The following is an 88,400-nucleotide window of genomic DNA, read 5'->3' on the forward strand; positions in this document are numbered from 1 at the left end:
GGGTCACACATGGCCAGGGGCGGGACGCCGTGGCGGCGCAGGATCCGGGTGATGGTCCGGGCCGGCACCCCGGTGGCGGCCGCGAGACGATCAGGTCCGGCCCGCAGCTCGGCACGCGCGGCCAGCACGCGCTGCTCGGTGGCGGGCGGGGTGCGGCGGGGGCTGGTGCGCGGGCCGCTGCGCCGCTCATGCAGTCCCGGCCAGCCTTCCTGCTGGTAGCGGCGGACCCACCGGTGTCCGCATTGGCGTGAGACGCCCAGTTCGGCGGCCACGTGCGCGACCGGGCGGCCGTCGAACACGACACGGCGAACCAGCAGGCATCTGCCGTGAAATGTCAGCCGGGCGTTAGCGTGACCCATCAAGACCTCCGCGCGTGGGTGAAGCGACCAACTCCACTACGCCCGGAGGTCTTCTTCATGATCAATCACCGATGGCCACGTGTCACCAAGATCTCGGCCAAGTACAGCTAGCCGGTGATCTCGCCCTTGCGGTTGCAGCGGGGGCAGATCCGGTAGCGGCCCTGGAGGAGGCCCGATTCGAGAGTGCCCTTGCCCGCACAGCGAGGGCACTTTCGGAGGGGGTTGCGGGACGCCGCGACGTAGAGGATCAGGATCACGGCGAGGATGAACAGGACAGTGCCCATGGGACTCCCCTTTCAGGAGAGCTGCTGGACACTCAGCGTGCCGACGTGAGACGCATCTGTGCACTGTCATTCCGGTGAGGACAGCACATAAATACCTTTTTAGTCGGCGATGTAACTCACGGAGTTCACGTAGTAGCCAGCCGCCTTGGTGCCGCGCACGTGCAGGAACATGGCGCCGCCCTCGTAGGAGTAGGCGCAGCTGTAGCCCTTCGGCTCCTTGGAGCAGCCCTGCCAGTGGTAGGGGACACCGTTCGGGTCCCACTTGACCTTGAACAGGGTCTTGATGGCCCCGGCGGTGGCGATCTCGCGGGCGTTGTTCTTCTGGGTCAGCTTCCAGGTGGTGACGAAGCGCTGGGCCACCGTGGCGGGCTTGGTGATGTGCTGGGACATCCAGAAGCCGGTGACCTTGCCGTTCTTGACGAGCATGAGCATGCCGTTGAGGTCGCCCGGCACCTTCACGCTCGTGTGCACGAATCGGCACGTTCCACCGGCCGTGCAGCCCGCGAACTTGTCGGGCGCGCGGAACTTGTACTTGAGCATCTTGGTGACGACCGCGGGGGTCGCGTACTTGCCCATGGTCGTCTTGTTCTTCTTCAGCCAGCCGTCGAAGAGCTTCTTCGCCACGGTGGAGTGAGCGGGTGCGGCCTGGGCCTGGGCGGCGGGCGCGGCGATCGTGAGGAGGGCGGTGGCGCTTAACGCCGCGCCGGCGAGCATTGATCTTGAGGACATGGGCACACCCTAGAACCGCCCGCTTTACACCCGATAGCGGATGACTTGCCGGGGTAGTGCGAGGCGATGGCGATCTATGGCTTTCACGCTTCCCATGAACAGGTTGCTCCCGGTGATCTTCTGGACGCCGTCCGCCTGGCCGACGAGGCCGGGTTCGCGATGGCGATGTGCTCCGACCACATCGCGCCCTGGAGCGCCCGGCAGGGCGAATCGGGGTTCGCATGGTCGTGGCTGGGGGCCGCGCTCCAGGCCACGACCCTGCGGTTCGGCGTGGTGAACGCGCCGGGCCAGCGCTACCACCCGGCGATCGTCGCGCAGGCCATCGGGACGCTCGCGGCGATGTTCCCGGGCCGTTTCTGGGCCGCGCTCGGCTCAGGCGAGGCGTCGAACGAGCACGTCACCGGTGACCAATGGCCGCGCAAGGAGATCCGCCAGCAGCGGCTGCGCGAGTGTGTGGACGTCATCAGGGCGCTCCTCGACGGCGAGGAGGTCAGCCACGACGGGCTCGTCAAGGTCGACCGGGCGAAGCTGTGGTCCCTGCCGGCCGAGCCGCCGAAGCTGATCGGCGCGGCGGTCAGCGTGGAGACCGCCCGGTGGGTCGCCGAGTGGGCCGACGGGCTGATCACCGTGAACAGTCCCCGCTCGAAAGAGGTCCTGGACGCCTACCGCGAGGCGGGCGGGCGGGGGCCGGCTGCCGTACAGGTGCATCTGAGCTGGGCGCCGAGCGACGACGAGGCGCTGGCGATCGCGCACGACCAATGGAAGTCGAACGTGGTCGGGCCGCCCGGAAGCTGGGACTTCGACACCCCGGAGATGTTCGACAGCGTGGCCCGCTTCGTCACCCCCGACGAAGTGGCCAAATCGGTACTCGTCTCCTCCGACACCTCACAGCACACCGACTGGCTCCGGGGGTACGCCGAGGCCGGTTTCGACGAGGTTTATCTGCACCACGTGGGCCAGGAACAGACCCGGTTCATCGAGACGTTCGGCGCGAAAGTCCTGCCCGAGCTCACTACAGGTTGATCGCTCTGCAGTGGGCCAGTGATCGGTCAAGAAGTCCTCTGACCTGCGCGCGGATCATCGGGCGCGAACTCGTCAGCGATCTACGCTCGCGCTGACTTGTTCGCAACCCGGTGTTTCCAGGCGATGTGAGGATGACCAATGCGGTTTCTCAAATATGTGATCGGCATGGCCATGGCACTGCTGATCGGTTCGGTCGCACCGGCTCAGGCAGCGGACACCATCGTGACCTTCACGATCACGGGTGGCGCCCTCACCATCAGCGCCCCGGCGAGCATCAACCTGGGCAACACCACCGCAGGGGCCACCCTCCAGGGCACGATCGGCCCGGTCACGGTCACCGACCTGCGCGGCACGTTGCTCGGCACGTGGACGGCCAGCGTCTCCTCAACCAACTTCGTCACCGGTGGCGGCACCCCGAACGAGACGGTTCCGAAGGCCAGCGTCTCCTACGCCTCCGGCCCGGCCACCTCGAGCAGCGGCATCGGCGTCTTCGTGCCCGGTCAGCTGACCGTGCTGCTGGCCCAGCCGCTCGCCGCCTCGATCACCGCGTTCAGCGCGACCGCGCTGGTCGGCAACAACACCGTCACCTGGAACCCGACTCTCCAGGTGAACGTCCCGGCCGCTGCCGTCGCCGGTGTGTACACGGGGACGGTGACCCATTCGGTCGCGTAATCGCGCCGCTCTTCACCGGATCCTGATCGCGCCTCTTTTGGTCCTGCTTCCCGTCCTGGCCCTGACCGGCCAGGCGGTGGCGGAGCCGGAGGGGCAGATCGGGATCCGGCTGCTTGAGGCGCCAGAAGACAGAGCCGACGACCCGCGGGCGCGGGTGTACGTCGTCGACCACGTGAAGCCGGGGACCGTGATCCACCGGCGTTTCGCCGTGAACAACACCTCGCCGAAGTCGCAGACGCTGTGGCTCTACTCGGCCGGGGCGGAGATCAAGAAGAGAAAGTTCACGTTCTTCCCCGAACAGACCGGCAACGAGCTGTCGTCGTGGATCTCGTTCGGCCGGCCGGCGGTCACGCTGCCACCGGGCGGCCAGGAGATCGTCCAGGCCACCATCCGAGTGCCGCAGACCGCCTGGAAGGGCGAGCGGTACGCGGTCATATGGGCCGAGGCTCGCGCGCCGGTGACCAAGGAACGGAACGTCCAGGTCAACAACCGGGTCGGCATCCGCGTCTACCTCAACGTCGGGACCGGCGGCGAACCGCCGACCGACTTCCACATCGACAAGATCTGGGCGAGCCGCGACCCCGCCGGAAAGCCCCGCCTGGAGGCGCAGATCACCAACACCGGTCTGCGGGCCGTCGACATGACCGGTGAGCTGCGGCTCTCCGCCGGACCCGGTGGCACCTCGGCGGGACCGTTCAAGGTGACGACAGGGGTGACTCTGGCGCCCAAGGACGTGGGCACGGTCGAGGCGATCCTCGATCCCGCGCTTCCCGTGGGACCCTGGAGAGCGGATCTGGAACTGAAAAGCGGGCGGGTCACCCGATCCGCCGGCGGCACCGTGACGTTCCCGGTGAAGGCCAACGCGATGGCCGCCGTGGAACTGACCGGCCCCGGACTTCCCTCACTGCCCATCCTGCTCGCCGGAGCGTCGGCCCTGGCCGTGGCGGGCGGTGGCTACCTCATCTGGCGACGAGCCCGGAGGACTCCGTGAATTTGCGCGTGACGGCGGTGCTGGTCGCCGCCGTCGTGACGGCCACCCCCGCCTGGGCGTCCGGCGATCCGGGGATACCCGAGATCGACGACGACCGGACCTACCTGGTCGAGCCCTCAGTACCACCGGAGGAGAGCGGAACCTCGGGCGGCATCCTGGATGGCACACAGGAAAGCTCCGCCCAAGGAAGCCCGGAGTCGGAAGCGCTACGTGACGACGCCTCGCCCCCTCGAAAAAAGCCGAAAAAACCGGAAAAAGGCTCGTCGAAACGGCTGGCCAACGCCGGGCTGGCCGTCACCGCCCCCACATCCAGAGCCCTCGGCGCCACCACCATCGGCGGCCAGCTCTCGGCCCAGCTCGGCACGGTCACCGTGTCCGACACCCGCGGCCTGGGCGGCCTGCTGGGCTACACGGCCACGGTGAGCTCGACCGTCTTCACCACCACGATCGGTGGCAACTCGTCGACGATCGCGAAAGCCAACATCTCCTACTGGTCGGGCCCGGCCACCTCCTTCTCGGGCGTCGGCGTATTCACCCCGGGACAGGCCACGGCGGCGCTCGCGGTCGTCCTCACAGGGACGGCGACGGCGTTCACCGTGACGCTGGCGTTGGGAAACACCTCAGCCGCGTGGAATCCGACCGTAATTGTCAGAATTCCGTCATCGGCGGTAGCGGGTTCCTATTCGGGAACAATCACGCATTCGGTCGCGTGAAAAAGATCAACGCTGCCGCAGGAGGCGGCAGGCCGACGGAAACCGACAACGGGATGGAGGGGGAAGCATCCCGTTAGGAAAAGTCGGTAATTACAGGGTCATCTGCCGTTCGATGTTGCGCAGGTTGTGACGGGCGAGCGCGAGGTTGGAGCGCTCGCGGTCGAGGACGAGGTAGAGGAACAGCTGGCCACCTGCGGTCTTGAGCAGGCGGATGATGTGGTACTGACCGCTCAGCGTGATCAGGATGTCCTCGATCTCGTCGTTGATGGCGAGGGAGGACATGGTGCGCAGTTTCGCCCGCACCACCTCGGTGTTTCCTGCAGCGGCGACCTCAAGGTCGAGTCCCCGGCCACCACCGATCGTGCCGAGGCTCATGCCGCTGCCGTAGTCGACGAGCGCGGCGCCCGTCGCTCCGTCGATGGCCATGGCCTCTTTTAGTGCGGTTTCGATGTTCATGATGCTCAATCCAATGCTGTTGTGCTTGCAGGGACATAAGGTAACTCTTGCGGCCTCAGATAGTGAAGGGCACAAAAGTGTCATCGCACCACCTCGTTCACCCCGCGGACGTCGAGTCCATGCTCCGTATGGGCGAGCCCATCAGCGGTTTCCATCTGCTCCGCGTGATGGGAAGTCCGGGCGGAATCATTCATGTCCGTGAGGGCCTGGTGATCTCCGCGACGACACCGGCGTCACCCGGTGCCGAATCCCTGCTGATCCGCTCGGGGCGGGTCAGCGAGGAAGCCTGGAACGAGGCGTACACCGCAGGAGCACCCCAGGACCGGCTGGCCGCGGAACTGGTCGACCGTGGCAGCGTGGGCGAGGCCGGGCTGCAGGTGGTCTGCCTGTCGGCGGTCTTCGACGCGGCCTTCGCGATGGCCCTGTTCGGCATCGAGGACAGCCAGCCCGAGGTGATCGGCCCCAACGACGTGCCGCCGCCTTTACCGGTCCGGCCCGGCATCCCCCGTGAGTGGCTGGCCCGCGAGACCACCCGTCGGCTGACGATCACCGACGAGTGGCGTGAGCTGGGCGTCACTCCGTTCATCCGCCCGACAGCGGTGCGGCCGATCACGCCGATGCAAATCGGCGCGGATCAGCTGCGCCACGACATCCTCGTCAAAGCCAACGGACGACGGACACCCAGAGACATCGCCTTCGCCCTCGGGCAGGGCCTGTTCGTCGTGCTCAAGGAGATCTCCTCCCTGGTCAGTGAAGGGCTGCTGGCCATCGCCCCGCCTCCTCCGCCGCCGGTCGTCGAAGAGCACGTGGTGGTCGTCGAAGACGAGCGCAAGCCACCGAATCTGCCCCGCCGCCGACCCGGCACCAGCAGGATCGCCAGACTGCTGGGCGCCGACCTCCGTAATGGCAAGTAACGAAAGTCAAGAACCATGTCACTGAGCGCCCTGAAGGCGGAACTGCAGTCCCTGCGCGAGCGCGTGACGGGAGTGATGGAGTCGGCCGTCGCCACGGTCGACGGCCTGGTCGTCGGCGCCGACACCGACACCGTCTCCCCCGAGACCGTGTCTGCCCTGGCGGCCGCCACACTCGGCCTCGGCAAACGTTTCGGGTACGAGGTAGGGCTCCATGAGCTGCGGGAAGTGGTCATCCGCTGCCGCGGCGGCTACATCGTCGTGTACGCGCTGGGCAACATCGCGCTGCTGGCGATCCTCGCCGACGAGGGGCTCGACGTGACCCGGCTGCACGTCGAATCACGGCCGACCGTCGAACGCTTGACGCACCTGCTCGCCAGCGAGCGGGCCCGAGCCTAGAAGCAGAACGCGGGGGGCCGCCGGCGCGTACGCGCCGGCGTCGGGGTCAGGCCGTTCGGCGCCGCGACAGGGCCACACCGGCCAGGCAGAGCGCGCCGCCGGCCAGGGCCAGCCAGGTCGGGGTCTCCCCCAGCAGCACCCAGGCCATCAGGATCACGATGGCCGGAACCACGTAAGTGGTGGCGCCCATCTTCCCCGCGGTGGTCCGCGCCAGGGCGTAGGCCCACGTCGTAAAAGCCAACGCTGTTGGGAAAATCCCCAGATAAATCAGGTTCAGCGTGGCCGACAGCGGCGCTTCGGCCGCCTGGCTGACGAGCTGTCCGGCGAACGGCAGACACGTGACCATGCCGATGAGACAGCCGAAGGTGGTCACCTGGAGCGCCGAGGCGTGCCGTAGCGCCGGCTTCTGGACGATCGTCGCGATCGCCCACGTCACCGCGGCCACCACGCAGAGCGCCACACCGAGGATCGAGGCCCCGCCTCCCTCGGACATGGAGAAGCCGACGACCACGGCGCCGGCGAACGACACGGCCATGCCGATGAGCAGCCGACGCGGGAAGCCCTCTTTGAGGAACAGGCCCGACAGCACCGCGATGATGATCGGCCCGATGTTGACGACCATGGCGGCGGTCCCGGCGTCGACCTCCTGCTCGCCCCAGTTGAGGGCGATCATGTAGATCCCGAACCACAGGACGCCGGAGATCGCGATCCCCGGCCAGGCCGCACGCGGCGGCAGCCCCTCGCGGCGGATCAGCAGGATGATCCCGAGGGCCAGCGTCCCGGCCAGCATCCGGCCCAGCGCGAGCGCTCCGGGGGAGTACGAGACGACGGCGTGCCGGATGGACACGAAGGCGGACGCCCACAGCACCACGGTCACCCCGGCGGCGATGAGGGCACGACGGTCCACGCTCGTCACGTTTTGTTCCACGGTGGGCACTTTAGGGGGACACCCGCTCCCTACGCATCACGGTTTCGCGACCCATTGACAAGGAAGTTTTTTACGTACAAAATTGATTTTGCGATGAGAGACGTCCTGTACCTGGAAGAGATCGAGCAGGCCGAAGCCCTGCTCAAGCCGCAGCGCATCGACGTGCTGCGGCGGCTCGCCGAGCCGCGCACCTGCGGCGAGGTGGGCGCGATCTTGGGCCAGACCCCGCAGCGGGTCTACTACCACGTGAAGCGCCTGGTGGAGGCCGGGCTGGTCGAGCAGGTGTCCGAACGGAAGGTGCGTGGCATCTCCGAGGGCATCTACCAGGCCACCGCCCGGTCCTACTGGCTCTCACCCCGGCTCGTCGGCCACATCGGCCTGGGCCGGGCCCGCGACGAACTCAGCCTGGGCCACCTCCTCGACCTGGTCGAAGAGGTTCAGGCGGACATCGCCGCACTCGACCGTTCACTTCCCGAGCTGCCGTCGATCGGTGTCTCGGGCGACATCCGCGTCCCCCCAGAGCTTCGGCCGCAGTTCCTGGCCGAACTCCAAGCCACACTGCAGGCCCTTTTCACCAAGTACGGCGGTTCGGAAGGCGACCCTTTCAAGCTCGTCGTGGCCTGCTACCCCAGCCAGCAAGGAGAACAGAAGTCATGACCGAGCCGATGACGTCCGTCCGCATCCAGGCCCCGCTGAAGACCGTGTTCCACGCCCTGACCGACCCCGCCGAGATGCGCGCGTGGTTCGCCGAGCACGCCGAGGTCGACCTCCCGAACCGGTATGAGTTCTGGGGTCGCTACACCCTGGACGGCGACGCCCCCCACCAGCGCGTCATCGAGGCCGGCGACGACGTGATCAAGTTCGCCTGGACGCTCGACGACACCGAGACCACCGCCGAGCTCCGGCTCACCGAGACCGACGGTGAGACCACGGTGGCGGTGACGCAGTCTCACTTCGACCGTGAGCTCATCTTCTCGGGCAGCCCGAGCCCGCTCGGCGCGCTGGAGACCTTCTGGGCGCTGGCCCTCGGTAACCTGGCCGACCACGTCGAGGGCCGCAAGCTCGGCCCGCGGGTCGACTACACCGCCAAGGTGAGCGAGTTCTCCGCCACGCTCGAGATCGACGCCCCCACCGACCGGGTCCGCACCGCGCTGACCGACTCCGAGCAGGCGTCCACATGGTTCGGCTACCCGATCGGGATCGAGCCCGAGGTCGGCGGCCGGTTCGCGATGGGCGGCCTTGAGGCGGCCGGCGACCACGCCGCCAAGTTCGTCGCCCTCGACGACACCTCGGCGAGGATCGACTGGGGCAGCATGGTGACGAGCTGGGAGCTCGACGGCTCCGGCGGCAAGACCACGCTCACCTTCGTGACGAGCGGGTTCGACGCGGCCCAGCCGCCCTACGCCTCCTGGGCCGGCTGGCTCAGCGGGCTGGTCGAGCTGCGTCGCTACCTGGAGCAGCCGAACTGGCGGTCGGTGTTCGTCCAGGGTTGAGCAGCCGGGGCAGTCTCGGCGGGCTGAAGAACCCTTCGGCGATCGCCGAGGCGATGCCCACCCTGACGAGGTCGCGGGTGTCCCCGTACGCGAGGAAGCGGGGCACCCACTCAGGGCGATACTTCACGTTGGCCCGGTAGAGCGCTTCGAGCTGCCACCAGCGTGACAGGAACAGCAGGGTGCGCCGCCAGGCCCGGATCACCGGGCCCGCGCCCATCCTGGCGCCCTCCTCGAAGGCCGACCGGAAGACCGCGAAGTTGAGCGAGACCCGTTCGACCCCGAGCCAGCCGGCGTTCCTGACCAGCCCGGCGACCATGAACTCGATCAGCCCGTTCTCCGCCGACCGGTCGCGGCGCATCAGGTCGAGTGAGAGCCCCCGGTCGCCCCACGGCACGAACGACAGCAGGGCGGCCTCGTCGCCGTCCTTGGTGAGGCTCTCCACCAGCACACACTCGGCGTCGCGCGGGTCACCCAGACGGCCGAGAGCCATCGAGAAGCCGCGTTCGGTCTCGGTGTCGCGCCAGGCGTCGGCCCGTTCGCTGATCAGCCGCATCTCCTCGGGCGCGAGGTCGCCGTGGCGGCGGATCCGGAGCTGATATCCGGCCCGTTCGACCCGGTTGACGGCCTGCCGGACGCCGCGCATCTCCCGGCCCTGCAGATTGAACCGCTTGACCTCGATGACGGCCTCGTCGCCGAGTTCGAGCACCTTCAGCCCGGCCCGCTGGTAAGCCCTGGCCCCTTCGGCGCCCGCGCCGATGGCGGCCGGGATCCAGCCGAACTCGCGGGCCTGGCCGGTCCACGCCCTGATCGCGTGGTCCCACGCCTCGGGATCGCCGAGCGGGTCGCCACCGGCGAGGGTGACCCCGTTGACCACCCGGAACGACACAGCGGCCTTGCCGCTCGGCGAGAAGATGACGCTGCGGTCGCGGCGGGTGGCGAAGTAGGCCAGCGAGTCGCGTTCGCCCAGCAGCGCCCGCAGCCGCTCTTCCTCGTCCGGCGCCAGCACGGCCCGCTGCCGCTGCGACCGGAACAGCACCGCGAAGGCCACCAGCAGGGCGATGGCGCTGATCAGCCCGATCACGAACGAGATCCAGGCCGACGGGTGGCCGTACATCTCGACCTCGATCACCCCGCCGAGCGTCCGGCTGAGCACCCAGACCGCCCGCGCGGATCGCAGCAGATCGCCGGGGAAGAAAATGGTCAGCAGGTAGCCGACGACGTACGACACCCCGAGCAGCCCGATCATCGTGGCCACCGCCTTGCGCACCGACGCGGGCTGCACCTTGGCGAAGAACTCGGCCCGCCCCCACCACAGGTAGGCGATGAGGAAGAGGGCGACCACCCCGGAGACGATCACCTCGTTGAGCACCCGGTCCCGGTCGGGCACCTCGGCCATCGGCGCGATCGCCAGCAGCGGCGTGGCGATGATGCTGAGCAGCACCGAGAACGCCAGCAGCCCTACGAGCAGCCACCAGGCCACCCGTTTGCGCCGGGCCAGCGCCCCGGCGAGCAGCCCGAGGAACGCGGCGTAGGCCAGGTTGGGCGTGAGCGGCACCGTGTAGTCGTTGATCAGCTCCGTCAGCGGCCGCGCCACCCGGCGCAGCGACGGCACGATCGCGATGGCCGCCGAACAGATCGCCAGCACGGTCAGCACGATGGACGCGACCCGCGGCACGTCACCCCGCGCCATCCCGTTCCCCCTTATTCAGTCACCGACGGGGACATACCCCATCTCCGCAGGTCAAAAGCGGGCGGAGTGCGCGGCGGCGCGATCCGGAGGCAGATCACCGCAGCCGCCAGACCGCACATGGTGGCCAGCAGATGGCCCAGATTCCAGATCGTGCCGGTGAACACGACCGGCGCCCCGACCCCGACGGCGAGCGCGATGACCCCAGTCGCCCGCCACCGCCCGCGCATCAGGATCACGGCGGCGGCCACCCCGGCGACCATGATGTAGCTGACCCCGACGTCGGTCGTGAACGCGAGCCGGGCCGGCGCCAGCCCGTTGGTGATGGCGTGATACTCCACGAGCGCGGTCAGCAGCGAGCCGAGCACATGCCCGCACAGGCCGATCAGGATGATGCGCGGCGTCCCGTAGCGCTGCTCGCCCCAGGCGACGACGGTGGCGTACACGAACACGTAGAAGGCCAAGAACGCGCCGCGGTCCGAGACCCAGAGCGCGCTGTCGGCGAGCACCACGAGCGGACTGGCGGACAGCCGCACCAGGTTGGTGCTCTGCATGGTGGTCAGCACGTCGATCAGATCCGGCGGGCCGGTCCGCTGCAGCAGCGTCGAACTGCTGAACACCACGATGTAGGTGAACGTCGCCGGCGCCGCGAGGGCCCATCGATGGACGAATCGCGTGTACGGCCTCCCGAAATCCACCGCCCTGCCCGCCGGCCCCCACCACCGCGACAACCCCCGGAGGAGATACCACACCACCGTGACCAGCACGAACACCGAACACAAGATCATGCGGCACCCCGGCTTCCCCCCGTAGGGGGAGACATGTCCAGACCCGGGTCGGATACGCGGCGACGGTCCCCTTCTTTACCGTCGAGGCATGTTCGCACTCACCGCTCTCGCCGCCGGCCTCGCCCTCCTGCTCATGGGCAACATCGCCGGGCTGTTCTACGCCTACTCGGTCTCGGTCATCCCGGGGCTCAACGCGTCGCGGGCCGACCACGCCGTCGCCGCGATGCAGCAGATCAACCTCAAGATCCTCAACCCGGTGTTCTTCGCCTCGTTCATCGGCGCGCCCCTGGTCGCGGCGGTCGCCGGGGTGCTGCTGCTGAGCTCGGGGCAGCGCGCCGCCGCCGTGCTGATCTTCGCCGGGGCGGCCGTGTACGTGCTGGGCGCCTTCGTCCCGACGATGATCGTGAACGTGCCGCTCAACAACGCGCTAGTGGCGGCCGGGGACATCACAGACCCCGCGCGGGCCGCCCAGGTCTGGGCCGCGTTCGCGCCCAAGTGGGCGCCGTGGAACCACCTGCGCACGCTCGCGAGCTGCGCCGGGCTGCTCCTGACGGGTGCAGCCCTGTTCGTCTGGGCGGGCAACCGTTGATCCCTCCCTATGCTGGGGAGGTGCGCGAGACCTTTGAACTGGAAGACGACTTCATCCCGCTCTGCGATCTGCTGAAATACCTGTCCGTCGCGGAGAGCGGCGGCGAGGCCAAGCACCTGATCGCCGAGGGTTACGTGCTGGTCAACGGCGACGTCGAGCTGCGCAAGCGCTTCAAGGTCCGGCCCGGCCACGTGGTGAGCGGCGACGGCTTCGAGATCCAGGTCGTCGCCGCCCGATAGCTACTGCCGAGGTTCGGCCACGAAGACGACGCCGTTCCCGGCCACCTCGAAGGCTCCGGCCGAGGCGGCGTGGAAGGCCGAGTCGCCCGGACGCAGCGTGAGCCGGCCGTCGACCACGACCTCACCCTCGACGCAGACGGCGATCCGGGGCACCCCGCCCGGCAGCGTGCGGCCGTCGCCGGGGGCGATCCGGCGGAGCTGGAACTCGGGGCAGTAGGGCAGGTAGAGGCCGTCGACGGGGGCGATCTCTGCGGGCTGCTCGTTCGGGTCGGTGATCCGCAGCAGCTCTTCGATGTCGATCGGCTTGGGGGTCAGCCCGGCCCGCAGCACGTTGTCGGAGCTGCCCATGATCTCGACGCCGAACCCGCTCAGGTAGGCGTGCAGAACCCCGGCGCCGAGGTAGATCGCCTGGCCGGGAGCCAGCTCGTGACGCCGCATCAGCAGCGGCGCCAGCACGGCCGGATCGCTCGGGTAGGTCGCCGCGAGGGTCGCCACCAGCGGATCGCCCGACGCCCGCACGATGTCCGCCACCAGTTGGGGCCGCACGTCCGCGGGCAGTTCGAGCAGCACCCGCAGCGCGCCGAGCACGTCACCGCCGGCCAGCCGGTCGACCACCGGGCGCAGCGCGGGCAGTTCGAGGGCCGCCACCAGTTCGGCCGCCTCCGGCCCGGAGCGGAACCCGGCCAGCGCGGTGAACGGCGTCAGGGCGACGATCATCTCGGGCTTCGGCCACGGGTCGGAGTAGTTCTTGTCGCCCCGCAGGAACCCTTCGGCCGCCTGGTCGAGGGTCGGGTGGACCTGCATGGACAGGGCCTGGTCGACCGCGATGAGCTTCATCAGGTAGGGCAGCCGCTCCCCGAACCGCTCGATGACCTCGGCCCCGAGCTCACCCACGGGATCAGCGGCGATGATCTCGTTGAGCGCGTTCTCCACGCCGCTCCGCGACAGGCGCGACGGGCCCGACGGATGCGCCCCGAGCCACATCTCCGCCTCGGGTCCGGTCGCGGTACGGCCGGTCAGCGCGGCGATGGCCGTGCGGGAACCCCATCCGTAGTCCTTGATCGGGTTGGTGAGCAGGTCCACGTCTACGTCCTCGTAAGTCGGTGAGCGGTTCTCCGGTCAACAGGATGTCACTCACCCCGGAGTGCGAGGGCCGCCGCCCCGAACAGCCCGGCGTCCCGCCCGAGGCCGGTCGCCTCGACCTTCACCCGCCGCAGGAACCCGAGCCCCGCCTGGTCGGCCACCGCCCGCCGCAGCGGCGCCAGCAACGTGGCTCCCGCTCCGGCCACCCCGCCACCGATCACCACGTTCTCGACGTCGAAGAGGGCCGCCGTCGTCAGCACCGCCGTGGCCAGCGCGCCCGCCGCCCGGTCGAACGCCTCGACGGCCACCGTCACGCCCCGCTTGGCGTCGGCGGACAGGGCCCGCGAGTCGACCGGCCGTCCGGCCCAGAAGGTCGGCTCCACCGCCTGCTGCCAGCCGTTGGCCAGCGCCCACCGCACCATCGAGGGCCCGGACGCGATCGTCTCCACACACCCGACGGCCCCGCACCGGCAGGTCTCCCAACCTTCACCGGCCCGGATGTGCCCGATGTGCCCGGCGTTCCCCGTCGACCCGAGGTGCGGCCTCCCTTCGAACACCAGCCCGCCGCCGATGCCGGTCGAGACCACGACGCCGAGCAGCGCCCCCGCCGAGAACGCCCCCCGCCACCACTCGCCGAGCGCCATCACCTGCCCGTCGCCCGCGAGGTGGACCGGCACCCCGGGTAACAGCCCGCACACGGTTTTGACCAGCGGAAAGTCCCGCCAGGCCAGGATGTTCGCCGGGCTGACCGTGCCCCGCACCGCGTCCAGCGGCCCGGCCACGCCGATCCCGACGCCGGTCAGCCCCTCTTCGGAGATCAGCCCCGGTACGACGATCCGCGCCACCAGGTCCTTCAGCGTCGCCGTGGGATCGGGGCCCACCGGCATCTCCAGCTTGGCGGTGATCACTCCGGCGGGTTCGACCGTCGCGGCGGCGAACCTCGCGCCCCCGATCTCGATCGCCAGGACGGTCATGGCATCTCGTTGACGCAGCGGAGCACCGGATAGGCCGTCAGCGCCGCCGTGTCGAGATCCTCGCCCGTCACGACGAAGGTCGCGGTCTCGCCGGGGAGCAGGGTGACGAGCATGTCGTCGACGGTCGCGCCGGCGTCGAGGCGGTCGGGGAACAGTGCCAGGTCGCGGACCAGCGTGCGGGCCGTGACCTCTACTCGTACGCCGTCATCGAGCCGCTCGGTCGTCACGTCATAGGCCGCTGCCGGAAGGTCGGTGGTGAGGAACCGCAGGGCCCGGAGGTCTCCCACCGACGCCGACAGGAGTTCCTGCCCGCCGTCTCCGCGCACCATCGAGGCGGGCAGCGGGACGGTCATCGCCCCGCGCGGCGCCAGGCGGACCGGGAACCGCTCCCGGGCCAGCACCTCGCCGGTCACCGTCAGCCGGACCACCGACAGGTCGGCGTGCCACTCGCCAGAGGTGTCGTTGACCACGGCGACGGTTTCGGGGTTCTGGAAGGTGACGAGCCGGTCGGCGAAGCTGCGGCGCAGGGCGTACCAGAGCGGCTTCCTGCGGCCGTCGCCGTCGACGGCGGCCCACGAGGTGACCGGCCAGCAGTCGTTGAGCTGCCAGACGATCGTGCCCATGCAGTAGGGCATCAGCGAGCGGAACCGTTCGACGCCGAACGCCATCGCGTGGGCCTGGTTGAGCTGGGTGTAGTAGTGCCAGTCGTCGAAGTTCTCCGGTTTGGGCAGGTGGTCGCCGAGGCCGCGCAGGAGCTTGCCGTTGCCGTCGTCGGCCTTCTGGTGGTGCAGGACGCCCTTGGACGAAGGGGTCAGCGGCTCGTCGGAGACGGCGCGGCGGAGGGTCGCGAAGGCGGGCGGCCCCTGGAAGCCGAACTCGGCGACGAAGCGCGGGGTGTAGGTGCCGTAGAAGGTGTAGTCCTCGCGGTTCCAGACGGTCCAGATGTGGGTGGTGCCCTGAGAGGGGTCGTTGGGCGGGGCGTCGGGACTGCCCGAATACGGCGAACCCGGCCAGTAGGGGCGGGTGGGGTCGAGATCCGCGACGATCTTGGGAAGCAGGTCGAAGTAGAAGCCGGCGCCCCAGCTACGGCCGTCGAGGCGGTCCTGCCAGCCCCAGTCGGCGTGCCCTTCGAGGTTCTCGTTGTTGCCGCACCACAGCACGAGCGAGGCGTGGCTGGACAGCCGGGTGACCTGCTGGCGGGCCTCCGCCTCGACCTCGGCGCGGAACGGGCCCTCTTCCGGGTAGGCGGCGCAGGCGAACGGGAAGTCCTGCCAGACCATGACGCCGAGGGCGTCGGCCTGGGCGTAGAAGTCCTCGCTCTCGTAGAGGCCGCCGCCCCAGACGCGCAGCGTGTTCGCGCCGGTATCCACAGCCTGTTGAAAACGTTCGGCGACGCGCTCCCTGGTCACCCGGTTGGGGAAGCAGTCGTCGGGGATCCAGTTGAAGCCCTTCATGAAGACCGGCCGGCCGTTGACCTTCAGGCGGAAGGCCTCGCGGTCGAGCTCAAGAGAGCGGAAGCCGATCTCCTTGGCCCACACGCTGTCGCCCACGCTCACGTTCAGCGTGTAGAGGGCCTGCTCGCCGTGGCCGCGCGGCCACCAGAGGTCGGGCTCGGGCACGGTCAGGGTGATGACGGCGGTGCGCTCGCCTGGCGCCAGACGTACACGATCTTCGACCCCCGCGACGGACGCGGTCACGGTGAGCGGCGCCTGCGCGGCGCGGTCGACGGTGACGTGGACGCGGACCCTGCCGTCCCGCCCGTCGAGAGTGACCAGGGGGCGGACCTCGGCGAGCCGGGCCGAAGACCAGGTCTCCAGGTAGATGGGCCGCCAGATGCCCGAGGTCACCACGGTCGGGCCCCAGTCCCAGCCGAAGTTGCAGGCCATCTTCCTGATGAACTGGTAGGGCTCGCCGTAGGCGCCGGGCCGGTCGCCGAGCGCGGCCCGCTGCTTCTCGGCGTAGCCGTAAGGGGCCTCGAACAGCACCTTCAGCGTGTTGCGGCCCTCTTTGAGCAGGTGGCGGGCCGGGAAGCGGTAGACGCGGTGCTGGTTGGCGGTCTGCCCGACCTGCACCCCGTTGAGGATCACCGTCGCGGCCGTGTCGAGGCCCTCGCAGACGAGATCGGCGCGCTGGTCACCGGGGTCGGTCCAGTCGAAGTTCGTCTCGTACGACCAGTCGGTGCGCCCGATCCATTTCAGCTTGTTCTCGTTGTCGTCGAGATAGGGATCGGGGATCACCTCCGCGTCGAGCAGGTCGGTGTGCACGCATCCGGGCACCGTCGCCGCCAGCCCCGCCACGACCGGGCGCGGCTGCCCGGTCGACGAGACGGCGGTGACGGTCCAGCCCTCGTGCAGCGTCCTGATCACGACGCGTCCTCCCATTTCGTGTGCAGTTGCGGCACCGACGCCAGCAGCTTGCGCGTGTACGCGTGTTCGGGCTGCTCGAACACGGCGTCGGTGGCGCCGTACTCCACGATCCTTCCCTTGTGGAGCACGACGGTCCGCTCACTGATGTAGTTGCCCAGCGCGAGGTCGTGGGTGATGAACAGGACCCCGAGACCGCGCAGTTTCAGGTCGGCGAGCAGGTTCAGCACGTCGATGCGGGTGGACGCGTCCAGCATCGAGATGATCTCGTCGGCGACCAGGTATTCGATGTCGAGCAGCAGCGCCCGCGCGATCAGCAGGCGCTGGAGCTGGCCGCCGGAGAGCTGGTGGGGGAACTTGTTCAGCACCGCCTCCGGGCTGAGCCGCACCGCATCCAGTGCCGATTCGATCTTTGAAGTCCACTCCTTGTCGGGTACACCCCTGAAATAGACCTCGCGGAGCATCCCGAAGACGCGGTCGGCCTTGAAGACCGGGTTGTAGGAGCTGAACGGGTCCTGGAAGACGCCCTGGACCTTGCGGTAGTAGTCGCGTTTGCCCATCTGGCGGATGTCGCGGCCGTCGATGGAGATGGTTCCGGCCGTGGGCGTAAGGAGCCGGAGCACCATCTTGCCGATCGTGCTCTTGCCGCTGCCGCTTTCGCCGATGAGCGAAACGACCTCGCCCGGCTTGATCTCGAAGCCGGCCTCGTCGACCGCCGTCATGGTCTGCCCGCCGAACGCGCCGATTCGGTAGACCTTGGTGACCCCGTCGAGTTTCAGCATCAGGCGGCCTTCCAGCAGGCGACGACGTGGTCCTTCTCGACCTCGACCGGGGGCGGTTCCTCGGCGCACTTGTCGAAGGCCAGCGGGCAGCGGTCCCGGAACCGGCATCCGGGGACGGGGTTCAGCAGGGAGGGCGGGTTCCCGGGGATGCCGGTGAGGCGTTTGTCGGCGTAGCGCACGCCGACCTCCGGGAGCGAGGAGATCAGGAGCTGGGTGTACGGGTGTTTCGGCGCGTTCACCACGACCCCCGCCGGGGCCTTCTCGGCGAGCTTCCCGGCGTACATGACCATGATCGTGTCGGCGAGCTGGTTGGTCAGGGAGATGTCGTGGGTGATGAACAGCATCGACTTCACGAAGCCCCGGTCGCGGAAGCCCTTCAACGTCGTGACCACGGCCTTCTGGGTGGAGACGTCGAGGGCCGAGGTGATCTCGTCGGCGATCAGCAGCGACGGGTTGAGCAGGGTCGAGATGACCATGACCATGCGCTGCTTCATGCCGCCCGACAGCTCGATCGGGTATTTGCCGAGGACCTCCCGGGGGAGTTCGACCAGGTCGAGCCGGTTGTGCAGCTCGTCGAGGTCGAGTTTCACCTTGCGCGAGTCGAGCAGTTCCCGGACCATCCGGCCGATCTTGCGGGTCGGGTTCATCGCGCTCATCGAATATTGCGGGATGAGTGAGACCTGCTTGAACCGGTAAGGGTTCATCTTGACGTCGTCGCCGATCGGCAGAACCTGATCATCGAGGGTGACGCTGCCCCCGACGTGCTTCATCCGCCCGTCGAGCCTGATCAGCGCCTTGCCCAGCGTGGTCTTCCCGCAACCCGACTCCCCTGCCAGGCCGAGGATCTCGCCGTCTTTGACGCCGAAGGAGACCCCGTCCAGGGCTTGGACGTCACCCTTCAGCGTCCGGTAATAGACCCGGAGGTCGTCGACTTCCAGGGTCACTAGAGCTCCCTCAGCTTCGGGTTGAACACTTCGTCGAGGCCGACGTTGGCGACGTACAGGGCACCGACGATCAGCGTGATCCCGGCCCCCGGCGGGATGAACCACCACCACAGGCCCAGATGCATCGCGCTCCACTGGTGGGCCTGTTGCAGCATCAGGCCGAGGGAGACCGCGTCGGTCGGGCCGAGGCCGATGAAGTCGAGCGAGGAGGCGATCAGGATCGAGCCGCCGAACAGCAGGATGAACGTGAGCAGCAGGTAGGAGCTCATGTTCGGGGCGATCTCGCGCATGATGATGCGGCCCGACCCGACCCCGCTCAGCCGGGCGAGGTCGACGAAGTCGCGGCTGCGCAGCGAGAACGTCTGGGCCCTGATCGACCGGGCCGCCCAGGGCCACTGCGTCAGCCCGATGAACAGCGCCTGCATGCCCGCGCCGCGCACGCCGATGTAGGCGTTCAGGATGAACAGCACCGCCAGGGTCGGCAGCACCAGCACGACGTTGGTGAACATGGTGAGGATCTCGTCGATCCAGCCGCCCTTGTATCCGGCCAGGAAGCCGATGGCCATCCCGATGACCGCCGCGATGCCCCCGCCGAGCGCGCCGACCAGGAAGGTCGTCCGCAGGCCGTGCACGAACTGCGCCCACAGGTCCTGCCCGAACGTGTTGGTGCCGAGCCAGAACTCGCCGCTGGGCGGCTGCATCTGCATGCCCACGTATTCGCTCGGCGGCTTGTCGATGAAGAACGGCCCGATGACGCCGATGCCGAGCAGGATCAGGATGATGCCCATACCGACCAGGAGCTTGGTGTTGCGCAGCGCGAAATAGAGCGCCTCCCAGCGGACCGGCGGACGTAGGGGTTCGACAGTCGTGGTGGTCATGCGGAGGCTCCCGCCATTCCGACTCGGGTCCGCGGATCGACGATCACGTAGATCACGTCGATGATGAAGTTGGCGATCAGCACGCCCAGCACGATGAACAGGAACGCCCCCTGCAACAGGAAGAAGTCCTTGTTCTGGATGGCCGCCAAGATCAGACTGCCGAGTCCCGGGTACGAGAACACGATCTCCGTCACCAGCGCACCGGCCACCAGGACGCCGAGTTGCAGCGCGAGACCGGTGATCTGCGGCAGCACCGCGTTCCTGAAGGCGTAGCGCCGGATGAGTTTCTGCGGCGCCCCGAGCGCCGACAGGTAGTTGGCGTAGTCGGATTCGAGCTCGTAGATGATCACGTTGCGCATGCCGATCGCCCAGCCGCCCAGCGCGACCAGGAACAGCGACGCGAACGGCAGCACCCAGTGCCAGAGCAGGTCGACGAAGAAGGGCCAGGTGAACGAGGGCGTCATCGAGAAGCTGTAACCGCCGGCCACCGGGAAGATCCCCCACACGATGCCGAACCCCCAGGCCATCAGGGCGGCCAGCCAGAGGTAGGGGGTGGCGGTCAGGACGTAGGAGACCGGCAGGACCGTGTTGTCCAGCACCTTGCGGCGCGCGGCGAGCGCGCCGAGCCGGTTCCCGATCACCCAGCTGATCAGGATCGACGGGATGAGCAGGGCCAGCGAATAGGGCACCGCGCGGGTGAGCAGGTCGGCGACCGGCGTCGGGAACGCCCACAGACTGATCCCGAAGTCACCGCGGAACAGCGCCCCCCACGAGTTCAGATACTGCTGCCACCAGGGCTGATCGAAGCCGAACAGGTTGTTGTAGTAGACGCGCAGGGCCTCCTGGGCCTCCGGCTGCGCGACCCTGGCGCGGGCCAGCATGCTCGCGACGGGGTCACCCGGCATGAGGCGCGGCACCAGCCAGTTGACCGTCACGGCCATGAAGAAGGTCAACCCGTAGACGAGCAGTTTCCTGCCGAAATATCGACGCAAAAGGGGTTCTCCCTAGGGAGGCCCTCCTCCCCTCGAGAAGGAGGGCCAGGGCGAAAAGGACTAGGGAGCGACCGGCTGCAGCGACGCGAGGGACTCGAAGCCGCCGAGTTCGAGCCAGTTGCGCCACATCGTGGGCGCCGACTTGGGCGCGCTGCCCTCACTGGACGGCCAGTTCTTCCACGTGGTGCTGCTGACCTGCGACCAGAGGCCGTTGTACCAAAGCGGGATCACCGGCAGTTCGTCCAGCAGGATCCCCTCCAGCTGCGAGGCGACCTTCTTCATGCCCTCGACGTCGTCGGTCTTGGTGCCGTCGAGCTGCTGGACGAGCTTCCAGGCCTCCGGGTTCTCGTAGCGGCCGAAGTTCACGGTGTTCTGCTGCGCCTGGACGGGCAGCTGGAAGACGTACTCGAAGTAGGTGTACGGCGAGTTCGAGAGCTGCCGCTCGTTGTTGATGAGCAGGTCGAACTTGCCCGACGAACGGGCCTCGACGAGGGCGTTGTAGTCGGGGAACTCGGCCTCGACGTTGATGCCGGCGGCCCTGGCGCTGGTGGCGATGACGCGGATGCTCTCCATCCAGTCGGTCCACCCGGCCGGCACGATCAGCTTCAGCGCGATCGGCGAGCCGTCCTTGTTCTCGACCAGGCCGTCACCGTTGGCGTCCTTGTAACCGGCGTCGGCCAGGAGCTTCTTGGCCTTGGCGGTGTCGAACCCGAAACCCTTCGAGCCCACGACCGCCTGGTCGACGAACTGGTCCCACTGGGGCAGCAGGCCGGTCGGGCTGGCGGGCTTGACCAGGTTGCCGTACACGCCCTCGACGATCTTCTTCGTGTCGACCGAGGCGGCCAGCGCCTTGCGGAACTGGGCGTCGTCGAGCGGCTTCTTCTTCGTGTTGGGCACGAGCCACGCGGTGTTGGCCGACAGCATGTAGGGCGGCTCGGGGTAGAAGGTGCTGATCCCGAAGTTGCCGCTGACCAGGTTGGCCGCGCCCGGCAGGAAGTTGTTGGACAGGTCGAGGCCCTTCTGCAGCAGCAGGCCCATCGCCACCTCGTTGGAGGAGTTGACGATGTCGACGATGTACTTCGGCTTCGGGTCGAGGTTCAGCGTGGCCTTGCCCCACCAGGTGTCGTTCTTCACCCACGCGACACGGTCCTGGTCGTGGCTGTGGTACTTGTACGCGCCGGTCCCGACGGGGTTCTCGTTGATCCCGTCGAGGACGTCCTTCTCCGCGCGCCCCTCCCAGATGTGCTTGGGCACGATCGACCGGCTGTAGATGTTGAAGTCCCACTGCTGGTAGTTGGCCTTGGAGAAGGTGAACCGCACGGTCGAGGCGTCAGGGGCCTCGACGGCCGAGAGCCAGTTCCACAGGTTGTGGTACGGGATCGTCTCCATCTTGCCGAGCTCGAAGGTGAACTTGACGTCCTCGGCGGTCAGGGGCTTGCCGTCCGACCACGTGATGTTCGGCCGCAGCTTGACCTCGTACGTCGTGTCGTCGACCCACGCCCCGCTGGCGGCCAGCCAGGGAGTGAGCTTCCCGGCGACCGGGTCGAAGTGGAACAGCGTCTCGTAGACCAGGCCCTTGGTGCCGGTCGCGGAGTCCCATTCACGGATGGGGTTGAAGTTCGCGGGCGGCCCCCACTGGGTGCCGCTGGTGTAGAGCGTCTCGTTCCGCGGGAACGCGCCGCCCTCGGCGACGGGAGCCGGCGCGGCCGGCACCGATGCCCCGGGGGCCGGGGTGGGGGTACCGCCGCTGGTGCACGCTGCCGCGAGCAGGCTGGCGGCCACGACAGGGATCAGAAACCGGGTAACTCGGTTCCGCATCATCCTTCTCCTTGCTTCCACACATATTGGCCAACCCCGATGGGCCGACCGGCGGGAGCCCCGGCCGACGTTCTTCTTGGGAGCGCTCCCAACGGGCGCTCCGGTGCGTGCTTCATGGCTGAACCGGATAAGTACCGTGACGGTAAAATCCCTGTGACATTGGTGTCAATAGCCTCATATATACTGAACCAGTTAAGTTGCGCGACAGGGCGGGTTCGTGAAAAGACCGACGATCGGTGATATCGCACGTCAGGCGGGGGTTTCCAAGGGCGCGGTGTCGTACGCGCTCAACGGGCAGCCCGGTGTATCCGAGTCCACCCGGCAACGCATTCTTGCCATAGCCGATGAAATCGGATGGCGGCCGAACAGCGCCGCCCGCGCCCTGAACGGCGCCCGTGCCAACGCGATCGGCCTCGCGCTGTGCCGTCCGGCCCGCATCCTCGGCATGGAACCGTTCTTCATGGAGCTCATCAGCGGCCTGGAGGCCGAGCTGTCGGCGCGCGACTTCGCGCTCATGCTCCAGGTCGTCGGCGACCACCCCAGCGAGATCGCGGTGCACCAGCGCTGGTGGGGCGAGGGCCGCATAGACGGCGCTTTCCTGGTCGACCTGCACGTCAACGATCCGCGTGTCCCCGTCATGGAAGACCTCGGCATGCCGGTCGTGGTCATCGGCGACCCATCGGGTTCGGGGTCACTGATGTCGGTCTGGTCCGACGAGGGCGCGCCCGTGCGAGAGACCGTCGACTACCTGGTGGCTCTGGGGCACCGGCGGATCGCCCGGATCGCGGGCCTGCCGAAACTCGTCCACACCACGCTACGCGACCAGGAGTTCGGCCGCGCCTGCGCCGGCCTCGACGACTGCCCGGTCGTCCACACCGACTACACCGGCGAGCAGGGCGCGCGGGCCACCCGGCGCCTGCTCTCCTCCCGGGTCAGGCCGACCGCGATCGTCTACGACAACGACATCATGGCCGTCGCCGGACTTTCGGTCGCCCAGGAGATGGGCCTGACCGTCCCCGCCGACCTGTCGATCGTGGCCTGGGACGACTCGCCCCTCTCTCAGGTCGTACGCCCCCCGCTGACCGCCCTGACCAGGGATATCCCGGCTTACGGGGCGCAGGCGGCACGGCAGCTCCTGGGCCTGATCGACGGTCTCGAACGCGGTTCCCACGAGGACCGCGCGGCCACGCTGAACCCGAGGGGGAGTACCGGACCGCCGGTTTCGGCCGGGCATTAGGGATTCGTCGTTACACTTTGCAGCGGTGACCGGGGGGTGGCCCCGGGCTGTTCTACCCGGGGGTAGGGCGTTGAGTCAGGTCGACGTGCGTCCGGAGCCGGTTCTCCTGCCGCTCCAGAAACGGCCCCGCCTGTGGGTCGCGTGGGTCCACGTGCTGATCGCGGCCGTGCTCGGCATCGTCGTCGGCGCGGTGAGCTTCGTGGTCGTCGGCTACGTGAAGGTCACCACGAACGTCAAGCACGAAGCGGTGGCGACGACCGACCTCGGCCCGCGCCCCGACAAGGTCAGCCCGGCGATGAACGTGCTGATCGTCGGCTCCGACGTGCGCAAGGGCGCGAACGCCAAATACGGCGACTTCGCCGGTGAGCGCACCGACACGATCATCCTGGCCCACATCTCCCCCAAGCGGGACGGCGCCACGTTGATCAGCTTCCCCAGAGACTCGCTGGTCGCATTACCCGAGTGCCCCGCACGCAAGGGCTTCCCCGGCCAGAACGCCCACGTCGGCATGATCAACGAATCGTTCAACTCGGGCGGCATCGGCTGCACCTGGAAGACGATCGAGACGCTCACCAAAATCCACATCGACCACTACGTGAAGGTCGACTTCACCGGCTTCAAGGGCATGGTCGACGCCCTGGGGGGCGTGCCGGTCTGCGTACCGGAACCTGGAATCAGCGACAAGAAGGCCCTGCTGACCCTCCCACCCGGCCGGCAGACCCTCGACGGTGAACAGTCCCTGGGTTACGTACGCGCCCGCTACAGCCTCGGCGACGGCTCCGACATCGGCCGCATCCAGCGCCAGCAGATGTTCCTGGCCGCGATGTCCAAGAAGGCGATGAGCGGCGAGACGCTGACCAACCCCGGCGCCCTGCTCAACCTGCTCGACGCGGTGACCAAGTCGATCACCACCGATCCCGACCTGACCCCGTCCGTGCTGAAGGACCTGGCGCTCAGCGCCGAGGGCCTGCAGGCCGGGTCGATCCGGTTCATCACCACGCCGTGGCACTACTCGCTGACCAGCCCCGGGCGCGTGGAGTGGACGCAGCCGCAAGCCAAGAGCCTGTTCACGATGGCGGCCCAAGACGAACTCACGGCGAAGCTCGAATCCGGCGAGCAGCGGATACCCAAGAGCCAGATCCACGTGGTCGTGCAGAACGGCTCGGGCCGCGGCGGCCTGGCCACGAACGTGGCGGCCGTTCTGGAGCAGCGCGGCTACCACATCCTCAAGGTCGAGGACGCGCCGAAGCCCTACCCGAAGACGTTCGTCAAATACACCCCGAGCGGCCAGACCCGCGCGGTGCGGGTGTTCCGCGAACTGCTGAAGTCGACGACGTTCAACGTGAAGAACGGGACAACACAACAAGTCGTTTTGGTGCTGGGCTCCGACTACCAAGGCCTCAAGCAGCCCAAAGCCTCCATCGAGGACGTCGAGGGCTTCGACGCGACGCACGACACCTGCACCACCCAGTAGCGTTAGCCCGGTATCGAACCGGGCATATGGGGCGTCATGCGCGAAAACAGGAGCCTGCGTCGGGCGCTGGCACTGACGTTGGCTTCAGCTTTTCTGTGGGGGGTCGCGCACATCTGGGCGGGCCGGACCCGGACCGGACTGGCGCTGGCCGGTGTCTATCTACTCGTCGTCTCCGCCGTCGTGACCGTGGTCACCAACGCCTGGTCACACCTGCCGTCCCTGCTGCTGCAGCGGCTCGACGCGGCCGCCGTCGCCGGGGTCGTGGTGGCCGTGGTGTGGGCGGCGGTGATCGTGTGGTCGTGGCTGGTGGTCGCGCCCCGGCGGGTGCGGCTGGGGCTTCCGCTGATCGCCGTGGCCGGGCTGTGCGCGCTGGTGGTGGCGCCGCTGGGATACGCGTCCCGGGTGGCGTACGTGTCCAACGAGGTCGTCAGCTCGGTGTTCGTCGCGGACGACCCGGCTGACCAGGGAACGCAGGTCGTGACCCCGGTGGCCGCCGACCCGTGGGCGGGCCGCCAGCGCCTGAACATCCTCCTCGTCGGCGCCGACGCGGCCCCCGACCGGCCAGGGGCGCGGACCGACAGCATGACGGTCGCGTCGGTCGACACCCGTACGGGGGAGTCGATCCTGTTCTCCCTGCCGAGGAACCTGCAGAACGTCCCGCTCGACGACTTCCCCTCCGCCTCGCTGCTCAACGAGGTCTTCCAGTGGGGCGAGGACCACGGGGACTCCGGCGCCGACCTGCTGAAGTCGACGATCGGCGACATCCTCGGCCTGCACGTCGACTACTACGCGATGGTCGACATGAGGGGCTTCGCCCAGATCATCAACGCGATGGGCGGGGTGACCCTCACGGTGAAGAACGACATCGTGTTCGGCGCCTACCGCGAGGGCCTCATCAAGGCCGGCACCCAGCACATGAACGGCACCGAGGCGCTGTGGTTCGGCCGCTCCCGGACCGACAGCGACGACTACCAGCGCATGGGCCGGCAGAAGTGCCTCCTGAACGCGGTCGCAGAACAGGCCGATCCGTTGAAGGTGCTGAGCGGCTTCGAGCGCATCGCCGACGTGACCAAGCGATACGTGTCGACCGACATCCCCCGGAGCCTGCTGCCCGGCCTGATAGACCTGGCTCCGAAGGTGAAGGACGCCGACATCACCAGCTTGCAGTTCGTGCCGCCGCTGATCCGGACGGGCAGCCCCGACTGGGACCTCATCCGCGCGAAGGTCCACGACGAGCTGAGCCCCCGCCCGGTCGCCGCGACCGCCAAGCCGAAGGCCGCCAAGAAGGCGATCGACCTCGACGAGTCCTGCGCCTAACGGGCGTTCGATTCGGCCCCACCGGAAGCGCCGTATAAGGCGAACTACTCATACCGAACGGACGAGCCGGTCTCGCCTCCAGGACACATGTCGTTGGCATGTAGACGTGCTGTAGACGTATTGAAGTCCTAAAACCTATCGGACTTGACGGGAATCTTTGATCGCTCTTTAATACTCCCTAACCCGACTTATTTAGTAGGAATCAGGGAGAAGCGTATGAAGGCTCGCAGGGTTCGCGGGGTTGTCGCCGCGCTGGCCGCGGTGGTCGTGACCTCGCTCGCGGCCGCCTGCGGCGGGGGTGGCACCACCGCTGACGGAGGTGCCTCCGCTCCCGCCGGTGGCACCGCTGCCGCGGAGAAGAGCGAGCTCCGGCTCGGCTTCTTCCCGAACATCACCCACTCGACCGCCCTCGTCGGCGTCGAGAAGGGCTTCTACACCAAGGCTCTGGGCGACAACGTCACCCTGAAGACGACCACCTTCAACGCCGGTCCCGCCGCCATCGAGGCGGTCTTCTCCGGGGCCATCGACGCGACGTACATCGGCCCGAACCCCGCGATCAACGCGTGGGAGAAGTCGAAGGGCGCGGCGATCAAGATCGTGGCCGGGGCGGCGTCGGGAGGCGTCTACCTGATCGTGAAGCCGGAGATCAACTCCATCGAGGATCTCAAGGGCAAGAAGGTCGCCACGCCGCAGCTCGGCAACACCCAGGACGTCGCGCTCCGCTACTACCTGGACGAGAAGGGCATCAAGACCGACACCAAGGGTGGCGGCGAGGTGTCGATCGTGCCGCAGGAGAACTCGCAGACCCTGCAGACCTTCGCCACCGGTGACATCGACGCCGCTTGGGTGCCTGAGCCCTTCGCCAGCCGCCTGATCCAGGAGAGCGGCGGCAAGATCCTGATCGACGAGCGCGACCTGTGGCCGAACAAGCAGTTCGTGATCACGCACCTGATCGTCCGGCAGGACTGGGCCAAGGAGCACCCCGACCTGGTCAAGAAGCTGATCGAGGGCCACGTCGAGTCGACCGCCTTCATCAACTCCGACCCGGCCGGCGCGGCCACCGCGGTCAACTCGCAGCTGGAGAAGCTGACCGGCAAGCCCCTCAAGCCCGAGGTGCTGGACACCGCGTTCAAGAACATCACGTTCACCAACGACCCGATCGCCTCGTCGCTGGTCGGCAGCGCCGACCACGCCATCAAGGTGGGCCTGCTCCAGCCGATCGACCTGAACGGCATCTACGACCTGACCACGCTCAACGGGATCCTGTCCGCCAAGGGCGAGACGGCGGTGAGCGACAAGTGACAGCTCCTACCCAGGAGCTCGGCCACGGCCGGACGGAGGGCCCCGCGCCCGCCGTCCGGCTGGACGCCGTCTCCAAGGTGTACGGCCGGGGCGCCACCAGCCTCCTCGCCCTCGACCAGGTCTCCCTGAACGCGGCGCAGGGCGAGTTCGTCTGTCTGCTCGGCGCGTCGGGCTGCGGCAAGAGCACGATGCTCAACCTCGTCGCGGGCCTCGACCGGCCGACCGCCGGGACCATCGAGACCGGCGGCAAGCAGATCGCCATGATGTTCCAGGAACCGGCGCTGTTCCCCTGGCTCACCGTCACGGGCAACATCGAGCTGGCCCTGCGCAAGCTCGACCGCAAGAAGCGCAAGGAGCGGGCGGCCGAGCTTCTCGACGTCGTCCACCTCGGCGGATTCGCCAAGAAGCGCCCCCACGAACTGTCCGGCGGCATGCGCCAGCGGGTCGCCCTGGCCCGCGCGCTCGCTCAGGAGGCCGACATCCTCCTGATGGACGAACCCTTCGGCGCCCTCGACGCGATGACCCGCGACCTGCTCCACGACGAACTCGAGCGCATCTGGCGTGAGCGCAATCTGACGATCCTGTTCGTCACGCACAACGTCCGCGAGGCGGTCCGCCTCGGCGACCGGGTGGTTCTCCTGTCCAGCCGCCCGGGCACCGTCATCGAGGACTACACGGTGGATCTCGAACGGCCCCGCCGGACGGAGTCGCCCGAGGTCGCCAAGCTCGCAGGAGAGATCACGGTCCGCCTCAAGGAGGAGGTCAGCCGGCATGGCCGCTGAAACCGCCGTCGACACCGCGGAAGAGAAGGTCAACGCCCAAATCGCCGGGCTCGACGCGCTCGAGATCCAGGTCAAGGCGAAGCGGAACCTCCCCGCCGCGCTCTGGGGCCGCGTGTGGCCCATGTTCCTGGCCATCTCGATCGTCCTGGCCATCTGGGAAGCGGTCGTCCTGGCCGAGTTCTGGCCCGAATACGTCTTCGCCGGGCCCGTCACCGCGCTCGGCGAGCTCGGGGCGCGCCTGGGTGAGGCCGAGTTCTGGCACGCCGTCGCCACCACGATGCGCCGCGCCGTCTCCGGCTTCCTGCTCGCCATCCTCGTCGGCGTCGCCGTCGGCGCGGCCGTCTCCCGGATCAAGCTGCTCCGGGCGGCGTTCGGGTCGCTGATCACCGGTCTCCAGACGATGCCGTCGATCGCCTGGTTCCCGCTCGCCATCCTGCTCTTCGGCCTGACCGAGAACGCGATCACCTTCGTGGTCGTGCTCGGCGCCGCCCCCTCGATCGCCAACGGCCTCATCACCGGCGTCGACTACACCCCACCGATCCTGCTGCGAGCCGGGCACGTCCTGGGCCTGCGGAGGCTCTCGCTCTACCGTCACCTGATCCTCCCCGCGTCGCTGCCGTCGTTCCTGGCGGGACTGAAGCAGGGCTGGGCGTTCGCGTGGCGGTCGCTGATGGCCGGCGAGATCCTCGTGATCATCGCCAATCAGCCGTCGCTGGGCGAGCAGCTCCACTTCGCCCGTGAGCTGGCCGATTCGGCCCGCCTGCTGGCCACGATGATTGTCATCCTGCTCATCGGCATCGTGGTCGACGTGCTCTTCGGCGCAGCGGATAACGCGCTGCGCCGGCGGTGGGGTCTGGACCAGCGGATCGGCTGACAGGCATGCGCCTGTCGGCCCGCACCCATTACGCGCTCCGGGCGGCGGCCGAACTCGCGGCCGCCCCTCCGGGGCCCGTCCCGGCGGAACGCATCTCGACCGCCCAACGCATCCCTCGCAGATTCCTCGACAACATCCTGCTGCAGCTCAGGCGGGCCGGATTGATCCACAGCCAGCGAGGCCCCGACGGCGGCTACTGGCTGGCCAGGCCCGCCGACCAGATCACGCTCGCCGAGGTGATCGTGGTCATCGAGGGGGTGCCCCAGGACAACGAGGCGTTCTTCGGCGCCTCGGAACCGCTGGAGAAGGTCTGGTCGGCGATACGTGAGAACGAGACCCGCGTGCTCACCGGCGTGACGCTCGCGCATCTCGCGGGCGGCTCTCTACCGACCCTGTAGATCGACCTGTGACGCTTATCTCACCTCTGCCCCATTAGTTATGGAAGACTCCCAGTCCAGTAGTCCGGCCCGGTGCAGAGGCGGCGTGATGGGAAGTCCGGGACAGCTCGTCGTCAAGCGGTACCGGCTTGTTCGGGCGCTCGGCCAGGGCAACACCGGCGTCGTCTGGGAAGGCCACGACGACCTGCTCGACCGCCCGGTCGCGGTCCGCGAGGTGCTGCTCCCCGCCGGGCTGCGGGAGACCCGCCAGACCGCCTTGCAGCAGCGCATCGCGCGGGAGTCCCGGCAGGCCGAACGCCTGCGGCATCCCGGCATCGCCGCCGTCTTCGACGTCGCGGAAGAAGACGGCAGGCTCTGGGTCGTCATGGAGTTGGCCCGCTCCCGGTCTCTCGACGGGATCGTGGCGAGCGACGGGCCTTTGGAGGTCCCGAAGGCCGCCCACGTGATCAGGACCGCCCTGTCGGCCCTCACGGTCGCCCACGCGGCGGGGGTCCGGCACGGCGACGTACGGCCCGCCAACATCCTGGTCGGGCACGACGGCCGGGTCGTGCTGGCCGACTTCGGGGTGGGCGCCGTGGCGGCCGATCCGGTGTTCGCCAAGCGGGTGGGCGAACGGTCGCCCGCGCACGGGGAGTCGTGGAGTTCGGCGCGGTCGACGTCGGCGTTCCGGGCGCCCGAGCGGACCGATCCGGACACGCCGGTCAGGGAGGCCGCCGACCTGTGGTCGCTGGGGGCCTCGCTCTACTTCGCCGTCACCGGGAAGCCTCCGGCGCTGCACGACGAGAAGCCCGCGCGCATCCCCAAGGACATCGACGTGTCGGCCGCGCCCGAGGAGCTGCGGCCGGTACTCGCGGCGCTGCTGGCGCGCGACCCGAAGCGGCGGCCCTCCCACGAGGCCGCAGACGCGTTGCTGGCGGCGTTCGAGCCCCCGCCGCCCCCGCCCGAGCCGAAGCCGGTGCGGGGCAGCATGCGGCTGCGGTTCATCGCGGTCGGCACGGCCGTCGTCGTGGTCGCGGGCGCGCTCAGCGGCTGGGCCCTGTTACGGCCCGACACGACGGTCATCACCACCCGCACCGCCGCGACCGACCCCACCACCGCGCCCGTCGTGCTCCCCTCGCCGTCGCCCTCGCCGATCGCCGCGCTGCGGTTCAAACTGGAGCGGTACGACTCCCCGGCCGGCTGGCACACCATGGCGCCCAGGGCGTGGAAGCGCTCGGTCGGCGAATACTCCGTCTGGTGGGTCGACCCGAGGAACCGGGGCCACCTGTCGATAGAGATGACGAACCAGGTGGGCACCGATCCCCTCGCCGCCCTCCACGAGGCGGAGGCGTTCCTCTATCCGAACGTGGAGGCGTACTCGAAACTGCGCCTGAAGACCGTCGGGTCGAAGCTGGGGTCGGCGGCCGATTGGGAGTTCACCTGGCGCCAGGTTCGTAACGCCAAGGAAACGCACCTGGTGAAGGGGGAGACGTACCACCAATATCGGCGCGTCATCTCCACTGAAACCACGACAACGGTTCTCACCTGGACGACCACCGCCGCCGAATGGGAGCGCATGCGGCCCACCCTGCTGAGGGTTTTCCGGGCCTACTCCCCCACGCAGACCTGAGACTCGTGGCAAACTGATTACGACAATCATTTTCACTGTCGTGATCAGGGAGACCACCCGTGCGTGTTGCCTTCGTCGGCAAGGGCGGTAGCGGTAAGACCACCCTTTCCTCGCTGTTCGCCCGCTATGCGGCAACGAGCGCCCGGGTCGTGGCGATCGACGCCGACATCAACCAGCACCTGGCGCTCGTCCTCGGCGCCGAGCCGCCCCGCCCGCTCGGCGGCATGCTGACCGAGCTCAAAGACCATCTGCGCGGCGACAACCCCCGCATCGCCTCGGCGGCGGCGATGGTGAAGACGACCCCGCCAGGCCGGGGCTCCCGCCTGGTCACCCTCGACGACCCGTTCTTCCCGTCGGCCGAGGTCGAGGGCCTGCGGCTGATGGTGACCGGCCCGTTCAACGAGAGCGACCTCGGGGTGGCCTGCTACCACTCGAAGGTCGGCGCGGTCGAGCTCTATCTCAACCACCTGGTCGACGGCCGGGGTGAATACGTCGTGGTCGACATGACCGCCGGGGCCGACTCGTTCGCCAGCGGCATGTTCACCAAGTTCGACGTCACCTTCCTCGTCGTCGAGCCCACCCGCCAGGGCGTGAGCGTCTACCACCAGTACAAGGAGTACGCCGCCGAGTTCGACGTGACCATCGCGGTCGTCGGCAACAAGATCCAGACCGCCGGCGACCGCGCGTTCCTGCGCGAGCAGGTAGGCCCCGACCTGCTCACCTGCCTCGACCACAGCCCCGCCGTGCGGGCCATGGAACAGGGCCGCTCCTTCACCCTGAACGACTTGGAGCCAGGGAACCTCGCCGGTCTCCAGACCCTGCTCGACCGAGTCGACGCGGCCGAGAAGGACTGGGCGAAGTTCGGCCGCCAGGCGCACGAGTTCCACCTGCGGAACGCGCACGCCTGGGCGAACAAGGCGACCGGCCACGACCTGGCCGAACAAATCGACCCCGACTTCATTTTCGGGAACGTCGCCTTGGAAAGCGAGACGCAGGCAGCCGGAGGCCGACTGTGGCTCGCGCTGTGAACCTGCCCAAGTTAACGTCAAAAGTGCCCCAACCGAGAGGAGAAAGCCTCATGTCGCTGACCGTTCCGAACGATCTGCTCGACCAGGCCAGGGCCGGTGACGTGGACGACGCGGCCTTCGTGGCCTGCGTCCGCGACTCGTTGCCGTACGCGTGGGAGCTGATCAGTGAGCTGGTCAGAACAAGGACCGAGTCGGGCGCGAGTTTCGCCGACAACATGGTCCCGCCGCCGGACGAGGCGGCCCGGGGGCAGCTGCTGCGCTGCCTCGCCAGTGACGCCATGCGGGGCGCACTGGAACGCCACTTCGACGTGAAGCTGGCGTTCCAGAACTGCCACCGGGTGGCCGTGTTCGACCCGTCGGCCACCGCGGAACTGGCCGACTTCACCACCGCGCGCGCCCAGATCCTCAACCAGCAGCCGGAGCTCGTCGACTGCTAGCAGCGCGTTGACCAGGGCATACAGAAGGCGCCCGCCTAGACTTGATCGTCATGAGGGCCGAGTGGCGATTGCTCGTCTTCGCGGGCGTCTTCCTGGTCGCGTACGCGACCCCGATCCTCTTCCCGCACCTTCCGCATGACTGGAAACTGGCCTGCTGGTTCGCCCAGCTGGGCTGCTGGCTCCTCTTCCTGGCCGAATACGCGGTGCGGCTGACCCGGGCGGACCACAAGAAGGCGTTCGTCAAGAACAACGCCCTCGACCTGCTGGTCATCCTGCTGCCGCTGATGATGCCGCTCCGGATGCTCCAGCGGCGGCGCGGCTTCCAGCGCAAGGTGCTGACCTTCACCGCCACGACCACGCTCGTGCTCGGCCTGTCCGCCAGCCTCGCGGTCCTGCGCGCCGAACGCGACGCCCCCGGCGCCAACATCCTGACCTTCGGCGACGCCACCTGGTGGGCCGTCACGACGATGACGACCACGGGCTACGGCGACACCTACCCGATCACCCCCGACGGCCGCCTCATCGGCGCGGCCCTCATGCTCGGGGGCGTCGCCCTCCTGGGCGTGGTGACCGCGACGCTGGCCTCGTGGTTCGGCCGCAGATTCGACACCGGCGACGACACCGAGAAACTGCTCCGCGAGGCGCTCAAGGAGATCGGCGAACTGAAGGAGATGCTCAACCCCAGAGACTGAGCTGTCCCTCCCCGGCGGCCGGATCGCGGTGGCGCTTCAGGTGCCGCCATTTCGGCAGGTCGTCCATGTAGGACCAGGACAGTCGGTGGTGTTTTCCCGGCCCGTGCTCAGCCAGCGCAATCTGATGGGCGGGCGAGGGATAGCCCGCGTTCTCCGCAAATCCGTAGATGTCGGCGCCTTCGAGGGTGGCCATGAACAGGTCGCGCCGTACCTTGGCCAGCACCGACGCCGCCGCCACCGACACGCAGTTGAGGTCACCCTTGATCTCACACCGCACCGGCCAGGGCGAACCGAGGTAGTCGTGCTTCCCGTCCAAGATCACTACGTCGGGCTTCACCGGCAGCGCTTCGAGTGCTCGCCGAGCCGCCCGGCGCAGCGCCTCGGTCATCCCCAGTGTGTCGATCTCCTCGACCGACGCCTCGCCGTGCCCGAACCCGACCACCCACTGCTCAAGCTCCAAAACCATCGCCTCGCGACGACCGGGCGCGAGCATCTTGGAGTCGGTCAGCCCTTCGGGCGGTTCGCTGAAGTCGGTCACCACGGCGCAGACCGAGACCGGTCCGGCCCAGGAGCCCCGGCCGACCTCGTCGACCCCGGCGACCAGCTTGTTGTTTCCCGCGGTGAGCAGGCGTTCGAGTGTGTACGACGGCACCGGCCCAACCTAGTCAGCGAACCCGTTCGTGGTGGACAGATAACCAAGATCGTTGGCCAGATACCGCGCCGCGACGTGCAGCGCCCGCAGAGAGGCCGCGACCGACGCTCGGTGCACCGACGACTCCCGAGCGACCGCCGTGATCACCCGCTCGACGGGCTCCCCGGGGAACTCCCGCACGACGACCCCCCGAACCCCGGCAGCCAGCGAGAGGGCAGGAACGGCGGCGATCCCGATGCCCTTGGCGACCAGGCTCAGGATCGTACCGAGACCTTCGAACTCCCAAGCCACCGGCGGCGCGCCCCCGACATCGGTGAGCAGCCGGTCGACGGCGGTCCGGGACGGTTCCCCCTCAGGCGTGGCCATCCACGCCTCGTCGCGTAGGTCGGCCGGGTCGACGGGCTCGTCGAGGTTCGCGAGCCGATGCCGGCGCGGCACCACGAGCACGAGCGGATCGCGCAGCAACGGGAACACCGTCAGCGTCTCCCGCCGCCGCACCCGGCCCCACCAGTCGTCGACGAGCGCGATGTCGGCCTCGCCCGACTCGACCTCCCGCATGCCGCGCCCCGACCGGCTCTGCGACAGCCGGAACGCCAGTTGTTTGTGCCGCCGCAGCGACTGGGCGAGGGCGGGCGCGAAGGCGACGGCGGCGGTGGGGAACGCGGTGATGACGACGCGCCCGGTTGGAGTCCCCGCATGTGCCGACAAGTCAGACTCGGCCGTCTCCACCATGGACAGGATCCGCTCCGCGTGGACGACCAGTCGCCGCCCCGCGTCGGTCAGTTCGGCGCTGTGACTGGTCCGGTCGATGAGGGCCGCCCCGGCCTCCCGTTCCAGCGCCGCGAGCTGCTGCGATACCGCCGACGCGCTGTAGCCGAGAGACGCTGCCGTCGCGGCGATGCTGCCCCGCCGAGCGAACTCGCAGAACAACGTCAAACGTCGCAGATCCAGCATCGGATCTCCTTATGCCCGGCACCGAAAAGCCTCGCTTGTCCTGATGCCCGTACCCACACAAGGTGGGTACGTTCCACGGCAATCAGGAGGAATCAGTATGCACGTCACACTTTCGGCGACTCTGGCCGCAAACGAAGACATTGCCCGAAGACGGAGGTCGGGGCAACGGGTGCTTCACCTCGCATTCGGCGAGGCCGGACTACCCGTTCACCCCGTGTTGCTGGCCCGTCTCGCCGACGCGGGTGTCAGCAACGGATACGGCGAGGTCGCGGGTCTGGCCGCGCTGCGTGCGGCGGCGGCCGGCTACTGGTCGCGGCGCGAACTGCCGACCGACCCCGACCTGGTGGTCTGCGGACCGGGCAGCAAGTCGCTGCTGTTCGGGCTGCTGGTCGCCATCGGCGCCGACCCGGGCGAGTGGAGGTCTCCCGGGGACATGGTGCTGCCGATGCCGAGCTGGGTCAGTTACGCGGCCCAGGCGGAGATCATCGGAGTGCGCCCGATCCTGGTGCCGACCCCGCCCGGCGAGGGCGGTGTGCCCGACCCCGACCAGGTGAGGTCGGCGGTGCTGCACGCCCGCGCGCAGGGCCGGACGGTCCGCTCCGTCCTTGTCACGCTCCCGGACAACCCGACCGGCCGGCTGGCCCGCCCGGAAACGGTGCGAAGGCTGGCCGAGGTCGCCCGCGAGCTCGACCTGGTGATCATCTCCGATGAGATCTACCGCGACCTCGTCCACGAGCCGCAGGCGACTCCTTTTCTCAGCCCGGCCGACGTGGCCCCGGAACGCACCGTCATCACCAGCGGCCTGAGCAAGTCGCTCGCGCTGGGCGGCTGGCGTATCGGCGTGGCCCGGCTGCCGCACACCCCCGACGGGTGGGCGCTGCGCCAGCGGCTGCTCGCGGTGGCCAGCGAGATCTGGTCGGCCCCGGCCGCGCCGGTGCAGCACGCCGCCGCCTACGCGTTCGAGGAGCCCGAGGAGATCGTGGAACGTATCGACGACTCGCGGCGGCTGCACGCCACCGTGGCCCGCGCGGTCGCCGACCGGTTCGCCAAGGCGGGCGCGAAGGTGGACATGCCGCAGGGCGGCTTCTACCTCTATCCGCAGATCCCCGGTTTCGACAGCTCCGACGAGCTGGCCCGGACTCTGCTCGACCGCCACGGCGTCGGCGTGCTGCCGGGCACCGCGTTCGGTGACGACCCGCGTTCGGCCCGGGTCCGGGTGGCCACTTCCCTGCTGTACGGCGAGACCGCCGAACAGCGGCTCGCGGCGCTGCATGGGTCGGATCCGCTGGCGCTCCCGTGGGTGGTCGAATCGCTCGACTACCTGGAGGAAGCCCTCCGCGGACTGACCGCGAAGGAGCCGTCGAGAGCACGAAGGGGGATGTTCCTGGCACCCGCTCCGGCGCGCTGACGATCTTTGTCGAATCTTTACCCTGAGTAACCGCGCCAAAGCTGCAAAGAAACACCTCTGACCTGCGGTTTTGTGGCTATGGTGGGCGCTCTACCTGGGGTTCCACAAGATGTCGTGTGTCATTTGGCACCAGACATGTCGTCCAGACCCCATCATGTGCTCATGCCCGCTTTTGTCACCCTGTCCGGGCGCCTTGTGCGCCTGGAACCGCTCACCCTCGCGGTCGTCGACGACCTGGTCGCCGCGGCGAGCGAGGACCGCGCGACGTACTCGTTTACTCGCGTTCCCGAAGGCCGGGAGGAGATGGTCACCTACGTGGAGGCCGCTCTGGCTGAGCAGGCGGAGGGCCGCACGATGCCCTTCGCCATCCGGTGGCTGCACGCCGACCGCGTGGTCGGCGCCACCCGTCTGATGCACCTGGAGTACTGGCAGGGCCCCATGCCCTGGCCGCCGGGTACCAAAGGCGTGGTGGGCGAGGTCCCGTCGGTCGCGGACATCGGTTACACCTGGCTGGGCGCATCCGCCCAGGGCACCGGTGTCAACCGGGAGGCGAAGTACCTTCTCCTCTCCCTCGCGTTCGAGACCTGGCAGGTCCACCGGATAACTCTCAAGGCAGACGTACGCAACCACCGATCCCGGGCCGCCATCGAGGCCCTCGGCGCACACCTCGACGGTGTGCGGCGAGCGGACAGCCGAGGCGCCGACAACACGGTCCGAGATACGGCGTATTACTCGATCCTGCGCTCCGAATGGCCGGCGGTACGAGAACGGATCCTGGCGCGTATGCACTACGCGCACGCAGCCGCCTGATCAGCCATTACTTCGAGCCGAAAACGGAACGAGCGGCCCGCCCCCATGCCGGGGGGCGGGCCGCTGCGTGTCCGGGTGACCATCGCCCGCACCGGCCGCTGTCTGTTCTCACTGCTGCGGAAGTGCTTTCGGTGGCGTGTCACCGTTCGCTTTGGAACGATTGTCCCCTATCTATGTGGAGCGAGGGAACTCAGACGGTGTAACCGAACTCGTCGTCCCACGCGTTGTAGATCTCGTGCCAGGAGCCGCACTTGGTCGGGTAGTCGCTGTACAGGCCGATCTGGCAGACCTTCACCTCGACCTGGGCGACGTCGGAGCGCCAGAAGTCGAACTTCTTGTAGCCGTCGGTGCCGCAGCGCTTGTAGGACTTGTAGCTGGAGGACCAGTCGTCCTCGTGGTCGTCCCACGAGGTGTAGCGGAAGGCGACGTAGCCGCACTTGCCGCCCTGGTGCTCGGTCCGGTAGTCGCGGTCGAAGAGCTTGCCGCTGATGTGGACCTTGTTCGACTCCTCGTCGTCGTACTCGACGTCGACGAAGCCCTTGGCCTTGGCCTTGCCGTTCTGGCTGTAGTAGTAGCCCCAGTCGCTGTCGTAGTCCCAGTCATTGGACGAGAGCGGAGCGGCGTTGGCGGCGGAGGCGAGCATGCCGCCCATACCAAGGGTCAGAGCGGTCGCGGTAGCGGCGGCGCCGAGAACAGTGCGGATACGCATGGGAAACTCCAGGGGGTTTTCTGAGGACGATCCCGTTTCCGGGTACGCCTTATTGATAGAACTCCCTGCCTGCACGGGACTTTCACCGTCCTTGAGACCTCATTGCGGGCGACCTGACGCCGTATCATTTCGATCGAAAACTTTCCGATAGGTACAAAGAGGGCGTCTGATGTCTGGTCAGCTCCGCTTCGCGGTACTTGGACCCGTCAGAGCCTGGCGAGACGACGTCGAACTCGACCTCGGCACGCCGCTCCAGCGGTCGATCCTGGCGATGCTGCTGCTCCGCGAGGGTCGCGCGGTCACCCCCACCGAGCTCATCGACGCCGTCTGGGGTGAGGAGGCGCCGCCCCGGGCGCTGGGCGCGCTGCGCACCTACGTCTCCCGGTTACGCACGGCCCTGGAGCCGGACCGCTCTCCCCGTACACCACCGCAGTTGCTCACCTCGGTCGGCAAGGGCTACGCGCTCAGGCTGCCCGACGACGCCTTCGACCTGGCCAGGTTCGAGAAGGCCGCGCACGCCTGCGAGTCGGCCCGCAAGGCGGGGGAGCTCGACCGGGCCGCCGAGACGCTGCGCGAGGCGCTGGCCCTGTGGAGCGGCGAGCCGCTCGCGGGCGCCGTCGGCCCCTACGCCGAATCTCAGCGCGAACGCCTGATGGAACGCCGCATCGCGGCCGTCGAGACGCTGATGGACCTCGACCTGGAGCTCGGCCGGCACGCCGTCGTCATCTCCGAGCTGATGGTGCTGACCGACGACCACCCGCTGCGCGAACGCCTGCGCGCCCAGCTCATGCTGGCCTACTTCCGCTGCGGCCGGCAGGCCGAGGCGCTCAACGTCTTCACTGACACCCGCAACGCCCTCGTCGAGGAACTCGGCATCGACCCGGGCGCCGAACTCACCGCCCTGCACCGCCGCATCCTCGCCGCCGACCCGACGCTGACGCTCGTCAGACCCGTTGAGAAGGCACCGGACGAGCCCGTCGAACCCCAGCCCGTCGTGGAGATGCCCAAACCCGCGCAGCTCCCGGCCGCCGTGACCGACTTCACCGGCCGCAAGGCCCAGGTGAACCGGCTGCGTAACCTGTTGTCGGCCACCGCCGACGGCGTGCCGATCGCGGCGATCTGCGGCATCGGCGGCGTCGGCAAGACCACCCTGGCCGTGCACGTCGCCCACCTGCTGCACGACACGTTCCCCGACGGCCAGCTCTACGCCGACCTACGCGGCTACGGCAAGGAGCCGACCCCGCCGGAGACCGCGCTGGCGGCGTTCCTGCGCGCGCTCGGCATCCCGGTCGACGTCATCCCCGACGGCCTGGCCGACCGGGCCGCGCTGTTCCGCTCGCTGCTGGGCGACCGGCGCATGCTGGTGCTGCTCGACAACGCCCGCGACGCCGACCAGGTCGAGCATCTGCTTCCCGGCGCCCCCGGCTGCGCCGCGCTCATCACCAGCCGGGGCAAACTCGCCGACCTCCCGGCCGCCCGCCTGATCGACCTCGACGTGATGGAACCCGACGAGGCCCTCGCCCTGTTCTCGGCCGTGGCCGTCCCGGAGCGCGTCGCGGCCGAACGCGCCGCCGCCATGGACGTGGTCGCCGCTTGCAGCTTCCTGCCGCTGGCGGTCCGGATCGTGGCCGCCCGGCTGGCCTCCCGCCCGTCGTGGACGGTCGCCTCGCTCGTCCCCCGGCTGGCCGACGAGCGCCGCCGCCTCGACGAGATGAAAATCGGCAACCTGGCCGTCTCCGCCACCTTCGCCCTCGGGTACGGCCAGCTCGACCCCCGCCAGGCCCGCGCGTTCCGGCTGCTGTCCCTGCCCAACGGCACCGACATCTCGACCCCGGCCGGCGCGGCCGTGCTCGACCTGAGCCTGGTCGAGACCGAAGACCTGCTGGAGTCGATGGTCGACGTCAGCCTGCTCGAGGCGCCCGCGCCGAACCGCTATCGCTTCCACGACCTGCTGCGCCTGTTCGCCCGCCGCCAGGCCGAGGACACCGATACCCCGGAGGTCCGCCACCAGGCCCTGCAGCGCCTGCTCGGCTTCTACCTGGGCTCGGCGCGGGCGGCCCACCGCCTCGCCTACGAAGGCAGCAAGGTCGCCGAAAACCTGACGGTCATCGGCACCCGGGGCCACACGTTCTCCTCCGCCGACGAGTCGGTGGCCTGGCTGGCCGCCGAGGCCGATGACCTGTTCGCCATGCTGGGCCAGGTCGCCGAGGAAGGCGCCGATCTGCCGGCCGCCGGTGACCTGCTGGTCGCGATGGAGCCGCTGCTGGAGGCGGGCGCGTTCGCCCGCGAGTTCGACCTGCGCACCCGCGCCCTGATCGAGGCCGGCGGCGACCCGACGAAGCTGCGCGCCCACTACGTGCGCGGCCGGATGCTGTTCGGGGTGAACCGGCTGGCCGAGGCCGACCGGGAGTTCCGGGCGGCGCTGGAGATCGCGGAACGCACCGGCGACCACGTGGTGCTCGGCGAGATCTACAACGCGCTCGGCGTGGTGACCGGACGCCTCGGCAGGCACCCGGAGGCGCTCGACTGGTTCGGCAGGGCCACCAAGGTCTACCGCGCGTCGGGCAACCTGGCGGGGGAGGCGCTGGTGCTCAGCTACTCGGCCCGCGACCTGCTGCTGCTCGGCCGGGCCGCCGACGCGGTCGCCGTATCGGAGCAGGGCCTGCAGATCTTCGGTGAGATCGGCAGCGGCCCCGGCGTGGCCAGGGCCCGCTACCACCTGGGCGTCGTGCTGTCGTACGTCGGCCGCCTGAACGAGGCCGTCGTGCACCACGCCGAATGTCTCGACTTCTTCCGCGCCAGCAACCAGCGGGTCTGGGAACAGCGGGTCTGCGTCCGGCTGGCCAACACCCTCATCACGGCCGAACGCTTCCAGGAGGCCGCCCGGCACGCCGAGCAGGCTCTCCAGGTCAGCCGGGAGATCACCCACCCCTACGGGGAGGCCCAGTCGCTCACCGCGCTCGGCAAGGCGCTGCGAGGGCTCGGCAGCCGCACCCGCAGCCGCGACGCGCTAGAGAAGGCCCTCGACCTTTTCATCCGGCTCGGGTCCGCCGAGGCGGATGACGTAAGACAGCTGCTCAGCGATCGCGTCGAGACCTAGGTCGTCGTCGAGCCTGGTCATCCGGACGTGGTTGATCACCTGGGGATCCTCTCGGCGATGAAAGTGAGTATGCCCGGCCGACCGCCGCTCCCACCCGGCGCGCGAGGAGACCCGCGATGCGCCATCGGTGGGTGCCAGCCGCCTCTCTGAAAACGACCGGCCGGGCTGGGCGGAGTCCCTACCCCCGGGTTCTCCGCCCGACATCACTGTCGCCCACCACGCTTGACGATCGATCAACGCCCGATTGCGAAGAACCCTTCGGCGATCAGACGGCGCACGCTCTCGGTGCCGGCCAGGCCCGGCTCTCCGATGAGCTCGCCGATGGCGGCCAGCAGCGCGCCGGTGGTGAGCTCGCCGTCGACGACCCCGGCCAGCGCGGCCTCGACGGTGCCGACATCGGCGGTCCGCCGCAGGCCCCGGGTCTGCCGCAGCCGGATCACCGCCGGGTCGTCGGCCCCCGGCGGGCCGATCCGCTCTTCGAGCACCCCTTCTGCCAGGGTCAGCGCCGTTTCGCGCAGGTCGTCGTCGCCCAACCGGTGGGCGGTGGCGATCGCGTCGATCACCCGGTCGACGTAGCCCCCCACGGGCAGCTCGACCTGGTGGGTGAGCTGCTCTATTCGTACGACCGGATCGAGGGAACCCGAGTCGTTGAGGGTGATCCAGCCGAAGCCGACGCCCTCGACGTCCTGCTCCGCGAACCACTCGAGCCACTCGTCGTAGCGGTCGCGATAGCCCGTGGTGCCCTGCTCGGCCGCGTCGCGCAGCCACAGTTCCACGTATTCGGCCGGGTCCTGGACGTCCCGCTGCACCACCCAGCCGTCGCAGCCGGTCCCGGAGAGCCAGCCGCCGACGCGGTCACGCCAGTCTTCCCCGCGCACGTGCAGCCAGTTGGCCAGCAGATGACAGGTGCCCCCGGCCGACAGATGGGCGGGCACGTTCTGGACGAGATCGCGGCAGAACTCGTCGCCCCGGTAACCGGCCTCACGGTAGGTCAGCCGCCCGGCGGGCGAGATCACGAACGGCGGGTTGGACACGATCAGGTCGTACCGCTCCCCGCCCACCGGGTCGAACAGCGACCCCTTGCGCGTCTCGACGTCGGTGACCCCGGAGAGCCCCCAGCTCAGCCGGGCCAGCTGGAGCGCGCGGGCGTTCACGTCGGTCGCCGTGATCTCGCTCGCCCGATCGGCCAGGTGCAGCACCTGAACGCCGCACCCGGTGCCGAGGTCGAGCGCCCGCTCGACGGATTCACGTGAAACAAGTTGCGCGAGGTTCGCCGACGCGCCCCCGGCCCCGACCACGTGATCGCGCCGCAGTGCCGGATCGCCGGGCCGGACCTTCCGGTCGGACACCACATAGCCGCCGGTCTCCCAGGGCTGGATGTGCACGTTGGCCTGGACGGTGTCCCCCACCTTGATCAGCAGCCCGCTGCGCAGCAGCTCGTGCAGCGGCAGGTCGGCGGCGGCCGTGCTGACCGGGACACCCAGCCACCACAGGCGGATCAGGGTCCCCAGCGAGTCGCCGTCACGAGTGGCGCGCAGCGCCGGGACGAGCTCCTCACGCGACAGCGCCGAGGCTGCGGTGTCGCCGAGCCGCGCGCGTACGCCGTCGATCGTGTAGCCGGATTCCAGGAACCGGTCGCGGAGCCGTATGAGCAGGTCAGATGGTGCGTCCACAGAGAGCAATCTAGCGCCGTAAGCGCTTTGCAAGTTGCGGTCAAGCAGGCGGGCGTATGACCCGGACAACCTCATCGGGGAGTTTGCCATGCTTATACCGTGCCTGGCCTGCGGCTCGCGATTCCGGCCCGACGACTACTTCCGCGCGTGCCACGACTACAACCGGGGCCGCGATCTGGTCTCGTGGACCTGCCCGGCCTGCGGTAACCGCGACGACATGCGCGTCCTGCCGGGGGAGCTGGGGTTCGGCTACCCGGCGCGGGGGCGTTACGCCGTGCACCGGAAGATCGCGGTGCCCGGGATGCGGCGCCTACGGCACGACCTGCGGCTGGAGATCTCTCTCAACCAGCGGACCTGGCTCGTCAGCCGCGCAGGCTCGCCCAGGCTGCTTCCGCCAAGGACTTGATCTCCTCGTCGGTCGGCTGGTGGGCGCCGGCGAACCACAGGCGGCACATCTCCTGGGCGGGGCCGAGCCAGAGCACGTAACACATCGTCGACTGGACCGGCTGGAGCAGCCCGGCCTTCATGTGGGGCCGCCACCAGTCGGCGACCTGGCGGAAGAAGGTGCGCCGCGACTCGGCGACGTCGGCGCCGCCCGGCTCCTCGCGCCGGGGCGGCCGCTCGCTGATCAGCAGCCGGGCCCGTTCGGGGTGTTCGCCGCACCACTCCATGTGGAAGGCGACGACCGCCTCGATGCCGCCGCGGGCGTCTTCGTGGGAGAGCAGCCGGGCGATGAACGCTTCCTGGTACATCGCCAGGATTTCGGCGTAGAGCACCCCAAATACGTGCTCTTTGCTGGCGAAATGGTGATAGAAACTACCTACGCTGACGCCGCTTTCCTCACGGAGGCTGGCCAGCGTGGTGGCGGAGACGCCGTCCTGGCTGAAACGGCGCAGGGCGCCATCCATGATCCGGGTTCGCCCGTCTCGACCGATCTTCGCGCTCTTCACACCACCAATGGTGGCCTAACAGAGCTTTGTTCTGCAAATGCGAGACCTGTTCTGACCCGAACCGAACCATGTTCGACGGCCATCACGGCGTCCGGCCAGGCCCTATTGATCATGGAAAGAACCCGCCGGTTCTCGCCCATGACGTCCATGGTCAGCCACCGGATCCCCGGCGCGCGGCCCAGCAGCTCTCTGATCAGCCGCGATCCGATCCCCTGGCTCTGCCAGGCGTCCGTGACCACCACGGCGATCTCGGCCTCGTCGTCCTTGCGGTAGGCCATCGCATGCCCGATGACCATGTCGTCTAAATGGGCGATGAGGGCGTCGCGGCGGTCGTCTCTGGCCAGCATCGACCGGAGCAGCGCGTTGGTCGGCCGGGGGATCCCGGTGAAGAAGCGCCGGGTCTGCGTGTGCGACGAGAGGTCGAGCAGGAACTTCCGCACCCCGTCCGCGTCATCCGGCGCCGTCGGGCGGATCGCCACCTGAGTTCTCTGCATGAACTCAGCGTTTCTTGCCCAGCTGGGTCTGTCAAGTAGACTCAGTTGAACGGGAAGGTGATGATTTACGATGCCTGCCATGGACGTCCTGCCGCGAAGTGCGTTCTTTCTCGACAACTGCTCGATCGAACGCACGCTCTCCGTCGTCGGCGAGAAGTGGACCTTCCTGGTGCTGCGGGAGGTCTTCAACGGCATCCGCCGCTTCGCCGACCTCCAGGAGGGCACCGGAGCGCCCCGCCAGGTGCTGAGCGCCCGGCTCAGCCGTCTCGTCGACGAGGGCATGCTTCGCAAGGTCCCCTACCAGGAGCCGGGCCAGCGCCAGCGCGACGAATACCGCCTCACCGACAAGGGCCGCGACCTCTATCCGATACTCATCGCGCTGATGCACTGGGGCGACCGCTACGAGGCCGACCCCGAGGGCCCCTCTCTGCTGGTCACCCACCGCGACTGCGGCGCCCCGGTCCACCTGGAGCTACGGTGCGCCGAAGGCCATGACGTACCGGGCCCTCGCCAGATCACCGTGCTCCCCGGACCGGGTGCCCATTACAAGCCCACTGGCTGAGGTCCTTAGTCTGTAGGGCGTGTACCGGTTCCTGCTGACCCCCCGCTGGCTGGCACTTCACGTCGTGGTGCTGCTGGTGATCCCGGCCTTCGTCTTCCTCGGCCGGTGGCAGTTCGGGCGGTACGAACTCCGCTCCGCCGCCGAAGACCGCAACTCCACCAACCTGGCGGCGCCCCCGGTGCCGTTCGACACGCTGACGAGCGTCGGCGGCGCCGTACCGGACAGCGACAAATACCGCAGGATCACCGCCACCGGCACCTACGACACGGCCCACGAGCTCCTGGTCCGCCGTCGCACCCAGAACAGCCAGGTCGGCTTCTACGTCCTCACCCCGCTGAAGACCCCCGGCGGCGCCGTGCTCGTCAACCGGGGCTGGGTGAAGGCCGGTGCGACCATCGACGCCCTCCCCGACATCCCCCCACCCCCCGGCGGCGAGGTGACCCTGACGGGCCGTCTGCGCCCCGCGGAGACGACCGAGACGACCGGCATCATCGACCGCAAGGGCCTCCCGGCGGGCCAGGTCCTCCTGATCAACGACCGCCCCATCGGCGCCATCGTCGGCTCCCCCCTCTTCGGCGGCTACGTCGATCTCATCGAACAGCAGCCGATTTCCGAGAGTGCCCCCGAACCCGTGCCGGCTCCCGAATCGGCCGGTGGCGGAGGGCTCAATCTGGCCTACGGAGTGCAGTGGTGGCTGTTCATCGGGGTGGCGATCGGCGGCTGGATTCTTCTCATCCGCCGAGAGCTTCACGACAGGCGGGAAAGTACTGATAATGGTGGGGCGGATGAGGCGGCCAGCCACGCCGTGACGTGACGAACGGATACCAACAGGAGACCTGCCAGCTTGTTTGGCGTTATTCCTTGGCCCTACCGTTGACTGTTGTGAGTACCCCGCTGCTTCCCGACCCTGAGCCGAGGCGGCGGGATTTTGTCATCATCTCAGTCGACGATCATGTGATCGAGCCGCCCGACGTCTTCGAGAACCGCCTCGCGGCCAAATACCGCGACGCGGCCCCCAGGGTCGTCGACACCGAAGCGGGCCATCAGGTGTGGCGCTACGGCGGCGCGACCTACCCCGCCGCGGGCATCGACGTCGGCGCCGGCCTGCCCCGCGAACAGTGGACCCTCGACCCGGTCCGCTTCGACGACATGCGCCCCGGCTGCTACGACGTCGACGCGCGCATCGAAGATATGGACCGTGCCGGGATCTGGGCCGCGCTCAACTTCCCCGGCATGCTCGCCAACCAGGCGGGCGTGGCCTTCGCCCGCACCCGCGACCAAGACCTCGGCTTAGCTCTGGTGAAGGCCTGGAACGACTGGCACGTCGACGTTTGGGCCGGCACCTACCCCGAGCGCGTGATCGCCCTCCAGCTCCCGTGGCTGCCCGACCCCGAGATCGCCGCCAAGGAGATCAAGTCGAACGCGGCCCGCGGCTTCAAGGCCGTGGTCTTCCCCGAGTTCCCCACGCGCCTGCGCCTGCCGTCGATCCACAGCGGCCACTGGGACCCGTTCCTGGCGGCCTGCGAGGAGACCGGCACCGTCGTCTGCCTCCACACCGGCGCCTCGTCGTGGGCCCCCGTGCCCTCCCCCGACACCCCCATCGAGGCCATCACCACCCTGATGCCCTCGACGGCGATGTTCGCCTGCGCCGACTGGCTGTGGTCCGGCATCCCGCTGCGCTTCCCCGGCCTCCGCATCATGATCGTCGAAGGCGGCGTGGGCTGGCTCCCCCTGCTGGCCGAACGCGCCGACTACGCCCTCGACCACCCGGTCTCCAGCGAGTCGGCCTGGGACGGCGGCCTGCGCCCGAGCGAGGTCCTGCGCCGCAACTTCTTCTTCGGCACCCTCGACGACACCGCGCTCAGCGGCGTGCGCATGGCGGTGGGGATGGAACACGTCCTCCTGGAGAGCGGCTACCCGAGAGCCGAGTCGTCGTGGCCCGACACCCAGCGCTCGGTGGCCCAGCGCCTGGGCAACCTGCCCCCGGCCGACATCGCCCGAGTCGCCTACGGCAACGCCGCCCGCCTGTTCGGCCACCCGCTGCCTTCGAGAGCGTGGCTCCGCCAGGAAGAGATCTAGGTCCGCTCAGGGCGCGGGCGGGTTCATCCGCGCGGGTCCCGTCGTGCCGGAAACGCATTTTCCGTTACGCCTCCGGAGTGGCCGGCCAAATTCCGGGACAGAGATCACCGGCGACTCGCGGGGTTCTCAGACCTGGCGGCGGTTGATGTCCACCTCGGGGGCGATGGCCAGGTTCTTGCGCTCCCAGTCGACGTAGCGGCCGCTCTCGCCCAGCAGGGACGACGCCAGCCACAGGAACACACCGAAGTCGTCGACCACGCCCAGCGCCAGGAACAGCGCCTCAGGCACGACGTCGACCGGGCTGACGATGTAGAGGATCGACATGCCCATCAGGGCCAGCTTGCCCTTGCCCAGGTCGCGGTAGTCACCCCGCAGCGCCCCTGACAGCATGCGGGGCAGGGCGCGGATGCGGGCGCCCAGCCCGGGACTGCCCGGCCTGGAAATGTCCTGGTAGGCCTTGTACGCCTGTGCCGCCCGCCGTGCCTTCACCATGATTGCCTCCCTGCCCGGCCATTTGCCCCGTTAACGGAGGACTTTGCGGCGTTGGTTCCGTTACTGCGGGGCCAACTTTCTCACCGTTTGGTCCATCGGCTGGTCACCGAGGTCAAGCGGGGCGAGAACAGGGGTGGTGAGGCCGTTCTGAACATATTCGTCGACCCGCGCCCGGCACTGTTCCGCCGAGCCGTGAATGATCAGATCGTCGACCACCTCGTCGGGGATCGCCTTCAACGCCGCCTGCCGGTCACCCGCCGCCCAGGCCTCGTGCATCGGCCGCAGCACCTCACCCCGGCCCAGCCAGTCGTGGAAGGCGGCGTACACCGGCACCGTCAGATATCCGGCGATCATCCGCCGGCCGATGGCCCTGACCTTGTCGGTGTCCTCGCTGACGATGACGAACAGCCGCGCGATCAGCTCGGTGTCGTCGTGGATCTCGCCCCTGACCTTCCGCACGTCACCCGGCGACAGCCAATTGGTGATCGCCCCGTCGGCCTCCTCGGCGGCGAGCCGGAGCATGCGCGGCCGGAGCGCGGCCAGCACGATCTTCGGCGGCGTCTTCGGCGCCTGCTCCAGCTTGAAGCCCTGGATCGAGAAGGTCTCATAGCTCTCGCTGACCTTCTCGCCGTTCAGCGCCTTGCGGAGGAAGCGCAGGGTGTCGCGAGTCCGGGCATAGGGCTTCACGAACTCGCCGGCGTTCCACCGCTCGACGATCGCGGGGGAGGAGGCGCCGATGCCGAGCAGGAACCGTCCGGGCGCCCGGTCGGCGACCGTCGCCGCCGTCATGGCCAGCAGCCCGGGACCCCGCGTCGAGACCGGCACGATCGCGGTGCCCAGCCTCAGCTCGGGGGCCCATTCGGCGGCCAGCGTCAGCGGGGTGAACCCGTCGTTGCCGTTGACCTCGGCCGACCACGCGTCGGTGTAACCGAGGGAAGGCAGTTCGGCGATGAGCTCCCGATCGAGACCGCTCCCCGCGAACGGGATGGTGATTCCCCAGCGCGCCACAGTGCCTCCCGGCTCTTCGATTGAGCCACGAGCATACCAACCGTTCGGTACGTCAAGTAAATGGCCTCTGACCTGCTAGAACGAAGAAATGGCAGATATCCCGGTCGAAGTGAGAACGTCCTGTCACGCGGAAGTGCACGGCCCTTTGGTACAGGTGAGCTGCGAACGGGACCATACGATCCGGCTGCCACAGGCCCTGCTGCCGTGGGCGCTCCAGCCGGGGCCGCGCGTGGAATCACGCTGGATTCCCCTGACCGTGGTGACCGATCCGACAACGGGAAACCTGGCGATTGCACTCGTCGCCCCCGGCCCCACAGGCCCGGCCGATCCGGAGCCGGTGTCGGCGTCGGTGTCGGCGTCGGCGTCGGCGTCGGCGAATTCACCGCTGGAGACGTGGCTGGAACTGACTATCGACCCACTGCCGATGCCCGACATCACGGCGGCGATTCCAGCACCGGAGGTGCCGACACCCTCCGTCGAACCGCCTACCGGGGTGCAGCATCCAGAAGCTCCTGCGGAAACCCCGCCTGCGGATAAGCCTGCCGCCCCGATTCCGATGCCCGCCGTCGAGCTTCCGGCTCTGACCGCGAAAACACCCGCCGCCGAAACACCCGTTGTCGCACAGCCTCCAGCACCGCTGGTGGAAACCAATCCAGTGGACATCCAGCCTGTGGACATCCAGCCTGTGGACATCCAGCCTGTGAAGATGCCAGCTGTGGAGATGCGGCCCGTGGACAGACCCAATGTGGAAAGCCCGGCTGTGGACAAGCCCGTTGTGGACAAGCCCGTTGTGGACAAGCCCGTTGTGGACAAGCCCGTTGTGGACAAGCCCGTTGTGGACAAGCCCGTTGTGGACAAGCCGCCTGTGAATACACCCGCTGCCGCGCTTGCCCCGCCGCAGGCTGCCTCGCCAGGCCAGAATCCCGCACCTGCACAGCCCCCCGGCCAACCCACCGAACCCAAGGTGCCTGCTCAGCCCATACAGGCAGGAAACCCCGCTCAGCCCGAAAGGCCGGCCTCTGGGGAACAACCGAACAGGCCTGCCGGGCCCGCGGATCCGCCCGCCCAAGCTCAGCCGCCCGCAGCCCCCGCCACCCAGGGATCCGCCGCTTCCAACCCAGCCGCCTCTGGCCCCGATGCTCCCGGACCGGCAGCCCCCGCCCCGGCTCCCGTAGCTCCCGCCCCGGTTCAGATCAACCCCGCGCCCCTCGCGGATGGGGCGATCGTGCGAGCCCGGAAGCGGATGGCCGATGCCGCCACCACGCATCGGCCCACTGATCGGCAGTCCGTCGTGGTCGTGCTGTTCACGGCGGTGATCGCCGTTGCGGGGGGAGCGGTGCTCAGGCGGCGCCGTCGCTAGGGATCAATCGGTCGATCTCGTCGAAACGGACCTGGGCCTCCTTGAGAGGCCCGGGATCGACCACGCCCTCGATGCCATACGGGTGCGAGATCAGCTGGATCACCACGATCCCGGTCACCACGGTCGCGACCCGAACCACGTCAGCGATCACCGACGGCAAGGTGGGCCGCCGCCGTAGCGCCCAGGGCAGGGCGATCACCAGCAGCCCCGAGATGATCATCGACCCCATGAAGACCGATTCCAGGCCGGAGGTCGCGTTGTCCGCCCGAGCCGCCCGCGCGTGCGACACCTCGGCGGCGCGGGCCAGCGCCTCGGCGCGGAGTTCGGAATCGGTCGACGGCAGCCGGAGCATCGACGTCCGCAGCGAGTCGAGCGTGACTCCGGTCCGCCCGTCGAGGGATTCCTCCTGCATCCGGGGCCAGTCGAGTTCGATGGTCTGGGTCGTGTACGCCCGCACCAGGTTCCGCACCTCAGTGGACTTCGGCAGCGGAGCCACCGCCCAGTAGAGCTCCACCAGACTCTCCGACTCGGCCCGCACGTCGGCGTCGGACGCCGAAATGGCATCCCTGCACAGCACCACGGCATAAGCGACAACGACGAGAAACACCGCCAACGAGATGTTGACCGCGAAGTCGATCGGCCCCGCGCCGCCCTCCTCGTCGGTCCGCCCGCTCCGCCGCAGCCACGTCAGCACCGCGAACAGGGCCACTACGACAATCGCCACAAACCAGAAGACCCACGCCATGTGACAGAGAGTAATCAGATCATTCCCGCAATTCGCGGACCACCTCGATGAAATCTCGTGTCACACCACGCAAACCCGGCAGGTAGGAAAGCGCGACCAAACGATCGACCAAGGGGACACTCCGGTCGATGAGCCGATAGGTGCGTTCGCATCCGGGCGATGTGTCGTGCACCCAGAACAGCACCACCCCCATCGACAACAGCCAGAGGAGCTCGGGCAGTTCGCCGCGCAATTCCGAGTCCATTCGATCGGCGCAGCCCTCGACGACGTCGCGATAAAGCGCTACCGACGAATCCCTGGCCGGCGCAGATTCGGTGCTGAACGGGCTCAGCGGATTGTCCGGCTCGGCCGCGTGCTTGAAGAATTTCACCGCGAACGCGTGGTAGGGCTCGGAGACCCGCACCCATGCACAGAGCACGCCGTGCAGCCGGGGCGCGAACGCCCTTTCCCGCGCGAGGATTTCCCGGCTGGCCGCCTCGTGCTCTGATTGGGCCCGGTCGTAATAGGCCTGAATGAGCTGCTCTTTCGAGGCGAAATAGTAATAGGCACTGCCGACGGAAACTCCGGCCTCGGCCGCGATCGCGCGCATTGTCGTCGCGTCGTACCCTCGCTCGCGGAAAAGCCGCAGCGCGGTCTCCACGATGAGCTCCCTGCTCGACCTGGACACATCGGTCACTGTACGTCTCCAGCCCCCGTTAGGTCATGAACCCACCAGATGATGGGTGAGTTACCCCAAACACTCGGCCTCTCCGGGGGTGGCTCCCGTCTTGGTGTGGGAGTTAAGCCTGTGATCAAGCTCCCCCACCGCGCTACGGAGAGTAATGGGGGAAGTAGGATGACCCAACGCACGACCGGCTGGTGTGTCGCAGGCTTGACCGTACTCGCTCTGGTCTCGATCCCCGGCCTTGCGGCCGAAGCCGACACCCAGCGCGTCAGACCACAACTGACCTTCCGCCCCGTCGAGCCGCCCTATGCGGTGCGCACCGCATTCCGTACAGGGGTGCTGAAAGTCCGTTACTGGACCTGGCGCCGCGCGATGAACACCCGCGTCCACCACAACTACGCGATGAAGCGAATAAACAGGGCGGGCCTCGGCTGGCGCTCGACCGGCAACTGCGTCGACAAGAACCGCCCGACCTGCACGTCGCTGCACGCCGTCAGGCTCGGCACCCTGCTGAAGACGATCGAGCTGAAACGCATGTCGGGCTGCCGGCTGATCGTCACAGGCGGCACCGAGACCGGGCACGCCGCCGGAGTGCACAGCCACGGCAACGGCTGGAAGATCGACCTGGCTCCCAACCGCTGCCTCGACCGCTACATCACCCGCAAGCTGACGCCGAACGGCAAGCGCGGCGACGGCTCAGCGCTGTATCTCTCTCCCGAGCAGGATCTGTTCGCCCGGGAGAGCGATCACTGGGACATCCTGTTCCGCTAGCTCGCGAACTCGGTGGCGACGATCAGCTCGGCGATCTCGGCCGCGTTCAGGGCCGCGCCCTTGCGCAGGTTGTCGCCGCACACGAACAGGTCGAGCGTGTTGGGGAAGTCGAGGGCCTGCCGCACCCGGCCGACGTAGGTCGGGTCGGTGCCCACGACGTCGATCGGCATCGGGTAGACCCCGTTGGCCGGGTCGTCGAGCAGCACGACGGTCGGCGCCGCCTCCAGGATCCGGTGGGCGTCGGCCACGGTGATCTCGCGTTCGAAGGTCGCGTGGACCGCGAGCGAGTGGGTGGTGATCACCGGGACGCGCACGCAGGTGGCGGAGACCTTCAGCCCGGGGATGCCGAGGATCTTGCGCGACTCGTTGCGCAGCTTCAGCTCCTCCGACGCCCAGCCGTCTTCCTTGAGCGAGCCCGCCCACGGCACGACGTTGAACGCGACCGGCGCAGGGAAGGTGTCGTCGCCGTCACCGAGCTTGTTCTGCAGCACCTTGCGCACGTCACCGGCGCTCTGCCCGACCGAACGGTCACCCGCGAGGGCCTCGACCTCGTCGTAGAGGCGGGCGGAACCGGCCACGCCCGCGCCGGAAACCGCCTGGTAGGAGGCCACGACCAGGCTGGTGAGCCCGAACTCCTCGTGAAGGGCGCCCATGGCGGCCATCATCGACAGGGTGGTGCAGTTGGGCGTCGAGACGATGCCCAGCGGCCGGCTGGCGGCGTCGGCCGGGTTGACCTCGGGCACCACCAGCGGCACCTGCGGGTTCATCCGGAAGGTGCCCGACTTGTCGATGGCGATCGCGCCGCGCTCGGCCGCGATCGGCACCCAGGTGGCCGACACCTCGTCGGGCACGTCGAAGATCGCGATGTCGACGCCGTCGAACACCTCGGGCGCCAGGGCCTGGACGACGACGTCCTCGCCGCGCACCGACAGCACCTTGCCTGCCGAGCGGGCCGAGGCGACCAGGCGGATCTCGCCGTAGATGTCGTCACGCCCGGAGATGATCTCCCGCATGACGGTGCCGACGGCGCCGGTCGCGCCGACGAGGGCAAGGGTGGGCTTGGTGCTCATCGGCCGCTTCCTCCGTAAACCACAGCTTCAACCTGGTCGGCGTCGAGATTGAACGCCGAGTGGGCGGCGTTGACCGCCGCGTCGACCTGGTCCTGGTCGACGATGACCGAGATGCGGATCTCCGAGGTGGAGATCATCCCGATGTTGACGCCCGCGTCGGCGAGCGCCCCGAAGAACTTGGCCGTCACGCCCGGGTGGGACCGCATGCCCGCGCCGACCAGCGAGACCTTGCCGATCTGGTCGTCGAACAGGAGCTTCTCGAAGACCACCTGGTCCTGCATCTTCTTCAGGGCCGTCAGCGCCGTGGGGGCGTCGCTCGTCGGCAGGGTGAAGGAGATGTCGGTCCGGCCCGTCGCCGCCGCCGACACGTTCTGCACGATCATGTCGATGTTGATCTCGGCGTCGGCCAGCGTGCGGAAGATCGCGGCAGCCTCTCCGACCTTGTCGGGAACACCGACAACGGTGATCTTGGCCTCGCTCCGGTCGTGTGCCACGCCGGAGATGATGGGCTGCTCCACTTCGGTTCCTTCGGTAGCGGGGTCGGAGGTGACCCAGGTGCCTTCCTTGGTGCTGAACGAGCTCCTGACGTGGATCGGGAGGTTGAACCTCCGCGCGTATTCCACGCATCGCAGGTGCAGGATCTTCGCGCCGCACGCGGCCATCTCGAGCGTCTCCTCGTAGGAGATGCGGGGGATCTTCCGGGCCTTCGCGGCGATCCGGGGGTCGGCGGTGAAGATGCCGTCGACGTCGGTGTAGATCTCGCACACGTCGGCCCCGAGGGCCGCGGCGAGGGCGACGGCGGTCGTGTCGGAACCGCCGCGCCCGAGCGTCGTGATGTCCTTGGTGTCCTGCGAGACACCCTGGAACCCGGCCACGATCGCGATGTAGCCCTTGTCGAGGGCGTCACGCAGGCGGCCGGGCGACACGTCGATGATGCGCGCCTTGCCGTGGGTCGAGTCGGTGATCACGCCGGCCTGCGACCCGGTGAAGCTGCGCGCCTCCTGGCCCAGGTTGGCGATCGCCATCGCGAGAAGCGCCATCGAGATGCGCTCGCCGGAGGTCAGCAGCATGTCGAGCTCGCGGCCCGGAGGCAGCGGCGACACCTGCTGGGCGAGGTCGAGAAGCTCGTCAGTCGTGTCGCCCATCGCGGAGACGACGACCACGACCTCGTTGCCCGCTTTCTTCGTGGCGACGATCCGCTGCGCGACACGCTTGATGCTCGTGGCATCGGCGACGGACGAACCACCATACTTTTGGACAACGAGCGCCACTGGATCTCTCCGAACGAATCAGGACGTGGAGCTCACATTCTAACGGCGGGCCTCAGAGGGCCAACTGAGTTAGCCCAGCATGTGGACAACCTCAGACCGCGGTGACCTCTTCTGCGGCCACATCGAGCCGCGTGTGCGCCACCAGCGCCTGCAGCGCCCGCAGGGCCGCTCCCGCGTGGTTCCCCCACGTGTTGAAGTAGGAGTACTGCCACCACCAGATCGCCTCGAGCGGGCGCCCGGCCCGGTAGTGCCGCAGTCCGTGGATCAGGTCGGCCGCCACCGCCGTCAGGTCGTCGGAGAGCCGGTAGGGGGTGATCGCGGTGTCCTTGTAGGGGTCGAACACCTCGGCGTAGTCGTCGGTCAGGCCCAGCCGGGCCGCCAGCGCCACCCGCAGCGGGTCAATGTCGGGATCTTCGCTGAGGGCGGGCTCGACGTTGCCTTGGAGGATCACGTCGTGCACCGCGGCGAGCTGGGAACCGGCCAGGCTGACCTGGGCGACCTCCACCAGCAGCAGCGGCAGGATCGCGTCGCCGCCCTCGCCGCCCGCCAGCCTGGTCAGGCCGTCGATGTAGTTCTGGGCGTGCCCGCCGACCCGGTCGGCCAGGTCCTTCCACTCTTCGTCATACATCCAGCAGTCTCCGTCCTTCGAAAGCGCGGCCCAACGTGACCTCGTCGGCGTACTCCAGATCGCCGCCGACGGGCAGGCCGCTGGCCAGCCGTGTCACTCTTAAACCCATCGGTTTGACGAGCCGGGCCAAATAAGTGGCCGTGGCCTCGCCTTCGAGGTTCGGATCGGTGGCGAGGATGAGCTCGGTCACCTCGCCGTCGGCGAGGCGGGTCATCAACTCGCGGACCCGCAGGTCGTCGGGACCGACCCCGTCGATGGGACTGATCGCGCCCCCCAGCACGTGGTAGCGCCCCCGGAACTCGCGCGTCTTCTCGATCGCAACGACGTCTTTCGACTCTTCGACCACGCAGATGACGTGGGGGTCGCGACGCTGGTCACGGCAGATCCGGCACTCTTCCTCGGCGGCCACGTTGCCGCAGACCCGGCAGAACCGCACCTTCTCCTTCACCTCGAGAAGGGCGTGGGCCAGCCGCTTCACATCGGCGGGATCGGCCGACAGCAGGTGGAAGGCGATGCGCTGCGCGCTCTTGGGACCGACGCCGGGCAGCAGGCCCAGCTCGTCGATCAGGTTTTGGACGACGCCTTCGTACATGATCTAGAAACCGGGAAGCTGGCCGAGGCCTTGCGACAGCGGGCCGAGCTTCTCCTGCTGGAGCTCGCCGGCGGCGCGGACGGCGTCACGCACGGCCGCGATGACAAGGTCGGCGATCGTCTCGACCGTCTCGGCGGCGTCACCGGAGTCGACGACCTTCGGGTTGATCTTCAGTTCGAGCAGCTCGCCACTGCCGTTGACGGTCGCCACAACCAGGCCCCCGCCCGCGCTTCCCTGAACCTCGGCGTCGTTGAGCTCCTGCTGCGCCGAGACGAGCTGCTGCTGCATGAGCTGAGCTTGCTCAAGCAACTGCTGCAGGTTGACTTCTGGGTTCACAATCGTGCGCTCCTCAGCGACCGGTGACGTAGTTCGTCCCGACGAGCCTACGGTGTTTGCCGCTCATCTGACACCGGAGCACGGAGCGTGTTCACAGGTACGGCCCTGGCCGGGTCCCGGCCCCCCTCCAAGCGTCCGGGACCCGGCCTTTCCCACTCCGGATCGGCCGCGGCCCGGAGTGGCAGACCCAAACGTAGCCACCTGAACGTTGCATACAGGTTGCGATCAATCGGTTACTCCTGGAGATTGTGGATCACAAATCCGGGAGGGTTGGGGCCTGTGAGATCACGCCACACGATCATCTCTGCGTCATGGCGCCGCTCGCTCGCCGCCGGCGTCGACCCAGGGGTCGCAACAGCACCTCTGGTGTACGACAGAAGCGACATCTCCGACGCCCGAGCCGCCCATCCCCTGCGTGAGCTCCTGCCCCTGCTCCGTCACACGCTGTTGCAGATCGCCGACGAGGCGGCCCACATCATGGTGGTCACCGACGCCGACGGGAACATCCTCTGGCGCGACGGCCACCGCGAGGTCCTCCGCCACGGCGACCGCATCGGCCTGGCCGACGGTTTCGCCTGGTCGGAGTCGGCCGTCGGCACCAACGGCATCGGCACCGCCCTCGCGGCCGGCGCCCCCATGAGCGTCTACGCCGACGAACACGTCATCGAGGTCCTCCACGGCTGGTCGTGCGTCGGCGCCCCCATCGTCGACCCCGACACCGGCACGGTCCTGGGCTGCGTCGACATCAGCGGCACCACCCGTTCACTGCCCCCCGCCACGGTCGCCCTGGTCGGCGCCGCCGCCCAACTGGCAGAAAGCCACCTGGCCCTGCGCATGAAGGAGAACGACGAACGCATCCGCACCCGCCACGCCACCCGATCGGGCCTGCTGCTCTCCTGCACCGGCCGGGTCATCGCCGGAGACCGGTTCCGGGGGGAACGTGTTTCACTCCCGTCCGAGGGCGACCGCGTCGTCCTCCCCGACGGCCGCGTCGGCGATGTGGAGTTCCTCGGCGACTCCTACCTGGTCAATCCCCGCCGGGGAGCCGTCCCCCGGCTGTCCCTGACCGTCCTCGGCGACGTCCCCTTCGCCGAATACGGCGGCAGCCGCGTCACCCTCTCCCTGCGCCACGCCGAGATCCTGACCCTGCTGGCCGCCCACCCCCGCGGCCTGACGGCCGAACAGCTCTCCTTCCTCCTGTACGGCGATGCCGGCAACCCCGTGACCATCCGCGCCGAGATCCACCGCCTCCGCGCGCAACTACCCGGAGCCGTGGCCGCGAAGCCATACCGCCTGGTCGGCGAGGTAGCCGCCGACCTCCTGGCGGTCCGCCGCGCGTTGACCGACGGAGACCTCGACACCGTCGTCAACCGCTACCAGGGCCCCCTGCTCCCTCGCTCGGAGTCCCCCGAGATCCGCCGCGAACGGAACGAACTGGAAGCCCGAGTGCGATCCGAAATCCTGGGCAAGGGCAACGCCACCCACCTCTGGAGTTATGCACAGACGAGCGGAGGCCGCGACGACGTGGCCATCCTGGAGCGCATCATGTCGATCGTCCCTGCGGAGGACCACCGCCACGCGGCTGCGTCGGTCCGCCTCACCCACTCCTTCTAGGAGAGTCACCAATGATCGGCACGCTCCTCATGGCCTCCCTCCTGGTCATGTCCGCCCCCACGGCCGGCTCCGCGAGCCGCGACGGCGGCACCCTCGACGGCTTCGCCGTCACCCACATCCCCGCGACGGCCGGCGAGTCCGTCAGCGACTTCGAATCCGAATGGGAAGACGTGGCCTTCACCACCCGGGTCTGGGAACGCGAGATCCCTGAGGGCCACCAGGCCGACCTCCGCGTGGCGGTCCTCCGCGGCGACGGCCTGACCGACCTGCCGTCGCTGCGAGAGTTCCTGACGGAATACGACGAGCGCGAGACGTGGGACCTTCAGGAGTTCTCGAAGGACGGCACCCCAGGGCTGGCGACGAAGACCGAGGCGTTCTGGCTCGACTCACCCGGGGTGGCCCTGACGGTCCGAATCACCGAGAACCCGCTGACCGGCGATGACCTGATGGATGTGGTCCGGGGCATCAGACCCGCGTCGTCTCCCGCCTGAGCGACGCTTCAAACCGGGGACACCGCCGACCAGCGAAGAGAGATCTCTGCCGGGATCGGCGCGCGGCGACCTATATAGGGACCCACGTGTGTGAGGGCCCCACGTGCTCGTGATCACCTGCCCGGCGTCCAAATCCACCGCCGACTGCTTGCGACCCGTGCAAGGACCCGTGTAGGAGTTCGCGTGCAAGAGCCCGCGTAGGAAGTTCGCATGCAAGGGCCCGCGAAGGGAGTTCGCAGCCACCCGCGACAACGGGCGAGTGCCCAAAATGGGGCGTCCCAGCTTTCATCGCCTGCCCGGGCCTTGCCTGAGCTGGGATGCACCACGTCGCGCGAGATCCCCGGAAACGACAGACGGGCGTCTTCACAGCACTCGCGGAAGACCGGCTCGGTACCGGGTCGATTCCACGCCACTTCGTAGCCAGAGCGGCCTGCTGTGTCAGCCAGAGAACGCGGCGTCGGCTCGTGCCACGACGGTCAGGTCGACCGGCACGGTTAGGAGTGGTCGATCTCCTGGATCACTTGGCCGCCCAGTTCCTTCTGGAGCAGGGCCAGGCCCGAGAGGCCGTCGGAGTCGACATCGGCGTCGTTGTCCGGGTCGACGTCGTCCTCGTCGGCCTTCTTCGCGCGCGCCGGCACCGCGTCCGGCCAAGCCTGGCGAGCGGCCGCGGCAGCCGCTGGGCGGGGCGCCGGCTGCGCCGCCCTGGGCTGCGGCGGTGCCTCGTAGGCCGATTGCGGGGCAGGGCGTTCGAACTCATCGGTGGGCGCGTCAGGCCATGACTCGTCGATGGAGGTCTTCGCCGCCTGCTTGCGCGGTGAGGCGACGGCCTGGGCGGTCGATGAAGACGAAGGCTGCTGAACGGGCTGGACCTGCGGAGCAGCCTGCGCATGCTGGACGGTCTGAACAGGCGGGGTCGGCTGAACCGGAGGCGGCGCTGGCGCCGGTGGCGGCGACGGCTGGGACGGACGGGCAGCCTGCCCGCCTCCCGTGCCACCCGTGACGACGTCGACCCGCCAGTGGCCACCGAGCACATCCCCCAGGGCCGCGGCGACGACCTCGTCACGCTTGCCCTTCAGGAAACCCTGGACGTCACCCGGCTTCTCGAAGCCGACCGTCACCACGTTCCCCTCAGCGCCGAGGAGACGACCCTGAGCGTTGATGATCATCCAGGCGACCCGCTGACGGTTCTTGACAGCCTCCAGTACCTGCGGCCACACCTGAGCCACCATCCCCGCCCCGGCGGGTGCCTGCGAGGCACTCGGCGGAGGGGGAGCAGGACTGGCCTGAGCAGGGGAGGAGCCCGCCTGCGCCGCAGGCGGGACATCGGCTGCGGGCCGACCGCCAGAACCAGGCTTGACGGCAGTGGGCCAGTCATCCGCCGGGGGAACGGCAGCCTGGCCGGAAGGAACCCCACCCGAGCCGGGCTTCACGGTTTCGGGCCAGTCATCGCCGGCCGACGAGCTCACACCCGACGAAGCCGCACCCGATTGACCAACAGCCTTCTCAGCGCCGGACTGCGCCGCCCGATCTTGCGGAGCACCAGACTGCCGAGCCGAACCCTGCTGCGCGTCAGCCTGCGGCGCTTGCCCCCGCTGTGCGCCGGGCTGGGAGGCCAGGCCCGGCTGAACGCCAGACTGCGAAACTTGCCCAAGGGGAGCGCCAGCCTGAGGGACTTGACCCTGGTAACCATCAGCCTGCGGAGCTTGGCCCGGCTGAGCACCAGGCTGCAAGTTCTGACCCTGATAAGCACCGGGCTGCTGGGCCTGACCATGCTGAGCGCCCGACTGCGAGACGTGCTCCTGGTACGCGCCAGGCTGCGCAGCTCCTCCGGCCGACGCCCCGGAGTGCTCCCCACCCGCATAACTCCCAGGCTGCGGAGCCGCCGATCCCCCCTGCTGAGACCGCGCCGGGTAGGCCGGAGCCCCCACCGGCCGGGACACCTGCTGCGCCCCCGCGTACTGGCCACCAGCGTGAGCAACCCCGTCGCGTTCCAACCGCTCCAACCGAGCGAGCGTGGCAGCTTCGCCCGCCTCAGCCGCCGGAAGCAGGATCCGGGCGCACATCAGCTCAAGAAGCAGCCGAGGCGACGCCGCCCCGCGCATCTCCGTCAGGCCCGCGTTGAAGATCTCCCCCGCCCGGGTCAGCTCCGCCGGCCCCATCGCGGCCGCCTGCCCCTGCAGGCGCTCCAGCTCGTCGGCAGGCCGGTCAAGAAGCCCGTTGGCCGCTGCCTCAGGCACGTTCGCCAGGATCACCAGATCGCGGAACCGCTCCAACAGGTCGGTCGCGAAGCGGCGCGGGTCGTGGCCGCCCTCGATCACCCGGTTCACCGCCTGGAAGACCAGCCCGCCGTCACGCCGCGCGAAAGCGCCGACGATCTCGTCGAGAAGGTCGCCGTCGGTGTAACCGAGGAGGGAAACCGCGCGCTGGTAGGTGATCCCGCTCTCGTCGGCGCCCGCCAGGAGCTGGTCGAGGATGGACAGGGAGTCTCGGGCCGAGCCGGCCCCGGCCCGGACGACAAGAGGTAGGGCCGCAGGCTCGTAAGGCACCGCCTCCGACGCGAGGATCTCCTCCATGAGCGCTTTCAAAGTCGCCGGAGGCATCAGCCGGAACGGATAGTGGTGGGTGCGGGACTTGATCGTCCCGATGACCTTCTCGGGCTCGGTCGTCGCGAAGACGAACTTCAGGTGCGGCGGTGGCTCCTCGACGAGTTTGAGCAGCGCGTTGAAACCCTCGCGGGTCACCATGTGCGCCTCGTCGATGATGTAAATCTTGAACCGCGCCGACACGGGCGCGAAGAAGGCCCGTTCGCGCAGGTCGCGCGCGTCGTCGACACCACCGTGAGAGGCGGCGTCGATCTCGATCACGTCGAGGTGGCCGGGCCCCGTGGGGGCCAGGGCGACACAGGACTCACATACGCCACACGGATCGGGCGTCGGCCCCTGCTCACAGTTGAGGCTCCGGGCGAGGATCCGCGCGCTCGACGTCTTGCCGCATCCCCGAGGACCGCTGAAGAGGTAGGCGTGGTTGATGCGCCCGCTTCTGAGAGCCTGGCGGAGCGGGTCGGTGACGTGCTCCTGCCCTTTGACCTCTGCAAACGTCCCGGGACGGTATTTGCGGTAGAGCGCGAGACTCATGAACGGTCTCCTCGGGGAGAGCAGAACCGGAAGCAAAAGAACCCCCCGCACACCCGCCAGAGCCCGCTTATCCTTGCTGCCTTCCGGCCCTGGGGAGGTTCACAGGATGACGCCGCGCGAGGGGTCCGAGGACAGTCTAGCCGCCACCCCGACCACCTGTGCCCAGGCCGCGAAATGGGCCGCCAAATGGAAGGACGACGCATCTGCCAAGTCATGTAAGCTTCTCGACGGAGGATTCGCCTAGTTGGCCTAGGGCGCACGATTGGAAATCGTGTTTCGGGAAACCGATCAGGGGTTCAAATCCCCTATCCTCCGCCACCTGAAGGGGCCGGTCGCAAAGTCGACCGGCCCTTCTTCATTTCCACAACCAAGATCTTCTTCCGTTACGGCTCCGCCCACCCCGGCACCGCCCGCCGCCCCCGGCACTCCCCGTTCCCGGCGCCAACCGGCCGCGCCCGCCCCACCGAGCAACGAGAAGCCACGAGAAGCCCCCGCATGATCGCCCCTCTCCAGGGCAGTCACGCCGTCATGGATTTCGACGACCAAGCAAAGCTCGACTCCTCTCAGGTCGAGAGCCGTGGCCGGGGTGGCATCCCCGGTGGCGGGCTTGCGGTCGGCGGCGGCGCGGCCGGGATCATCGCGCTGATCGTCGCTCTCGTCTTCGGCTTCGACATCGGTGGCGTCACCGGTGGAGGAGGCACGGAGAACCCCGCTGTCCAGCCGTCCAGTGACCTCGGTGACAAGTGCAAGACAGGGGCGGACGCCGACCAGGATGAGCAGTGCCGGGTCGTCGGCGTGGTCAACAGCCTCCAGGACTACTGGGCCACCAAGGTCGACGGCTACCAGCCCGCCAAGACCGTCCTCTTCGAACAGGGCGTCCAGACGGAGTGCGGCGCGGCCGAATCGGCCGTCGGGCCCTTCTACTGTCCGGTCGACCGCTACGTCTATCTGGACCTGAGCTTCTTCAACCAGCTCGAATCCCAGCTCGGCGCCGCGAACACCCCGTTCGCCCAGGCGTACGTGATCGCGCACGAATACGGCCACCACGTGCAGAACCTGACGGGCACGCTGGAGAAGAGCGGCGGCGAGGGCGCCGACAGCGGATCGGTCAGGGTGGAACTCCAGGCGGACTGCTACTCCGGTGTGTGGGCCAAGAACGCGGTCGACACCGGTTTCTTCGCCAAGCCGTTCACCGACGCCGACATCCAGGAGGCGCTGGCCGCCGCCTCGGCGGTGGGCGACGACTCGATCCAGCAGAAGAGCGGTGGCCAGGTGAACCCCGACGCGTTCACGCACGGCACCTCGGAGCAGCGGGTGACCTGGTTCACGAACGGCTACAAATCAGGGGATCCCGCACGATGTGACACGTTCTCCGGGTCGATCTGACCCGGGCCACCTTCGTCTCATAAACTACATAGCGTGATCTTTAAGTTGGTCGGCGACGAACGCCCCTATCCCGAGCACCGTCTCGGGCATCGAGAATGGGCGCAGATTCCACCCCGCCAGGTCAGACTGGACGCTCTCATCACCACGAAGGCCGTCCTCGACCTGCACTCCCTGCTGGCCAAGGACTCCACCTTCTACGGTGACCTCTTCCCACACGTGGTGCAGTGGGAAGGGGAACTCTACCTGGAAGACGGGCTCCACCGGGCTCTGCGCGCGGCCCTGCACCAGCGGTCGGTGCTGCACGCGCGGGTGCTGGAACTCTAGGGACCAAAAACAAGAACGACCCGGTGTGATGATCACACCGGGTCGTCGTATGTGGCGGTGGTGGTGGGATTTGAACCCACGGTAGGTTGCCCTACACGCGCTTTCGAGGCGCGCTCCATCGGCCACTAGGAGACACCACCGCGAAGCAGCTTACCTGAGATCGGTCAGTGTTCGCGCCTCGCGGCGAAGAAGGCCGAAAGGAGCGAAGCACATTCCTCTTCGCGTACGCCCATGACCACCTCCGGCCGATGATTCAGCCGCCGGTCGCGCACCACGTCCCACAGCGACCCGACGGCCCCGCCCTTCTCGTCGACGGCCCCGTAGACGATCCGGTCGACCCGGGCCAGCACGGCGGCGCCGGCGCACATCGTGCAGGGCTCCAGCGTCACGACGAGGGTGCACCCGGAAAGCCGCCATTCGCCCAGAACCGAGGCCGCGGCGCGCAGGGCCAGGATCTCGGCGTGAGCGGTCGGATCTCCCGAGGACTCGCGCGCGTTTCCGCGACGCGCCAGAACACGGCCGTCGGAAGCCACCACAACGGCCCCGACGGGCACCTCACCCCGCTGGGACGCCTCAGCGGCATCGATGAGGGCCAGGCCCATCACCTGGTCGTACAGAGAAGAAGTCACCTGAGCCGGTCGAGTTCCTCACCGAAGGAGAGGCGCTCGGCCACGACGGACAGGACGTCGGCGGGCAGCATGCCCTCCTCGACGCTCAGCTCCAGCAGGACCTCGGCGCGCAGCCCGAAGTCGGCCAGCAGCTCGAAGTCGCCGCCGGGGCGGACCCCGAGGTCGGGCGTCTCCTTGTCGATCGCGATGCCGGCCAGCTCGGCGAACAGCTCGCCGAGCGGGTCGGTCACCCCGGCCTGCGCGTCGGACAGGAACACCCGGGGGTCGAGTTCGCCCTCGTAGCGGACGAGGGCGAACCATTCGTCCTCGACCTCGACACAGAGCAGCACGAGTTCGTCACCGGACAGGCCGAGGGCCTCGCTGACCGCGTCGCCGACGTCGTCGGCGATCTCGGCCTCGGACAGGTCGACCTCGGCCCCGGACCAGCGGCCGTCGGTGCGCAGGAAAGCGGCGGCGAAGAGATTGGTACGTGTGGGCATGGCGAGGTCCCGAGGTTTGTCAGCCGATGATGGCGTCGACAGCGCGTTCGAAGGGGTCGCGGAATCCGAGTCGGGCGGCGATGCTGAACAGCACTTCGTCGGGGTAGAGGTCGCGGTCGCCCGACAGCGCCCCCAGCTCCATCTCGTCGAGGCCGAGGTCGGCGAAGACCGACAGGTCGCCCGCGGGCAGCACGCTGTCGAGCTCTTCTTCCTCGGGAACCGGGATGTCGATGAAGTCGAGAACCTGCCGTGCCAGCGGCCACTCCCACGACGCGGTGATGTCAGAAAGGAAGACACTCACCCGCTCGCCGAAGACCCGTAATGCCACGAAGAAGTCATCCCCCACAGCCACCAGGCCAATCGTTCCGGCACTGCTGGGCTGCTGGCGCAGGGCCTGAAGCAGACCCCTGAGGTCAGAAGTGAGCGCCACCGGGAGCATTTCCGCTTCCCACTGGTCGTCTTCGCGGTAGACCACGATGGCGAAGTCGAGTACGTCTTCGTCGGTCATCTGGTCTCCACGGACGCGATCATCACGGCCGTAATGGTTTCAGACGCGCGACACCCCCGTCCGGTTGTCGCGCAAATTGTGATCAAAACCGCCGGGCGGGTTCGGATGTCTGTTCCGCTTCGCGGTACCTTCGGTTCTCATGGAGACCCATGTCGTTGATCATCCGCTCGTTTCGCACAAACTCACGACTCTTCGTGACGTGCGGACCGACTCGCCGACCTTCCGGCGGCTGGCTGACGAACTGGTGACCCTCCTGGCCTACGAGGCCACCCGGGAGGTCCGCGTCTCCGAGGTGACCGTGGAGACTCCCCTGACCACCACTCGGGGTGTACGTCTTTCTCGACCCACACCTTTGGTAGTGCCGATCCTGCGGGCGGGCCTCGGAATGCTCGACGGGATGATGCGACTGCTCCCGACGGCCGAGGTCGGCTTCCTCGGGATGATCCGCAACGAGGAGACCCTCGAGGCCTCCACCTACGCCACCCGCCTGCCCGAGGATCTGTCCGGGCGGCAGTGCTTCGTGCTCGACCCCATGCTGGCCACCGGCGGAACCCTGTCGGCCGCCATCGAGTTCCTCTTCTCCCGCGGCGCAGAAGACGTGACCGCACTCTGTCTCCTGGCCGCCCCCGAGGGCCTGGCCCACCTCGAGTCGGTCTTCCACGACTCGGGCCGCCCGATCAAGGTTGTCACCGCGGGTCTCGACGAACGGCTCAACGAGCTCGGCTACATCATGCCGGGCCTGGGTGACGCCGGAGACCGGCTCTACGGCGTCGCCTGATTAGTTACACTTGGTGACTGCTCGGGTACGTACAGTAGTGACGACGTCTCTTTAGCGTCACTCGCTGTATGTGGGGGCGCGCACCAGGGAGAGCCATGAGTCAGTACGAGCAGGTCGAGGCCGCGCTCCGTGACGAGTTCGCGGGGGTTCACCCGGCCACCACTGTCACGCGCTGTATTCAGGCCGCCCATCATGGGGCCGTGGAAGTGACGGGTCACGCCTATCCCGGGCTGGTGGAGCGCATCGCGCGCCGGCACCTTCAGGTTCTCGCTACCGCGACGGAGTCATAGCGAGGCCGGTAGTTCCGGCTTTATGCGCTTTACCGAACCAGGTGCCTGGGTAATCTATGACTCAGTGGGAGTGGTGACCGCAGTGCAGGTCAAGAAGATTCTCAAGTGGGGAGCTGTTGCTCTGGTGGCTTTCTACCTCTTGTCGCGGCCGCATGACGCCGCAGACACCGTGACCGGCGCGGTCACAGGGGTCGTGAACGGCGCTAACTCAGTGGCCCAATTCTTCGCGCGACTGTCATGAGACTAGTCACCCACGGGGACTCCGCCCCGTCCTCAGTCAACCGCTACTTACTTCCCCATGAGCACCAGGTCATCATGGTCAGGCGCCATCCGGCCGTGCTGCTCAGACCGGTCGCCGAGATCTTCGGCGGCCTCATCCTCGCGGGACTCGCCAGCCAGTGGCTCGGCCCCGCCAGCGGTGGCCAGGCCCTCGTCATCATCTGGTGGGCCTGGCTGCTGCTGCTGATCCGCTTCGTCTGGAAGGTGGCGGAGTGGTCGGTCGACTACTTCATCGTGACCTCTCAGCGCATGATGGTGGCCACCGGGCTGATCACCCGCAAGGTGGCGATGATGCCCCTCGGCAAGGTCACAGACATGAGCTTCCAGCGTGACCTCCTGGGCAGGGTCCTGGGCTACGGGGAATTCGTCATGGAATCGGCCGGTCAAGACCAGGCCTTGCGGACGGTCCCTTACATTCCATACCCCGAGACCCTTTACCTCGAGGTCTGCCAGATGATCTTCCCGAACAAGGACGACTCGGACGACTAACGTCCGAAATGCCGCTTTCCAGCAAGGATTCCCGAGGAGCGAACATAGTTCGCCCTCGGGATTCTTGACGGGAGGGTTACCCGATTCGACAGCTTCGTGCCATCATGGCGGGACCATTGACCAATCCCCTGCCCTGAGAGAACAGATGCCGAGTCAGGGAACCATAGGCGACCGCGTCCGAGCGCTGCGACTGAGCAGGCGCATGTCCCAGGCCCAGCTCGCTGGGCCCGATCTGTCCGACAGCTACGTCTCTCTCATCGAATCGGGGAAGCGAACGCCGACGCCCGTCGTCGCCCGCCTTCTCGCCGAGCGACTCGGCTGCACGACAGAGTTCCTCCTTCATGGAATCGAACCGCGTCAGCGGATCGACACCGAGCTTGGCCTCCGGCACGCCGAACTCGAGCTGCACCACGGCGACCCGGCCATGGCGGCCGACCGATTCAGCGACATTGTCAAGGCGGCCGGCGAAGACAACGCCATGCTCGCCGCTCACGCCCGTCTCGGCCGGGCCCGCGCACTTGAGGCGCAGGGCCGCATCGGCCGGGCCGTCGAAGCATATGAACGACTGCGGCGGGAGGCCGGCGCCCACCCCGAGCGCCTGGCCGCACTGCCCCTGACCGTCGCCCTCTGCCGGTGTTACCACCGGGCCGGCGACCTTGCTCGCGCCCGTGATCTGGGAGCGCATGCGCTGGCCCGTGTCGAGTCGCTCGGGGTGACCCAGGGTGAACTCGCCGTGGAGCTCGCCGCCGCGCTTGCCGAGACCGAGACCGGACTTCCGTTCGTCGACCGCGTGCTCGTGGCCAATGGGCTGCCGCAGGTCGAAGACCGAACGACCGAGATCCTCGCGCTCTGGCAGGCCAGCGTGACCGCCGCAGAAGGGGAGGACTCGGCGCTCGCGGTGCAGCTCGCTGAAGACGCGATCGCGGCCGGACGGCCGTCGCGCATGGCGGTCCGGATGGCCCGCATCGCGATGACCTGGGCGAAGATCACGACCACCCACCCCGAAGACGCCGATCTGGACCGCGCCAACGTTCTGGCCGCGTCCGCCGGCTCGGTGCTCGGCGCATTCCCGGCCGAACACCTGGATCACGCTCGCAGCCTGATCGTGATGTCGTCGGTGCGTCTGCGCTCCGGAGACACCGAAGCCGCAGGTGAGCTGGCCAATCGCGCTCTCGACCAACTGGTCGGCATCCGCGGAACAATTCCCGCGACTGCCTATCTCGTGCTGGCCGAAGTCCGTTTGGCACGGTCCCAAGATGCGTCCACCGAGCTGCGCAAGGCGCAGGACCTCCTCGCCGCGACCGGGCCCGCGCCCGACCGTGAGGCGGCCCGCACCTGGCGTGAGCTGGGCGACCTCTGGGGCCAGGCCGGTTCCCGTGAAGATCAGTCGAAGGCGTATCGTAGGGCGCTCGAAGCGGTGGGCGTCCACGCGAACATGCCGGGGATCGTCGCACCTGCGGTGCTCACCCGGTAAGCCTCCCAGAGCTCCGGATTTGTGCCGGAAGCTCTGGAATAATTAGGGTCGACCAGTCATTGACTCATGGGATGACTGGTTTCCCCTTAGGAGGCGGACTGTTGTGAGTCTGCGTACGGCGCAGCGGGCGTCTCTCGTGGACCAGGTGATCGATCAGCTCAAAGAGCAGATCACTTCGGGATCGTGGAAGCTGAACGGCAAGATCCCAACCGAGACGGTGCTGGCCGAGCAGCTCGGGGTGGGGCGCAACACGGTTCGTGAAGCCGTGCGGGCGCTGACCCACGCCGGGCTGCTCGACTGTCGTCAGGGCGACGGCACCTATGTCAGGGCGATCAGTGAGCTGTCCGGCGCTATGGCGCGGCGGCTCAGGGCTGCCGAGCAGCTGGAGATACTCGAAGTCAGGCGGGCCCTCGAAGTCGAGGCGGCCCGGCTGGCGGCGACCCGGCGGAGCGACAGCGACATCGTCAACATCCAGGCGGCGCTGACCAGGCGCGAGCAGGCCTGGGCATCAGCGGACGTCGACGCGTTCGTCGAGGCCGACCTGGCCTTCCACGTCGCGGTCGTGCAGGCCACCCACAACCGGGTGCTGATCGACCTCTACACCGACTTCTCGGCGGCGCTGCGCACCAGCATCGCGGCGGCCGGCGGGTCGCTGGAGCAGAACTACATCCCCCACGACGGCATTCTGCGCGCGATCGCCTCGGGCGACGCGACGGCGGCCGAGCACGCGGGGCACGCGTGTATGGAGCACATCCTGATCGCCCTCACCGAGACCGGTGAACTCGACTAGTTCGATATCAGGGCAGCCGCAGCGACATCACGAGGTAGCGGAACGCCGGGTCGTCACCCGCATCGGTGATCAATGCCGGGCGGGTGGGCGACTCGAGGTGCAGAACCGCCTGCTCGGTCTCGACCCCGGCCAGACCTTCGAGCAGGAAGTGGGGCTGGAAGGCGATGAGGATGTCGTCGCCGTCGAGCTCGGCGGCCATGACCTCGGCGCCCCGGCCGATCTCGTCGCCCGCGGCCTGGATCAGCACCTGGCCCTGGGAGAACGAGAGGCGTACGGCCGAATTGGAGCCTGAGACCAGGGCCACCCGGCGGATCGCCTCGAGGAACGGCTGCACGCCGACCGTGGCGGTGATGCCCCAGTTTCCGGTCAGCCGGGCGCGGTAGTCGATGAACTGCTCGTCGAGCAGGCGGACCGTGGTCGACTTGCCGGCGCTCTCGAAGCCGGCGACGTTGCCGCCGAGGCAGACGCTCACCTCTCCGGCCCGCAGCGACTTGGCGACATCGACCAGGACCTTCGCCGGGATCATCGCGCCCTGGTTGGCGGTCTCGGCCTCGGGGTGCCACAGGAAGTCGCGGGCGGCGATGCGGTAGCGGTCGGTCGCGGCCATCGTCATGTTGACGCCGTCGGTGTCGATGCGGATCGCGGTCAGCATCGGGAGCGTGTTGTCGCGGCTCGCGGCCACCGCGACCTGGGCGACCGCCGAGGCGAACAGGCCACCGCCGATCGCACCGACCTTGGCCGGCATCGGCGGCAGGATCGGGAAGTCGTCGGCCGGCATGGTGAGCAGCCCGAACTCGGCGCTGCCGCACGTCAGCACCGCTTCGGTGCCGCTGGTGGTGATGTCGACGACCTCACCGGGCAGGCTGCGGACGATCTCGGCGAGCACCCGGCCCGGCAGCAGCACCTGGCCCGGCTCGGCGACCGCGGCGTCGACGTCGGCGCGGGCCGACACGTCGTAGTCGAACGCGGAGATGCGCAGACCGCCCGACGCGTCGAGGAGCAGGCCGGTCAGCACCGGCAGAGCCGGACGGGTCGGCAGGACCCGGGCGCACCAGCCCACGGCCTCAGCCAGCACGTCGCGGTTGACCTGTACCTTCACCTTTGACCTCCGACCTCACCACGGGCAGTGACGACACGCTACCCATCACCACCGACAAAACCCGCCTGTCCTTGAGGCAGATTCAATAGCGCGAGCCACAGCCGGCCTTCGGCCGTCCGCGTCTCGCTTAACGGCCGTTGAGGTACGCCAAAACCGCCAATACCCGTCGATTGTCGTCGTCACTCGGGGCCAGGGCGAGTTTGCCGAAGATGCTGGCCGTGTGTTTGCCCACGGCGCTCTCGCTCAGGAACAGCCGCTGGCCGATCGCGGCGTTCGACCGGCCCTCGGCCATCAGTTCCATGACCTCGCGTTCGCGGGGGGTCAGCCGGGCGATCGGCTCGTTGCGGGCGTTGCTGACCATGAGCTTGGCGATTACGTCGGGGTCCATCGCGGTGCCGCCGCCGGCCACCCTTCGCACGGCGTCGATGAACTGGTCGGTGTTGAACACCCGGTCCTTGAGCAGATAGCCGATGCCGCCGGTGCCGTCGGCGAGCAGTTCGCGGGCGTAGAGCTGCTGGACGTGCTGCGACAGCACCAGCACCGGTAAGCCCGGCACCTGTTTGCGCGCCGCCAGCGCGGCCTGGAGCCCCTCGTCGGTGAAGGTCGGCGGCAGCCGTACATCCACGATCGCGACGTCGGGGCGGTGGGTGATCAGCGCCTTCAGCAGCTCAGGACCCGATTCCACTGCGGCGACCACATCGAACTGGTGGGCGCGGAGCAGGTGGACGAGCCCCTCGCGCAGCAGGTGGAGGTCTTCGGCGAGTACGACCCTCATGATCGGTCAGCATACGCCCGGATTTCTGCCGGGCGCCGGGGCAAGCCGGATGCCGGTGGCCAGCATCGTGGCACCCAGCGCGATCATGAACGCGACCGTGGGCCACTTGAACGGGTCGGGCATGTACAGCGCCAGGAACCACGACCGCTCGCTCGACTGGAAGATCAGCATGAAGGTGGCCACCAAGCCCTGCGGGATCAGCGGCAGCCAGCACAGAGCCCAGCAGGCGCCGTAGAGCACGCCGCGCCAGCCCGACGGCATCGCGTTGACCGGGACGCCCTCCTCGGCCGTGCCCAGCGCGTCGAGCACCTCGATCGTCGCGGTGGTGCCGGCGCCGGGCGGGCTCGACAGGGCCAGCACGCCGTCGAAGGCCGCCAGCCGGCGTTCGAGACCGGCCAGCCCTCCTCCCGGTACGGCCTTCGCCCCACCGGGCCCGTCGTCGGTCACCGTCACCCGCAGCGCCCGGCCGCGCCTGCTCAGGTCGATGGTCACCCTGGACGCGTACCGCGAGGCGTTGGCCAGCAGCTCGCTCACGGCGAAGTAGACCGCCGACTCCACCGGTGACTCCGGCCGTTCCCTCAGATCGGTGTGGACCTTGACCTTCAATGGGCTGTCGAGCGCGAGCGCCCTGATGGCGTCGGCGAGTCCGCGTTCCGCCAATACGGGCGGGTGGATCCCCCTGACGAGCTGCCGCAGCTCATGGAGGGCGGTCGCCGACGACTCCCTGGCCTTCACGAGCAGTGCCTTGGCCGCGGCCGGATCGTCGTCGAGGAGTTGCTCGGCGGCCCCGATCGTCATGCCGACGGCCACCATGCGGGCCTGCGCGCCGTCGTGGAGGTCGCGTTCGATCCTGCGGAGCTCGGCGGCCTGGAGGTCGACCTGGTCGGCCCTGACCTGGTTGAGCCGATTGACCTGACCGACCAGGTGGGCGTTGGCCGTGGGGCCGAGGAGGCCCAGGGCGTACAGAGCATAGATCTTGAGAGCGACCGGGGCGGCGAAGAAGGCCGCGACGGCGAGGGCCAGGCCCCAGTACTGGCCCTCCGTCACCGTTCTCCAGATCCCCCACCCGATCACATACGACGGGCCGAGGGCCAGAACGGTCCTGGTCCAGGGATCGATGATCACCCAGATCAGCTCGCGCCAGGTCGCCGGATCGCTGATCGCCCAGACCAGCATGATGTCGATCTTGGGGGACAGGGCGGTGCGGTAGCGCTTGCCCTTGTGGTGGAAGTATCCGTCGCGGCCGCGCACCGGCGCGGGCGGTCTGGGCCGGTAGGGGACGGGGATCTCGACCCCCACCCAGCGGTGCATGAGTTTGCGGTCGATGCCGGCCAGGAAGCGGATCAACCGCATGGACGGTTCGAACAGGAACACCATGCCCAGCACCGTGGACATGAGCACTCCGACGATCGCCACGACCGCGACCGGGATCTGGACCAGGATCAGCGCGAACAGCGCGAGCCCATAGCCGAGCGATCTGACCTGCTTCATGCGTCTCAGTCTGACCGCGACGCGCGCCTGTGGGGAGTGGGTGAAGGCGCCCTGAGGGGGTGGGGTTTCCTCCACCCCGGACGGGTTACCAGACTCATTACCTCCGAGCTCGCGGATTTCTAACGTTCTCGGCATGGCAATCATCACGGTTCAGAACCTGCGCAAGCAGTACGGCGACAAGATCGCCGTCAAGGACGTCTCGTTCTCCGTGGAAGCGGGCGAGATCTACGGCATCGTCGGGCGCAACGGCGCCGGCAAGACGACCACGGTCGAGTGCGTGGCGGGACTGCGGTCGCCCGACGGCGGGACCATCCACGTCGACGCCGACCTCAAGCAGCAGGTCGGGGTGCAGCTCCAGGAGAGCATGATGCCCGACAAGCTGCGCGTCGGCGAGGCGCTCGACCTGTACGCCTCCTTCTACGCCAATCCCGTCCCGGTGCAGGAGCTGCTCGACGAGGTGGGCCTCGACCCGAAGGCGGCCTTCGCCAAGCTGTCGGGCGGTCAGCGGCAGCGGCTGTCGATCGCGCTGGCCCTGGTGGGCAACCCGAAGATCGCGATCCTGGACGAGCTGACCACCGGCCTCGACCCCCAGGCCCGGCGCGAGACCTGGGACCTGATCACCCGGATCCGCGACCGCGGGGTGACGGTGCTGCTGGTCACCCACTTCATGGAAGAGGTCGAGCGGCTCTGCGACCGGGTCGCGGTCATCTCGAACGGCACCGTCCTGACCGTCGACACCCCTGAAGGCCTGATCTCCCGGACCGGCGGCCTGCAGCGCGTCACCTTCCGGACCACCGTCCCCGTGGACGGTCTCAAGAACCTGCCCGAGGTGCACTCGGTGACCGTCGAGGCCGGTCAAGTGGTCGTGACCGGCGACCAGAACGTCCTGCGCGCCATCGTCACGGCCCTCCCCGACACGGCCGTCTCCAACCTCAAGACCGAGACCAGCACGATGGACGACGCCTTCCTCGCCCTGACCGGCGAATAACACCCTTCCGAACACGTTCAAGGAGCTCTGCCATCATGGCCATCACCGTCCCCCAGGTCCGCCGGCTCACCTCCGTCGAGACCAAGCTCTACCTGCGCGAACCGGCGGCGATCTTCTTCGCGATCGGCCTGCCGATCGGCCTGTTCCTGATCCTCGGCGGCACGATCCCCGACTTCATGAAGGCCGACCCCGCCCTGGGCGGGCTACGCCCCATCGACACGCACCTGCCCGCGATGATGATCATTCTGTCGGTCCTGACCTGCGCGTTCTCGCTGCTCCCGACCGTGCTGGTCACATACCGGGAGCGCGGCATACTGCGCCGGATGTCGACCACACCGGTCAGCCCCATCACCGTGCTCGGGGTGCAGCTCGTGCTCAACGTCGCCACGACACTGCTCGCCACCGCGCTCATGCTCGTCACCGGCAAGCTCGTGTACGACGTCCCGCTCCCCCAGGCGCCGCTCGCCTTCGCCGGCGTGCTCCTGATCGGCATGGTGTCGTCGTTCGCCGTCGGGCTGCTGCTGGCGGCGCTGAGCCGCAACTCGCGGGTCGTCCAGGGCCTCGGCCTGGCCGTGTTCTTCCCCAGCCTGTTCTTCGCCGGCATGTGGGTGCCCCGTGAGCTGATGCCCGAGGTGCTGCGCAACGTCGCCGACTTCACCCCGTCGGGGGCGTTCGGCGCCGCCATCGTCGAGGTGCTGGCGACGGGCGGCGCCCAGTGGCTGCATATCGGCGTGATGGCCGCGTGGGGCGTCGTCGCCGCGGTCGTGGCCGTCCGGTTCTTCCGCTGGTCGTGATTTACCCGGCAGGTAATCGCCCGAATGACCACTCAGTGTCTACGTTCGGAGGTGTGACGATGACCGCAGTCGGCCCCCTGCTCCGCGAATGGCGGGAGAACCGCCGGCTCAGCCAGCTCGACCTGTCCACCGCCGCCGACATCTCCACCCGGCACATCAGCTTCCTGGAGACCGGCCGGGCCCGCCCCAGCCGCGAGATGGTCCTGCGCATCGCCGACTGTCTCGACCTGCCGCTCCGGGAGCGCAACCGGCTGCTGCTGTCAGCCGGTTTCGCCCCGGTCTACGGCGAGACCCCGCTCGCCGCCCCTCGGATGGCCGCCATTCAGGCGGCCATCCGGCAGGTCCTCACCGGCCACGATCCCTTCCCCGCGGTCGTGGTCGACCAGCGCTGGAACCTCGTCGACGCCAACGCCGGCCTCACCCTGCTCGCCGAGGGCATCGACCCCGACCTGACCGCCAACGTGCTGCGCGCCTCCCTCCACCCCGAGGGCCTGGCGCCGCGCATCGTCAACCACGGCGAATGGCGCGCCCACCTGCTCACCCGGCTGCGCCGCCAGATCTCCTTCACCGGCGACCCCGAGCTCTCCTCTCTGTACGAGGAACTGCGCGCCTACCCCTGCGATCAGCCCGAGCCCGAGGTGGAGTTCCCCGGGCCGGGCGACATCTTCATCCCGCTGCGGCTGCGCCACAAAGAGGGCGAACTGCGCTTCTTCAGCATCATGGCGACGTTCGGCACGCCCCTTGACGTGACCGTGGCCGAGTTGGCGATCGAATCGTTCTTCCCGGCCGACGATCACACTCGCCGGGAAGTGGCAGAATTCGCGAGATAAGATCACGTTCTACCCCGGAGGCCCAGCGTGCCGGACCAGGTGTTGAAGAACACGTTCCACATCGACGTCGAACCCAAGGTCGTCTTGGACCACCTGACGACCCCGGAGAACTACATCGGCCTCTCGCCGATCGTCGTCGCCGTCAAGGATGTGGACACCTCCACCCCCGGAGTCATCCGCTACGTCTCCATCGAGCGGTTCCAGTTCTTCAAGGTCATCAAGTGGGACAACCCCATCGCGGTCGAGCTCTTCAACGACGACAGCGCCGTGTGGGGAGACGTCAAGAGCCCTGGCGGGGTGCGCATGGCGTACCGATTCGACCTCAGCGCCGAAGGAACCAGGACCCGCGTGGACGACGTCCTCAACCTGTCCGCACCTTCTCTCCTCATGGGATTCGCCGCGAGCGAGGCCCGCAAGGTACAGATGGCACGAGCGCGCATTCTCGTCGAAAGACTGACAGGAACCGTCTAAGGAGCCCCAGATGATCGTCGTAGCCCATGTGAGCGACACCCACATCGACGGCGGCCCCCGCGCCACCGAACGAGCCGAACGGGTCATGCGCCACATCGACGGGCTGAGGGTCGACGCCGTGATCGTGACGGGCGACATCGCCGACCACGGAGCGCCGGACGAATACGAGATCGCCCGCGAGATCCTCACGACCCGGCACCCGACGATCATCTGCCCCGGCAACCACGACGCCCGCGGCCCGTTCCGGAAGGTCCTGCTCGACGGCGACGGATCCGACCCGGTGAACCAGGTGCTGCGGGTGGGCCCGGTCAGCCTCCTGCTGGCCGATTCGAGCATCCCCGGCCGCGCCGAGGGCCGGCTGGACGAATCCACCCTCGCCTGGCTCGACCAGACCCTCGCCGACACCCCCGGCAAGGCGTTCGTCGGGATGCACCACCAGGCGTCATCACTGCACAGCCCCTACGTCGACGGCATCGGCCTGCGCAACCCCGGCGACCTGGCCGACGTGCTCGGCCGGCACTCCAACGTGGTGGCGGTCTTCTCCGGCCACGCCCACACGGCGGCCGCCACCACGTTCGCCGGACTGCCCCTGCTGGTCGGTCCCGGCGTGGTGAGCACCGGCCTCACCCCCTATGAGTCCGACGACCGCATACCGGTCGCGATGGAGCAGCCGCCGGGCTTCGCCCTGCACATCTACGACGGCGAACACCTGGTCACCCACTATCGGGTGGTTCCTCACCAGACCTCGACGTAGGGCTCGCGCTCCCCCGGCACGACCGTGACGGCGCCCGAGTCGACGTCGATGCGCACCAACCGGCTGGAATCCCCGCCACACGGCGGCAATCCGGCGATCGGTGTCCTGTCCATCTCCTCAGCCTCCCGGTCGACCCCGACCAGCACGTGACGCCCGGTAGGCGCGGCCACCAGCGACTCGATGTGCCCGCAGTCGAGCGTGAGCAGCTTGCGGACCAGCCGCAGCCCGTCGTGCAGCACGACCGTCCGGGCCGGCCAGCCGAGCACCCGGACCTGCCGCCCGTCGGGGAGCACCAGCAGCGGACGGGTGAACTCGTGCTCGAAGGGCGCCGGAACGTGGGCGATCACCCCCGTGGCGACGTCGAGCATGGCCAGCGCGTTCACCGGGGCGCTCTCACTGGGCAGCGCGAGCCTCCGCTCGTCCAGCCACTGGACGCCCGAACCGCTGCCGGGCCATACCCGCTCCAGGGTGCCGACGAAATTCTTGGTGTCGGTCCCGTACGCGTACGCGATGCGGCCCTCCGGCGAGACCGCCAGCCCGCTGGGGCTGCCCTTGATCGAGGGAGTCAGCCGCTCGTCGACCGTGAACACACCGTCAGGGGCCATGGTCAGCCGGTAAAGGCGGAAGTAGTTGCCCGACGGGCTCACCAGGGCGGCGACGAACCGATGCGGCTCGACATCGCGGACGATCCTCGCGTAGCCGCCGTAGGTGGGGCTCGCGGCGGGCAGCCTGCTCACCGGCTTTCCCGTCTCCAGATCGAAGACGAACGGCCGGCCCCCACCGGCCACGGCGTAGCGGGGCGTGCCGTCGGCGTACTCCGGCGGAGCGGCCAGCAGACCCGGCAGCAGCGCGACCACCACGACGACGACCACCGCGGCCCCGGCCCTCCCCAGGTCGGCCGCCCTCGACCGCAGGCCCGCGCTCGCGAGCCCGGCCAGAATGACCATGACCGCAGGGGAGCACAGCCAGGCCAGGATCATCGCCGGAACGTCGAACGACGGCTGGGGGAGCTGGTCGTTCAGGCATTCCTGCCACATGAACGGCTCTTCCGGGGCCAGCCACTCGGCCGCCAGGCTCAGCCCGACCGGGAGAACCGCGACCGCGAGTCCCAGTGCCGCCACACCCGACTTTCCCGGCGACCTGAGCGCCCAGAACCCGATCAGGGCCAGCAGCAACGGCTGGGCCAGGGTGAACCAGCTCACGAGTGTCCCGGCCGCCGCGGCGGCGAAGCCGGGAGGCTGGAATTCCAGCGGCAGGGCGGACATGCAGACGACCGTGATGCTGGTCTGCTCGGCGAAGACCGGCAGAACCAGCAACTCCCACAGCGACAGTAGGACGGCTGCCCACCAGAAGTACTTCGCCAAGCGCATTCGGGGGACTTTCCGGACGTTCCGACAGAAAGCCCGAAGCCTAGCGATCACCTACGACAAAGATCGCCCGGGGCGGGCCGCCCTCGTACACCCGCCCAACTCGCCCAGCCCATGCCGGGAAGGCCGACATTCATCCCGTCTGGGCGGCGGAACCCCGGCGGATGAGCTGCGACCGGCGGCGGGCCAGAACTCAGAGACGCGGTGGATTCGTCCACGAATCTGTTAGTGGGCCGCCATGTCGACGAACCGGCTGTAGTGGCCCTGGAAGGCGACGGTGACCGTCGCGGTGGGGCCGTTTCGGTGCTTGGCCACGATCAGGTCGGCCTCGCCCGCGCGGGGGGACTCACGCTCGTAGGCGTCTTCGCGGTGCAGCAGGATGACCATGTCCGCATCCTGCTCAATTGACCCGGATTCACGTAGATCGCTCACTTGGGGGCGTTTGTCTGTTCGCTGTTCGGGACCTCGGTTGAGCTGGGAGATCGCGATGACCGGGACTTCGAGCTCCTTGGCCAGCAGCTTCAGCGCACGGGACAGCTCCGACACTTCCTGCTGGCGGCTCTCGGTCTTCTTCGGGGAGCTCATCAGCTGGAGGTAGTCGACGATCACGAACTTGAGGTCGTTGCGCTGCTTCAACCGGCGGCACTTGGCCCGGATCTCCATCATCGACATGTTGGGGGAGTCGTCGATGAACAGCGGCGCCTGCGCGACCTCGCCCATGCGCCGGGCCATGCGGGTCCAGTCGTCGTCGGTCATGGTGCCGGCCCGCATGTTGTGGAGGCCGACCCTGGCCTCGGCGGACAGCAGACGCATGGTGATCTCGTTTCTGGACATTTCCAGCGAGAAGACCACAGTGGTCATGTTGTGCTTGATCGCCGCGGAACGCGCGAAATCCAGCCCCAACGTGGACTTGCCGATGGCCGGACGCGCGGCCACGACGATCATCTGGCCCGGGTGGAGGCCGTTCGTGAGGGCGTCGAGGTCTTGGAAACCGGTGGGGACGCCGACCATGTGGCCGCCGCGGCTGCCGATCGCCTCGATCTCGTCGAGGGCGGCGGGCATGATCTCCGAGAGCGGCAAATAGTCTTCGGACGTGCGGCGCTCGGTGACCTTGTAGATCTCGGCCTGGGCGCGGTCGACCAGGTCGTCGACCTCTTCGTTCTGGCCACCGTAGCCGTAGGAGACGATGCGGGTGCCGGCCTCGATCAGGCGGCGCAGCACCGCCTGCTCGCGCACGATCTTCGCGTAGTAGCCCGCGTTCGCGGCGGTGGGGACGACTGCGGTCAGCGTGTGGAGATAGGCGCCGCCGCCCACGCGGCCGACCTCGCCGCGTCGCTGCAGGTCGCTGAAGACCGTGACGGCGTCGGCGGGCTCGCCCCGGCCGTAGAGGTCGGTGATGATCTCGTAGATGATCTGGTGGGCCGGACGGTAGAAGTCGTCGGCGCGGAGCACCTCGACGACGTCGGCGATGGCGTCCTTGGAAAGGATCATGCCGCCGAGGACCGACTGCTCGGCCTCGATGTTGTGGGGCGGAGTCCGTTCGAAAGACGGCTCGGAAGGCCCGCCGGAGAAGTCAACGACGCTCATTTGGCCCTCCCTCCTCGCTCGCACCCACTCTCATTTGTAGGCCACGCCTCCGACAGTTTCCCGCCACCTCACCCCATCAGCAACGCAGCCCTGTGGATAACCCTGTGGAGAACCTGTGGATGAAGGCCTCAAGGGTGTGGGTACCTTGGGGATTAGCCTGTGCATAACCTTTCCTCCATCCTGTGGATAACGCTCTGATCTGCTGAAATGTTATCCACTGCCTGTGGATAGAAGATTTTTCTTCCAGGCAGAATGACTTCCATGTCCCCCGACGATCGCGAGATCCTCCGGCTCGCCATCCCCGCGTTCGCGGCGCTGGTCGCCGAGCCCCTCTTCCTACTGGCCGACTACGCCATCGTCGGGCGACTCGGCACGGGCCCGCTCGCCGCCTTGAGCGTCGCGGGCACGATCCTGGCGACCGTCGTCAATCTATGCGTCTTTCTGGCCTACGGCACCACCGCCGCGGTGGCGCGGGGGATCGGGGCGGGTGCGCGTAGAGAGGCCGTCCAGCGCGGGATGGACGGGCTGTGGCTGGCGGCGGGCATCGGGCTCGCCGTGGTCGTGGTCTGCTGGCCGCTGGCACCCTGGCTGGTCGGCCTGGTAGGTGCCGAGCCGGGCGTCGTCGACGACGCCGTGACCTATCTGCGGATCAGTCTGCTGGGCGCTCCGGGGATGCTGCTCGTTCTCGCCGGTACGGGTGTCCTGCGCGGCCTCCAGGACACCATGACTCCCCTGGTCGTCTCGGTCGGCGGGTTCGCCCTGAACGCGGTGCTGAACGCCTGGTTCGTCCTGGGCCTCGACTGGGGCCTGGCGGGCTCCGCCTCCGGCACGGCCGCCGCCCAGACCCTCATGGCGGTGACCTATCTGGTCATGGTCGTCCGGGGCGCCCGCAGAGAGGGCGCCTCGACGCGCCCCGGCATCGCGGGCATCAAGGCGTCGGGCCTGGCCGGGCTCGCGATCCTGATCCGGACGCTCTGCCTGCGGATCGTCCTGGTCGTGGCCACCGTGATGGCGGCCCGGATGGGCACCGCCCAGGTGGCGGCGCACGGGATCATGTTCCAGATCTGGACCCTGCTCGCCTACGCCCTGGACGCCATCGCGATCGCCGGCCAGGCCATCATCGGCCGCCAACTGGGGGCCGGCGCGCTGGCGGACGCCCGGCGGGCGACGACCCGGATGATCCTGTGGGGCATCGGCTCGGGCGTGGTCCTCGGCCTCGGGCTGCTGGCCGCCGGGCCGTTCGTCCCAGTCCTGTTCGACGCCGACGCCCGCGTCACGGCCGCACTCATGTCGATCATCTGGATCGCGGCGGCGTTCCAGCCGCTCGCGGGTGTGGTGTTCGTCCTGGACGGGGTGTTGATCGGAGCCGGGGATCAGCGCTATCTGGCCTGGGCCGCGGTCGCGACCACGGTCGCCTTCCTCCCGTTCGCCCTTCTCGCCGGCACCCTGCCGGGCCTGTGGCTGGCCATGGGCGTCTGGATGGCCGCCCGCCTGCTCACCCTGGGCACCCGCGCCTATGGCTCGAAGTGGCTGGTCAGCGGCCCGACCGTGGCCAAGGCCCAGAACCCCTGAAGCCCGAACATGACAAAACCCCCTCCGGCATAGCCGGAAGGGGCTGTCGAAGGGCTGGCTAGATCGCCAGGACCTCGACGTCGACCGCGGCGGCGACCTCAGGGTGCAGCTTGACGCTGACCCGGTGGGTGCCGGTGGTCTTGATCGCGTTGTCGATGACAATGCGACGGCGGTCGAGCGTGGGGCCACCGGCCGCCTTGACGGCGTCGGCGATGTCGCCCGTGGTGATCGAACCGAAGAGGCGACCGGAAGCGCCGGCCTTCGTCTTCAGCTTGACCTTGAGGGCGCCGATCTGGCCGGCGACCTCCTTGGCCGTGCCCAGGTCCCGGATCTCGCGGGCGTCGCGCGCCTTCTTGATCGAGGAGATCTGGGTCTCGGCGCCACGGCTCCACAGGATCGCGTACTGGCGCGGGATGAGGTAGTTGCGGCCGTAGCCACTCTTCACCTCAACGATGTCGCCAGGAGCGCCGAGGCCGGAGACCTCAGTCGTCAGAATGAGCTTCATTTTCCCAAGGCTCCTTTCTTAGCGCGCGGTCGAGGTGTAGGGCAGCAGCGCCATTTCGCGGGCGTTCTTGATCGCGGTGGCGACGTCACGCTGGTGCTGGGTGCAGTTGCCCGTCACCCGGCGCGCACGGATCTTGCCGCGGTCGGAAATGAACTTCCGCAGCAGGCCCGTGTCCTTGTAGTCGACGTAGGAAATCTTGTCGTGGCAGAACAGGCAAACCTTTTTCTTGGGCTTGCGCAGTGCCGGCTTGGCCATCGTGGTGCTCCTTTCAGAGCCCCGCCGGAGGCGGGAATGGTCGCTCGGTGAACGGGTGGATTAGAAAGGCGGTTCGTCGCTGTAGTCGCCGCCGCCCTGAGGGCTGCCGCCGCTACCGCTGCCGCCGCCGCTGAAGCCGCCGCCGCCGCTGTTGCCGCCGCCCTGGAAGCCGCCGCCACCGGACGGGGCCGGGGCCGCCGAGGCCCAGGGGTCGTTGGCGGGGCCGCCGAAGCCGCCTCCACCGCCGCCACCCTGACGGGCCGTCTTGTTGACCTTCGCGGTGGCGTTGCGCAGCGAGGGGCCGACTTCGTCGACTTCAACCTCGTAGACGGTGCGCTTCTCGCCTTCCTTGGTGTCGTACGACCGCTGGCGCAGCCGGCCCTGCACGATCACTCGCATGCCGCGCTGGAGACTCTCGGCGACGTTCTCCGCCGCCTGTCGCCAGACGTTGCAGGTGAGGAACAGGCCCTCGCCGTCTTTCCACTCGTTGGTCGTCTTGTCGAGAAACCGCGGAGTGGACGCGATGCGGAATCGGGCCACCGCCTGCCCCGTGGGGGTGAAGCGAAGCTCCGGGTCGTCGACAAGGTTGCCGACGATGGTGATTGTGGTGTCGCCTGCTGCCATCGGTCGTTGCCTTTCGTATCCCGCCGACGTATCAGTCGCCCAGCGTAAAGCCAGGCTCCGACAAAACGTCAGTGAAGTTCGGGACGCAGCACCTTCGTGCGAAGAATGCCCTCATTGAGGTTGAGCTGACGGTCCAGCTCCTTGATCGTGGCCGGCTCGGCCGACATGTCGACGACCGCGTAGATGCCTTCGGCCTTCTTGTCGATGTCGTAGGACAGGCGACGACGACCCCAGACCTCTACCTTCTCGACAGTGCCACCGTCGTTGCGAACAACGGCGAGGAACTGGTCGAGTGAGGGCTGCACGGTGCGCTCATCGAGGGACGGGTCAAGGATGACCATCATCTCGTATCGACGCATGCGGAATCCAACCTCCTCTGGACTCTGCGGCCACGACGACTTGCCGTGACAGGAGGAAAAACACGCGTCCTTAGCAGACGCAGCCTGTCAAGGCTACCAGGGCAGCGGTTGTGTCCCGGCCCTCCCGGGAATCAACGAGGGAAGCTCGCGCTCTGAATCTGTCTGAACGACAGGAGAAGGGGGTGGCGCCAATGCCACACATCTTGGATCCCGTCGGCCGTGCCCGGCCCAGGCTCACGCTCAACACCGACGGGCGGCCTCACAGACTCCAGAACACCCTGTGCCTCTCGGTGTTCGCGATCGGAGTCCTCGCCTTCATCTTCGGGTTCATCGTGGTCCTGCACGTCCCGGCGTCGTGGCTGGGCGCGGTCGGCTTCCTCGGCGGGTTGTTCTCCCAGTTCATCTCGGTGACGACGCCGCAGCGGGTGCTCAACATCATCGGCATCGTCGGTTCCTTCGTCGGCGCCGGCCTGGGCATCGCCCACGGTGGATTCATCTAAGCGAGACGCGGACGGCCGAAGGCCGGCTGTGGCTCGCGCTGTGAACCTGCCTCAAAGACACGTCCAGAAAGGGCCGCGGCAACCGGCCGCGGCCCTTTTGCATGAACGGGGAAGCTATCCACCGATATGCAGATCCACTCCCAGCAGGACGAGGAACCACAGGAAGATCGAAAGAAGGGCCTCAGCGATGTCCCGCAGAATGCCGGGCGTGAGGTAGTCGTAGGTCCACGCCACGTAAATGCCGACCAGGATGTAGATCAGCAGGACGAAACTCCCGACCCGGTAGCGCATGTCGTCTCCTTATGTCGCGACGCGCGAGTCGCAGGGCGCGTCAACCGCACTCGCGACTGCCCGGACGATCACCTTTGAAACGCTCGTGAAAAGCCCGTTAGGCTCGAAGGCATGGTGCGAATCGGAGCTCATGTCGACCAGGACGACCCGCTGGCGCACGCCGCCGCCCGAGAGGCCGAGGTGGTCCAGTTCTTCCTCGGGGATCCGCAGGGGTTCAAGGGCCCGGTCATGCCCGACAGCGCCGACGCGATCCGCGACTCCGACGTCCAGGTCTTCGTCCACGCCCCTTATCTGGTCAACGTCGCCACGACCAACAACCGCATCCGCATCCCCAGCCGCAAGCTGCTGGAAGGCCAGCTCAAGGCCGCCGCCGAGATCGGCGCGACCGGGCTGATCGTGCACGGCGGCCACCTGAACAAGGGTGAGGACCCGCAGAAGGGCTTCGACAACTGGGCCAAGGTGTTCGAGCGGATGGACTGCCCGATCCCCGTGCTGATCGAGAACACCGCCGGCGGCGACAACGCCATGTCACGTCACCTCGACACCATCGCCCGGCTGTGGGACGCGGTGACCGCGAAGGCCCGCGAGCCGGAGAAGATCGGGTTCTGCCTCGACACCTGCCACGCCCACGCCGCAGGGGAGAACCTGGAGGGCATCGTCGACCGGGTCATGGCCATCACGGGGCGCATCGACCTGGTCCACTGCAACGACTCACGCGACGCGTTCGCCTCGGGCGCCGACCGCCACACCAACCTGGGCCACGGGCAGATCGACCCCGAGCTCATCCTGGAGATCTGCCGCCGGGCGGGCGCCCCGATCGTGGTGGAGACCCCGGGCGAGGGCCAGGCCGAAGACATCGCCTTCCTCAGGAAGAACCTTTAATCCACAGCCTGTGGATAAAGTCTGCGGATTCCCGGGATCAAGAAGTGGGTACGGCCTCGAGTTCCCGCCCATCGGCATCCTCGACCGGGCGGCGTGTGCTCGTCCACAACCGCCTGAACGACACCACCGCGGCGATCAGCAGAACCGCGTTGCGGGCGGCCAGCACGAGCGTGCCGGGCAGTTCGCCCTTCCACGAATAGTGTTCCTCGACCCACGGATAGGTGATCCCGGTCAGCAGCGTGGCCGCCAGCAGCAGCCACGCCACCGGCTTCTGGCTCGACCCCGGCACCGAGAACACCACGGCGGCCAGGCCGATGAGCCAGATCATGTACTGGGGTGACAGGACCCTGCTGGTCAGGACGAGGAACAGCACCGTCGTCAACGCCGCGTCGTAGAACGTGGCCTCGGTCGGGTGGGCCCGCAGCCACCACACGAGGAGCAGCCCGGCCGCGATCGGGGTGGCCAGCACGGCGAGCCGGGTGGCGGTCTCGACGCCCGTGCCGGCGAGTTCCATCGCGCCGTGCTGGTAGGTGGAGAAGCCGTCCCACAGCCCGAGGGCGCGCAGCAGCACGAACGGCGTCGCGGCCATCGACTCGACCTGGAGCCCGCGTTCCTGCTGGGCGGTCAGGAAGTCGAGCGCGTTGGGCATGACCAGCGCGGTCGCGCCGCAGGCCACCACGGTGGCGGCCAGCGCCGACAGGCCGCCGGTGAACAGGTCGCGCCAGCGGCGCATCCCGGCCAGCAGCGCGATCGGCCACACCTTGATCGAGAAGCCGATGCCGATGAACGCGCCCCGGACCGCCGGGTCGACGGACGCGGTCAGCGCGGCCATCGCGAAGATCGCCACCATCAGGTCGTAGCGGGCGATCAGCAGCGGCCCCAGCAGGATCGGCCCGAACACCCAGGCCCACACCGCCCCGAGCCCGCCGCCGGTACGCCGGCAGAACCGCCAGATCAGCAGCAGGATCCCCAGGTCGCACAGGATCGCGATGACGAAGAACGACACCAGGTAGTCGAGGAACGGCAGCAGGTGCGGCAGCAGCATCGGCACGGCCGCGAACGGCGGATACTGCCACTTCTCGTCGTTGTCCGGGAACTGGCCGGTGAGCAGGATGTCCGACCAGTCGGAGTAGAGCCGGATGTCGTTCTCGAACGACATCGGGAAGCCCACCGGGATGATCTGCATCGCGGCCAGGAAGATGAGGACACGGGTCAGCAGCCACACCGGCGCGGCATAGCGCATCCCTCAGCCCGCTTCGGCTTCGGCTGGGGCTTCGGCGGGGACCTTGGCGCGGCGACGCAGCACGAACCGGTCAGGGGCCTGATCGAACACCCCGCCCGCCTGGTCGTCGATCCCGGCGACCCTGACCAGGTCGCGGTCGGGCATCAGGATGTCGAGCACGACCAGCACCATCAGCCCGCCGACCGCCAGCGCCCGCGCCCACACGGCCAGGAAGTAGGGCCCGTCGCCGATGCCCTGCGCGGCGTGGGCCGGGTCCATCCCGACGAAGTAGAGCCAGATGGCGAAGAAGTACCAGACCTCGGTCACCTGCCAGACGGCCAGCGACGGCCACTTCGGCCGGGCGAGCACCGCGAAGGGCATCAACCACAGCACGTACTGGGGTGACCAGACCTTGTTGGTGATCATGAACGCGGCCAGCGCGAGGAAGCAGATCTGCATCAGCCGGGGCCGGGTCGGCGCGGTCAGCGTGAGGATCGCGATGCCGAGCAGCAGCACGCCCACGGCGATCATCGCCATCAGGTTCAGGTGCTCACCGTCGGCCAGCAGGCCCCACTGGTATTTCTGGAAGAAGAACCACAGGCCGCCCCAGTCGACCCCGCGCTCGCTGCTGAAGGTGTAGAAGCGGGTCCAGCCGTCGAAGTTGGCCAGCATGATCGGCACGTTGGCCAGCAGCCACACCCCGACCGCCGCGCCCAGCATCTTCAGGAACGGCACCCACTTGGCGGTGCGCACGGTCAGCAGGAAGATCGCCCCGAGGAACATCAGCGGGTAGAACTTGGTCGCGACCGCCAGCGCGAGCAGCGCCCCGGCCAGATAGTGGCGCTCACGCGCCCAGGCGAGCAGCCCGGCGAGCGCGAGCGCTCCGGCGGCCAGGTCCCAGTTGATGTACGCGGACAGGATGACCGCGGGTGCCAGGGCGTACCAGAGGGCGTCCCACTTGCGGGTCGGCCCGGCCAGCGCGGCCATGCACAGGACACCGATCACGAGGCTGATGCCCATGATGATCACGGTGATGTCGTAGAACGCGACCGCGTCGCCCATCGACAGGCGACGCACCAGCTCCATGATCCCGCCGATGCCGACGGGATATTCCACGTCGCCCTGAATGTAAGGGATCTTTCCTTCATTCAGGCCGCGGGCGAACCAGAGCGGATAGATGTCGGTGTAACAGAAGTTCGTGTACTGATCGATCCCGGAATTCCAGGCCCCGCCGAACCGGCAGGCCGACTTCCAGTAATAGGCCAGGATCGCACCCAACGAGGCCAGCAGCCCTAGCGGGACGTACGGAATGAGTCCGTTGGTCACCGCCGCGCGCGGCCCGGGGGCTTCTGTCGTCCGGGTCATCATGAGGCCATTCGATCAGGAGTCGGGGTGTCGCACTGTACCGGCGACACCCCGACCTAGACGAGTCCGGACCTAAGGCCGACGTCCGGCCGAAGCCGGATTGGCCTGCTGCTGTGCTGGTGTGGCAGGGGAGCTGAACGGGTCGTCGAACGGGACCTCGGCGCCCCCGTCGGGGATGTCGACCTCACAGTTCGGGCTGCCGGGGAAGCACTCGCTCTCGCCGGGCTGGCCGTCGTCCTCCCAGGGCACGCCGCCCTGAGGATCGTCGATGACCTCGTCCTCCGGCTTGGGCGTCGGGGTCGGGCTCGGCACGATGTCCTCGGGGGTGCCGATCCCGGCCTTCGGCGGGAAGTCCACGACTTCCTTGCTCTTGTGCGCCTCCAGCATGAACTCCCGCCAGATGCGCGTCGGGAAGCTCGCACCGGCGAAGCCCAGCGACACCTCGAAGGGCGTGCTGTACGGATTGGCCATCGTGAACTGGGGCGGGCTCTTCTCCTGCGACTTGCCCTTCCACCAGGGGCAGCGGGCGTTCACCGGGGGGACGACCTTGCCGGCCTTGGTGCGGCACTCCTCGCGGTACATGCCGACGGCGGTGGAGACCTGCGGGGTGAACCCCACGAACCAGGCCTCCTTCTCGCCGTTGTTGGTGCCGGTCTTGCCGCCGGCCGGACGGCCGATGCCCTGGCCCCCGGCCGTACCGGACTTGAGTACCTCTTCCAGCGCGACGACCGCGTCGGCGGACGCCTCGGGCGAGATGACCTGCTTGACCGGCTTGCGCTCGGGGAGCTTGAGCGTCTTGCCCAGGTAGACACCCTTGACGACGTGGTAGTTCACGTGTTTGCCGGCGTTGGCGAAGATCGAGTATCCGGCGGCCTGCTCGACCGCGGTGACCTGGGCCGAACCGATCGAGAACTGGTAGTGGTGCTCGTCGATGTCCTTGTTCATGCGGTCTTCGGAGAACCCGGCGTCGAGCACGATCTGCTTCACCGGGTCGAGCTCGCCGATCTTCCCGGCGTCCTGGTCGAGTTTGTAGGCCATCGAGACGTAGGCGGTGTTGACCGAGGCCGAGGTCGCGGTGATCGCGTTGACCGCCCCCGGGCCGCCGTGGTCGTTGGTGAAACCGCCCCTGGCCTGACCGGGGATCTCCTTCGGCACGGTCTCGTTGCCGGGCAGCCAGCTGTTCAGGCTGTAGCCGGCGTCCAGCCAGGCGGCCAGGACGTAGGGCTTGAACGCCGACGCGGCCTGCTTGGCCGAGTCGAAGGGCTCGTTCCAGTTGTCCTTGACGTAGTCGTCGCCGCCGTAGAAGGCGATCACCCGGCCGTTGGTCGGGTCGACCGCCGCCAGGCTGGCGTGCACCTCGCGGCTGTTGGGCACGCTCGACATGACGTTCTTGACGACCTTCTGGGCGGTCACCATGAGCTTGGGGTCGAACGTCGAGACGATCTTGTAACCGCCGCTCTGGATCTGGTCTTCCGTCAGACCACGCTCCTTGAGCTCACCGATGACCACCGAGACCATGTAGCCCTTCAGACCGCCCATCTCGTTGATGTTGGGGTCTTTGGTGGTCTTGGGGAACTTGGCGGTCTGCGGCAGCGTGCCGTACTTCGCCGGGTCGAGCTTGGCCATCGCGTTGACGACGTCCTTGAAACGGGACTGGAGCGCCGGGGCGTCCGCCTCCCAGTTCGGCGTCTGGATGCGGGCGGCCAGGTAGGCGGCCTGGTTCGGGTTGAGCTTGGCGGCGGTCGCCTTCTTGCCGAAGTAGGCCTGCGCGGCGGCCTCGATGCCGTAGGCCCGGCCGAAGTTGATCGTGTTCAGGTACTGCTCGAGGATCTCGTCCTTCTCCATCTCCTTGTTGATCTTCACCGCGACGAAGATCTCCATGACCTTGCGCTTGAAGGAGACCTCCTGGCTCAGGCCGTCGTAGTAGTTACGGGCCATCTGCTGGGTGATCGTCGAGGCGCCCTGGAGCTGCTGGCCGGTGGCGGTCATCCACACCGACCGGAACATGCCGGGGATGGAGATGCCCGCGTCCTCGCGGAAGGTGTCGTTCTCGATCGCGATGACCGCGTCCTGGAACGTGGGGGAGATCTTGGAGATGTCGACGATGACGCGCTTGGTGCCCAGGTGCGCGATCGGGGTCTTGCCGTCGGCGTAATAGACGGTGCTGCCCTGCGCGAGCGCCTCGGCCTGCGCGTCGTTCTTGTCGGGCACGGGGGTGTTCGCGTACGCGATCGCGATCATGCCGAACACGCCGGCGATGGTCACCGTGACACCCGCCACGACGATCTTCCAGCTCGGCACGAAGCGGCGCCAGCCGGTGCGGCGGCGTGGCTCGTCGTCATCGTCGAAGTCGTCGGGCCCCTGCGGGCCGCGCGGGCCACCGGGTCCGGCGGGTCCACCGGCGGGCAGCGCCTGCGGCGGGGCCCCCCCC

General features: G+C 68.3%; 94 protein-coding genes, 2 tRNA genes and 1 other RNA gene. 48 read left to right on the forward strand and 49 right to left on the reverse strand.

What is annotated here, in order from left to right; genetic code table 11:
* From AW272_RS37975 to AW272_RS37980, 3 genes are all read right to left on the reverse strand, one after another.
* A partial coding sequence (locus tag AW272_RS37975; RefSeq protein ID WP_157519253.1) for a helix-turn-helix domain-containing protein occupies positions 1-359 on the reverse strand: 359 nt, incomplete at its 3' end.
* A 107-nt stretch (positions 360-466) separates the two neighbouring features.
* The gene (locus tag AW272_RS42875; protein WP_157519255.1) at positions 467-643 is read right to left on the reverse strand and encodes a hypothetical protein; all 177 of its coding nucleotides are present in this window, start codon (positions 641-643) and stop codon (positions 467-469) included.
* A gap of 99 nt (positions 644-742) precedes the next feature.
* Positions 743-1,372: a hypothetical protein gene (locus AW272_RS37980; RefSeq protein ID WP_157519257.1), complete on the reverse strand. Its 630-nt coding sequence runs from the start codon at positions 1,370-1,372 to the stop codon at positions 743-745.
* Between the two features lie 66 nt (positions 1,373-1,438).
* On the opposite strand from AW272_RS37980, the gene AW272_RS37985 reads away from it, so the two are divergent.
* The 4 genes from AW272_RS37985 to AW272_RS38000 all read left to right on the forward strand — a co-directional run bounded on the left by AW272_RS37985 (position 1,439) and on the right by AW272_RS38000 (position 4,771).
* A complete protein-coding gene (locus AW272_RS37985) occupies positions 1,439-2,395 on the forward strand; it encodes a TIGR03885 family FMN-dependent LLM class oxidoreductase (protein ID WP_066375500.1) in 957 nt (318 codons plus the stop codon).
* Between the two features lie 138 nt (positions 2,396-2,533).
* Entirely contained in the window at positions 2,534-3,067 is a 534-nt protein-coding gene (locus tag AW272_RS37990; RefSeq protein WP_066375504.1) for a WxL domain-containing protein, read from the forward strand.
* Between the two features lie 37 nt (positions 3,068-3,104).
* Entirely contained in the window at positions 3,105-4,058 is a 954-nt protein-coding gene (locus AW272_RS37995; RefSeq protein ID WP_245657927.1) for a hypothetical protein, read from the forward strand.
* Complete coding sequence (locus AW272_RS38000) at positions 4,055-4,771, forward strand: hypothetical protein (protein WP_157519259.1); 717 nt, start codon at positions 4,055-4,057, stop codon at positions 4,769-4,771. The genes AW272_RS37995 and AW272_RS38000 overlap by 4 nt, the downstream gene beginning before the upstream one ends.
* Before the next feature lie 90 nt (positions 4,772-4,861).
* Here AW272_RS38000 and AW272_RS38005 read toward each other — a convergent pair whose 3' ends face one another.
* Entirely contained in the window at positions 4,862-5,230 is a 369-nt protein-coding gene (locus AW272_RS38005; protein WP_218011211.1) for a hypothetical protein, read from the reverse strand.
* A 125-nt stretch (positions 5,231-5,355) separates the two neighbouring features.
* Here AW272_RS38005 and AW272_RS38010 point away from each other — a divergent pair, with 125 nt between their 5' ends.
* Complete coding sequence (locus tag AW272_RS38010; protein ID WP_066375512.1) at positions 5,356-6,141, forward strand: hypothetical protein; 786 nt, start codon at positions 5,356-5,358, stop codon at positions 6,139-6,141.
* Positions 6,142-6,156: 15 nt separating this feature from the next.
* Positions 6,157-6,537: a roadblock/LC7 domain-containing protein gene (locus AW272_RS38015; RefSeq protein ID WP_066375513.1), complete on the forward strand. Its 381-nt coding sequence runs from the start codon at positions 6,157-6,159 to the stop codon at positions 6,535-6,537.
* A gap of 46 nt (positions 6,538-6,583) precedes the next feature.
* Here the strand turns inward: AW272_RS38015 and AW272_RS38020 are convergent, their stop codons facing one another.
* Positions 6,584-7,465, reverse strand: coding sequence for a DMT family transporter (locus AW272_RS38020; protein ID WP_066375732.1), 882 nt, complete (start codon positions 7,463-7,465; stop codon positions 6,584-6,586).
* A gap of 93 nt (positions 7,466-7,558) precedes the next feature.
* On the opposite strand from AW272_RS38020, the gene AW272_RS38025 reads away from it, so the two are divergent.
* Entirely contained in the window at positions 7,559-8,122 is a 564-nt protein-coding gene (locus AW272_RS38025; RefSeq protein ID WP_066375515.1) for an ArsR/SmtB family transcription factor, read from the forward strand.
* Complete coding sequence (locus AW272_RS38030) at positions 8,119-8,958, forward strand: SRPBCC family protein (protein ID WP_066375518.1); 840 nt, start codon at positions 8,119-8,121, stop codon at positions 8,956-8,958. Before AW272_RS38025 ends, AW272_RS38030 begins: the two co-directional genes overlap by 4 nt.
* Here the strand turns inward: AW272_RS38030 and AW272_RS38035 are convergent.
* Positions 8,888-10,648 carry a phosphatidylglycerol lysyltransferase domain-containing protein gene (locus tag AW272_RS38035; RefSeq protein WP_066375520.1) on the reverse strand — a complete coding sequence of 587 codons (1,761 nt, stop codon included), beginning with the start codon at positions 10,646-10,648 and terminating at the stop codon, positions 8,888-8,890. The two genes, AW272_RS38030 and AW272_RS38035, sit on opposite strands and share 71 nt — an antisense overlap.
* An 11-nt stretch (positions 10,649-10,659) precedes the next feature.
* Positions 10,660-11,433, reverse strand: coding sequence for a rhomboid-like protein (locus tag AW272_RS38040; protein ID WP_066375522.1), 774 nt, complete (start codon positions 11,431-11,433; stop codon positions 10,660-10,662).
* Positions 11,434-11,521: 88 nt separating this feature from the next.
* Between AW272_RS38040 and AW272_RS38045 the strand changes: the two genes are divergently transcribed.
* Positions 11,522-12,022, forward strand: coding sequence for an anthrone oxygenase family protein (locus AW272_RS38045; RefSeq protein WP_066375524.1), 501 nt, complete (start codon positions 11,522-11,524; stop codon positions 12,020-12,022).
* 20 nt (positions 12,023-12,042) lie between these two features.
* On the forward strand, positions 12,043-12,261 hold the full coding sequence (locus AW272_RS38050; protein WP_066375526.1) for an RNA-binding S4 domain-containing protein: 219 nt from the start codon (positions 12,043-12,045) through the stop codon (positions 12,259-12,261).
* Here AW272_RS38050 and manA read toward each other — a convergent pair whose 3' ends face one another.
* From manA to AW272_RS38090, 8 genes are read right to left on the reverse strand one after another with little or no spacing between them, the layout of a single operon-like run.
* Positions 12,262-13,344 carry a mannose-6-phosphate isomerase, class I gene (manA, locus tag AW272_RS38055; protein ID WP_066375528.1) on the reverse strand — a complete coding sequence of 361 codons (1,083 nt, stop codon included), beginning with the start codon at positions 13,342-13,344 and terminating at the stop codon, positions 12,262-12,264.
* A gap of 47 nt (positions 13,345-13,391) precedes the next feature.
* Entirely contained in the window at positions 13,392-14,318 is a 927-nt protein-coding gene (locus AW272_RS38060) for an ROK family protein (protein ID WP_066375530.1), read from the reverse strand.
* A complete protein-coding gene (locus AW272_RS38065) occupies positions 14,315-16,684 on the reverse strand; it encodes a glycoside hydrolase family 2 protein (RefSeq protein WP_369408835.1) in 2,370 nt (789 codons plus the stop codon). Before AW272_RS38065 ends, AW272_RS38060 begins: the two co-directional genes overlap by 4 nt.
* Positions 16,681-17,463 carry an ABC transporter ATP-binding protein gene (locus AW272_RS38070; protein ID WP_066375534.1) on the reverse strand — a complete coding sequence of 261 codons (783 nt, stop codon included), beginning with the start codon at positions 17,461-17,463 and terminating at the stop codon, positions 16,681-16,683. Before AW272_RS38070 ends, AW272_RS38065 begins: the two co-directional genes overlap by 4 nt.
* On the reverse strand, positions 17,463-18,407 hold the full coding sequence (locus tag AW272_RS38075) for an ABC transporter ATP-binding protein (protein WP_066375538.1): 945 nt from the start codon (positions 18,405-18,407) through the stop codon (positions 17,463-17,465). Before AW272_RS38075 ends, AW272_RS38070 begins: the two co-directional genes overlap by 1 nt.
* Positions 18,407-19,285 (reverse strand): ABC transporter permease, encoded by an 879-nt coding sequence (locus tag AW272_RS38080; RefSeq protein WP_066375539.1) that lies wholly within the window; start codon positions 19,283-19,285, stop codon positions 18,407-18,409. The genes AW272_RS38075 and AW272_RS38080 overlap by 1 nt, the downstream gene beginning before the upstream one ends.
* Complete coding sequence (locus tag AW272_RS38085; RefSeq protein WP_066375541.1) at positions 19,282-20,277, reverse strand: ABC transporter permease; 996 nt, start codon at positions 20,275-20,277, stop codon at positions 19,282-19,284. The genes AW272_RS38080 and AW272_RS38085 overlap by 4 nt, the downstream gene beginning before the upstream one ends.
* Before the next feature lie 60 nt (positions 20,278-20,337).
* The gene (locus AW272_RS38090) at positions 20,338-22,095 is read right to left on the reverse strand and encodes an ABC transporter substrate-binding protein (RefSeq protein ID WP_066375733.1); all 1,758 of its coding nucleotides are present in this window, start codon (positions 22,093-22,095) and stop codon (positions 20,338-20,340) included.
* A gap of 217 nt (positions 22,096-22,312) precedes the next feature.
* On the opposite strand from AW272_RS38090, the gene AW272_RS38095 reads away from it, so the two are divergent.
* From AW272_RS38095 to AW272_RS38145, 11 genes are all read left to right on the forward strand, one after another.
* Positions 22,313-23,332 (forward strand): LacI family DNA-binding transcriptional regulator, encoded by a 1,020-nt coding sequence (locus AW272_RS38095; protein ID WP_066375543.1) that lies wholly within the window; start codon positions 22,313-22,315, stop codon positions 23,330-23,332.
* Positions 23,333-23,402: 70 nt separating this feature from the next.
* Positions 23,403-24,806 carry an LCP family protein gene (locus tag AW272_RS38100; protein WP_066375545.1) on the forward strand — a complete coding sequence of 468 codons (1,404 nt, stop codon included), beginning with the start codon at positions 23,403-23,405 and terminating at the stop codon, positions 24,804-24,806.
* Positions 24,807-24,842: 36 nt separating this feature from the next.
* Positions 24,843-26,123 carry an LCP family protein gene (locus AW272_RS38105; protein WP_066375547.1) on the forward strand — a complete coding sequence of 427 codons (1,281 nt, stop codon included), beginning with the start codon at positions 24,843-24,845 and terminating at the stop codon, positions 26,121-26,123.
* A gap of 216 nt (positions 26,124-26,339) precedes the next feature.
* Complete coding sequence (locus AW272_RS38110) at positions 26,340-27,425, forward strand: ABC transporter substrate-binding protein (RefSeq protein ID WP_066375549.1); 1,086 nt, start codon at positions 26,340-26,342, stop codon at positions 27,423-27,425.
* The gene (locus tag AW272_RS38115) at positions 27,422-28,207 is read left to right on the forward strand and encodes an ABC transporter ATP-binding protein (RefSeq protein ID WP_066375560.1); all 786 of its coding nucleotides are present in this window, start codon (positions 27,422-27,424) and stop codon (positions 28,205-28,207) included. Before AW272_RS38110 ends, AW272_RS38115 begins: the two co-directional genes overlap by 4 nt.
* Positions 28,197-29,081, forward strand: a complete 885-nt coding sequence (locus AW272_RS38120; protein WP_066375563.1) for an ABC transporter permease — start codon at positions 28,197-28,199, stop codon at positions 29,079-29,081. The genes AW272_RS38115 and AW272_RS38120 overlap by 11 nt, the downstream gene beginning before the upstream one ends.
* A 5-nt stretch (positions 29,082-29,086) precedes the next feature.
* Entirely contained in the window at positions 29,087-29,479 is a 393-nt protein-coding gene (locus AW272_RS38125; protein WP_066375566.1) for an RrF2 family transcriptional regulator, read from the forward strand.
* Positions 29,480-29,567: 88 nt separating this feature from the next.
* Positions 29,568-31,088, forward strand: a complete 1,521-nt coding sequence (locus tag AW272_RS38130; protein ID WP_066375569.1) for a serine/threonine-protein kinase — start codon at positions 29,568-29,570, stop codon at positions 31,086-31,088.
* Positions 31,089-31,147: 59 nt separating this feature from the next.
* Complete coding sequence (locus tag AW272_RS38135; RefSeq protein WP_066375572.1) at positions 31,148-32,116, forward strand: ATP-binding protein; 969 nt, start codon at positions 31,148-31,150, stop codon at positions 32,114-32,116.
* Positions 32,117-32,166: 50 nt separating this feature from the next.
* Positions 32,167-32,553, forward strand: coding sequence for an SCO5389 family protein (locus AW272_RS38140; RefSeq protein ID WP_066375573.1), 387 nt, complete (start codon positions 32,167-32,169; stop codon positions 32,551-32,553).
* 50 nt (positions 32,554-32,603) lie between these two features.
* Positions 32,604-33,245 (forward strand): potassium channel family protein, encoded by a 642-nt coding sequence (locus AW272_RS38145; protein ID WP_066375735.1) that lies wholly within the window; start codon positions 32,604-32,606, stop codon positions 33,243-33,245.
* Here AW272_RS38145 and rnhB read toward each other — a convergent pair.
* Both rnhB and AW272_RS38155 read right to left on the reverse strand, forming a co-directional pair.
* Positions 33,229-33,897: a ribonuclease HII gene (gene rnhB / locus AW272_RS38150; RefSeq protein WP_066375575.1), complete on the reverse strand. Its 669-nt coding sequence runs from the start codon at positions 33,895-33,897 to the stop codon at positions 33,229-33,231. The genes AW272_RS38145 and rnhB overlap by 17 nt on opposite strands.
* A gap of 9 nt (positions 33,898-33,906) precedes the next feature.
* Complete coding sequence (locus AW272_RS38155) at positions 33,907-34,851, reverse strand: LysR family transcriptional regulator (protein ID WP_066375577.1); 945 nt, start codon at positions 34,849-34,851, stop codon at positions 33,907-33,909.
* A 97-nt stretch (positions 34,852-34,948) separates the two neighbouring features.
* Here AW272_RS38155 and AW272_RS38160 point away from each other — a divergent pair, with 97 nt between their 5' ends.
* Complete coding sequence (locus AW272_RS38160) at positions 34,949-36,259, forward strand: pyridoxal phosphate-dependent aminotransferase (RefSeq protein ID WP_066375580.1); 1,311 nt, start codon at positions 34,949-34,951, stop codon at positions 36,257-36,259.
* A gap of 162 nt (positions 36,260-36,421) precedes the next feature.
* Positions 36,422-37,069 carry a GNAT family N-acetyltransferase gene (locus AW272_RS38165; RefSeq protein WP_083959126.1) on the forward strand — a complete coding sequence of 216 codons (648 nt, stop codon included), beginning with the start codon at positions 36,422-36,424 and terminating at the stop codon, positions 37,067-37,069.
* 190 nt (positions 37,070-37,259) lie between these two features.
* Here AW272_RS38165 and AW272_RS38170 read toward each other — a convergent pair whose 3' ends face one another.
* Positions 37,260-37,778: a hypothetical protein gene (locus AW272_RS38170; protein ID WP_157519261.1), complete on the reverse strand. Its 519-nt coding sequence runs from the start codon at positions 37,776-37,778 to the stop codon at positions 37,260-37,262.
* Between the two features lie 169 nt (positions 37,779-37,947).
* On the opposite strand from AW272_RS38170, the gene AW272_RS38175 reads away from it, so the two are divergent.
* A complete protein-coding gene (locus tag AW272_RS38175; protein ID WP_066375589.1) occupies positions 37,948-40,878 on the forward strand; it encodes an AfsR/SARP family transcriptional regulator in 2,931 nt (976 codons plus the stop codon).
* 233 nt (positions 40,879-41,111) lie between these two features.
* Here AW272_RS38175 and AW272_RS38180 read toward each other — a convergent pair whose 3' ends face one another.
* Positions 41,112-42,551, reverse strand: a complete 1,440-nt coding sequence (locus tag AW272_RS38180) for a N5-glutamine methyltransferase family protein (protein WP_245657929.1) — start codon at positions 42,549-42,551, stop codon at positions 41,112-41,114.
* Between the two features lie 88 nt (positions 42,552-42,639).
* Between AW272_RS38180 and AW272_RS38185 the strand changes: the two genes are divergently transcribed.
* A complete protein-coding gene (locus AW272_RS38185; RefSeq protein WP_066375597.1) occupies positions 42,640-42,957 on the forward strand; it encodes a hypothetical protein in 318 nt (105 codons plus the stop codon).
* Here the strand turns inward: AW272_RS38185 and AW272_RS38190 are convergent.
* Both AW272_RS38190 and AW272_RS38195 read right to left on the reverse strand, forming a co-directional pair.
* On the reverse strand, positions 42,914-43,501 hold the full coding sequence (locus AW272_RS38190) for a TetR/AcrR family transcriptional regulator (protein ID WP_083959128.1): 588 nt from the start codon (positions 43,499-43,501) through the stop codon (positions 42,914-42,916). The two genes, AW272_RS38185 and AW272_RS38190, sit on opposite strands and share 44 nt — an antisense overlap.
* Positions 43,498-43,995, reverse strand: coding sequence for a GNAT family N-acetyltransferase (locus tag AW272_RS38195; protein ID WP_066375599.1), 498 nt, complete (start codon positions 43,993-43,995; stop codon positions 43,498-43,500). Before AW272_RS38195 ends, AW272_RS38190 begins: the two co-directional genes overlap by 4 nt.
* Before the next feature lie 79 nt (positions 43,996-44,074).
* Between AW272_RS38195 and AW272_RS38200 the strand changes: the two genes are divergently transcribed.
* The 3 genes from AW272_RS38200 (at position 44,075) to AW272_RS38210 (ending at position 46,636) form a co-directional block, all read left to right on the forward strand.
* A complete protein-coding gene (locus tag AW272_RS38200) occupies positions 44,075-44,557 on the forward strand; it encodes a winged helix-turn-helix transcriptional regulator (RefSeq protein ID WP_157519263.1) in 483 nt (160 codons plus the stop codon).
* A 19-nt stretch (positions 44,558-44,576) separates the two neighbouring features.
* Positions 44,577-45,371: an SURF1 family cytochrome oxidase biogenesis protein gene (locus AW272_RS38205; protein WP_083959129.1), complete on the forward strand. Its 795-nt coding sequence runs from the start codon at positions 44,577-44,579 to the stop codon at positions 45,369-45,371.
* Positions 45,372-45,439: 68 nt separating this feature from the next.
* Entirely contained in the window at positions 45,440-46,636 is a 1,197-nt protein-coding gene (locus tag AW272_RS38210) for an amidohydrolase family protein (protein ID WP_066375602.1), read from the forward strand.
* A 126-nt stretch (positions 46,637-46,762) separates the two neighbouring features.
* Here AW272_RS38210 and AW272_RS38215 read toward each other — a convergent pair whose 3' ends face one another.
* Together AW272_RS38215 and AW272_RS38220 are read right to left on the reverse strand one after the other, a co-directional pair.
* The gene (locus tag AW272_RS38215) at positions 46,763-47,128 is read right to left on the reverse strand and encodes a YkvA family protein (RefSeq protein ID WP_066375604.1); all 366 of its coding nucleotides are present in this window, start codon (positions 47,126-47,128) and stop codon (positions 46,763-46,765) included.
* Between the two features lie 60 nt (positions 47,129-47,188).
* Positions 47,189-48,136 carry an LLM class F420-dependent oxidoreductase gene (locus AW272_RS38220; RefSeq protein WP_066375605.1) on the reverse strand — a complete coding sequence of 316 codons (948 nt, stop codon included), beginning with the start codon at positions 48,134-48,136 and terminating at the stop codon, positions 47,189-47,191.
* A gap of 88 nt (positions 48,137-48,224) precedes the next feature.
* Here AW272_RS38220 and AW272_RS45430 point away from each other — a divergent pair, with 88 nt between their 5' ends.
* Complete coding sequence (locus tag AW272_RS45430) at positions 48,225-49,496, forward strand: hypothetical protein (RefSeq protein ID WP_245657931.1); 1,272 nt, start codon at positions 48,225-48,227, stop codon at positions 49,494-49,496.
* Here the strand turns inward: AW272_RS45430 and AW272_RS38225 are convergent.
* A complete protein-coding gene (locus tag AW272_RS38225; protein ID WP_157519267.1) occupies positions 49,477-50,241 on the reverse strand; it encodes a bestrophin-like domain in 765 nt (254 codons plus the stop codon). The genes AW272_RS45430 and AW272_RS38225 overlap by 20 nt on opposite strands.
* A 19-nt stretch (positions 50,242-50,260) precedes the next feature.
* Positions 50,261-50,881 carry a TetR/AcrR family transcriptional regulator gene (locus tag AW272_RS38230; protein WP_245657933.1) on the reverse strand — a complete coding sequence of 207 codons (621 nt, stop codon included), beginning with the start codon at positions 50,879-50,881 and terminating at the stop codon, positions 50,261-50,263.
* A gap of 231 nt (positions 50,882-51,112) precedes the next feature.
* Here AW272_RS38230 and AW272_RS38235 point away from each other — a divergent pair, with 231 nt between their 5' ends.
* Positions 51,113-51,676, forward strand: coding sequence for a hypothetical protein (locus tag AW272_RS38235; protein WP_218011207.1), 564 nt, complete (start codon positions 51,113-51,115; stop codon positions 51,674-51,676).
* On the opposite strand, the gene AW272_RS38240 is transcribed toward AW272_RS38235, so the two are convergent.
* The 5 genes from AW272_RS38240 to AW272_RS38260 all read right to left on the reverse strand — a co-directional run bounded on the left by AW272_RS38240 (position 51,673) and on the right by AW272_RS38260 (position 55,573).
* Positions 51,673-52,746, reverse strand: a complete 1,074-nt coding sequence (locus tag AW272_RS38240) for an aspartate-semialdehyde dehydrogenase (protein ID WP_066375610.1) — start codon at positions 52,744-52,746, stop codon at positions 51,673-51,675. The genes AW272_RS38235 and AW272_RS38240 overlap by 4 nt on opposite strands.
* The gene (locus AW272_RS38245; protein ID WP_066375613.1) at positions 52,743-54,017 is read right to left on the reverse strand and encodes an aspartate kinase; all 1,275 of its coding nucleotides are present in this window, start codon (positions 54,015-54,017) and stop codon (positions 52,743-52,745) included. The genes AW272_RS38240 and AW272_RS38245 overlap by 4 nt, the downstream gene beginning before the upstream one ends.
* A 91-nt stretch (positions 54,018-54,108) precedes the next feature.
* Entirely contained in the window at positions 54,109-54,645 is a 537-nt protein-coding gene (locus AW272_RS38250; protein WP_066375616.1) for a DUF5063 domain-containing protein, read from the reverse strand.
* On the reverse strand, positions 54,638-55,237 hold the full coding sequence (gene recR, locus AW272_RS38255) for a recombination mediator RecR (protein ID WP_066375618.1): 600 nt from the start codon (positions 55,235-55,237) through the stop codon (positions 54,638-54,640). Before recR ends, AW272_RS38250 begins: the two co-directional genes overlap by 8 nt.
* 3 nt (positions 55,238-55,240) lie before the next feature.
* Complete coding sequence (locus tag AW272_RS38260) at positions 55,241-55,573, reverse strand: YbaB/EbfC family nucleoid-associated protein (protein ID WP_174549839.1); 333 nt, start codon at positions 55,571-55,573, stop codon at positions 55,241-55,243.
* 279 nt (positions 55,574-55,852) lie between these two features.
* Between AW272_RS38260 and AW272_RS38265 the strand changes: the two genes are divergently transcribed.
* Positions 55,853-57,187, forward strand: a complete 1,335-nt coding sequence (locus tag AW272_RS38265) for a helix-turn-helix domain-containing protein (RefSeq protein ID WP_500780124.1) — start codon at positions 55,853-55,855, stop codon at positions 57,185-57,187.
* Between the two features lie 11 nt (positions 57,188-57,198).
* Positions 57,199-57,678, forward strand: a complete 480-nt coding sequence (locus AW272_RS38270; protein WP_218011208.1) for a hypothetical protein — start codon at positions 57,199-57,201, stop codon at positions 57,676-57,678.
* Positions 57,679-58,172: 494 nt separating this feature from the next.
* On the opposite strand, the gene AW272_RS38275 is transcribed toward AW272_RS38270, so the two are convergent.
* Together AW272_RS38275 and ffs are read right to left on the reverse strand one after the other, a co-directional pair.
* On the reverse strand, positions 58,173-60,812 hold the full coding sequence (locus tag AW272_RS38275) for a DNA polymerase III subunit gamma and tau (protein ID WP_066375759.1): 2,640 nt from the start codon (positions 60,810-60,812) through the stop codon (positions 58,173-58,175).
* A 33-nt stretch (positions 60,813-60,845) separates the two neighbouring features.
* Positions 60,846-60,941: signal recognition particle sRNA small type (gene ffs / locus AW272_RS38280), an RNA gene on the reverse strand.
* Positions 60,942-61,041: 100 nt separating this feature from the next.
* On the opposite strand from ffs, the gene AW272_RS38285 reads away from it, so the two are divergent.
* The 3 genes from AW272_RS38285 (at position 61,042) to AW272_RS38295 (ending at position 62,522) form a co-directional block, all read left to right on the forward strand.
* Positions 61,042-61,130 (forward strand) — tRNA-Ser (locus tag AW272_RS38285).
* A gap of 177 nt (positions 61,131-61,307) precedes the next feature.
* A complete protein-coding gene (ypfJ, locus tag AW272_RS38290) occupies positions 61,308-62,198 on the forward strand; it encodes a KPN_02809 family neutral zinc metallopeptidase (protein ID WP_245657935.1) in 891 nt (296 codons plus the stop codon).
* A 33-nt stretch (positions 62,199-62,231) separates the two neighbouring features.
* Entirely contained in the window at positions 62,232-62,522 is a 291-nt protein-coding gene (locus AW272_RS38295; protein WP_061290615.1) for a type II toxin-antitoxin system VapB family antitoxin, read from the forward strand.
* 52 nt (positions 62,523-62,574) lie between these two features.
* Here AW272_RS38295 and AW272_RS38300 read toward each other — a convergent pair.
* From AW272_RS38300 to AW272_RS38315, 4 genes are all read right to left on the reverse strand, one after another.
* Positions 62,575-62,662, reverse strand: a tRNA-Ser gene (locus AW272_RS38300).
* 24 nt (positions 62,663-62,686) lie between these two features.
* Positions 62,687-63,124 carry a tRNA adenosine(34) deaminase TadA gene (gene tadA, locus AW272_RS38305; RefSeq protein WP_066375764.1) on the reverse strand — a complete coding sequence of 146 codons (438 nt, stop codon included), beginning with the start codon at positions 63,122-63,124 and terminating at the stop codon, positions 62,687-62,689.
* Between the two features lie 23 nt (positions 63,125-63,147).
* Positions 63,148-63,630 (reverse strand): tRNA adenosine deaminase-associated protein, encoded by a 483-nt coding sequence (locus tag AW272_RS38310; protein WP_066375624.1) that lies wholly within the window; start codon positions 63,628-63,630, stop codon positions 63,148-63,150.
* A 19-nt stretch (positions 63,631-63,649) separates the two neighbouring features.
* The gene (locus AW272_RS38315) at positions 63,650-64,138 is read right to left on the reverse strand and encodes a tRNA adenosine deaminase-associated protein (protein WP_061290611.1); all 489 of its coding nucleotides are present in this window, start codon (positions 64,136-64,138) and stop codon (positions 63,650-63,652) included.
* 139 nt (positions 64,139-64,277) lie between these two features.
* Between AW272_RS38315 and upp the strand changes: the two genes are divergently transcribed.
* The 5 genes from upp to AW272_RS38340 all read left to right on the forward strand — a co-directional run bounded on the left by upp (position 64,278) and on the right by AW272_RS38340 (position 68,238).
* Positions 64,278-64,916, forward strand: a complete 639-nt coding sequence (gene upp, locus AW272_RS38320) for a uracil phosphoribosyltransferase (protein WP_066375625.1) — start codon at positions 64,278-64,280, stop codon at positions 64,914-64,916.
* Positions 64,917-64,984: 68 nt separating this feature from the next.
* Complete coding sequence (locus AW272_RS38325; protein ID WP_066375626.1) at positions 64,985-65,206, forward strand: three-helix bundle dimerization domain-containing protein; 222 nt, start codon at positions 64,985-64,987, stop codon at positions 65,204-65,206.
* Positions 65,207-65,443: 237 nt separating this feature from the next.
* Positions 65,444-65,974, forward strand: coding sequence for a PH domain-containing protein (locus AW272_RS38330; protein ID WP_066375627.1), 531 nt, complete (start codon positions 65,444-65,446; stop codon positions 65,972-65,974).
* 145 nt (positions 65,975-66,119) lie between these two features.
* Complete coding sequence (locus AW272_RS38335) at positions 66,120-67,448, forward strand: helix-turn-helix domain-containing protein (protein ID WP_066375630.1); 1,329 nt, start codon at positions 66,120-66,122, stop codon at positions 67,446-67,448.
* A 103-nt stretch (positions 67,449-67,551) separates the two neighbouring features.
* Positions 67,552-68,238: a FadR/GntR family transcriptional regulator gene (locus tag AW272_RS38340; RefSeq protein ID WP_066375632.1), complete on the forward strand. Its 687-nt coding sequence runs from the start codon at positions 67,552-67,554 to the stop codon at positions 68,236-68,238.
* A gap of 7 nt (positions 68,239-68,245) precedes the next feature.
* On the opposite strand, the gene dnaN is transcribed toward AW272_RS38340, so the two are convergent.
* From dnaN to AW272_RS38355, 3 genes are all read right to left on the reverse strand, one after another.
* The gene (dnaN, locus tag AW272_RS38345; RefSeq protein ID WP_066375634.1) at positions 68,246-69,337 is read right to left on the reverse strand and encodes a DNA polymerase III subunit beta; all 1,092 of its coding nucleotides are present in this window, start codon (positions 69,335-69,337) and stop codon (positions 68,246-68,248) included.
* 127 nt (positions 69,338-69,464) lie between these two features.
* On the reverse strand, positions 69,465-70,112 hold the full coding sequence (locus tag AW272_RS38350; protein WP_066375637.1) for a response regulator transcription factor: 648 nt from the start codon (positions 70,110-70,112) through the stop codon (positions 69,465-69,467).
* A gap of 6 nt (positions 70,113-70,118) precedes the next feature.
* Entirely contained in the window at positions 70,119-71,603 is a 1,485-nt protein-coding gene (locus tag AW272_RS38355) for a sensor histidine kinase (protein ID WP_066375640.1), read from the reverse strand.
* Between the two features lie 133 nt (positions 71,604-71,736).
* On the opposite strand from AW272_RS38355, the gene AW272_RS38360 reads away from it, so the two are divergent.
* Genes AW272_RS38360 through AW272_RS38380 form a run of 5 tightly spaced genes read left to right on the forward strand, consistent with a single transcriptional unit; the run spans position 71,737 to position 75,440 of the window.
* A complete protein-coding gene (locus AW272_RS38360) occupies positions 71,737-72,591 on the forward strand; it encodes an ABC transporter ATP-binding protein (protein WP_066375642.1) in 855 nt (284 codons plus the stop codon).
* Between the two features lie 35 nt (positions 72,592-72,626).
* Positions 72,627-73,385, forward strand: coding sequence for an ABC transporter permease (locus AW272_RS38365; RefSeq protein ID WP_066375643.1), 759 nt, complete (start codon positions 72,627-72,629; stop codon positions 73,383-73,385).
* A 59-nt stretch (positions 73,386-73,444) separates the two neighbouring features.
* Positions 73,445-74,215 (forward strand): helix-turn-helix domain-containing protein, encoded by a 771-nt coding sequence (locus tag AW272_RS38370; RefSeq protein ID WP_066375645.1) that lies wholly within the window; start codon positions 73,445-73,447, stop codon positions 74,213-74,215.
* Between the two features lie 27 nt (positions 74,216-74,242).
* Entirely contained in the window at positions 74,243-74,686 is a 444-nt protein-coding gene (locus tag AW272_RS38375; protein WP_066375646.1) for an SRPBCC family protein, read from the forward strand.
* 10 nt (positions 74,687-74,696) lie between these two features.
* A complete protein-coding gene (locus tag AW272_RS38380; protein ID WP_066375647.1) occupies positions 74,697-75,440 on the forward strand; it encodes a metallophosphoesterase in 744 nt (247 codons plus the stop codon).
* On the opposite strand, the gene AW272_RS38385 is transcribed toward AW272_RS38380, so the two are convergent.
* Both AW272_RS38385 and dnaB read right to left on the reverse strand, forming a co-directional pair.
* Positions 75,422-76,810, reverse strand: a complete 1,389-nt coding sequence (locus tag AW272_RS38385; protein WP_066375649.1) for a YncE family protein — start codon at positions 76,808-76,810, stop codon at positions 75,422-75,424. The two genes, AW272_RS38380 and AW272_RS38385, sit on opposite strands and share 19 nt — an antisense overlap.
* A gap of 222 nt (positions 76,811-77,032) precedes the next feature.
* Positions 77,033-78,394: a replicative DNA helicase gene (gene dnaB, locus AW272_RS38390; RefSeq protein ID WP_066375652.1), complete on the reverse strand. Its 1,362-nt coding sequence runs from the start codon at positions 78,392-78,394 to the stop codon at positions 77,033-77,035.
* 261 nt (positions 78,395-78,655) lie between these two features.
* Between dnaB and AW272_RS38395 the strand changes: the two genes are divergently transcribed.
* On the forward strand, positions 78,656-79,966 hold the full coding sequence (locus tag AW272_RS38395; protein WP_245657939.1) for an MATE family efflux transporter: 1,311 nt from the start codon (positions 78,656-78,658) through the stop codon (positions 79,964-79,966).
* Between the two features lie 58 nt (positions 79,967-80,024).
* Here AW272_RS38395 and rplI read toward each other — a convergent pair whose 3' ends face one another.
* The 4 genes from rplI to rpsF all read right to left on the reverse strand — a co-directional run bounded on the left by rplI (position 80,025) and on the right by rpsF (position 81,709).
* A complete protein-coding gene (gene rplI, locus AW272_RS38400; RefSeq protein ID WP_066375657.1) occupies positions 80,025-80,471 on the reverse strand; it encodes a 50S ribosomal protein L9 in 447 nt (148 codons plus the stop codon).
* 18 nt (positions 80,472-80,489) lie between these two features.
* Entirely contained in the window at positions 80,490-80,726 is a 237-nt protein-coding gene (gene rpsR, locus AW272_RS38405; RefSeq protein WP_030452635.1) for a 30S ribosomal protein S18, read from the reverse strand.
* A gap of 60 nt (positions 80,727-80,786) precedes the next feature.
* Positions 80,787-81,350 carry a single-stranded DNA-binding protein gene (locus AW272_RS38410; RefSeq protein WP_066375660.1) on the reverse strand — a complete coding sequence of 188 codons (564 nt, stop codon included), beginning with the start codon at positions 81,348-81,350 and terminating at the stop codon, positions 80,787-80,789.
* A gap of 68 nt (positions 81,351-81,418) precedes the next feature.
* Complete coding sequence (gene rpsF / locus AW272_RS38415; RefSeq protein WP_066375663.1) at positions 81,419-81,709, reverse strand: 30S ribosomal protein S6; 291 nt, start codon at positions 81,707-81,709, stop codon at positions 81,419-81,421.
* A gap of 191 nt (positions 81,710-81,900) precedes the next feature.
* Between rpsF and AW272_RS38420 the strand changes: the two genes are divergently transcribed.
* On the forward strand, positions 81,901-82,209 hold the full coding sequence (locus AW272_RS38420; RefSeq protein ID WP_066375666.1) for a hypothetical protein: 309 nt from the start codon (positions 81,901-81,903) through the stop codon (positions 82,207-82,209).
* A 114-nt stretch (positions 82,210-82,323) separates the two neighbouring features.
* Here AW272_RS38420 and AW272_RS43665 read toward each other — a convergent pair whose 3' ends face one another.
* Positions 82,324-82,500, reverse strand: coding sequence for a hypothetical protein (locus tag AW272_RS43665; RefSeq protein ID WP_169807721.1), 177 nt, complete (start codon positions 82,498-82,500; stop codon positions 82,324-82,326).
* A 111-nt stretch (positions 82,501-82,611) separates the two neighbouring features.
* Between AW272_RS43665 and AW272_RS38425 the strand changes: the two genes are divergently transcribed.
* Entirely contained in the window at positions 82,612-83,382 is a 771-nt protein-coding gene (locus AW272_RS38425) for a deoxyribonuclease IV (protein WP_174551891.1), read from the forward strand.
* Between the two features lie 37 nt (positions 83,383-83,419).
* Here the strand turns inward: AW272_RS38425 and AW272_RS38430 are convergent, their stop codons facing one another.
* The 3 genes from AW272_RS38430 to AW272_RS38440 all read right to left on the reverse strand — a co-directional run.
* Positions 83,420-84,625, reverse strand: a complete 1,206-nt coding sequence (locus tag AW272_RS38430; RefSeq protein ID WP_066375668.1) for a glycosyltransferase family 87 protein — start codon at positions 84,623-84,625, stop codon at positions 83,420-83,422.
* Positions 84,626-84,628: 3 nt separating this feature from the next.
* Entirely contained in the window at positions 84,629-85,972 is a 1,344-nt protein-coding gene (locus AW272_RS38435) for a glycosyltransferase family 87 protein (RefSeq protein WP_245657940.1), read from the reverse strand.
* 69 nt (positions 85,973-86,041) lie between these two features.
* Positions 86,042-88,400, reverse strand: a 2,359-nt coding sequence (locus AW272_RS38440; RefSeq protein WP_066375670.1) for a transglycosylase domain-containing protein, incomplete at its 5' end; no start/stop codon positions are given.

The sequence above is a fragment of the Herbidospora mongoliensis genome, from assembly GCF_001570545.1.
Taxonomy (GTDB): Bacteria; Actinomycetota; Actinomycetes; order Streptosporangiales; family Streptosporangiaceae; genus Herbidospora; species Herbidospora mongoliensis.

What these genes read in the sequence shown, in the direction of transcription:
- AW272_RS42875 (WP_157519255.1), bottom strand. Translation starts at nt 643, where the DNA reads ATGGGCACTGTCCTGTTCATCCTCGCCGTGATCCTGATCCTCTACGTC.
- AW272_RS38130 (WP_066375569.1), top strand. Translation starts at nt 29,568, where the DNA reads ATGGGAAGTCCGGGACAGCTCGTCGTCAAGCGGTACCGGCTTGTTCGG.
- AW272_RS38435 (WP_245657940.1), bottom strand. Translation starts at nt 85,972, where the DNA reads ATGATGACCCGGACGACAGAAGCCCCCGGGCCGCGCGCGGCGGTGACC.
- AW272_RS38325 (WP_066375626.1), top strand. Translation starts at nt 64,985, where the DNA reads ATGTGGGGGCGCGCACCAGGGAGAGCCATGAGTCAGTACGAGCAGGTC.
- AW272_RS38420 (WP_066375666.1), top strand. Translation starts at nt 81,901, where the DNA reads ATGCCACACATCTTGGATCCCGTCGGCCGTGCCCGGCCCAGGCTCACG.
- rpsF (WP_066375663.1), bottom strand. Translation starts at nt 81,709, where the DNA reads ATGCGTCGATACGAGATGATGGTCATCCTTGACCCGTCCCTCGATGAG.
- AW272_RS38240 (WP_066375610.1), bottom strand. Translation starts at nt 52,746, where the DNA reads ATGAGCACCAAGCCCACCCTTGCCCTCGTCGGCGCGACCGGCGCCGTC.
- AW272_RS38310 (WP_066375624.1), bottom strand. Translation starts at nt 63,630, where the DNA reads ATGCCCACACGTACCAATCTCTTCGCCGCCGCTTTCCTGCGCACCGAC.
- AW272_RS38120 (WP_066375563.1), top strand. Translation starts at nt 28,197, where the DNA reads ATGGCCGCTGAAACCGCCGTCGACACCGCGGAAGAGAAGGTCAACGCC.
- AW272_RS38035 (WP_066375520.1), bottom strand. Translation starts at nt 10,648, where the DNA reads ATGGCGCGGGGTGACGTGCCGCGGGTCGCGTCCATCGTGCTGACCGTG.
- AW272_RS38330 (WP_066375627.1), top strand. Translation starts at nt 65,444, where the DNA reads ATGAGACTAGTCACCCACGGGGACTCCGCCCCGTCCTCAGTCAACCGC.
- AW272_RS38160 (WP_066375580.1), top strand. Translation starts at nt 34,949, where the DNA reads ATGCACGTCACACTTTCGGCGACTCTGGCCGCAAACGAAGACATTGCC.
- AW272_RS38385 (WP_066375649.1), bottom strand. Translation starts at nt 76,810, where the DNA reads ATGCGCTTGGCGAAGTACTTCTGGTGGGCAGCCGTCCTACTGTCGCTG.
- AW272_RS38315 (WP_061290611.1), bottom strand. Translation starts at nt 64,138, where the DNA reads ATGACCGACGAAGACGTACTCGACTTCGCCATCGTGGTCTACCGCGAA.
- AW272_RS38430 (WP_066375668.1), bottom strand. Translation starts at nt 84,625, where the DNA reads ATGCGCTATGCCGCGCCGGTGTGGCTGCTGACCCGTGTCCTCATCTTC.
- AW272_RS38425 (WP_174551891.1), top strand. Translation starts at nt 82,612, where the DNA reads ATGGTGCGAATCGGAGCTCATGTCGACCAGGACGACCCGCTGGCGCAC.
- AW272_RS45430 (WP_245657931.1), top strand. Translation starts at nt 48,225, where the DNA reads ATGGCAGATATCCCGGTCGAAGTGAGAACGTCCTGTCACGCGGAAGTG.
- AW272_RS38040 (WP_066375522.1), bottom strand. Translation starts at nt 11,433, where the DNA reads ATGATCTTGTGTTCGGTGTTCGTGCTGGTCACGGTGGTGTGGTATCTC.
- AW272_RS38080 (WP_066375539.1), bottom strand. Translation starts at nt 19,285, where the DNA reads ATGACCACCACGACTGTCGAACCCCTACGTCCGCCGGTCCGCTGGGAG.
- recR (WP_066375618.1), bottom strand. Translation starts at nt 55,237, where the DNA reads ATGTACGAAGGCGTCGTCCAAAACCTGATCGACGAGCTGGGCCTGCTG.
- AW272_RS38350 (WP_066375637.1), bottom strand. Translation starts at nt 70,112, where the DNA reads ATGAGGGTCGTACTCGCCGAAGACCTCCACCTGCTGCGCGAGGGGCTC.
- dnaB (WP_066375652.1), bottom strand. Translation starts at nt 78,394, where the DNA reads ATGAGCGTCGTTGACTTCTCCGGCGGGCCTTCCGAGCCGTCTTTCGAA.
- AW272_RS38030 (WP_066375518.1), top strand. Translation starts at nt 8,119, where the DNA reads ATGACCGAGCCGATGACGTCCGTCCGCATCCAGGCCCCGCTGAAGACC.
- AW272_RS38215 (WP_066375604.1), bottom strand. Translation starts at nt 47,128, where the DNA reads ATGGTGAAGGCACGGCGGGCGGCACAGGCGTACAAGGCCTACCAGGAC.
- AW272_RS38335 (WP_066375630.1), top strand. Translation starts at nt 66,120, where the DNA reads ATGCCGAGTCAGGGAACCATAGGCGACCGCGTCCGAGCGCTGCGACTG.
- AW272_RS38155 (WP_066375577.1), bottom strand. Translation starts at nt 34,851, where the DNA reads ATGCTGGATCTGCGACGTTTGACGTTGTTCTGCGAGTTCGCTCGGCGG.
- AW272_RS38185 (WP_066375597.1), top strand. Translation starts at nt 42,640, where the DNA reads ATGCTTATACCGTGCCTGGCCTGCGGCTCGCGATTCCGGCCCGACGAC.
- upp (WP_066375625.1), top strand. Translation starts at nt 64,278, where the DNA reads ATGGAGACCCATGTCGTTGATCATCCGCTCGTTTCGCACAAACTCACG.
- AW272_RS38250 (WP_066375616.1), bottom strand. Translation starts at nt 54,645, where the DNA reads ATGTATGACGAAGAGTGGAAGGACCTGGCCGACCGGGTCGGCGGGCAC.
- AW272_RS38225 (WP_157519267.1), bottom strand. Translation starts at nt 50,241, where the DNA reads ATGGCGTGGGTCTTCTGGTTTGTGGCGATTGTCGTAGTGGCCCTGTTC.
- AW272_RS38275 (WP_066375759.1), bottom strand. Translation starts at nt 60,812, where the DNA reads ATGAGTCTCGCGCTCTACCGCAAATACCGTCCCGGGACGTTTGCAGAG.
- rplI (WP_066375657.1), bottom strand. Translation starts at nt 80,471, where the DNA reads ATGAAGCTCATTCTGACGACTGAGGTCTCCGGCCTCGGCGCTCCTGGC.
- AW272_RS38170 (WP_157519261.1), bottom strand. Translation starts at nt 37,778, where the DNA reads ATGCGTATCCGCACTGTTCTCGGCGCCGCCGCTACCGCGACCGCTCTG.
- AW272_RS38165 (WP_083959126.1), top strand. Translation starts at nt 36,422, where the DNA reads ATGCCCGCTTTTGTCACCCTGTCCGGGCGCCTTGTGCGCCTGGAACCG.
- AW272_RS38015 (WP_066375513.1), top strand. Translation starts at nt 6,157, where the DNA reads ATGTCACTGAGCGCCCTGAAGGCGGAACTGCAGTCCCTGCGCGAGCGC.
- tadA (WP_066375764.1), bottom strand. Translation starts at nt 63,124, where the DNA reads ATGGGCCTGGCCCTCATCGATGCCGCTGAGGCGTCCCAGCGGGGTGAG.
- rpsR (WP_030452635.1), bottom strand. Translation starts at nt 80,726, where the DNA reads ATGGCCAAGCCGGCACTGCGCAAGCCCAAGAAAAAGGTTTGCCTGTTC.
- AW272_RS38060 (WP_066375530.1), bottom strand. Translation starts at nt 14,318, where the DNA reads ATGACCGTCCTGGCGATCGAGATCGGGGGCGCGAGGTTCGCCGCCGCG.
- AW272_RS38105 (WP_066375547.1), top strand. Translation starts at nt 24,843, where the DNA reads ATGCGCGAAAACAGGAGCCTGCGTCGGGCGCTGGCACTGACGTTGGCT.
- AW272_RS38195 (WP_066375599.1), bottom strand. Translation starts at nt 43,995, where the DNA reads ATGCAGAGAACTCAGGTGGCGATCCGCCCGACGGCGCCGGATGACGCG.
- AW272_RS38370 (WP_066375645.1), top strand. Translation starts at nt 73,445, where the DNA reads ATGACCGCAGTCGGCCCCCTGCTCCGCGAATGGCGGGAGAACCGCCGG.
- AW272_RS38025 (WP_066375515.1), top strand. Translation starts at nt 7,559, where the DNA reads ATGAGAGACGTCCTGTACCTGGAAGAGATCGAGCAGGCCGAAGCCCTG.
- AW272_RS38200 (WP_157519263.1), top strand. Translation starts at nt 44,075, where the DNA reads ATGGACGTCCTGCCGCGAAGTGCGTTCTTTCTCGACAACTGCTCGATC.
- AW272_RS38125 (WP_066375566.1), top strand. Translation starts at nt 29,087, where the DNA reads ATGCGCCTGTCGGCCCGCACCCATTACGCGCTCCGGGCGGCGGCCGAA.
- AW272_RS38010 (WP_066375512.1), top strand. Translation starts at nt 5,356, where the DNA reads ATGGGCGAGCCCATCAGCGGTTTCCATCTGCTCCGCGTGATGGGAAGT.
- AW272_RS38410 (WP_066375660.1), bottom strand. Translation starts at nt 81,350, where the DNA reads ATGGCAGCAGGCGACACCACAATCACCATCGTCGGCAACCTTGTCGAC.
- AW272_RS38110 (WP_066375549.1), top strand. Translation starts at nt 26,340, where the DNA reads ATGAAGGCTCGCAGGGTTCGCGGGGTTGTCGCCGCGCTGGCCGCGGTG.
- AW272_RS37990 (WP_066375504.1), top strand. Translation starts at nt 2,534, where the DNA reads ATGCGGTTTCTCAAATATGTGATCGGCATGGCCATGGCACTGCTGATC.
- AW272_RS38395 (WP_245657939.1), top strand. Translation starts at nt 78,656, where the DNA reads ATGTCCCCCGACGATCGCGAGATCCTCCGGCTCGCCATCCCCGCGTTC.
- AW272_RS38140 (WP_066375573.1), top strand. Translation starts at nt 32,167, where the DNA reads ATGTCGCTGACCGTTCCGAACGATCTGCTCGACCAGGCCAGGGCCGGT.
- AW272_RS38175 (WP_066375589.1), top strand. Translation starts at nt 37,948, where the DNA reads ATGTCTGGTCAGCTCCGCTTCGCGGTACTTGGACCCGTCAGAGCCTGG.
- AW272_RS38365 (WP_066375643.1), top strand. Translation starts at nt 72,627, where the DNA reads ATGGCCATCACCGTCCCCCAGGTCCGCCGGCTCACCTCCGTCGAGACC.
- AW272_RS37985 (WP_066375500.1), top strand. Translation starts at nt 1,439, where the DNA reads ATGGCGATCTATGGCTTTCACGCTTCCCATGAACAGGTTGCTCCCGGT.
- AW272_RS38145 (WP_066375735.1), top strand. Translation starts at nt 32,604, where the DNA reads ATGAGGGCCGAGTGGCGATTGCTCGTCTTCGCGGGCGTCTTCCTGGTC.
- AW272_RS37980 (WP_157519257.1), bottom strand. Translation starts at nt 1,372, where the DNA reads ATGTCCTCAAGATCAATGCTCGCCGGCGCGGCGTTAAGCGCCACCGCC.
- AW272_RS38360 (WP_066375642.1), top strand. Translation starts at nt 71,737, where the DNA reads ATGGCAATCATCACGGTTCAGAACCTGCGCAAGCAGTACGGCGACAAG.
- AW272_RS38355 (WP_066375640.1), bottom strand. Translation starts at nt 71,603, where the DNA reads ATGAAGCAGGTCAGATCGCTCGGCTATGGGCTCGCGCTGTTCGCGCTG.
- AW272_RS38045 (WP_066375524.1), top strand. Translation starts at nt 11,522, where the DNA reads ATGTTCGCACTCACCGCTCTCGCCGCCGGCCTCGCCCTCCTGCTCATG.
- AW272_RS38270 (WP_218011208.1), top strand. Translation starts at nt 57,199, where the DNA reads ATGATCGGCACGCTCCTCATGGCCTCCCTCCTGGTCATGTCCGCCCCC.
- ypfJ (WP_245657935.1), top strand. Translation starts at nt 61,308, where the DNA reads ATGATCGCCCCTCTCCAGGGCAGTCACGCCGTCATGGATTTCGACGAC.
- AW272_RS38380 (WP_066375647.1), top strand. Translation starts at nt 74,697, where the DNA reads ATGATCGTCGTAGCCCATGTGAGCGACACCCACATCGACGGCGGCCCC.
- AW272_RS38090 (WP_066375733.1), bottom strand. Translation starts at nt 22,095, where the DNA reads ATGCGGAACCGAGTTACCCGGTTTCTGATCCCTGTCGTGGCCGCCAGC.
- AW272_RS43665 (WP_169807721.1), bottom strand. Translation starts at nt 82,500, where the DNA reads ATGCGCTACCGGGTCGGGAGTTTCGTCCTGCTGATCTACATCCTGGTC.
- AW272_RS38070 (WP_066375534.1), bottom strand. Translation starts at nt 17,463, where the DNA reads ATGCTGAAACTCGACGGGGTCACCAAGGTCTACCGAATCGGCGCGTTC.